The organism is Rhodococcus aetherivorans, from assembly GCF_011058165.1.
In the GTDB taxonomy this organism is placed as follows: Bacteria; Actinomycetota; Actinomycetes; order Mycobacteriales; family Mycobacteriaceae; genus Rhodococcus; species Rhodococcus aetherivorans.
This window is the reverse complement of sequence record NZ_JAALEG010000006.1, coordinates 1-113,865: the sequence shown is the minus strand read 5'-3', so window position 1 is coordinate 113,865 and position 113,865 is coordinate 1. Positions and strand designations below refer to the sequence as shown.

General features: G+C 70.1%; 104 protein-coding genes, 3 tRNA genes and 2 pseudogenes (1 of these 109 only partly in view). 49 read left to right on the top strand and 60 right to left on the bottom strand.

Going from position 1 to position 113,865, the window contains the following annotated elements:
• The 4 genes from yidC to rpmH all read right to left on the bottom strand — a co-directional run.
• Positions 1-647 carry the 5' portion of a membrane protein insertase YidC gene (gene yidC / locus G6039_RS04410; RefSeq protein ID WP_006934450.1) on the bottom strand. The gene continues 472 nt to the left of window position 1, outside the view, so 647 of the gene's 1,119 nt are visible here — the first part of the coding sequence; its start codon is at positions 645-647; its stop codon lies off the left edge, out of view.
• Positions 648-717: 70 nt separating this feature from the next.
• Entirely contained in the window at positions 718-999 is a 282-nt protein-coding gene (gene yidD, locus G6039_RS04405) for a membrane protein insertion efficiency factor YidD (protein ID WP_006934452.1), read from the bottom strand.
• Between the two features lie 11 nt (positions 1,000-1,010).
• A complete protein-coding gene (gene rnpA / locus G6039_RS04400; RefSeq protein ID WP_006934454.1) occupies positions 1,011-1,388 on the bottom strand; it encodes a ribonuclease P protein component in 378 nt (125 codons plus the stop codon).
• A gap of 22 nt (positions 1,389-1,410) precedes the next feature.
• The gene (rpmH, locus tag G6039_RS04395; RefSeq protein ID WP_006934459.1) at positions 1,411-1,554 is read right to left on the bottom strand and encodes a 50S ribosomal protein L34; all 144 of its coding nucleotides are present in this window, start codon (positions 1,552-1,554) and stop codon (positions 1,411-1,413) included.
• Positions 1,555-2,162: 608 nt separating this feature from the next.
• Here rpmH and dnaA point away from each other — a divergent pair.
• From dnaA to G6039_RS04305, 18 genes are all read left to right on the top strand, one after another.
• The gene (gene dnaA, locus G6039_RS04390; RefSeq protein ID WP_029546802.1) at positions 2,163-3,794 is read left to right on the top strand and encodes a chromosomal replication initiator protein DnaA; all 1,632 of its coding nucleotides are present in this window, start codon (positions 2,163-2,165) and stop codon (positions 3,792-3,794) included.
• Between the two features lie 535 nt (positions 3,795-4,329).
• Positions 4,330-5,514, top strand: a complete 1,185-nt coding sequence (dnaN, locus tag G6039_RS04385; RefSeq protein ID WP_029546803.1) for a DNA polymerase III subunit beta — start codon at positions 4,330-4,332, stop codon at positions 5,512-5,514.
• Between the two features lie 27 nt (positions 5,515-5,541).
• A complete protein-coding gene (gene recF, locus G6039_RS04380; protein ID WP_029546804.1) occupies positions 5,542-6,795 on the top strand; it encodes a DNA replication/repair protein RecF in 1,254 nt (417 codons plus the stop codon).
• A complete protein-coding gene (locus G6039_RS04375; protein WP_043799108.1) occupies positions 6,792-7,340 on the top strand; it encodes a DUF721 family protein in 549 nt (182 codons plus the stop codon). Before recF ends, G6039_RS04375 begins: the two co-directional genes overlap by 4 nt.
• Before the next feature lie 89 nt (positions 7,341-7,429).
• Complete coding sequence (locus G6039_RS04370) at positions 7,430-8,320, top strand: metal-dependent hydrolase (RefSeq protein WP_029546805.1); 891 nt, start codon at positions 7,430-7,432, stop codon at positions 8,318-8,320.
• On the top strand, positions 8,317-9,405 hold the full coding sequence (locus tag G6039_RS04365; protein WP_043799106.1) for a PDR/VanB family oxidoreductase: 1,089 nt from the start codon (positions 8,317-8,319) through the stop codon (positions 9,403-9,405). The genes G6039_RS04370 and G6039_RS04365 overlap by 4 nt, the downstream gene beginning before the upstream one ends.
• Before the next feature lie 8 nt (positions 9,406-9,413).
• Positions 9,414-10,316, top strand: coding sequence for an alpha/beta fold hydrolase (locus G6039_RS04360; protein ID WP_043799104.1), 903 nt, complete (start codon positions 9,414-9,416; stop codon positions 10,314-10,316).
• Between the two features lie 166 nt (positions 10,317-10,482).
• Entirely contained in the window at positions 10,483-12,516 is a 2,034-nt protein-coding gene (gene gyrB, locus G6039_RS04355) for a DNA topoisomerase (ATP-hydrolyzing) subunit B (RefSeq protein ID WP_006934474.1), read from the top strand.
• A gap of 338 nt (positions 12,517-12,854) precedes the next feature.
• On the top strand, positions 12,855-16,013 hold the full coding sequence (locus G6039_RS04350) for a sensor histidine kinase (RefSeq protein ID WP_200868111.1): 3,159 nt from the start codon (positions 12,855-12,857) through the stop codon (positions 16,011-16,013).
• Positions 16,010-16,426 carry a roadblock/LC7 domain-containing protein gene (locus G6039_RS04345; RefSeq protein ID WP_006934478.1) on the top strand — a complete coding sequence of 139 codons (417 nt, stop codon included), beginning with the start codon at positions 16,010-16,012 and terminating at the stop codon, positions 16,424-16,426. Before G6039_RS04350 ends, G6039_RS04345 begins: the two co-directional genes overlap by 4 nt.
• Positions 16,427-16,439: 13 nt before the next feature.
• Positions 16,440-16,814 carry a DUF742 domain-containing protein gene (locus G6039_RS04340; RefSeq protein WP_006934479.1) on the top strand — a complete coding sequence of 125 codons (375 nt, stop codon included), beginning with the start codon at positions 16,440-16,442 and terminating at the stop codon, positions 16,812-16,814.
• Between the two features lie 13 nt (positions 16,815-16,827).
• Positions 16,828-17,382 carry a GTP-binding protein gene (locus G6039_RS04335; RefSeq protein WP_006934480.1) on the top strand — a complete coding sequence of 185 codons (555 nt, stop codon included), beginning with the start codon at positions 16,828-16,830 and terminating at the stop codon, positions 17,380-17,382.
• Positions 17,382-18,218 carry an MHYT domain-containing protein gene (locus tag G6039_RS04330; protein WP_006934481.1) on the top strand — a complete coding sequence of 279 codons (837 nt, stop codon included), beginning with the start codon at positions 17,382-17,384 and terminating at the stop codon, positions 18,216-18,218. The genes G6039_RS04335 and G6039_RS04330 overlap by 1 nt, the downstream gene beginning before the upstream one ends.
• A 157-nt stretch (positions 18,219-18,375) precedes the next feature.
• A complete protein-coding gene (locus tag G6039_RS04325; RefSeq protein WP_006934482.1) occupies positions 18,376-19,209 on the top strand; it encodes an MHYT domain-containing protein in 834 nt (277 codons plus the stop codon).
• Positions 19,210-19,359: 150 nt separating this feature from the next.
• Positions 19,360-21,864 carry a DNA gyrase subunit A gene (gene gyrA / locus G6039_RS04320; RefSeq protein WP_006934483.1) on the top strand — a complete coding sequence of 835 codons (2,505 nt, stop codon included), beginning with the start codon at positions 19,360-19,362 and terminating at the stop codon, positions 21,862-21,864.
• Complete coding sequence (locus tag G6039_RS31190) at positions 21,865-23,061, top strand: DUF3566 domain-containing protein (RefSeq protein WP_043799099.1); 1,197 nt, start codon at positions 21,865-21,867, stop codon at positions 23,059-23,061.
• Between the two features lie 75 nt (positions 23,062-23,136).
• A tRNA-Ile gene (locus G6039_RS04310) sits at positions 23,137-23,210 on the top strand.
• 138 nt (positions 23,211-23,348) lie between these two features.
• A tRNA-Ala gene (locus G6039_RS04305) sits at positions 23,349-23,421 on the top strand.
• 68 nt (positions 23,422-23,489) lie between these two features.
• Here the strand turns inward: G6039_RS04305 and G6039_RS04300 are convergent.
• From G6039_RS04300 to G6039_RS04280, 5 genes are read right to left on the bottom strand one after another with little or no spacing between them, the layout of a single operon-like run.
• Complete coding sequence (locus G6039_RS04300; protein WP_043799097.1) at positions 23,490-23,942, bottom strand: MarR family winged helix-turn-helix transcriptional regulator; 453 nt, start codon at positions 23,940-23,942, stop codon at positions 23,490-23,492.
• On the bottom strand, positions 23,939-24,550 hold the full coding sequence (locus G6039_RS04295; RefSeq protein ID WP_043799095.1) for a type 1 glutamine amidotransferase family protein: 612 nt from the start codon (positions 24,548-24,550) through the stop codon (positions 23,939-23,941). The genes G6039_RS04300 and G6039_RS04295 overlap by 4 nt, the downstream gene beginning before the upstream one ends.
• A gap of 55 nt (positions 24,551-24,605) precedes the next feature.
• Positions 24,606-25,193, bottom strand: a complete 588-nt coding sequence (locus G6039_RS04290; RefSeq protein ID WP_006934487.1) for a TetR/AcrR family transcriptional regulator — start codon at positions 25,191-25,193, stop codon at positions 24,606-24,608.
• A gap of 17 nt (positions 25,194-25,210) precedes the next feature.
• Complete coding sequence (locus G6039_RS04285; RefSeq protein ID WP_043799094.1) at positions 25,211-25,897, bottom strand: ABC transporter ATP-binding protein; 687 nt, start codon at positions 25,895-25,897, stop codon at positions 25,211-25,213.
• The gene (locus tag G6039_RS04280) at positions 25,894-27,024 is read right to left on the bottom strand and encodes an FtsX-like permease family protein (protein WP_006934490.1); all 1,131 of its coding nucleotides are present in this window, start codon (positions 27,022-27,024) and stop codon (positions 25,894-25,896) included. The genes G6039_RS04285 and G6039_RS04280 overlap by 4 nt, the downstream gene beginning before the upstream one ends.
• Positions 27,025-27,140: 116 nt before the next feature.
• On the opposite strand from G6039_RS04280, the gene G6039_RS04275 reads away from it, so the two are divergent.
• From G6039_RS04275 to G6039_RS04260, 4 genes are all read left to right on the top strand, one after another.
• Positions 27,141-27,641: a hypothetical protein gene (locus G6039_RS04275; protein WP_029546814.1), complete on the top strand. Its 501-nt coding sequence runs from the start codon at positions 27,141-27,143 to the stop codon at positions 27,639-27,641.
• 77 nt (positions 27,642-27,718) lie between these two features.
• Positions 27,719-28,228, top strand: coding sequence for a copper chaperone PCu(A)C (locus G6039_RS04270; RefSeq protein WP_006934494.1), 510 nt, complete (start codon positions 27,719-27,721; stop codon positions 28,226-28,228).
• Positions 28,221-29,405: a Dyp-type peroxidase gene (locus tag G6039_RS04265; RefSeq protein WP_006934496.1), complete on the top strand. Its 1,185-nt coding sequence runs from the start codon at positions 28,221-28,223 to the stop codon at positions 29,403-29,405. Before G6039_RS04270 ends, G6039_RS04265 begins: the two co-directional genes overlap by 8 nt.
• 152 nt (positions 29,406-29,557) lie before the next feature.
• Positions 29,558-30,517: a R2-like ligand-binding oxidase gene (locus G6039_RS04260; RefSeq protein WP_006934498.1), complete on the top strand. Its 960-nt coding sequence runs from the start codon at positions 29,558-29,560 to the stop codon at positions 30,515-30,517.
• Between the two features lie 27 nt (positions 30,518-30,544).
• Here the strand turns inward: G6039_RS04260 and G6039_RS04255 are convergent, their stop codons facing one another.
• Positions 30,545-31,726, bottom strand: coding sequence for a DUF7159 family protein (locus tag G6039_RS04255; RefSeq protein WP_043799090.1), 1,182 nt, complete (start codon positions 31,724-31,726; stop codon positions 30,545-30,547).
• A gap of 155 nt (positions 31,727-31,881) precedes the next feature.
• On the opposite strand from G6039_RS04255, the pseudogene G6039_RS04250 reads away from it, so the two are divergent.
• Positions 31,882-32,166, top strand: a pseudogene (locus G6039_RS04250) (alpha/beta-hydrolase family protein); the annotation flags it as partial.
• A 24-nt stretch (positions 32,167-32,190) separates the two neighbouring features.
• Here the strand turns inward: G6039_RS04250 and G6039_RS04245 are convergent.
• On the bottom strand, positions 32,191-32,871 hold the full coding sequence (locus tag G6039_RS04245) for a hypothetical protein (protein WP_043799086.1): 681 nt from the start codon (positions 32,869-32,871) through the stop codon (positions 32,191-32,193).
• A gap of 169 nt (positions 32,872-33,040) precedes the next feature.
• On the opposite strand from G6039_RS04245, the gene G6039_RS04240 reads away from it, so the two are divergent.
• Complete coding sequence (locus G6039_RS04240) at positions 33,041-34,333, top strand: lipase family protein (protein ID WP_174824808.1); 1,293 nt, start codon at positions 33,041-33,043, stop codon at positions 34,331-34,333.
• A 93-nt stretch (positions 34,334-34,426) separates the two neighbouring features.
• Here the strand turns inward: G6039_RS04240 and G6039_RS04235 are convergent, their stop codons facing one another.
• A complete protein-coding gene (locus G6039_RS04235) occupies positions 34,427-36,370 on the bottom strand; it encodes an acyl-CoA dehydrogenase family protein (RefSeq protein WP_043799081.1) in 1,944 nt (647 codons plus the stop codon).
• A 242-nt stretch (positions 36,371-36,612) separates the two neighbouring features.
• Here G6039_RS04235 and G6039_RS04230 point away from each other — a divergent pair, with 242 nt between their 5' ends.
• Positions 36,613-36,780 (top strand): hypothetical protein, encoded by a 168-nt coding sequence (locus G6039_RS04230; protein WP_164528058.1) that lies wholly within the window; start codon positions 36,613-36,615, stop codon positions 36,778-36,780.
• A 13-nt stretch (positions 36,781-36,793) separates the two neighbouring features.
• On the opposite strand, the gene G6039_RS04225 is transcribed toward G6039_RS04230, so the two are convergent.
• Positions 36,794-37,687 carry an alginate biosynthesis protein AlgP gene (locus tag G6039_RS04225; RefSeq protein WP_206530722.1) on the bottom strand — a complete coding sequence of 298 codons (894 nt, stop codon included), beginning with the start codon at positions 37,685-37,687 and terminating at the stop codon, positions 36,794-36,796.
• A gap of 89 nt (positions 37,688-37,776) precedes the next feature.
• Here G6039_RS04225 and G6039_RS04220 point away from each other — a divergent pair, with 89 nt between their 5' ends.
• Both G6039_RS04220 and G6039_RS04215 read left to right on the top strand, forming a co-directional pair.
• Positions 37,777-38,304: a peptidylprolyl isomerase gene (locus G6039_RS04220; protein ID WP_006942206.1), complete on the top strand. Its 528-nt coding sequence runs from the start codon at positions 37,777-37,779 to the stop codon at positions 38,302-38,304.
• Positions 38,305-38,323: 19 nt separating this feature from the next.
• Positions 38,324-39,250 carry a rhomboid family intramembrane serine protease gene (locus G6039_RS04215; protein WP_006942204.1) on the top strand — a complete coding sequence of 309 codons (927 nt, stop codon included), beginning with the start codon at positions 38,324-38,326 and terminating at the stop codon, positions 39,248-39,250.
• On the opposite strand, the gene G6039_RS04210 is transcribed toward G6039_RS04215, so the two are convergent.
• Entirely contained in the window at positions 39,235-39,705 is a 471-nt protein-coding gene (locus G6039_RS04210) for a PH domain-containing protein (protein ID WP_037201274.1), read from the bottom strand. The two genes, G6039_RS04215 and G6039_RS04210, sit on opposite strands and share 16 nt — an antisense overlap.
• 45 nt (positions 39,706-39,750) lie before the next feature.
• Positions 39,751-40,014 carry a cell division protein CrgA gene (gene crgA, locus G6039_RS04205; RefSeq protein WP_006942200.1) on the bottom strand — a complete coding sequence of 88 codons (264 nt, stop codon included), beginning with the start codon at positions 40,012-40,014 and terminating at the stop codon, positions 39,751-39,753.
• Between the two features lie 114 nt (positions 40,015-40,128).
• On the opposite strand from crgA, the gene G6039_RS04200 reads away from it, so the two are divergent.
• A complete protein-coding gene (locus G6039_RS04200; protein ID WP_043799077.1) occupies positions 40,129-40,854 on the top strand; it encodes a DUF881 domain-containing protein in 726 nt (241 codons plus the stop codon).
• 20 nt (positions 40,855-40,874) lie between these two features.
• On the top strand, positions 40,875-41,537 hold the full coding sequence (locus tag G6039_RS04195) for an aminodeoxychorismate/anthranilate synthase component II (RefSeq protein ID WP_006942196.1): 663 nt from the start codon (positions 40,875-40,877) through the stop codon (positions 41,535-41,537).
• 35 nt (positions 41,538-41,572) lie between these two features.
• On the opposite strand, the gene pknB is transcribed toward G6039_RS04195, so the two are convergent.
• The 7 genes from pknB to G6039_RS04160 form a co-directional block, all read right to left on the bottom strand.
• The gene (pknB, locus tag G6039_RS04190) at positions 41,573-43,486 is read right to left on the bottom strand and encodes a Stk1 family PASTA domain-containing Ser/Thr kinase (protein WP_006942193.1); all 1,914 of its coding nucleotides are present in this window, start codon (positions 43,484-43,486) and stop codon (positions 41,573-41,575) included.
• Positions 43,483-45,006: a serine/threonine-protein kinase gene (locus G6039_RS04185; protein WP_044476249.1), complete on the bottom strand. Its 1,524-nt coding sequence runs from the start codon at positions 45,004-45,006 to the stop codon at positions 43,483-43,485. Before G6039_RS04185 ends, pknB begins: the two co-directional genes overlap by 4 nt.
• Positions 45,007-45,008: 2 nt before the next feature.
• A complete protein-coding gene (locus tag G6039_RS04180) occupies positions 45,009-46,493 on the bottom strand; it encodes a peptidoglycan D,D-transpeptidase FtsI family protein (protein ID WP_006942190.1) in 1,485 nt (494 codons plus the stop codon).
• Complete coding sequence (locus tag G6039_RS04175; protein WP_029546825.1) at positions 46,490-47,941, bottom strand: FtsW/RodA/SpoVE family cell cycle protein; 1,452 nt, start codon at positions 47,939-47,941, stop codon at positions 46,490-46,492. The genes G6039_RS04180 and G6039_RS04175 overlap by 4 nt, the downstream gene beginning before the upstream one ends.
• A complete protein-coding gene (locus G6039_RS04170; protein WP_029546826.1) occupies positions 47,941-49,392 on the bottom strand; it encodes a PP2C family protein-serine/threonine phosphatase in 1,452 nt (483 codons plus the stop codon). Before G6039_RS04170 ends, G6039_RS04175 begins: the two co-directional genes overlap by 1 nt.
• Positions 49,389-49,853: an FHA domain-containing protein FhaB/FipA gene (locus tag G6039_RS04165; protein WP_006942182.1), complete on the bottom strand. Its 465-nt coding sequence runs from the start codon at positions 49,851-49,853 to the stop codon at positions 49,389-49,391. The genes G6039_RS04170 and G6039_RS04165 overlap by 4 nt, the downstream gene beginning before the upstream one ends.
• A gap of 160 nt (positions 49,854-50,013) precedes the next feature.
• Positions 50,014-51,375 carry an FhaA domain-containing protein gene (locus G6039_RS04160; protein WP_072633822.1) on the bottom strand — a complete coding sequence of 454 codons (1,362 nt, stop codon included), beginning with the start codon at positions 51,373-51,375 and terminating at the stop codon, positions 50,014-50,016.
• 138 nt (positions 51,376-51,513) lie between these two features.
• On the opposite strand from G6039_RS04160, the gene G6039_RS04155 reads away from it, so the two are divergent.
• Together G6039_RS04155 and G6039_RS04150 are read left to right on the top strand one after the other, a co-directional pair.
• A tRNA-Leu gene (locus G6039_RS04155) sits at positions 51,514-51,599 on the top strand.
• Between the two features lie 283 nt (positions 51,600-51,882).
• Positions 51,883-52,626: a methyltransferase domain-containing protein gene (locus G6039_RS04150; protein ID WP_006942178.1), complete on the top strand. Its 744-nt coding sequence runs from the start codon at positions 51,883-51,885 to the stop codon at positions 52,624-52,626.
• A gap of 211 nt (positions 52,627-52,837) precedes the next feature.
• Here G6039_RS04150 and G6039_RS04145 read toward each other — a convergent pair whose 3' ends face one another.
• From G6039_RS04145 to G6039_RS04135, 3 genes are all read right to left on the bottom strand, one after another.
• Positions 52,838-53,170, bottom strand: coding sequence for a hypothetical protein (locus G6039_RS04145; protein ID WP_029546827.1), 333 nt, complete (start codon positions 53,168-53,170; stop codon positions 52,838-52,840).
• Positions 53,171-53,490: 320 nt separating this feature from the next.
• Positions 53,491-55,137: an acetolactate synthase gene (locus G6039_RS04140; protein WP_043799074.1), complete on the bottom strand. Its 1,647-nt coding sequence runs from the start codon at positions 55,135-55,137 to the stop codon at positions 53,491-53,493.
• 146 nt (positions 55,138-55,283) lie between these two features.
• Positions 55,284-56,315 carry an FAD-dependent monooxygenase gene (locus G6039_RS04135; RefSeq protein ID WP_043799072.1) on the bottom strand — a complete coding sequence of 344 codons (1,032 nt, stop codon included), beginning with the start codon at positions 56,313-56,315 and terminating at the stop codon, positions 55,284-55,286.
• Positions 56,316-56,370: 55 nt separating this feature from the next.
• On the opposite strand from G6039_RS04135, the gene G6039_RS04130 reads away from it, so the two are divergent.
• From G6039_RS04130 to G6039_RS04110, 5 genes are all read left to right on the top strand, one after another.
• Positions 56,371-56,922: a TetR/AcrR family transcriptional regulator gene (locus G6039_RS04130; RefSeq protein WP_006942168.1), complete on the top strand. Its 552-nt coding sequence runs from the start codon at positions 56,371-56,373 to the stop codon at positions 56,920-56,922.
• A 320-nt stretch (positions 56,923-57,242) separates the two neighbouring features.
• A complete protein-coding gene (gltB, locus tag G6039_RS04125; RefSeq protein WP_006942166.1) occupies positions 57,243-61,838 on the top strand; it encodes a glutamate synthase large subunit in 4,596 nt (1,531 codons plus the stop codon).
• Positions 61,831-63,282 (top strand): glutamate synthase subunit beta, encoded by a 1,452-nt coding sequence (locus G6039_RS04120; protein ID WP_006942164.1) that lies wholly within the window; start codon positions 61,831-61,833, stop codon positions 63,280-63,282. The genes gltB and G6039_RS04120 overlap by 8 nt, the downstream gene beginning before the upstream one ends.
• Positions 63,283-63,388: 106 nt before the next feature.
• Complete coding sequence (locus G6039_RS04115; RefSeq protein WP_231385978.1) at positions 63,389-64,168, top strand: YncE family protein; 780 nt, start codon at positions 63,389-63,391, stop codon at positions 64,166-64,168.
• Between the two features lie 91 nt (positions 64,169-64,259).
• A complete protein-coding gene (locus G6039_RS04110) occupies positions 64,260-65,174 on the top strand; it encodes a cutinase family protein (protein WP_006942159.1) in 915 nt (304 codons plus the stop codon).
• 78 nt (positions 65,175-65,252) lie between these two features.
• On the opposite strand, the gene G6039_RS04105 is transcribed toward G6039_RS04110, so the two are convergent.
• Positions 65,253-65,561, bottom strand: coding sequence for a hypothetical protein (locus G6039_RS04105; RefSeq protein WP_006942158.1), 309 nt, complete (start codon positions 65,559-65,561; stop codon positions 65,253-65,255).
• A gap of 54 nt (positions 65,562-65,615) precedes the next feature.
• On the opposite strand from G6039_RS04105, the gene G6039_RS04100 reads away from it, so the two are divergent.
• Together G6039_RS04100 and G6039_RS04095 are read left to right on the top strand one after the other, a co-directional pair.
• Entirely contained in the window at positions 65,616-66,347 is a 732-nt protein-coding gene (locus tag G6039_RS04100) for a MerR family transcriptional regulator (protein ID WP_043799070.1), read from the top strand.
• Between the two features lie 281 nt (positions 66,348-66,628).
• On the top strand, positions 66,629-67,462 hold the full coding sequence (locus tag G6039_RS04095) for an alpha/beta fold hydrolase (RefSeq protein ID WP_152104012.1): 834 nt from the start codon (positions 66,629-66,631) through the stop codon (positions 67,460-67,462).
• Positions 67,463-67,507: 45 nt separating this feature from the next.
• Here G6039_RS04095 and G6039_RS04090 read toward each other — a convergent pair whose 3' ends face one another.
• On the bottom strand, positions 67,508-68,422 hold the full coding sequence (locus G6039_RS04090) for an SDR family NAD(P)-dependent oxidoreductase (protein ID WP_006942155.1): 915 nt from the start codon (positions 68,420-68,422) through the stop codon (positions 67,508-67,510).
• 62 nt (positions 68,423-68,484) lie between these two features.
• Between G6039_RS04090 and G6039_RS04085 the strand changes: the two genes are divergently transcribed.
• Positions 68,485-68,778: a putative quinol monooxygenase gene (locus G6039_RS04085; RefSeq protein WP_006942149.1), complete on the top strand. Its 294-nt coding sequence runs from the start codon at positions 68,485-68,487 to the stop codon at positions 68,776-68,778.
• A 19-nt stretch (positions 68,779-68,797) separates the two neighbouring features.
• Here G6039_RS04085 and G6039_RS04080 read toward each other — a convergent pair whose 3' ends face one another.
• From G6039_RS04080 to G6039_RS04015, 15 genes are all read right to left on the bottom strand, one after another.
• Complete coding sequence (locus G6039_RS04080; protein WP_006942148.1) at positions 68,798-68,953, bottom strand: hypothetical protein; 156 nt, start codon at positions 68,951-68,953, stop codon at positions 68,798-68,800.
• Between the two features lie 148 nt (positions 68,954-69,101).
• Complete coding sequence (locus tag G6039_RS04075) at positions 69,102-69,446, bottom strand: YtxH domain-containing protein (protein ID WP_029546834.1); 345 nt, start codon at positions 69,444-69,446, stop codon at positions 69,102-69,104.
• 203 nt (positions 69,447-69,649) lie between these two features.
• Positions 69,650-70,249 carry a histidine phosphatase family protein gene (locus tag G6039_RS04070; protein ID WP_006942144.1) on the bottom strand — a complete coding sequence of 200 codons (600 nt, stop codon included), beginning with the start codon at positions 70,247-70,249 and terminating at the stop codon, positions 69,650-69,652.
• Positions 70,250-70,317: 68 nt separating this feature from the next.
• Positions 70,318-73,617 carry a bifunctional lysylphosphatidylglycerol synthetase/lysine--tRNA ligase LysX gene (gene lysX, locus G6039_RS04065; RefSeq protein ID WP_037201279.1) on the bottom strand — a complete coding sequence of 1,100 codons (3,300 nt, stop codon included), beginning with the start codon at positions 73,615-73,617 and terminating at the stop codon, positions 70,318-70,320.
• A 124-nt stretch (positions 73,618-73,741) separates the two neighbouring features.
• Positions 73,742-74,422, bottom strand: a complete 681-nt coding sequence (locus tag G6039_RS04060) for a response regulator (RefSeq protein WP_043802869.1) — start codon at positions 74,420-74,422, stop codon at positions 73,742-73,744.
• On the bottom strand, positions 74,419-76,965 hold the full coding sequence (locus G6039_RS04055; protein WP_043802867.1) for a sensor histidine kinase: 2,547 nt from the start codon (positions 76,963-76,965) through the stop codon (positions 74,419-74,421). The genes G6039_RS04060 and G6039_RS04055 overlap by 4 nt, the downstream gene beginning before the upstream one ends.
• A 7-nt stretch (positions 76,966-76,972) precedes the next feature.
• Positions 76,973-77,632: a potassium-transporting ATPase subunit C gene (locus G6039_RS04050; RefSeq protein WP_043802865.1), complete on the bottom strand. Its 660-nt coding sequence runs from the start codon at positions 77,630-77,632 to the stop codon at positions 76,973-76,975.
• A gap of 5 nt (positions 77,633-77,637) precedes the next feature.
• Positions 77,638-79,728, bottom strand: coding sequence for a potassium-transporting ATPase subunit KdpB (gene kdpB / locus G6039_RS04045; protein WP_029546838.1), 2,091 nt, complete (start codon positions 79,726-79,728; stop codon positions 77,638-77,640).
• Between the two features lie 62 nt (positions 79,729-79,790).
• Positions 79,791-81,491 (bottom strand): potassium-transporting ATPase subunit KdpA, encoded by a 1,701-nt coding sequence (gene kdpA / locus G6039_RS04040; protein ID WP_029546839.1) that lies wholly within the window; start codon positions 81,489-81,491, stop codon positions 79,791-79,793.
• A 7-nt stretch (positions 81,492-81,498) separates the two neighbouring features.
• On the bottom strand, positions 81,499-81,597 hold the full coding sequence (gene kdpF, locus G6039_RS04035) for a K(+)-transporting ATPase subunit F (protein WP_065923246.1): 99 nt from the start codon (positions 81,595-81,597) through the stop codon (positions 81,499-81,501).
• Positions 81,598-81,822: 225 nt separating this feature from the next.
• Positions 81,823-83,274 carry a hypothetical protein gene (locus tag G6039_RS04030; RefSeq protein ID WP_051446181.1) on the bottom strand — a complete coding sequence of 484 codons (1,452 nt, stop codon included), beginning with the start codon at positions 83,272-83,274 and terminating at the stop codon, positions 81,823-81,825.
• A 138-nt stretch (positions 83,275-83,412) separates the two neighbouring features.
• Positions 83,413-83,571: a hypothetical protein gene (locus G6039_RS04025; RefSeq protein ID WP_006931502.1), complete on the bottom strand. Its 159-nt coding sequence runs from the start codon at positions 83,569-83,571 to the stop codon at positions 83,413-83,415.
• Positions 83,572-83,802: 231 nt separating this feature from the next.
• Positions 83,803-83,925 (bottom strand): hypothetical protein, encoded by a 123-nt coding sequence (locus G6039_RS30960; protein ID WP_006931504.1) that lies wholly within the window; start codon positions 83,923-83,925, stop codon positions 83,803-83,805.
• 568 nt (positions 83,926-84,493) lie between these two features.
• Complete coding sequence (locus G6039_RS04020; RefSeq protein ID WP_006931507.1) at positions 84,494-84,847, bottom strand: HPF/RaiA family ribosome-associated protein; 354 nt, start codon at positions 84,845-84,847, stop codon at positions 84,494-84,496.
• 121 nt (positions 84,848-84,968) lie between these two features.
• Entirely contained in the window at positions 84,969-87,041 is a 2,073-nt protein-coding gene (locus G6039_RS04015) for an MMPL family transporter (RefSeq protein WP_029546841.1), read from the bottom strand.
• 74 nt (positions 87,042-87,115) lie between these two features.
• On the opposite strand from G6039_RS04015, the gene G6039_RS04010 reads away from it, so the two are divergent.
• The gene (locus G6039_RS04010; protein WP_006931511.1) at positions 87,116-87,535 is read left to right on the top strand and encodes a MarR family winged helix-turn-helix transcriptional regulator; all 420 of its coding nucleotides are present in this window, start codon (positions 87,116-87,118) and stop codon (positions 87,533-87,535) included.
• 35 nt (positions 87,536-87,570) lie between these two features.
• On the opposite strand, the gene G6039_RS04005 is transcribed toward G6039_RS04010, so the two are convergent.
• The 3 genes from G6039_RS04005 to G6039_RS03995 all read right to left on the bottom strand — a co-directional run bounded on the left by G6039_RS04005 (position 87,571) and on the right by G6039_RS03995 (position 89,737).
• Positions 87,571-88,323, bottom strand: a complete 753-nt coding sequence (locus tag G6039_RS04005) for an anti-sigma factor (RefSeq protein WP_006931512.1) — start codon at positions 88,321-88,323, stop codon at positions 87,571-87,573.
• Positions 88,313-88,888, bottom strand: a complete 576-nt coding sequence (locus G6039_RS04000; protein WP_006931514.1) for a sigma-70 family RNA polymerase sigma factor — start codon at positions 88,886-88,888, stop codon at positions 88,313-88,315. Before G6039_RS04000 ends, G6039_RS04005 begins: the two co-directional genes overlap by 11 nt.
• A 219-nt stretch (positions 88,889-89,107) precedes the next feature.
• A complete protein-coding gene (locus G6039_RS03995) occupies positions 89,108-89,737 on the bottom strand; it encodes a dienelactone hydrolase family protein (RefSeq protein WP_029546843.1) in 630 nt (209 codons plus the stop codon).
• 147 nt (positions 89,738-89,884) lie between these two features.
• On the opposite strand from G6039_RS03995, the gene G6039_RS03990 reads away from it, so the two are divergent.
• From G6039_RS03990 to G6039_RS03980, 3 genes are all read left to right on the top strand, one after another.
• Positions 89,885-90,556: a fasciclin domain-containing protein gene (locus G6039_RS03990; RefSeq protein WP_029546844.1), complete on the top strand. Its 672-nt coding sequence runs from the start codon at positions 89,885-89,887 to the stop codon at positions 90,554-90,556.
• Between the two features lie 29 nt (positions 90,557-90,585).
• Positions 90,586-91,167 carry a lipocalin family protein gene (locus tag G6039_RS03985; protein WP_043802862.1) on the top strand — a complete coding sequence of 194 codons (582 nt, stop codon included), beginning with the start codon at positions 90,586-90,588 and terminating at the stop codon, positions 91,165-91,167.
• A 230-nt stretch (positions 91,168-91,397) separates the two neighbouring features.
• Positions 91,398-93,257 carry a BCCT family transporter gene (locus G6039_RS03980; RefSeq protein WP_051446182.1) on the top strand — a complete coding sequence of 620 codons (1,860 nt, stop codon included), beginning with the start codon at positions 91,398-91,400 and terminating at the stop codon, positions 93,255-93,257.
• Between the two features lie 52 nt (positions 93,258-93,309).
• Here the strand turns inward: G6039_RS03980 and G6039_RS03975 are convergent, their stop codons facing one another.
• From G6039_RS03975 to G6039_RS03965, 3 genes are all read right to left on the bottom strand, one after another.
• Positions 93,310-94,815 (bottom strand): SDR family oxidoreductase, encoded by a 1,506-nt coding sequence (locus tag G6039_RS03975; RefSeq protein WP_043802857.1) that lies wholly within the window; start codon positions 94,813-94,815, stop codon positions 93,310-93,312.
• 11 nt (positions 94,816-94,826) lie between these two features.
• Positions 94,827-96,191, bottom strand: a complete 1,365-nt coding sequence (locus tag G6039_RS03970; RefSeq protein ID WP_043802854.1) for a TIGR01777 family oxidoreductase — start codon at positions 96,189-96,191, stop codon at positions 94,827-94,829.
• A gap of 241 nt (positions 96,192-96,432) precedes the next feature.
• Positions 96,433-97,797 carry a cryptochrome/photolyase family protein gene (locus G6039_RS03965; RefSeq protein ID WP_043802850.1) on the bottom strand — a complete coding sequence of 455 codons (1,365 nt, stop codon included), beginning with the start codon at positions 97,795-97,797 and terminating at the stop codon, positions 96,433-96,435.
• A gap of 95 nt (positions 97,798-97,892) precedes the next feature.
• On the opposite strand from G6039_RS03965, the gene G6039_RS03960 reads away from it, so the two are divergent.
• Positions 97,893-98,117 (top strand): RNA-binding S4 domain-containing protein, encoded by a 225-nt coding sequence (locus G6039_RS03960; protein WP_029546849.1) that lies wholly within the window; start codon positions 97,893-97,895, stop codon positions 98,115-98,117.
• Positions 98,118-98,191: 74 nt separating this feature from the next.
• On the opposite strand, the gene G6039_RS03955 is transcribed toward G6039_RS03960, so the two are convergent.
• From G6039_RS03955 to rraA, 3 genes are all read right to left on the bottom strand, one after another.
• On the bottom strand, positions 98,192-98,398 hold the full coding sequence (locus G6039_RS03955; RefSeq protein ID WP_006931527.1) for a hypothetical protein: 207 nt from the start codon (positions 98,396-98,398) through the stop codon (positions 98,192-98,194).
• 131 nt (positions 98,399-98,529) lie between these two features.
• Positions 98,530-98,934: a hypothetical protein gene (locus G6039_RS03950; protein ID WP_029546850.1), complete on the bottom strand. Its 405-nt coding sequence runs from the start codon at positions 98,932-98,934 to the stop codon at positions 98,530-98,532.
• A 199-nt stretch (positions 98,935-99,133) separates the two neighbouring features.
• Positions 99,134-99,631 (bottom strand): ribonuclease E activity regulator RraA, encoded by a 498-nt coding sequence (gene rraA / locus G6039_RS03945; protein ID WP_043796963.1) that lies wholly within the window; start codon positions 99,629-99,631, stop codon positions 99,134-99,136.
• A 146-nt stretch (positions 99,632-99,777) separates the two neighbouring features.
• Between rraA and G6039_RS03940 the strand changes: the two genes are divergently transcribed.
• Positions 99,778-100,530: a FadR/GntR family transcriptional regulator gene (locus G6039_RS03940; RefSeq protein WP_006931543.1), complete on the top strand. Its 753-nt coding sequence runs from the start codon at positions 99,778-99,780 to the stop codon at positions 100,528-100,530.
• A 153-nt stretch (positions 100,531-100,683) separates the two neighbouring features.
• Here G6039_RS03940 and G6039_RS03935 read toward each other — a convergent pair whose 3' ends face one another.
• From G6039_RS03935 to G6039_RS03925, 3 genes are all read right to left on the bottom strand, one after another.
• The gene (locus G6039_RS03935; RefSeq protein WP_006931544.1) at positions 100,684-101,061 is read right to left on the bottom strand and encodes a DUF5313 family protein; all 378 of its coding nucleotides are present in this window, start codon (positions 101,059-101,061) and stop codon (positions 100,684-100,686) included.
• A gap of 19 nt (positions 101,062-101,080) precedes the next feature.
• Positions 101,081-102,919, bottom strand: coding sequence for an AMP-dependent synthetase/ligase (locus G6039_RS03930; protein ID WP_043796962.1), 1,839 nt, complete (start codon positions 102,917-102,919; stop codon positions 101,081-101,083).
• Between the two features lie 72 nt (positions 102,920-102,991).
• Positions 102,992-103,156 carry a hypothetical protein gene (locus G6039_RS03925; RefSeq protein ID WP_162472571.1) on the bottom strand — a complete coding sequence of 55 codons (165 nt, stop codon included), beginning with the start codon at positions 103,154-103,156 and terminating at the stop codon, positions 102,992-102,994.
• A gap of 115 nt (positions 103,157-103,271) precedes the next feature.
• On the opposite strand from G6039_RS03925, the pseudogene G6039_RS03920 reads away from it, so the two are divergent.
• From G6039_RS03920 to G6039_RS03910, 3 genes and pseudogenes are all read left to right on the top strand, one after another.
• Positions 103,272-103,615: pseudogene (locus G6039_RS03920) on the top strand (transposase); the annotation flags it as partial.
• Positions 103,616-103,686: 71 nt separating this feature from the next.
• Positions 103,687-104,853: a site-specific integrase gene (locus G6039_RS03915; protein WP_043796961.1), complete on the top strand. Its 1,167-nt coding sequence runs from the start codon at positions 103,687-103,689 to the stop codon at positions 104,851-104,853.
• 1 nt (position 104,854) lies between these two features.
• Positions 104,855-105,874: a hypothetical protein gene (locus tag G6039_RS03910; RefSeq protein ID WP_029546854.1), complete on the top strand. Its 1,020-nt coding sequence runs from the start codon at positions 104,855-104,857 to the stop codon at positions 105,872-105,874.
• Positions 105,875-106,116: 242 nt separating this feature from the next.
• Here the strand turns inward: G6039_RS03910 and G6039_RS03905 are convergent, their stop codons facing one another.
• From G6039_RS03905 to G6039_RS03885, 5 genes are all read right to left on the bottom strand, one after another.
• The gene (locus G6039_RS03905; RefSeq protein WP_152104011.1) at positions 106,117-107,256 is read right to left on the bottom strand and encodes a DUF308 domain-containing protein; all 1,140 of its coding nucleotides are present in this window, start codon (positions 107,254-107,256) and stop codon (positions 106,117-106,119) included.
• 149 nt (positions 107,257-107,405) lie between these two features.
• Entirely contained in the window at positions 107,406-108,074 is a 669-nt protein-coding gene (locus tag G6039_RS03900) for a DUF6308 family protein (RefSeq protein WP_029546856.1), read from the bottom strand.
• A complete protein-coding gene (locus tag G6039_RS03895) occupies positions 108,071-109,351 on the bottom strand; it encodes a hypothetical protein (RefSeq protein WP_043796956.1) in 1,281 nt (426 codons plus the stop codon). The genes G6039_RS03900 and G6039_RS03895 overlap by 4 nt, the downstream gene beginning before the upstream one ends.
• Positions 109,352-109,521: 170 nt before the next feature.
• A complete protein-coding gene (locus tag G6039_RS31185) occupies positions 109,522-109,830 on the bottom strand; it encodes a hypothetical protein (protein WP_331272269.1) in 309 nt (102 codons plus the stop codon).
• 454 nt (positions 109,831-110,284) lie between these two features.
• A complete protein-coding gene (locus tag G6039_RS03885) occupies positions 110,285-112,402 on the bottom strand; it encodes a DUF262 domain-containing protein (protein ID WP_029546858.1) in 2,118 nt (705 codons plus the stop codon).
• A gap of 381 nt (positions 112,403-112,783) precedes the next feature.
• Between G6039_RS03885 and G6039_RS03880 the strand changes: the two genes are divergently transcribed.
• Entirely contained in the window at positions 112,784-113,293 is a 510-nt protein-coding gene (locus G6039_RS03880; RefSeq protein ID WP_152104010.1) for a DUF4365 domain-containing protein, read from the top strand.
• A 275-nt stretch (positions 113,294-113,568) separates the two neighbouring features.
• Here the strand turns inward: G6039_RS03880 and G6039_RS03875 are convergent, their stop codons facing one another.
• Positions 113,569-113,709 carry a hypothetical protein gene (locus tag G6039_RS03875; protein ID WP_161780423.1) on the bottom strand — a complete coding sequence of 47 codons (141 nt, stop codon included), beginning with the start codon at positions 113,707-113,709 and terminating at the stop codon, positions 113,569-113,571.
• Positions 113,710-113,865: the final 156 nt, after the last annotated feature.

Sequence of the window (113,865 nt, the reverse complement as noted above, 5' to 3'; positions counted from 1 at the left end):
GCGACGGAGGCGCGGGAGTTGAAGTGGGTCGCGATGCCCGCGACGATCATCAGCGGAATCGCCACGAGCGCGATGTCGAGGCGGGAGGGGATGCCGCCGAACGGCTCGAACGCCACCAGCGACGCCTCGGGCTGGGTGATCCACGCCGAGATCGGCGCGCCGAACAGGCGCGCACTGAGGAAGGACTGCACGTCCTCCGGGCTGAACGCATAGTTTCCGAGCTGGGCGTTCTCCTCCGGTGACAGGCCGAGCTGACCGAATCCTTCACCGGTGCGGTTGAACGAGCGCAGCACGTGGAACAGACCGATGAACACCGGCGCCTGCAACAGGACCGGGAGGCAACCCATCAGCGGGTTGAAGCCATGTTCCTTCTGCAGCTTCTGGAGTTCGACGGCCTGCCGCTGCCGGTCGTTGGAGTACTTCTTCTGCAGCGCCTTGATCTGCGGTTGCAGTTCCTGCATCTGCCGCGTCGTCCGGACCTGCTTGACGAACGGCTTGTACAGGATCGCGCGCAGCGTGAAGACGAGGAACACCACGGACAGCGCCCACGTCGCGCCGTCGTCGGGCTCCAGTCCGGGCAGGGCCGTGAAGGCGTTGTGCCAGACCCAGAGGATCCAGGACACGGGATAGTAGATGAAGTCGAGCACGGCTCTATGTACTCCTCAGGTCGTCCAAGGTCGCCACCCAGCGGCGTCGGTCCGAAGTCTTCAGTGCCGGTCAGGGACCCCGGTCGACCGATCGATGCCGCCGCTCGGGCACCGGATCCCAACCCCCAGGGTGCCAGGGCGCACATTTGAGCAGGCGGACGACCGTCAGCACGGAGCCGACCACGAACCCCCGGGTTCGCAGCGCCTCGACGGCGTATTCGCTGCAGGTGGGGGTGAAACGGCAGGTCGGCATGCGTGTCGGAGACACGTACGTGCGATAGAGCTCGATGCAGAAGATCAACATCCGGGCCGGTGCGGAGCGCACCGACCGCAGCACGCCGTCCGCGTTCATCCCGTCCGTGTTCATCCCGGCCGCCGCGCCGTCGCGACCAGACCCAGTCGGGCGAGGCCGGAGCGAACCTGCCGGTCGAGTTCCTGCGAGGAGGCCGAGGCGGCACCCGGAAGCGCCCGGACGACGACGTCTGCGCCGGCGGGAACCTCGTCGACGAGAGTCGCACAGATATGACGAAGCCGGCGTGCGACTCGATGTCGAATCACCGCCGGCCCGACAGCCTTGCTCACGACGAATCCGAACCGCGGACCGCCGAAACTCACCACCAGCTCGGCCTGCTCCCGCTCGATCGCGTGAACGACCAGATCTCGCCGCCCCTGTCGGCGGCCACGACGAACGGTCTCGGAGAAGTCCGCGCGGCGCCGCAGGCGATACGGCTCAGGTAGCACCCCGAGCTCCCGGAATCGGGGATCAGGCGGTGAGCGAGGTGCGGCCCTTGCGGCGACGCGCCGACACGATCGCACGACCCGCACGGGTCCGCATCCGGAGACGGAAGCCGTGAACGCGCGCGCGGCGTCGGTTGTTCGGCTGGAACGTCCGCTTGCCCTTGGCCACGGTCAACACTCCTCGAAGTTCTATGACGCCGGTCGGCGTCCTCGGTCCAACGTGTACGGAAATCGCATGACACGTGCCGTACGCGAAAAATACTGCGTGGCAGCACGGATCCGTCACTGCTGTATGAGTGACTGTTCGAGGCTACTCGGCGGCAAGCACGAAATCAAACCGCGCCGGCTCGGCACACGCAAGACGACACGCCGCACACCCATTTTCCCGTGCGTCACGTTCGCAACACGAAGTCGTGTGACTCCGTTCACATTCCGGTACGCTCCCGTTCATGGTTTCGCCGGGGTTGTTCCTCGTCGCCCACCACCGCGGTGAGCGGGGCCACTCGCTTCCGCCGCGCGGGCACCGGCGCTGCGCCCGGCCGCCGGTCTGCGCGCGGGCCGGCACGCGCAGTCGCTAGCCCGGGCCGCGCGCGCCGGGCTTCTCGAGACATGTCACACTGGGCACTTCGTGTCCGAGCCGGACCTCGCGTCTCGTCCTCGGCGTGCCCCGCTCTCTACAACTCCCAATCCACATCCCACAGGCCGCCACCCTGTGGTTGTCCACATCTGTGGATAATCGTGTGGAATTCGGATCGAGAGAACTGGGGAGGACGCGACGTGAACGACGAGCCGAACGCGCTGGCCGACGTGTGGCCGGACGTCGTCGCGGAGCTGACCGCCGACGGCGAGGGCCTCAGCAAGGGCCAGAAGGCGTGGCTCGCCCTGGTCAGGCCGATCACCCTGGCGCAGGGTTTCGCCCTCCTGTCGGTTCCGTCCTCGTTCGCGCAGGAGGCCATCGAGCGGGATCTGCGCGAGCCGATCCTCCGCGCGCTCCACCGCACCCTCGGCCATCGCGTCGAGGGACTCGGCGTGCGCATCGAACCCTCGGCGGCCGTCGACGATCCCGCCGAGGACCCCTACGCCGTGCCCCGGGACACGCTGCCCCTCGAGGGCCTGCCGCCGGACCCCCGCGCGCCCGAGCCCCACGCGTTCGATACGCGGCCGATTCCCACCGGACCGCGCGAGCCCGACCCCCGCGACATGGTGCATCCGTTCCGGCGGCGCCGCCCCTCCTCCCTCGACCACGGCATGCTCGAGGTCGACACGGGCGAACTCGAGGAGGTCGACGACGACCGGGAGGCCATGACCGCGGTCCGGGAGTCGTGGCCGTCCTACTTCACCCAGCCGCCGCCGCCCGCCGCCGCGGCACCGACCGGCAGCAGCAGCCTCAACGCGAAGTACACGTTCGACACGTTCGTCATCGGAGCGTCGAACCGGTTCGCCCACGCGGCCGCGGTGGCGATCGCCGAGGCGCCCGCCCGCGCGTACAACCCGCTGTTCATCTGGGGTGCCTCCGGCCTGGGCAAGACGCACCTGCTGCATGCCGCCGGGCACTATGCGCAGCGCCTGTTCCCGGGCATGCGGGTCAAGTACGTCTCCACCGAGGAGTTCACGAACGACTTCATCAACAGCCTCCGCGACGACCGCAAGGTGGCGTTCAAGCGCAGGTACCGCGAGACGGACATCCTCCTCGTCGACGACATCCAGTTCATCGAGGGCAAGGAAGGTATCCAGGAGGAGTTCTTCCACACCTTCAACACCCTGCACAACGCGAACAAGCAGATCGTGGTGTCGTCCGACCGTCCCCCGAAGCAGCTCGCGACGCTCGAGGAGCGCCTGCGGACCCGGTTCGAGTGGGGCCTGATCACCGACGTCCAGCCGCCCGAACTCGAGACCCGCATCGCGATCCTCAGCAAGAAGGCGCGGATGGACCGGCTGGACGTGCCGCACGACGTCCTCGAGTTGATCGCCAGCAGGATCGAACGCAACATCCGCGAACTCGAGGGTGCGCTGATCCGGGTGACGGCCTTCGCGTCCCTCAACCGGCAACCGCTGGACCTGACGCTGGCGGAGGTGGTGCTGCGGGACCTCATCCCCGACTCGACGGCTCTCGAGATCAACTCGGCCACCATCATGGCGGTGACCGCCGAGTACTTCGGCACCTCGATCGACGACCTGTGCGGGCCCGGCAAGGCGCGGCCGCTGGCCCAGGCACGACAGATCGCGATGTATCTGTGCCGCGAGCTCACCGACCTCTCGCTGCCCAAGATCGGGCAGACCTTCGGCCGGGACCACACGACGGTCATGTACGCGGACAAGAAGATTCGCAAGGAGATGACCGAGCGGCGGAAGGTCTACGACCAGGTGCAGGAGCTGACTGCGCGCATCAAGCAGCGCTCCAAGCGCTGAGCCGTACCGCCCTGTGGCAGGGGCCCGGACGATCGCGTCCGGGCCCTTCGTCGTATCCGGGGACGGGCCGGCGGTAGGCGGTGAGTGTGATTCTCGAGACGGATGGGCAGTGACTCACACCTGTGGACAACCGTGTGTACAACGTGGGATCTTTGTGGACGGGCGGTGTACCGATGTTGAACACTCTCGAGATGTCCACATCCGTCCTCGAGAATTCCTCGAGTTCATCCTCGAGAGTGCGGGGCTCGAGAAGCCCGCCCCACCAGCGTAGACGGTCGTTCGTCCACAGATTCCACAACCCCTATTACTACTTCTGTGTTTTCTCTCGAAGATTCCTCTTTCAAAACAGGCTTGTGGAGGACTCGAGTGCACAGGGTCTCGAGAGCCGCGTCCCCCTCGAGCCTCCGGCTTTCCAAGTGCTCCACGAGCGCATACCGTGGAGCGACGTCCCCGCTGCCGACCTCGGTGTCGGGGTCCTGTGCCAGACTTCGTTGAATCGATCGACAGCCATCAGAGCGAAAGGATCCGCCGGGCGATGGAGCTTGGAAGCATGAAGTTTCGTGTCGCTCGCGAGGACTTCGCCGACTCCGTCGCGTGGGTTGCGCGCAGTCTTCCGTCGCGGCCGCCGGTGCCGGTGCTCGGCGGCGTCCTCCTCGGCGCCGACGAGCAGGGACTGACCGTCTCCGGGTTCGACTACGAGGTCTCCGCGCAGGTCCATGTCTCCGCAGAGGTCATCACCCCCGGGCAGGTGCTCGTGTCGGGCCGCCTGCTCGCCGACATCACCCGCGCGCTGCCCAACAAGCCCGTCGACGTGGTGCTCGACGGAACGCGGGTGCTCATCAACTGCGGTAGCGCGAAGTTCTCCCTGCCGACCATGCCGGTCGAGGACTACCCGCAGCTGCCCGAGTTGCCGCAGCAGACCGGTTCGCTGCCCGTGGAGGTGTTCGCCGAGGCGATCAGCCAGGTCGCGGTCGCGGCCGGCAAGGACGACACCCTGCCGATGCTGACCGGTATCCGTGTGGAGATCGACGGCACCCACATGGTGCTTGCGGCCACCGACCGGTTCCGCCTCGCGGTCCGCAAGATCGAGTGGATGCCCACCGCCGACACCGCGACCGCCGCGGTCCTCGTGCCGGCCAAGACTCTCTCCGAGTCGGCGAAAACCGTTGGCGGATCTTCTAATTCGCCCGTCCAGCTCGCACTGGGTGCCGGTTCGTCGGTCGGCGCCGAGGGCCTGCTCGGCATCGTTGCGGACGGCCGGCGCACCACCACCCGCCTCCTCGACGCCGAATTCCCCAAGTTCCGCCAGTTGCTGCCGACCGAGCACACCGCGATGGCGACCGTCGACATCGCGCCGCTCGTGGACGCGATCAAGCGCGTCGCGCTCGTCGCCGAGCGCGGGGCGCAGGTGCGACTCGAGTTCACCGATGGCGGTCTGCTGTTGTCGGCCGGTGGCGACGACGCCGGGCGCGCGGAGGAGTCCCTCGCCGCGGAGTTCCAGGGTGAGCCGCTGATCATCGCGTTCAACCCCGGGTACCTGCTCGACGGTCTCGGCTCGCTGCACAGCGAGAAGGTGTCGTTCGGCTTCACGACGCCGAGCCGTCCCGCGGTGCTGCGACCGGCGCTCGAGGAAGCGCCCGAGCCCGACGCCTCCGGTACGTTCGCCGCCCCGGACAGCGACTACACCTATCTGCTGATGCCGGTGCGCCTGCCGGGCTGACCCGGGGGCAGGAAACGGTCGGAGCCCGTGTACGTTCGCACCTTCTCGTTGCGCGACTTCCGTTCCTGGGAAGCCGTTTCGCTGAATCTGGCGCCGGGGCCGACGGTGTTCCTCGGTCGCAACGGGCACGGCAAGACCAACCTGCTCGAGGCGCTCGGCTACCTGTCGACGCTGACCTCGCACCGGGTGTCCGGCGATGCCCCGCTGTTCCGGAGCGGGACGTCGCGCGCCCAGGTGGGTGCGGTCGTCGTCAACGGCGGCCGGGAACTGGGTATCGACGTCGAACTCAACGAGGGCCGGCCCAACCGGGGCCGGATCAACCAGTCCCCGACCCGGCGGCCGCGCGAGATCCTCGGCATCCTGCGGACGGTGTTGTTCGCGCCGGAGGACCTGTCGCTGGTGCGGGGCGACCCGGGCGACCGGCGCCGGTTCCTCGACGAGCTGCTCGCCACCCGCATCCCGCGGATGAGCGGGGTCCGCGCCGACTACGACAAGGTGCTGCGACAGCGCTCGGCCCTGCTGAAGACGGCCGGGGGTGCGCTGCGCCGCGGCAGCCGGTCCGGCGACGGGGCGAGCGCCCTGGCGACGCTCGACGTGTGGGACGGCCATCTCGCGGCACACGGGTCCGAGCTGCTCGCGGCCCGCGTCGCGCTGCTGCACGAGCTCGCCCCGCACGTCGCCGAGGCGTACCGATCGATCGCCCCCGAGTCACGACCGGCGCTGCTCCGTTACCGCAGCACGGTGGGCGAGGCGCTGCCGCCGGAGTTCGCCGACCCGGCCCGCGCGCCGCGATCCGACGACCGTGAGGTGCTCGAGGCCGCGTTCCTGACCCGGCTGGCGCAGGCGCGGACGAAGGAGATCGAGCGGGGCGTGTGCCTGGTGGGCCCCCACCGCGACGAACTCGACCTGATCCTGGGTGATCAGCCGGCCAAGGGATTCGCCAGCCACGGGGAGTCCTGGTCGTTCGCGCTGGCGCTGCGCCTGGGCGCCTTCTCGCTCCTGCGGGCCGACGGCACCGACCCGGTCCTCATGCTGGACGATGTGTTCGCCGAGCTGGATCGGCGTCGTCGCACCGCGCTCGCCGCCGTCGCGGCCTCGGCCGAGCAGGTACTCATCACCGCCGCGGTCCCCGAGGACGTGCCGGCGGAGCTGTCCGCGGTCCGGTTCGGGGTGCGGGCCGAGGACACCGACCGGGGACGGCTCTCGGTGCTGACCCGGCTCGACGGCGGCGATCCCTCGCAGCCGGATCTGGACGGAACCGTGGACGGAGCACTGCGATGAGCACCGAGAATCCGGGCGAACAACCCCCCGAGCCGCCGCTGCGCGGGATCGACCTGGCCCGTCGCGCGCTGGAGGAGGCCCGTGCGGCCGCGAAGGCGAGCGGGAAGTCGGTGGGGCAGGGGCGCGCGTCACGCGGGGCGCTGCGACCACGGCGCCGCCGTCGCGGCTGGTCGGGCCCGGGCCCCGACGAGCGGGACCCGCAGCCGCTCGGCGCGCTGGCGAACTCGCTGGCCAAGCAGCGGGGATGGTCGGGGCGCGTGTCGGAGGGCACGGTGCTGGGCAGTTGGGCGCGCGTGGTCGGCGACGATATCGCCTCGCACGCGTCGCCGACGACGCTGCGCGACGGGGTGCTGCACGTGTCGGCGGAGTCGACCGCGTGGGCGACCCAGCTGCGCATGATGCAGGCGCAGATCCTCGCGAAGATCGCCGCCGCGGTCGGGCACGGGGTGGTCAAGGAGCTGCGGATCACCGGGCCGACGGCGCCGAGCTGGCGTAAGGGGGAGCGGCACGTCCGCGGCCGCGGACCGCGGGACACGTACGGCTGATCCGACCCTGGATTTATATGTAACCCGATGTTACGTTGAAATCAGCCGGTTGTGCGCTGCCGCACACGTCCGCATCGGGAGGTACGTCCATGTCCACACCACTCATCGAACCGGACCGCGTCCTGCTCCAGGCCCGCAACGTCGAGTTCGACTGGAGCACGCTGCCCCTGCACTGGGTGCCGGGCGATCCGTTCAGCACCCACGTGCTCAACGTCCTGCATCTGTTGCTGCCGGCGGGGGAGGAGTGGTTCGTCGAGACGTTCAAGGAGGCGCTGCCGCTCATCGAGGACGAACAACTGCGCGAAGACGTCGTGGGATTCATCGGCCAGGAATCGGTGCACTCCCACGCTCACCAGGGGGTACTCGAGCAACTCGAGTCGAAGGGTCTCGATCCCACCCCGTTCACGGACCAGATGCGGTGGCTGTTCGGCCGGTTGCTCGGCCGGCGACCGCTGACCGGACTGCGCGCGGAGAACTACCTCGTCGAGCGGCTCGCCATCATCGCCGCCGTCGAGCACGTCACCGCGTTCCTCGGGGACTGGGTCCTCAATGCGAAGGGCCTCGACGCCGCGGGCACCGATCCGACCATGCTCGACCTGCTGCGCTGGCACGGCGCCGAGGAGGTCGAGCATCGCAGCGTCGCCTACGACGTGATGCGCTATTTCGACCCCGGGGAGGCCCGGCGGATCCGCACCCAGCTCCTCGTCACCCCGGTCCTCGTGTGGTTGTGGATCCGCGGTGCCCGATTCCTCATGGCCCACGACCCGGACCTGGCGCGTGCATCGAAACATGTGCGTGCACCCCATCTTTCGGACTGGCTGGCGGCGAGTCGCCGCGGCACGCTACCCGGCCCGGTGGACCTCGGCAGGCGCATGTCGCGGTACTTCCACCGCTCGTACCACCCGAGCCACGAGGGCTCGACCGGTCAGGCGGTCCGCTATCTGGCGTCCTCCCCCGCGGCCCGGGCGGCAGCCCGATGACCGGGGTGCTGCCGCGGCACCGTCGCCCGTCGGACCTGCACGGGCGGAACCGGACCGACCGTGCGATGGGCCTGCTCGGATCCGTCGTGGAGAGCTACCTGCGTCTCGTCACGGCTCTCGGCTACGACGGCGCCGCCGGTGCCGGGGACCCCGATCTGCAGCTGAATCTGGTTGTCACCGAAAAGGACCCGGTGACGGCCGACGGCGACGTGGTGCGGTTGACGCTGCGTGCCCCCGGCGGCGCCGAGCTGCCGGCGTGGCACCCGGGTGCCCACCTCGACTTCCATCTGCCCTCCGGGCGGCGACGGCAGTACTCGCTGTGCGGCGATCACGAGGACCGCACCCGCTACACCGTCGCGGTTCGCCGGATCCCCGGCGGCGGGGGCGGGTCGCTCGAGATGCATGCCCTCGAACCGGGCGACCCGGTGGCCGTGCGCGGTCCGCGCAACGGGTTCCCGTTCGTCGCCGAGGGTGCGGCCCTGTTCGTCGCCGGCGGGATCGGCATCACTCCCGTCCTGGCGATGACCCGCGCCGCGGACCGTGCCGGAATGGACTGGCGGCTCGTCTACACCGGACGCACCCGGGCCGCGATGCCGTTCCTCAACGAGATCGGAACATGGGATCCGTCAAGGGTTTTCGTACGTCCGGACGACGAGTACGGCACGCCGACGGGCGCCGACCTGCTCGCCGGCGCCCCCGCCGGCGGGGCCGTCTACTGTTGTGGGCCCACCCCGATGCTGGACGCGGTGCGTGCCGGCATCGACGCCACGGGGGCGTCGGCCCTGCACTTCGAGCGGTTCGGTGCCCCACCCGTCGTCGACGGCCGGGCCTTCGAGGTCCAACTGGCGAGCACCGGAGAGGTGCTCGCCGTCCCAGCCGACGAATCGGCGCTCGAAGTGATCCGCCGGCGCCGGCCCGGCATCGGCTACTCGTGCCGGCAGGGGTTCTGCGGAACCTGCCGGGTGCGGGTCCTGTCCGGCACCCCCGACCACCGCGAGAACCGGCTCACCCCCGAGGAACGTCGCGAGGAGATGCTCGTCTGTGTCTCGCGCGCCGACGGTGGCCGGCTCGTACTCGACCTCTGAGGGAGAACATGACCACTCGTACCGTCACGAACGGAGCCGTCCGCCTCCACGTCGTCGAGGAGGGCAACCCGCAGGGGCCGACCCTCGTGCTGGTCCACGGCTGGCCCGACACGCATGCCCTGTGGGACCGCGTGGTGCCCGCGCTGGCCGGCGACTTCCGGATCGTCCGGTTCGACAACCGCGGTGCCGGCGCGTCGACCGTGCCGCGCGACGTCGCGGCCTACCGGCTCGAACTGCTCGCCGCGGACCTGTTCGCGGTGATCGACGCGGTGAGCCCGGACGCGCCGGTGCACCTGCTCGGGCACGACTGGGGGTCGGTGCTGGGCTGGGAGGCCGTGTGCGAACCCGGGGCGGCGGAGCGGATCGCGTCGTACACCTCGGTGTCCGGGCCGAACCTCGACCACCTCGCGCTGTGGATGCGTCGCCGGCTGGGGGAGCGGCGCCCGCTCGGCCCGCTCGAGCAGGCCGTGGCGTCGTCCTACACGGTGCTGTTCCAGACCCCCGGCCTGCCCGTGCCCGCGCTGCGGTGGTGGTTCTCCCGGCACTGGCCCCGATTCGTCGGGTTCTTCGACCGCTCCGACCCGGCCCTGATCGGACCCGTCGCGCCCACGCTCGCCGACGACATGGTGCACGGCCTGAAGCTGTACCGGGCGAACCTGCGCCGGCGGCTCCGCGCGCCGCGCGAGCGGCGCACCGACGTCCCCGTTCAGCTGATCCAGGGCCTGCGGGACCGGGCGGTGCGGCCGGTCGGGTACGAGGACACCGAGAAGTGGGTCACCGATCTGCGCCGGGAACCGCTCGACGCCGGGCACTGGTCGCCGCGCTCGCATGCCGGGGAGCTCGCGGCCGCGACCGCGCGCTTCGTGCGCGACGTCGAGGCGCGGCACACTGTCCGAACCTCGTCGCCCTAGCGATTCACCCTCCCGTACTCGCGACGCCGCGCCTGCGGGCCGGTGAGCGGCGTCGGCGGCCCGTCCTGTGTCGGACGGGGCAAGTACGCTTCCGGGCAGTAGGATGAATTCCGAATGCGTGCGCGTGTGCGCGAGACCCAGGCGGAAGAAGGAGAGCTACCAACCCGTGGCTGCCCAGAAGTCGAACAAGAGCAACAGTGAGTACGGTGCTTCCTCCATCACCGTCCTCGAGGGTCTCGAGGCGGTGCGCAAGCGCCCCGGCATGTACATCGGTTCCACCGGTGAGCGCGGCCTGCACCACCTGATCTGGGAGGTCGTCGACAACTCGGTCGACGAGGCGATGGCCGGCCATGCCACCAAGGTCGAGGTGACCCTCCTCGAGGACGGCGGCGTGCAGGTCGTCGACGACGGCCGCGGCATCCCCGTCGGGATGCACGCCTCCGGCATCCCGACCGTCGAGGTCGTGCTGACCCAGCTGCACGCGGGCGGCAAGTTCGATTCCGATGCCTACGCCGTCTCCGGCGGTCTGCACGGCGTCGGCATCTCGGTGGTCAACGCGCTGTCCACCCGGCTCGAGGTGGAGATCGACAACGACGGCTACCACTGGGAGCAGACGTACCTGTCGTCGAAGCCCGGCGAACTGATCAGGGGCGAGCCCACGCGGGCCACCGGCACCACCGTCCGGTTCTGGTCGGACCCGGACATCTTCGAGACCACGACCTACAACTTCGAGACGGTCGCGCGGCGCCTGCAGGAGATGGCGTTCCTCAACAAGGGCCTGACGATCACGCTGACCGACGAGCGGGTCGCCCCCGAGGAGGTCACCGACGAGGTCGTCAGCGAGCTCGCCGAGGCACCGAAGAAGGCCGAGGAGCAGGAACAGGCCGAGGCCGAGCAGCATCACAAGGTCAAGACCCGCGTCTACCACTACCCGGGTGGCCTCGAGGACTACGTGCGGCACATCAACCGCACCAAGCAGCCGATCCACAACTCGGTCGTCGGCTTCACCGCGAAGGGCACCGGCCACGAGCTCGAGGTCGCGATGCAGTGGAACTCGGGCTACTCCGAGTCGGTCCACACCTTCGCCAACACGATCAACACCCACGAGGGCGGCACCCACGAGGAGGGCTTCCGCGCGGCCCTGACCTCGGTGGTCAACAAGTACGCGAAGGACAAGAAGCTCCTCAAGGACAAGGACCCGAACCTCACCGGCGACGACATCCGCGAGGGACTGGCCGCGATCATCTCGGTCAAGGTCGGCGAACCGCAGTTCGAGGGCCAGACCAAGACCAAGCTCGGCAACACCGAGGTCAAGTCGTTCGTGCAGAAGGCCTGCAACGAGCACCTGTCGCACTGGCTCGAGGCGAACCCGGCCGACGCGAAGACCATCGTGACGAAGGCGGTCTCGTCCGCGCAGGCCCGCGTCGCCGCCCGCAAGGCGCGCGAGCTGGTCCGGCGCAAGTCCGCCACCGATCTCGGCGGGCTGCCCGGCAAGCTGGCGGACTGCCGGTCGAACGACCCGAGCAAGTCCGAGATCTACATCGTCGAGGGCGACTCCGCCGGTGGCTCCGCGAAGTCGGGACGCGACTCGATGTACCAGGCGATTCTGCCGCTGCGCGGCAAGATCATCAATGTCGAGAAGGCGCGCATCGATCGCGTGCTGAAGAACAACGAGGTCCAGGCGATCATCACCGCCTTTGGCACCGGTATCCACGACGAGTTCGACATCGCGAAGCTGCGCTACCACAAGATCGTGCTGATGGCCGACGCCGACGTCGACGGCCAGCACATCGCCACGCTGCTGCTGACGCTGCTGTTCCGCTTCATGCGTCCGCTGGTCGAGCACGGCCACGTGTACCTGGCGCAGCCGCCGTTGTACAAGCTCAAGTGGCAGCGTTCCGAGCCCGAGTTCGCGTACTCCGACCGGGAGCGTGACGGCCTGCTCGAGCGCGGTCTCGCCGCCGGCAAGAAGATCAACAAGGACGACGGCATCCAGCGTTACAAGGGTCTCGGCGAGATGAACGCCAAGGAACTGTGGGAGACCACCATGGATCCCAGCGTGCGCGTGCTGCGTCAGGTGACGCTCGACGACGCGGCCGCAGCCGACGAGCTGTTCAGCATCCTGATGGGCGAGGACGTCGAGGCACGTCGCAGTTTCATCACCCGTAACGCCAAGGACGTTCGCTTCCTGGACGTCTGACCGGGTTCCGCGGCGCCGGAGAGGGCGGCGGAAGGGGTGTGTGACGAGGTTCACACCACCGCTTTCGCTGCCCTTCGGCGCGTCGGGTGCGCGTTCCCGGGCCGCGAATGTTACTGGTCGGTAGAGTTTTCGGCTCGGTGACCGGCTCGGGGCGCGACTCCCGCCGGTTCCGGGAGTGGTCGTGCTCCTTTCGTTATCCGCACTCGGACGGATATGGTGCGTGCACTCAGGAACGTCTCTTCCGACCACTCCACCCGCAGCCGCACCTCCTCGACACCGAGCGGTGTGGCGCGGGTGTGGGTCGGCGGCGGAAACCGGGTGGAAAGTGAGCTGTGAAGATGAGTGACGAATCGCCACCTCGGCAGCGGTGGTGGAACATCGAAGGGTGGGGCCTTCGCTGGAAGGTGACCGCCGTTCTCGCCGTTCCCGTGACCGTGGCAATGGTGCTGGGCGGCCTGCGCGTGCAGCAGGAGCTCTCCAACGCCGTCCACTTCTCGTCCGCTGCCGACCAGGTGGCCGTCGTGCCCGACCTCGTCGACTTCGGTACCGCCTTCGGTACCGCCTCCGCGACGCTGGCCGCCGGCACCGGCATCACGAACGAGATCGAGAACCTCGACGCGACACTGGAACGCGTCCGGGCGGTGTCCCAGAATCCGGAGCTGGATCCGGTCATCGCCGCGGACCTCACCCGCACCGTGGCCGCCGCCGAGGCGCTGCGAGACCGTATCGCGGCCGGCAACATCCCGCTCCCCGAGCTCAACGAGCAGACCAATGCCATCCGCAAGGACCTGATCCGCATCGTCGAGGCGATCGTCGAGCCGATCGAGGATCCGTCCGTGCTCGCCGAGGGCACCCGGCTCGTCGACGCCTGGGCGTCGCAGCGCTACCTGTTCGATCAGGTGATGGGCATCGTGGCGATCCTGCGGGACCCGGACCAGCCGGGCACCACCCTGGTGTCCGCGTCCGGCTCCGAGCTCGCCATGCTCGAGACGCTCGCCCGGTCGTATCCGGCGTCCGACGCCCAGATCCAGGAGCTGCGCAACGGCGTCGCCGAGCGCACCGCGATGATCGACGCCGCCGGCGACGGGCCGCTGCCCATCCTGAACCTGCGCTCGTCGCTGCTGCAGAGCGTCGAGGTCTACGGCACCCTCATCGACGAGGCGTCCGACGCGATCAGCGAGACCGTTCTCGCCCGCGCCTCCGACACCCGCTCCGCCGCCCTCCGCGACACCGCGATCGTGCTCGGTGCCCTGCTCGCCGCGCTCGTCCTGGCGCTTCTCGTGTCGCGGTCGCTCGTCGGCCCGATCCGCCGCCTGCGCTACGGCGCTCTCAAGGTCGCCCGGCAGGAACTCCCCGACGCCATCGACCGCATCAAGGTGGGTGACAACGTCGAGGACATCGAGTTCACGCGGGTCCCGGTGCACACGACCGAGGAGGTCGGCCAGCTCGCCCGCGCCGTCGACGACATGCACGGGCAGGCCCTGCGCCTCGCCGGCGAGCAGGCCCACCTCCGCCTGCAGATCAACGACATGTTCGAGACCCTCGCCCGGCGCAGCAAGTCGCTCGTCGAGCAGCAGCTCGGCCTCATCGAACGACTCGAGTACGAGGAGAAGGATCCGGCCCGGCTCGAGAGCCTGTTCCGACTCGACCACCTCGCGGCGCGCATGCGCCGTAACGGCGACAACCTGCTGATCCTCTCGGGCACCCGGATGCGGCGCGGCCACTCCGCGCCCGTACAGCTCGGTGACATCCTGCGTGCCGCGATGTCCGAGGTGGAGGACTACCAGCGCGTCCAGATCGGCTCGACGCCGGAAGGCGCACTCAGCGGCACGGTCGCCACGGACATCGTCCACCTGCTCGCCGAGCTCGTCGACAACTCGCTGCGGGCGTCCCCGCCGGACAGCACCGTGACGTTCAGCTTCGCCCGGGCCGTCGACGGTGGCCTGCTCGTCGAGATCGCCGACCGCGGTATCGGGATCCCGGCCGAGGAACTCGACGCGATCAACGAGCGGCTTGCTCTCGGTGGCGAGGTCGGTCCCGACACCGCCCGCCACATGGGTCTGTTCGTGGTCTCGCGCCTCGCGGCGCGGCACGGCCTCACCGTGCGGCTGCGCCCGACGTTCGACACCGCACGCAACCCGGGCATCACCGCCAGCGTCCACATTCCCGACGTGCTCCTCGTCTCGCCGCTCGCCCTGTCGCAGACCGGGCCGCAGCCGCGCATGGGCGAGGACGGCCGTCCGGCCGAGGCCCTGGCTCCGCGGCCGCCGCGCGACGTCGCGGCCCCGGCCCTGCCGGAACGCACCCCCGCGCCGGAATCGCCGCTGCCGCAGCGCCAGCCGGCACCCGTTCCTCCGGAGCCATCCGCGGGTCTGCCGCAGCGCCAGCCGGGGACCACTCCCGGTCTGCCGCAGCGCCGCCCCGGCTCGACTCCCGGTCTGCCGCAGCGTCAGCCGGGTGTCACCCCGGGTCCTGTGCCGCGCCAGCCCACGCCGCTGTCGGAACTGCCCCGACGGCAACCCGGTCCGACGCCGGTCCTGCCGCCGCGCCGCTCGGAGACGGTCTCGTCTGCTCCTGCTCCCGCCGCGGCCGCTCCGGCCTCGCCCGAGTCGGCTCCGTCGTCCGCGGGCAGCGGTCTGCCGCAGCGCCGGCCGGGTGCCACGCCGGGTCTGTCGCCGCAGCCGGCTCCGGCCACCGCGGGCAATGGTCTGCCGCAGCGCCGGCCGGGTGCCACGCCGGGTCTGTCGCCGCAGCCGGCTCCGTCGTCCGCGGGCAATGGTCTGCCGCAGCGCCGGCCGGGTGCCACGCCGGGTCTGTCGCCGCAGCCGTCCGCTGCTGTGCCGGGCAGCGGTGCGTCGGGGAACGGTGCGTCGGGCAGCGGTGCGTCGGGCAACGGTCTGCCGCAGCGCCGCCCCGGGAGCACTCCCGGGCTGCCGACGCCGCCGGCCGCCGCCGATTCCTCCCTGCCGCAGCAGCATTCCGAGCAGTCCGCAGACCCGGCCGCCGCGTCCGCCGGCCACGGCAGCGCAGCAGCCGACGGGCAGCCGGGCCGCGCCGCACGGCATCGGTACCGGACGAACCCGGCCAAGACGGCCGCGTTCTTCCAGCCGCGGCCCGACGTCAACACGCTGCGTCCGGGTGCCGGCACGCCGATCTTCGCCGACATGATGTCGAGCTGGCTCGTCGATCCGACGAGCCTGCCGGAGGACCGTCGGCCGGAGTGGAACTCGCGGGCGGACGTCGGTTGGAGGGCCGCCCAGGAGGCGGCGCAAGCCCCGGTGGAGCAACTCACCACCGCGGGTCTTCCGCGACGTGCACCCGGTCATAGGCTGGTGCCCGGTGCGGTCGCCTCCCCGGCGACCGGATCTGTGCCGGCTGTTCGGCGGCGCGACCCGGAGGCCATCCGGGCCAACCTGAGCCGTCACCAGCAAGGGGTTCGCAACGGGCGGGCCTCCGCGCACGCGTCCACCCAGACCGACGAACAGGGAGTTCGATGAACATTGACCATGGATCCGACGTAACTCGTCCTCTGGACTGGTTGGTGTCGAACTTCGCGCGCGAGGTTCCCGGCGTCTCGCACGCCGTGCTCGTGTCCGCGGACGGCCTCCTGATGGCGGCCAGCGCACACCTGCCTGTCGACCGTGCCGAGCAGCTCGCTGCCGTCACGTCCGGCCTGGCCAGCCTGTCCAACGGCGTGTCCCAGCTCTTCGAGGGCGGCGGAGTGCTCCAGTCCGTCGTGGAGATGCAGCACGGTTACCTGCTGCTGATGAGCGTGGGTGACGGCTCGCACCTTGCGACCCTGACCGCCTCGGAATGCGACATCGGACAGGTCGGTTACGAGATGGCACTCCTGGTCGATCGTGTGGGGGCGTCGGTCGAGGCCACTCCGCGCATCGGTCTGGGGTCCTGACGTCGAGGTGGCCATGGAAGAACGCAAGCCGGAGTCGCCGCCGGCCCAGCCCAGTCTGGTCCGGCCGTACTCACTGACTTCGGGACGGACCAGCCCCGCGGTCGAGCTGGCGTTGGAGGCACTGATCCAGGTCCTCCCGGGCACGGACGACCGTGCCCGGGACCTGGACAACATCAATGCCACGATCGTGGCTTTGTGCAGAGAGTCCCCGTCGGTCGCCGAGATCGCGGCGCGGGTGGGTGTGCCGATCGGGGTGGCGCGCGTACTCGTGGCGGATCTCGTCGAAGCCGGGCACGTACGGATCCTGGCCACCCTGAAAGACGATTCGAGCGACGCGGAGCGTCGTGAGCTGATTGAAAGGGTCCTCAGTGGACTTCGCGAACTCTAACTCCCCGAAGCGGGTGACCTCGACGAAGATCGTGATCGCCGGGGGCTTCGGTGTCGGCAAGACCACGTTGGTGGGGGCGGTCTCGGAGATCGTTCCGCTGCGCACCGAAGCGCTGGTCACCAACGCCAGCGACGGCGTCGACAACCTGAGCGCGACGCCGCAGAAGGCCACCACGACCGTCGCGATGGACTTCGGCCGGATCAGCCTCGCCGAGGATCTCGTGCTGTACCTGTTCGGTACGCCGGGGCAGCACCGGTTCTGGTTCATGTGGGACGACCTGATCCGAGGTGCGATCGGTGCCATCGTGCTCATCGACACCCGGCGTCTGGACGAGAGTTTCGCGGCGGTCGACTTCTTCGAGGCCCGGAACCTGCCGTTCATCGTCGCGATCAACGAATTCGACGACGCCCCGCGGTACCCGACCGAGGACATCCGTCAGGCCCTCGCGGTCTCGGCGGACGTGCCGATCGTCTCGATCGACGCTCGGCAGCGCGAGTCCGCCAAGTCGGCGCTCGTGACGGTCACCGAGTACGCGCTGCGCAAGCTGCATCAGCCGGTAGCGCCCTGATGGACACGCACGTGCACCTGTTCGGCATGGGCACGTGGGTGATCGTCCTGGCGTACGCGACGTCGGCGATCGGGTTGCTCGTGGGACTGGCCAGTGCCCGCAAGTCGCTGTCCGCCGGTTCGGAACGGGCGCGGCTGTACTGGCTGATGCGAGCCGCGCTCTCGACCGGGGGCGTCGGGGTGTGGCTGGCGCACTTCCTGCCGATGGCGGGTTTCACGGTGGACGGCAGCATCATCCGATACGACCTGCTCGGCATCGTCTTCTCGATGGCGGTGGCGCTGGTGTCCGCCTTCGTCGCCATGGTGGTCGTGCAGCCGAAGCGGGTGTCGCGCCGGGCCCGGCCGTCGCGCGGTGCCGTGGCGGCACGGCTGCTGGGCGGGTCGCTGGTCCTCGGCGCCGGGATCGCCGGCGTGCACTACTCGATCATGTGGGCGATGGAACTGCAGGGCACCGTCGCATACGACCTGACCTACGTGGCGGCGTCCGTGGTGGCGGCTTGCCTTACCGCGGTGGTGGTCCTGTGGCTGGTCACGGTCGCCGACAGCAGGTGGATGCGGATCGGCGGCAGCATCTTCGCCGGCGCGGCGGTGATCGGCGTGCACTTCCTCGCGATGGCGGCGGTGCAGGTGACGGTGGATCCGGCGACCGCGGCCCCGTCGGGGGTCGAGGTGTTCGCCGTCCTCTTCCCGGTGTTCGTGCTCGGCATGCTGATCCTGACGGTCCCGATCATGGCGTTGCTCATGGCTCCCGACCGGGTGGCGGCCGCACTGGAGGCCGAGGCCGAGGCGTGGGCGCAGCAGCACAGCCCGGCCGATCCCCGGCGTCCGGCCACCTGAGCGCACGGGGGCGGGACCTGCCCCCGTGCGAATTACATCGATGCGATACGCTCCGATCGCTGTCGAGGGGGCGAAGTCGCAGCCCGTATCGATTCGGTGTGGCGCGCCACCGCACGAGTGCGGACCGACTTCCGCGTGCCACGCTCAGAAGGTCACGATGTCGCACGAAATGCACCACTTCTCCATGGGGATGTGGGTGTTCTTCCTCGCCTATGCCACCTCCGTCGTCGGATCGTTCGTCGGGCTCTCCTGCGCTCGCCAGGCGCTGATCGCCCCGACCGGCCGCGGCCACCGCCGCTGGATGGCCATGGCCGCCCTGTCCGTCGGCGGTGTGGCCGTCTGGCTCATGCACTTCATCGGGATGATGGGCTTCGACGTCCCGGGTACCGCGGTCCGTTACGCGCTGGGACCGACCGTCTTCTCCGTCGCGCTGTCGGTGGCCGCCACCTGGTTCGGGCTCTGGCTCGTGAGCTCCCGCGCCGCGTGGGTGAACCGCGTCCCGTCTCTCGTCCGCCTGTTCGTCGGCGGCGTCGGGATGGGCCTGGCGGTCAGCCTCATGCACTACAGCGGCATGTGGGCCATCCGGATCCAGGGCTCGCTCGAGCACGACACGGCGTTCGTCGTGGCCTCGGTGGCCATCGGTGTCGTCGCGGCCACGGTCGCCCTGTGGCTCGCGCAGGCCGCGGACCGGTGGACGCTCCGGGTACCGGCCGCCCTGCTCATGGGCTGCGCGGTCGTGGCGCTGCACTACACCGGCATGGCCGGTGTGCGCGTCCAGGTCGACCCGACCGTCCCGCTGCCGGCGGGCCAGACCGTCACCGCCCTGCTGTTCCCCTCCTTCGTGCTCGGCATCGTCGTTCTCACCGTGCCCATCGCGGCGCTGCTGCTCGCGCCCAGCCGGAGGGATCTGGCACTGGAACAGGAGTTCGCCCGCTGGACCACCGACGACGACGGCACCGACTCGTCGCGGACCGTTCCGGCGCGATCGTGACGCGAATTCCGGGCGACGTGCAGGGTCGGTCGAGCGGAATCGCCGCATCGGTCGGTGTGCGAGCTGACCTGCACCTATAGACTCGTGTGGTTGCGAGACGCGCGCCGGGCGGAAGCCCGCGGCGTTCGAGCCGAGTAGAAGAAGGAGCTCATGACCGACACCACGTTGCCGCCGGAGGGGCCGGGGCACGACCGCATCGAGCCCGTCGACATCCAGCAGGAGATGCAGAGCAGCTACATCGATTACGCGATGAGCGTGATCGTGGGCCGCGCCCTGCCCGATGTGCGGGACGGTCTCAAGCCGGTGCACCGCCGCGTCCTGTACGCAATGTACGACAACGGGTTCCGCCCGGACCGCGGCTACGTGAAGTCGGCACGTGCCGTCGCCGAGACGATGGGCAACTACCATCCGCACGGCGACGCCTCGATCTACGACACGCTCGTGCGACTCGCGCAGCCGTGGTCGATGCGCTACCCGCTCGTGGACGGCCAGGGCAACTTCGGTTCCCGCGGCAACGACGGTGCGGCCGCGATGCGGTACACCGAGTGCCGGCTCACGCCGCTCGCGATGGAGATGCTGCGGGAGATCGACCACGAGACGGTCGATTTCCAGCCGAACTACGACGGCCGCACGCTCGAGCCGGTGGTTCTCCCCAGCCGTATCCCCAACCTGTTGATCAACGGTTCCGGCGGCATCGCGGTGGGCATGGCCACCAACATCCCGCCGCACAACCTCCGTGAGGTGGCCGAGGCGATCTACTGGGCGCTCGAGAACTACGAGGCCGACGAGGAAGCCACCCTGGCGGCCGTCATGGAGCGCATCAAGGGGCCGGACTTCCCGACGGCGGGCCTGATCGTCGGCGGCCAGGGCATCAAGGACGCGTACACCACGGGCCGCGGCTCGGTGCGGATGCGCGGTGTCGTGGAGATCGAGGAGGACGCCCGGGGGAAGACCTCCATCGTCATCACCGAACTGCCGTACCAGGTCAACCCGGACAACCTGATCACCTCGATCGCCGAGCAGGTCCGGGACGGCAAGATCGCCGGCATCTCCGACATCCACGACGAGTCGTCGGACCGTGTGGGCATGCGCATCGTCGTCACCGTCCGCCGTGATGCCGTGGCGAAGGTCGTCCTCAACAACCTCTACAAGCACACGCAGCTGCAGACCGGCTTCGGCTGCAACATGCTCTCGATCGTCGACGGCGTGCCGCGCACCCTGCGGCTCGACCAGATGATCCGGTTGTACGTCAACCATCAGGTCGAGGTCATCGTCCGCCGGACGCGGTACCTGCTGCGCAAGGCGGAGGAGCGGGCCCACATCCTGCGCGGACTCGTCAAGGCGCTCGACGCGCTCGACGAGGTCATCGCGCTGATCCGCGCCTCGGCGACGGTGGAGGACGCGCGCACCGGCCTGATCGGGCTGCTCGACGTCGACGAGATCCAGGCCGACGCGATCCTGGCGATGCAGCTGCGCCGCCTCGCCGCTCTGGAACGACAGAAGATCGTCGACGAACTCGCCGAGATCGAGCGCGAGATCGACGACCTCAAGGACATCCTCGCCAAGCCCGAGCGCCAGCGCGCGATCGTGCGGGACGAGCTGAAGGAGATCGTCGACAAGTACGGCGACGACCGCCGCACCCGCATCGTCGCGGCCGACGGCGACGTCTCCGACGAGGACCTCATCGCCCGCGAGGACGTGGTCGTCACCATCACCGAGACCGGCTACGCCAAGCGCACCAAGACCGACCTGTACCGGTCCCAGAAGCGTGGCGGCAAGGGCGTCAAGGGTGCCGACCTCAAGCAGGACGACATCGTCAAGCACTTCTTCGTGACGTCCACGCACGACTGGCTGCTGTTCTTCACCACCAAGGGCCGGGTGTACCGGGCGAAGGCCTACGAGCTGCCGGAGGCCAACCGCACCGCGCGCGGCCAGCACGTGGCCAACCTGCTGGCCTTCCAGCCGGACGAGCGGATCCAGGGCGTCATCCGGCTCAAGTCCTACGAGGACGCCCCGTATCTGGTGCTCGCGACCCGCAACGGCCTGGTCAAGAAGTCGCGCCTGTCGGACTTCGACTCCAACCGGTCCGGCGGCATCGTCGCGATCAACCTGCGCGGTGACGACGAACTGGTCGGCGCGGTGCTGTGCTCGTCGGACGACGACCTGCTGCTGGTGTCCGCGAAGGGACAGTCGATCCGTTTCGCGGCGAGCGACGAGGCGTTGCGGCCGATGGGCCGGGCGACCTCAGGTGTGCAGGGCATGCGGTTCAACGAGGACGACGCCCTGCTCTCCCTCAACGTGGTCCGCGAGGGCACGTACCTGCTGGTCGCGACGTCCGGCGGGTACGCCAAGCGCACCCCGATCGAGGACTACATGGCGCAGGGCCGCGGCGGCAAGGGCGTGCTGACCATCCAGTACGACCGCAAGCGTGGCACTCTGGTCGGAGCGCTCATCGTGGACGACGACGACGAGCTGTACGCGATCACCTCGGGCGGTGGCGTCATCCGGACCCCCGCGAAGCAGGTGCGCAAGGCCGGCCGACAGACGAAGGGTGTGCGGTTGATGAACCTGGGGGAGGGGGACACGTTGCTGGCGATCGCACGCAACGCCGACGAGCCCGAGGAGAGCGCCGTACTCGAAGCGAAGGAGTCGTAAGTGAGCACTCCCCAGGGACCGAACGGGGCCGAGCAGGGGCCGCCCGCTCAGCCGCCGAAGGGACAGAACGGACGAGAGGTGCCCGGGAAGCAGGCTCCCGAGGTGAAGCCGGAGGGCGCTGCGGCGCCGTCGGACGCGCCGGGTGCCGCCCGGAACCCCGCCGCGGGAGCGAACCCGGGAGCGCCGGCCGACGGCGCGGCGAAGCAGGGTCCCGCCACGCCGGAGAGCGGGACGTCGCCGGCGGGGCGTCCCGGGCAGCAACGGCCGGGTGGGCCTCCCACGCCGCCGTGGCAGCGCGGGAGTCAGCAGGAGGCGCCGCAGAACGTGCCGCAGACGAATCTGGCCCGCCCGGGTCAGACGTCGTCCTCGACCGGGCGTCCCGCGGTGCCCACCTCGGGCGGCGCTGTGGGTGACAAGACCGCCACGCGGCCCGGGGGTGACAAGACCGCCACGCGGCCCGGCGGCGCGGCCCCGACCGGATCGGCGCAGCCCGCAGGACAGCAGCCGGGCCCGGCGAAGCCGGCGGCGGCTCGCCCCGGCGTGAATCCGGCCGGCGGCCGGTCCGGTGCCGCGACGCCGCCGACCCGCCCGGTGGTCACCGGCACGGCGGCCGCCTCGATGAACGCGCCCACGACGGGGATGCCGGGTGCGGACCGGTCGGCGGCCAAGACGAAGGCGGCCGTCATCGACGGTCCGACGCGGCACATCGAACGCAAGGACCTGGCGAAGGACCTGCCGGACCTGTCGACGGTGAAGCATCCGCTGCCGTCCGCGCCGGCCGAGGAATCCGCAGCTGCGCAACCGGCTGCCGTGGTGGCGGCCGCGGCCCGGGTCCCGGGTGAGCCGCTGCGGGCGACCGTGCAGCTGCGCCGCATCGATCCGTGGTCGATGCTGAAGATCTCCTCGGTGATCTCCGTCTCGTTGTTCTTCGTGTGGATGGTCGCCGTGGGTCTGCTGTACGGCGTGCTCGCGGGCATGGGCGTGTGGGAACGGCTCAACAGCGCCTTCACCGACATGGTGTCCGACACCGGTGGGGGTGGCCTCATCACCGCCGGCCAGGTCTTCGGGTACGCGACGGTGATCGGGCTGGTCAACACGATCCTGCTGACCGCTCTGGCCACCCTGGGGGCGTTCATCTACAACCTGTGCACCGACCTCGTCGGGGGCGTGCAGGTCACCCTCGCAGACCCCGACTGAGCTGGGAAAACGTGACCCCGCCGAGCCGATTTTGGACTTCGCGGCTCGGTGGGGTAGTGTTCCAACTCGGTTCGAGGGCCTATAGCTCAGGCGGTTAGAGCGCTTCGCTGATAACGAAGAGGTCGGAGGTTCAAGTCCTCCTAGGCCCACTCCCCGTGCCGAAAGGGCAGCGAGCATGAAGGTTCTTCTCACTGTGGGAACCGTGGTGCTGGTGGCCGTCGGACTCGCTCGGATGTTGCGGAGCGAGGACGAATGGCACGAGGTTACCGGCCGCTGAGGCGGCAGACGGGGCCTTAGCTCAGTTGGTAGAGCGCTGCCTTTGCAAGGCAGATGTCAGGAGTTCGAATCTCCTAGGCTCCACAACGCACACTCGAATATCGACGACAGGCCCGGACATCACGGATGTCCGGGCCTGTCGTCGTGCCCGGTCACTTCTCCTCGGCGAGCTCGTCGAGGACCGCCGAGAGCCGGCGCATCGCGGCCAGTGCGCCGGCCAGGTCTTCCTCGCCCACGGCGTCGGCCAGGCGACGGGCGAAGGCGGCATGCGCCGGATCGATCCCGGACACCGCCTCGCGTCCCGCCGGGGTCGGCGCGACGAGCTTGGCGCGCCGGTGGGCCGGGTTGGGCAGGTACTCGGCGAGGCCTCGCTCGACCAGCAGGTCGGCGATCCGCTGCACGCTCTGGCGGGTGATCCCCATCGCGCGGGCGATGCCGGCGACCGGCAGGGGTTCGCGCAGCACGGCCCCGAGGACCTGCCACCACGCCGCGGTGAGCCCGGCCGGGCGCGCGAGGGATTCGGCGACCTCGAGGAACTGTCCGTTGAGCCGGAACGACGTCAGAGCGAGGCCGCTGAGCAGTTCCTGTTCCGGGCGCTCGCTCATCCGGCCATGAGTTCGTAGAAGCCGGCGGGGTCGCGTCGGCCGTAGAGCTTGAACCAGGATTCGAGGACGTGCGGCTCGAACACCTCGAGGCGTTCGAGGATCGCGCGGGCGAACTCGACCGGGGCGGTGGCACTCGCGGTGATCAGATTCCGGTCGGTGACGGCCGGTTCGTCGCGGTAGAGATCCCCGCCCGCGTAGCCCACACTCGCCAGGAACTCGGCGGCGTTGCTCGTGTGCGCGCGATCGTCGAGCAGGCCGGCGAGGGCGAGCCCGCCCGTGGCCCCGCAGATCGCGGCCACCGGGACCCCGGCCTCGAGGAAGTCGCGCGCCCGTTCGGCGAAGGGGGTGAACTGCTCGGTGTTCCAGATGTCGTTGCCCGCCAGGACGAGCATCGCGCTGTTCTCCGGCCGCACCTCGTCCAGGGTGGTGTCGGGGAGGATGCGGATTCCGCCCATGGTGGTGACGGGTTCGCGCGTGGCGCCGACGGTGGCGACGGCGTAGCGGCCGGGATGCTTGTGCCAGAGGGGCTTGTTGATGTGGGCGATCGCATGACCGACCTCCCAGTCGGCGAAGGTGTCGTACACGGCGACATGCACTGTCTCAGCCATGACAATATGCTGTCGATTTGACAGCCTGTTGTCAATAGGGGGCACCCGGAAGATCTCAGCCCGTTTCACGTGAAACGTCGATGAGCTCGAGCAGATCGCGGACCGCCCGGCGGACCTCCTCCAGGTTCCGGCCGGATTCGATGAGTTCGGTGCCCTTGTGGACCACGGCGCCGACCAGTTCGGCGGCCAGTTCCGGATGCGTGGTCCCGTGCTCACGCAGGGCCTCGACGAGGGGGAGCACGAGCTCGCGGTGCAGCGTCTGCATGCGTTCGTCGGTGAAGGCCTGCGGCGTGACCGTGGCGAGCGCTCCGACGAGCGCGTGCTCGCCCTCGGCGACGAGCCGGAGGTTGGCGTCGACGTACGCGAGTACCCGGCCGGCCGGATCGCCGGCCTCGTCCATGGCGGCGATCACCTTCGCGTTCCAGCGCGGGAACATGTCCTCGACGACCGCGCGCAGCAGATCCTCCCGCGACCGGAAGTAGTGGTAGACGCTGGAGCGGGCGAGCCCGGCCCGGGCCGCGACCTCGCCCAGGCTCGGCGGGCGCTCCGGCGACTCGGTCAACAGTGCGTGAGCCGCATCGAGGAGTGCCCGTAGTTGGGTTGCGCGATGCTCGGCGACGGTAGCCGCAGAGATCTTCGGCACGGGCCCTCCTCGTGCGGTCAGCCGCGGGCGTGCAGCCTGCCGTCCACCATCTCCAGGGTGCGGTCGCAATGCTCCAGCACGTCGTGGTCGTGGGTGACCATGATGCCAGCCACCCCCGCATCGTGGGTTTCCCGGGCAAGCAACTCGACCACCTCGTGGCTGCGGGTGCGGTCGAGGGCGGCGGTCGGTTCGTCGACGAGCAGCAGCGCCGGCCGCGAGACAAGGGCCCGGGCGATGCCGACCCGCTGGCGTTCGCCGCCGGAGAGCTGTCCGGGTCGCCGGTCGGCGCGATGGCTCATCCCGACCGCCCCGAGCAGCTCGTCCGGATCACGTCCGGGGCGACCGGTGATCTTCGGGACCAGCCGGAGCTGGTCGCGGGCGGTCAGGGCGGGAACGAGGTTCCCGGACTGGAAGACGAAGCCCACCCGCTCTCGCCGCAGCCGGGTCAGCGCCCGATTCGGCAGGGCGGAGACGTCGATCCCCGCCAGCGTGACGACACCCGTGGTGGGGCGGGTGAGACCGCCGGCGACGGCCAGCAGACTCGACTTGCCGGCGCCGGAGGGCCCGACGATCGCGACGAGCTCACCGGCGGCGACGTGCAGGTTCACGTCGTCCAGTGCCACGACGGTGTTGTCGCCGTCGCCGAAGCGGAGGGTGACGCCGGACAGGGCCAGGCCGGTGGTGGGGATGGTCGAGGTGGTCATCGGTTCTCTCCGAGGGCGGTGAGGGGATCGACGCGGGTGACGCGGACGACGGCAACGGCCGCGCCCAGCAGTCCCAGCAGGACCAGGATCGCGGCGCCGGACGCGACGGGGCCGGTCTCGAGCGCGAACGGCATGCCGCTGCCCTCGAGGCCCGACCCGAGGCCGAGGCCGAGGAGGACTCCGACGGTCACCGACGCGAGGAGCACGACCGTCGCCTGTGCCAGGCCGTCGCGCAGGAGGAAACCCGTGGAGGCGCCCATGGCCCGCAGCACGGCCAGTTCCCGGGAGCGCTGGACGGTCCAGATGCTGAAGAAGGCGCCGACGACGAGGGCGGAGATCGCGTACAGGAAGCCCTTGATGAGGGACATCGTCATCATCTCGGCGGAGTAGCCGGGGGAGGCGTCGAAGGATTCCTCGAGGGTCTTGGCGGCGGTGCCGGCGGCGGCATCGCCCGCGGCGAGGTCGGGCAGCCGGTCGTCGACACCCCGGACGGCGACGACGCTCGCCTCGGTGTAGACGCGCGGATCGGGTAGCTCGCCGGCCCGCGTGCCGGCGTGGATCGCCTGCCAGGTTCGCAGCGGCAGGTAGGCGACGTCGACGTGGCCGAAGGTGCGCTTGTCGGCGGTGAAGCCGGCGACCGTGAGTTCGGTGCCGAGGCGCTCGAGGACGATGGTGTCGCCGACGGCGATGCCCGCCTCGCGCACGGTGTCGCTGACCAGGATGTCGGTGTCGCCGGTGAGGGGACGCCCCTCGGCGGGCGCCGGTTCGAGGAACGAGCCGGGTTCGACGCCGAAGAGGGTGAGGTCGACCGGTGTGCCGGACGCGGTCCGGGCGTTGACGATGGCGTTGCCGAGCAGCGCGGCGTCGGCGACGTCCGGCCGGGCGCGCCACGCGGCGGCCTGGTCCTCGGTGACGACGGATCGCGAGAACGCCGAGTCGGTGCGGGTGCCCTCGGCGAAGGCGAAGGCCTGGACCGGGGTGCGCTGGAGGGCCGAGACGCCGTCTGCCACGAGGCCGGAGGACAGGCCGGACAGGATGACCATCAGCACCGCCACCAGGGCTACGACGGTTCCCATGAGGAGGAAGCGGGTGCGCGCGAACCATAGTTCGCGCAGCGCGAGGAACATGTGGGCTCCTGAGGAAGATTTACCGACGGACAGTCGACATCTTATCGACAATGTGTCGGCAAGTTCTGTGAGGCCGGTTACTACTTCCGGTAGTAGGAGGCGCGTATCCTGGCTGCATGTCTGCCGAGAAGGACTTCGCCGCACGCGTGCGCGGCGCCTTCGTCGGCGGCATGTCGGGGGCGGTGAGCATCGCCGCCCATGCGCTCGCCGGCGGGGCCGCGCCGGGACAGGCATCCGCGGTGTTGCTGCTCGCCGCCGCGGCCGCGGTGGGTCTGCTCGCCGCGGGCACGCGCCTGCCGATCGTCGGCGTGCTGGCCGCCGGGCAGGTGGTGGGCCACGGTGTCCTCTCCCTCGACACGGGACACGTCCACGTCCCCGGCGCGGGCATGCTGGCCGCCCACACGGCCGCGATCGTCGTCGCGGCGCTGCTCGTCCGCGGCGCCGAACACGGCTGCCGCGTCGGGCTCACCGCGGTGCGGCGCGCGAGTGTGCCGCCGTTCGCGCCGGCGCCCGTCGCCGTTCCCGGCTGGACGCCCGTCGCACACCATCCCCGGGTGCGGCGCGGCCTGCTCGTCGCCGCAGGTCTCGGCACCCGAGGTCCTCCCCACACGGTCTGATCCCAGCCCACCTCACGGTCACCGCTACGCGGGACCGCGCGCACGCGTGCGCACCCGGACCGATTTCGGAGAACCTCATGAAGAAGACCCTGTTCCTCGCTGCCGCCGCGGCCGCGACCCTGTTCGCCGCCGGATGCTCGTCCGACGAGCCGGCCGCCGCCTCCGCGGACTCGCTCACCGTCTCCTCGGCGTGGGCGAAGGCCGCCGAATCCGGCATGACCGGTGCTTTCGCCGAGCTCGAGAACACCGGCGACTCCGACATCCACATCGTCTCCGCCGCCAGCCCCAGCTCGGCCCGCACCGAGATCCACGAGATGGCGGCCGGCGACGGCGGCGCCATGGTGATGCGCGAAAAGGAGGACGGCCTGGTCATTCCCGCGCACAGCACCCACTCCCTCGCGCCCGGCAACGACCACCTGATGCTGATGGACCTCGTCGAGCCCGTCCTGCCCGGCACCGAGGTGACCTTCGAGCTGACCTTCGAGGACGGCTCGACCACCGAGTTCACCGCGCAGGTCCGCGACTTCTCCGGCGCACGGGAGAACTACCAGCCGAGCGCCGGCATGGGGGCGAACCACGGTGGCTGAGCTGAGCCGGCGGCGCCTCCTCGGGGGCGGCGCCGCCGTCCTCGGCGTCGCGGGCATCGGCGCGGCCGGGATCGGGACGGGCCTCGGCTATGCCGCCACGCGGGAGCCCGAGCCCACCGGCGGGCGCACCGTCGCCTTCCACGGCGTGCACCAGGCGGGCATCGACACCGAACCGCAGGCCTTCGCCGCATTCGTCGCCCTGGATCTGCGCCCGGGCCTCGACCGGCGGGCGCTCGTCGGGATCATGAAGGTGTGGGCCGAGGACGGCCGCCGGCTCACCGAGGGCAGCCCTGCCCTCGGCGACACCGAGCCCGAACTCGCCCACGATCCCGCGCGGCTGACCGTGACCGTCGGATTCGGTCCCGCCGTGTTCGACGCGGCCGGCCTGGCGGCGCAGCGGCCCGAGTGGCTGCGGCCGCTGCCCGCGTTCTCGATCGATCGCCTCGAGGAGCGCTGGTCGGGCGGTGATCTGCTGGTGCAGGTCTGCGCCGACGACCCGGTCACCGTCTCGCACGCGACCCGCACGCTCGCCAAGAGCGTGCGGTCGCTGGCCACCGTGCGCTGGGTCCAGCGCGGGTTCCGCAACGCGGCGGGCACCAAGCCCGCCGGCACCACGATGCGCAACCTCATGGGCCAGGTCGACGGCACGGTCAACCCGGCCGCGGGAAGCACGGACTTCGACCGGCAGGTGTGGAATCCCGGAACCCCGGCCTGGCTGGCCGGGGGCACGTCCGTGGTGGTGCGGCGTATCCGCATGGAACTCGACACGTGGGACGAGCTGGACCGGCCGGCCCGTGAACTCGCCGTGGGCCGGGACCTGGCCTCGGGGGCGCCGTTGACCGGCAACCGGGAGCACGACGATCCGGACTTCGCCGCCACCGACGTGCACGGCATTCCGGTGATCCCCCCGGAATCGCACGTCGCGCGGGCGCGGCCCCGGAACGCGAACGAGCGGTTCCTGCGGCGCGGCTACAACTACGACGACCCGGACGGCGCCGGGCTGCTGTTCGCGTCGTACCAGGCCGACGTGGACGCCCAGTTCGTTCCGGTGCAGCAGCGGCTCGCCGAGCACGACGCGCTGAACCCGTGGATCACGCCGATCGGGTCGGCGGTGTTCGCCGTCCCACCCGGATTCGGCCCCGGCGGATATCCGGGGGACACCCTGCTCGAGGGCTGACGGGCAGCGCTCCCGGCCGGGATCTGCTCGACGATCCCGGCCGGGGGTCCGTCATACCTACAGTTTGTATGGTTCCCGTCACGCCCCGCCGAAATGGCGCTACCGTCGAGATGGACACGCGTCCATCCGGGCGAGGGAAGGCGGGCACACTCATGACCACAGCACTGCCGGAACGTCAGGGCTTCGGAACGCTGCGCGCGGGAGGTCTGCACTGGGACGCCTTCCCGCTGCGGCTGTTCGCGAAGGGTAACGCGAAGTTCTGGGATCCGCTCGAGCTGGACTTCAGCCGGGACGCGGCCGACTGGAACGAGCTCAACAGCGAACAGCACCGCAGCGCCACCTATCTCGTCGCGCAGTTCGTGGCCGGCGAGGAGGCCGTCACACAGGACATCCAGCCCTTCCTACGGGCGATGGCCGCCGAGGGCCGGCTCGGCGACGAGATGTACCTGACCCAGTTCTGCTTCGAGGAGGCCAAGCACACCCAGGTCTTCCGCCTGTGGATGGACGCGGTGGGCCTGACCGCGGACCTGCACTCCTACGTCGCGGACAATCCGTACTACCGGCAGCTGTTCTACGAGGAACTGCCCCATTCGTTGCGCGTCCTCGAGACCGATCCGAGTCCTGCCAATCAGGTCCGCGCCAGCGTCACCTACAACCACGTCATCGAGGGCAGTCTCGCCCTCACCGGGTACTACGCCTGGCAGAAGGTGTGCACGAAACGCGGAATCCTGCCCGGCATGCAGGAACTCGTGCGCCGGATCGGCGACGACGAACGCCGGCACATGGCGTGGGGCACGTTCACGTGCCGCCGCCACGTCGCAGCCGACGACTCGAACTGGGATGTCGTGCAGCAGCGCATGGGGGAGTTGCTGCCGCTGGCGCTCGGCATGATCCAGTGGGTCAACGACCAGTTCGAGGAGCAGCCCTTCGGCCTCGACCCCGACGAGTTCGTCGCCTACGCGGCCGACCGGGCCCAGCGGCGGCTCGGGGCCATCGAATCCGCGCGCGGCCGGCCGGTCGAGGAGATCGACCTCGACTACAGCCCCGAGGTGCTCGAGGACAAGTTCGGCGCGGAGGACGCCGCGGAGCTGAACTCGCTCACGGAGGGCTGAACTCCGCGGTAGTAGCAACCCGAACGGTCAGAGCAGCGCGACGGCCGCGACGGCCAGCAGCAGGATCACTGCCACCACGGCCCCGATCGCGGAGTAGTTCCTGCTCGGCCGCGTGGTGACGGTGGTGACCGTCGCCCCGAAGGCCTCGTCGGCGCTGTTGTCATCGGACCGGGCGTCGCCGGACCGGGAGTCGGAGGCGGTCGTCGCCGGGACGGGAGCGGGGCTCCCCGGTGCGCCGGCCGCCCTGTCTCGTTCCGCGGCCGCCTCGGCCCTCGCTCGTTCGGCCGCTTCGAGTTCCCGGATACGTGGGATGCCACCGGTGAGGACGTCGGTGACGTCGTACGACGGTGGCAGTCCGATCCGCGCCTTGACCACGCGCGCGGGCGTGAAACCCGCCGCCAGGATGGCGGCACCGAGGGCGGCGGTCTGCTCGGGGCCGGGGCCGACGAGAGTGCGCACGCCGAGTTTCGCGGCGAGGCTGTCCGCGATGGACTGCACATGCGAGCGGTCGCGCGCGACGAACCCGTCGCCCATCACCACCACGGCGTCGAGGTTGTGCGAAAGCCAGCCGAACGCGCCGAGCGCGGTAGCCAGCTGGGCCGCGGGAGACGGGGCGCTCTTGGCGGCGAAGCGGAACGCCTTGCCGGCCGACACACCGGAGCGCACGAGATTGACGGTCGAGCCGCCGTCGTCGACGTGGAAGATGCCGACGAGTTGTCCGGGGGTCTCCGAGATCTCCGACGCGTACCAGGTGGCCGCGGCCTCGGCGTCCGAGACGAGGGCGATGTGCCGCAGATCCGCGTAGTCGAGCGCGGCCCGCAGCGCGGCCACCGTGGACTGGTCCCACCGCGACGGGTAGGTGGCGGTGACAGCGGGCAGACCCCCGTCGGGCCCGCCGTCCGGCGGCAGCGGCTGGCACTCGTGCAACAGGCAGGCGATCGCCGTGGCCATCGAGTCCTCGGCCCGGTAGATGCGCCCGTCACTGGCGGTGACGCCGGCGGGATCGCCGACGCGGCCGAGGAAGCCCGACAGGTAGCGGGCCTCGCCGGCGGGATGCGGGGCGCCGCCGAGGACGGTGGTGCCGTCGGAGTCGATGTGCAGGACGGTGTCACGGGCTATGACGACGGGATCGGGGCTGCCGGGGTCGTTGGAGGCGAGCACCGCGGTGGACACCACGCTCCCGATCCGGAGACCGACTCCCACAGCCATGTCACACCTCCCGTAGACAACGATCGGCGTACATCTTGCTACCGACTCGGCCACGTCCGGGGAAGCCGCGCCGTAGGACCGCGCGGGAGATTGCCGTGCCCACTAGGATCCGCGCGTGACGTAAGCACAGCCCGTATGCCCCTGCGGTTACCAGGCCGATCACCCGGTGGTCGTTCGCGCTGCTGCTGCGGGAGCCGGACTGGTTGCGGGAGCCGCTCGGCCCGGATGTGGATCCGGGCATGCGGTGGCTGCCCTTCGGCACGTTCTGGCAGGTCACGCTCGACATGGTGTTCTCCGCCGACGTCCCGTCCGGGTTCGGCCACGCCTACGGGCCGGAGGCCGCGCAGTTGTGGGCGGACATCCTCGCCCCCGACGGCTGGGACGACGCGGTCACCCACTGGGTGCAGAACGCCCTGTCCGCCCAGCCCGGCGACGAGTGACGCCGCTCCGTCGCCGTGGCACCGTCAGGTTCTCGGCCGGAACGCCCGCCGGGGCGGGAACGCCTGCCGGGCGTGGGTCAGCAGGAACACGCTGATCACGATCACCCACGCCGGGAAGACGAGCGTGAGCCACAGCGCCTCGGTCACCGCGAACAGCAGAACCAGGGCGAGCAGGTACGTGGGTAGGACCAGCCATCGGGGCATGAGTCCGGTGCGCAGCCAGATGGTGGCCAGCGAGATCATGAAGACCGCGGCCATGCGGATCGAATAGACGTTGCTGATCTGCAGGATCAGCGCGTGCGCGAAGGCGGCGGATTCCTGGGCGGGCACCGCCTCCGCCCGGTCCGCCAGGAGCAGCCCGCCGGCGCTGGCCATCGTGACGAGGATCAGCGCCAGGAACAACAGGCCGCTACCGACGAAGACCGTCGAGAAGAACTGGTCCTCGAGGTCTCCCAGCCGGTGCCGGAGCGCACCGATGAACCACAGGAACGCGATGCAGGCGAACTGGGCCAGCGTCAGCGCCACGGTGAGCCGTGAGCGGCCGGCGTCCAGCCACTCGGTGCTGCCGAAGGGATCGGCGGGGATCGCCTGACGGATCAGGACGATGCTCGTCGCGAACAGGACGGCGAACACGATCCCGACGACGGCGGCGGTGTGCGGTGTGGTCAGTCGGTGCAGTTGCGGTTCGCTGCGCTCCCCGGTCATGACCGGATTGTCCCCGACCAGCGGCGATGCCCGGGGGCGAACGACGGACCGCGGTTCGAATCGGGGTTCGCGAGCCCCCGGATCACGTACTTACGCGCCGGTAAGTTAGGTGTTACAGTGCGTACCGCTTGTGTCGTCCGACACACGGACAGCTACCTGTGAAGGGACCATGGGGATGGGGATCACCAGACGGTGGATCGGCGCTGCGGCGACGGCCGCGGCCCTGACAGGAGCGATGCTTGCCACGCCGGCGACGGCGAGCGCGGATGCGAACTTCTACGATCCTCCGCTCGACCTGGTCGGAGCCTCCGGCGACGTCCTCCGCAGCGGGCCGTCCGACCTCTCCATTCGCGTCCCGTCGCCGCAGGGCGTGTTCCCCGCGCAGGGCACCCGGCTGCTGTACCGCAGCCTCGACGCCACCGGCGAACCCAGCGCCGTCGGCGGCACCTACCTCGAGCCGTCGCTGCCGTGGAACGGGCCGGGGCCGCGACCGCTCGTCGCCATCGCGCCGGGCACCCAGGGCCAGGGCGACCAGTGTGCACCGTCCAAGCAGCTGAACTCGCTCGTGTCCTACACCCCGCCGCTCGACCTGTTCACCGAGTACGAACTGCTCTCGATCAACACCATGCTGCTGCAGGGCATCGCCGTCGTCGTCACCGACTACGACGGGCTCGGCACACCGGGGCACCACACGTACGTCAACCGGCTCGCCGAGGCGCACGCGGTGCTGGATGCGGTCCGGGCGGCGCAGAGCCTGCCCGCCACGTCCATCACCCCCGACGGTCCTGTCGGCCTGTGGGGGTACTCCCAGGGCGGCGGTGCCGTGGCTGCGGCCGCAGAACTGCAGCCGACCTACGCGCCCGAGCTGAACGTCGTGGGGGCCTATGCCGGCGCGCCGCCCGCGGACCTCGAGGCCACGCTCAGCCAGGTAGACGGAACGGCGCTCACCGGCGTGATCGGCTACACGATCAACGGCCTCGGCGAGGCCTACCCCGAGCTCCGGGATCTCGTCGACGCCGAGGTCAACGACCGTGGACGCGAGATGCTGCATTCGGTGGCGAACCAGTGCGCGCCGGAGACGATCTTCCGTTACGGCTTCCAGCGCACGAGCGACTACACCCGCACGGGTGAGCCGCTGAGCGTGGTCGTCGATCGGTTGCCGGAGGCGAAGGATGCCATCGCCGCGCAGCGGATCGGACGTCTGCAGCCGTCGGTGCCGGTACTCGTGCAGCACGGGACGATGGACGACATCGTGCCCTACGGACAGGGTCGCCAGCTCGCGGCGGACTGGTGCGCCCTCGGCGCCACCGTCCAGTTCTCCCCGAACACCACCCCGCCCGTCCTGCCGGGCCTGGCCGTCAATCACGCGCTTCCTCTGGTCGCGGGGATGCCCGAGGCGGTCGCCTACCTGAACGACCGGTTCGCGAATCGGCCCGCCCCGTCCAACTGCGGCGCCTTCTGACCCACGACGGCGTCGGATCCGCCGCAAGGGGCGGTCAGCCGCGACAGCGATTGCTGTCGCGGCTGACCGGAGCCCGCGCGGCCGGCGGCCCGTTCACACCACCGGATGGTCGGCGCCGAGGAATCTGCGGGCGAGGTTCTGCTCCACCGACGGCCCGGGCGACCATTCGGCGATCCACGGGCCCGTACCCTCGCTGGGATCGATCACGCCCTTCTCCAGCCAGGTGTAGCGCCCGTCGAGGACGTCGGCCGTGAGCTGCCGGTCGGCATCGTCGGTGTGCGTCCACAACGCGGCGAACAGCGAGTCCACGCGGAGCTTCGCCTGGAGGCAGAAGACGTCGGCGAGTTCGTAGGCCGCGTCCGTATCGGGGTGGCCGTCGGTGTGGTACATCTGCGCCCGCACGCAACTCGCCGACATGGCGAACAGCTCCGCGCCGATATCGACGAGCCGCCCCAGGAAATTCTGCCGCTTCTCCAGACCGCCCTGCCACCGGGCCATGCCGTAGAACGTGGACCGAGCGAGCTTGCGTGAACACCGCTCCACGTAGCGCAGATGGTGTGCCAGGGGACCGAATTCGCCGTACGAGGTGGGTAGCTGGCCCCTGCCCGCCACCAACTGGGGCAGCCACTTGGCGTAGAAGCCGCTCGCCTTGGCGGCGGCCCGGGCCTTCGTGTCCAGAGTGGCTTTCGGATCCGCCAGCTCACCCGCCACCCGCAGGTGGGCGTCGACGGCTTCGCGGGCGACGAAGAGCCGCATGATCTCGCTCGAGCCCTCGAAGATCCGGTTGATCCGCAGGTCCCGCAGGAGCTGCTCGGCGGGCACCATCCGCTCACCCCGGGCCGCAAGCGACGCCGCCGTCTCGTAGCCGCGTCCCCCTCGGATCTGCATCAACTCGTCGGCGATCTCGCAGGCCACCTCGCTGGACCACAGCTTGGCCAGGGCCGCCTCGATGCGGATGTCGTTGCGGTCCTCGTCGCACATCTGGCCGGTCAGTTCCACCACGGCCTCGAGGGCGAACGTGGTGGCGGCGATGTATCCGATCTTGCCGGCGATCGCATCGTGCCGGCCCACCGGCCGACCCCACTGGACGCGGGTGCCGGACCATTCCCGGGCGATCTTGAGCGCCCACTTGCCGGCACCGGCGCACATCGACGGGATCGCGAGCCGGCCGGCGTTGAGGGTGGTCAGGGCGATCTTCAGGCCGTCGCCCTCGCGGCCGATGAGGTTCTCCTTCGGCACCCGCACCTTGTACAGCCGGGTGAGGCCGTTCTCGATCCCCTTCAGGCCCAGGAACGAGTTGCGGCGTTCGACGGTGATGCCCGGGGTGTTCGCCTCGACGACGAACGCCGAGATGCCACCGCGGTGGCCCTCGCTGCGCGGCACCCGCGCCATCACCACCAGCAGTTCGGCGACCACTCCGTTGGTGGTCCACAGCTTCAGGCCGTCGAGTTCGTACGCGTCGCCGTTCTCCACCGGCACCGCCGTCGAGGCGAGACGGGCGGGATCGGAACCCACGTCGGGTTCGGTCAGCAGGAAGGCCGAGATCGCCCCTCGCGCACACCGCGGGAGGAAAGCGCGTTTCTGTTCGGGTGTCCCGGCCAGCTTCAGGGGTTCGGGCACTCCGATGGATTGATGCGCCGACAACAGAACGCCCAGGCTCGGGTGGGCGCTGGCCACGAGCATCAGCGCGCGGTTGTAGGCCACCTGCGACAGTCCCAGGCCGCCGTACTCCTGGGAGATCTTCATGCCGAAGCAGCCGAGCTCGGCCAATCCGGCGACGTATTCGTCGGGGATCCGGGCCTCGCGCTCGATGCGGCTGCCGTCCACACCCTCGCAGAAGCGGCGAAGCTCTGCCAGGAACCCTTCGGTACGAGCCTCCTCGTTGGGGGTGGGCCGCGGGAACGGATGGATGAGGTCGAGGGTCAGACGTCCGAGAAACAACTCCTTTGCGAACGACGGCTTGTGCCAGGTGGTCTCGCGGGACTCCTCTGCGAGCGCGCGCGACTGTTCCTCGCTGGCGTGTACCTGTTGTGCCATGTGATGCCTCCCCGATAGGACTGCTACCGGCGAGTATCCACCTGTTCTGTGATGCACATCACGCGATTCGGCGGATCGGTACCCATGAGTAACCGACGGCGCGGGGGTGGAGCGGATCACGGTCCGACGGGGCTGCCGTCGCGACAGAGCCCCCGCCCGTGTCCGTAGGCTGGACATGTCATCGACGACGTACCCGAGCACCTCCACCTTCCCGCTCGCGCGGACCACCGCTGGAGGCCGACATGGAATTCCTCGCGTCCGTACCTGTTGTGCTGCTGTTGACCGTCCTGATCTATGTCGTGGCCGGCCGGATCGTCGACCTGGAAGTGCGCGTCACCGAACGACAACTGCAGAAGGAAGGGCAGGCCGCGATCGACGCGACCTGCCCCGGATCCGATTCCGTCCCGTGACCCCGGGCGGAACTCAGTCCTGCTTCTTCGGGCCCCCCGCGGGACCGGCCGACGGCTTCGGCTTCGCCGCGGTTCCCTTGCTGCCGGCGGCCTCGCTCTTCGGCTCGGCGGCCGGCTTCGGAGCCGTTTCCTCCTTGGCCGCGTGCTTTCCGGTCGGGGGCGCCTCGGCCGTCCCCTTCGGGACGGTGGTGGGCTCGGCCGTCCCCTTCGGGACGGTGGTGGGCTCGGCCTTCGGCGTCGCGGCTGCCGTCGGGGTCGCCTTCGGCGTCGGCGCGGGCACCGCGGGGGCAGCCGTCCCGCCCTCGGGCCGAGGTGCGGCCTTCCTCGTCGCGGCCGATTCGGGCTTCGGGGCCACGGCCTCGGGCGTCGCGGCCGGCCCGGGCTTCGCCTCGGGTGCGGCAGCCTCCGGCTTCGGTGCGGCAGCCTCCGGCTTCGGGGCGGCAGCCTCCGGCTTCGGGGCGGCAGCCTCCGGCTTCGGTGTGGCAGCCTCCGGTGTCGCGACCGGGCCGGGCTCGGGGGTGACCGGCTCGATCCGCGGCGGCTCCGGCGCGACCGGCGGATGATCCCCGAGACGGCTGCGGTAGAACACAACTCCGCCGGCGGCGACGACGCCGAGCGCGCCGACCGTCACCAGGATCCTGCGGCCCCGCCCGCGGGGTGCTGCCTCGATCGTCGCCGCGGCTCGCGCGCGGCGGCACTCCCGGCTTCCTGCCATGTTCCGGGCGAGGTCGAGACCCTTGCGGGCGACCAGCAGGCCGGTGAAGAGCGGCCCCCGCGCGAGGGCCGTAGCGCCCTGCCCTGCGAGCTTCAGGTAGCCACCGGCGCCCTCGGACTTCTTCGGGGGGCGCACGAGTTCGCTGCCGGCGCCGGACCCGATCTTGGTTCTGGACTCGCTCACACTCGTCATGTACCCACTTTTGCACAGCGGACCCCCGCGGCCGGGGTTCGCGAGACGGACCGCCCCGGTGTCGCAGACCCGGATGGCACGATGGAGGGGTGACTTCACCTCAAAAGACCGCAACCGCGACTCTGCACACCAACCGCGGCGACATCGTGATCTCGCTCTTCGGCAACCACGCTCCGAAGACGGTCGAGAACTTCGTCGGCCTCGCGAACGGCACCAAGGAGTACAAGACCCAGAACGCCAAGGGGGAGACCAGTGGCCCGTTCTACGACGGTGCGGTTTTCCACCGCGTCATCGACGGCTTCATGATCCAGGGCGGCGACCCGACCGGCACCGGTCGTGGCGGCCCGGGCTACCAGTTCGCCGACGAGTTCCACCCCGAGCTGCAGTTCGACCGCAGCTACCTGCTGGCCATGGCCAACGCCGGCCCGGGCACCAACGGTTCGCAGTTCTTCATCACCGTCGGGCCGACCCCCCACCTGAACCGACGCCACACCATCTTCGGTGAGGTCGCCGACGAGGCGTCGAAGAAGGTCGTCGACGCGATCGCCACGACGGCGACGGACCGCGCGGACCGCCCGGTCGAGCCCGTCGTCATCGAGAGCATCACCATCTCCTGAATCTCCGGAAGAGACCGATATGACGAACCCCGGCTGGGGCCACGCGGCCGGCGGGGGCGGCCACCCGCCCCAGCCGCGGTGCGTCCGGCATCCCGATCGCCCGACCCTGCTCTCGTGCAGCCGATGCGGGCGACCGGCCTGCCCCGACTGCCTGCGGCCCGCCGCGGTGGGTCAGCAGTGCGTCGACTGCGTCGCGGCCGCCCAGCGCGATGTCCCGCAGGCCCGCACCGTCGCGGGGGCGCCCATGCGGGCGCAGACGAACACCCCCCTCGTGACCTACATCCTGATCGCGCTGAACACCGCGATCTTCGCGATCACCGCCGCCCAGTCCGGCAGCGTGATGAACAACGAGCGCTCGTCGAGCCTGTTCTTCGAGTGGGCGCTGTGGCCGCCGATGATCGCGGTGCGCGACGAGTACATCCGCGTGCTCGGCAGCGGGTTCCTGCACTTCGGTGTGCTGCACCTCGCGGTCAACATGTTCGCGCTGTACGTGATCGGGCGTGACACCGAACTCGTCCTCGGCCGGCTCCGGTACCTGGCCGTATACCTGGTGTCCATCCTCGGCGGATCCGCCGCGGTGATGCTGCTCCAGACCGACGCCGTGACCGCCGGTGCCTCCGGCGCCGTGTTCGGCCTGCTGGGCGCGCAGGCGGTGATCCTGATGCGGCTGCGGCGCAGCCCCGCGCCGGTGCTGATGATCGTCGTCCTCAACGTCGTCATCAGCATCACCATCCCGGGCATCTCCCTGTGGGGACACCTCGGCGGCCTGGCCGCGGGTGCGGCGGCGACGGCGGCGCTGTTGTTCGCGCCGCGGGCGCTGGGCGCGGGCGACGACCGTGCCCGCTTCGTCCGGACGGGCTGGCTCGCGCTGGCAGCCGTCACGGTGGTCACCGTGCTGGTCCTCGTGCTGGCGGTCCTGCGCCTGCGGGCTCAGCTCGGCGTCTGATCCGGCGCCAGCCCCCGCACCGCGAGCGCGTCGTACACCGTGCGGGGGTCGGTGCCCAGGTCCCAGCGCCCGAAGATCAGCAGCTGCTCGTCGCCGCGGGGATCGCGCACGTCGATCTCCAGCATCGGCACGCGACGGCCGAGCCGCGGATACGCGACGATCCGCACCCGCATCAGGGCCGCGCGGGGCAGCTCGCGTCGTCCCGACAGACGGGTGACGGCCAGCCCGGCGCCGTCCGGAAGCACCTCGAGCCGCGGACGCTGACGGACCGCGAGGGCCGCGACCGCGAACGCCACCACGGCCGCGAGCCCGACGAGCGTGCGACCGGCGGCATCGGCCGTCGTCGCCGCGGCGACGGCGAGCACGATGCCGCCCGCCGTGAGCGCGGCGATCGCGAGCGGGGGTGTGGACCAGCGGAGCGATTCAGTCGCCACGGGGAGCTTTCCCCAGTTCATCCACAGGTTTGTCCACAGGTGGGGATGAACTACATCCCTGTAACCTCACCGCCATCTCATGGTCATGATCAGGCCGACGATCATGAACCCGAAGCCGATGAGGAAGTTGTACGCACCGAGGTCGTTCATCCACGAGATCTGCTCGGCCGCGAGGTAGTACACCACCAGCCAGGCCAGGCCGACGAGCATGAAGCCGAGCATCAGCGCGACGTACCAGGTGCTCGACGGGCCCGCCTTCACCTTCACGGGGGTTCGGCTCACCGGGTTGATCGTGTAGTCGGTCTTCTTCCGGACCTTCGACTTGGGCATGACGTCCTCGTTCGTGCGGTACCGCGCGGGGCGGACAGGTAGGTTGGGCAGCTACCTGATGTGTACTGCCAGTGTGAGTACACGCTAACGCAGAATCCGGAACGGAGGGTCCACGTGTCGGACGGCCGGGCCCGCGCGCTCGGGTGGACTGCCGCCGCGCTGGCCGTGTGCCTGCTCGCCGGGTTGCTGCTCGGCACCACCCGCGGGGTCTCCGACGGCGCGGAACTGCGCGTGAGCGACTCCGCGCGGCTGTCCGATCTCGTGCGGGCGGCGCAGGCCAAGGCCGACGAGCTCGCCGCCACCCGCGACGACCTCGCGGGACGCGTCGCCGAGCTGCAGGCGCAGGCCGCGGCCACCGACGACGACGTCGCCGCGGTGCTCGCCGACACCGCCGCCCTCGAGGACCCCGCCGGGCTGACCGCACGGCGTGGCCCGGGCGTCACCGTCAGCCTCACCGATGCCCCGCGCGGCGCCGACGGCCGGTATCCGGCGGACGCGTCGCCCGACGATCTCGTGGTGCACCAGCAGGACGTGCAGAGCGTGCTCAACGCGATGTGGGCCGGCGGGGCGGAGGCGATCGCCATGCAGGATCAGCGGATCGTCGCGACGTCGGCGCCGCGCTGCATCGGCAACACCCTGCTGCTGCACGGCCGCACCTACTCCCCGCCGTACGTGATCACCGCGCTGGGCGACCCCGCCCGGCTCGAGGCGGCGCTGGCCGCCGAGCCGGGCATCCGCGTGTACAGGCAGTACGCGGCCCGCTACGGGCTGGGCTACACGCAGCAGGCGTCGGATGCCCTGTCGGTACCCGCCTACACGGGCGGAACGACGCTGCGCTGACGGGTCGGTACCCTTTCCGCATGCGCATCCTCGTCGTCGACAACTACGACAGCTTCGTCTTCAATCTCGTGCAGTACCTGGGGCAGCTCGGTACCCGCGCCGAGGTGTGGCGCAACGACGACGAGCGGCTCACCGGCCCCGGCGCCGCGGACCGGATCGCGGCCGAGTTCGACGGGATCCTCCTCAGCCCCGGTCCGGGCACCCCGCAGCGGGCCGGCGCCAGCATGGACCTCGTGCGTGCCTGCGCCGCCGCGAGCACACCGCTGCTCGGCGTCTGCCTGGGCCATCAGGCGATCGGTGCCGCCTTCGGCGCGACGGTCGACCGTGCCCCGGAGCTGCTGCACGGCAAGACCAGCTCGGTGTGGCACGACGGCACCGGTGTGCTGGCCGGCCTGCCGGATCCGTTCACCGCGACGCGCTACCACTCGCTCACGGTGCTGCCGCAGACGATGCCCGACGAGCTCGTGCCGACCGGATACACCGAGAGCGGCATCGTCATGGCCCTGCGGCATCGCGAGCTGCCGATCCACGGCGTCCAGTTCCACCCCGAGTCGGTCCTCACCCAGGGCGGTCACCGGATGCTGGCGAACTGGCTGGCCGTGTGCGGCGAGGCGCCGGACGAGCAGCTGGTGGCCCGGCTGGAGGCGGAGATGGCGAAGGCGCTCGCGGGCGGCGCCGCCTGAGCCGTCCGCTCCGCGGACCGATATCCGAGCGCAGCTCAGCGGATACCCAGCACGCCCACGCCCACGGTGATGGTCTCCGAGTTGGAGATCTCCGACCCCGGGGGCTGCTGCTGGGCGATGACCTTGCCCACGAGCTCCGGGTCGAGGGTGGCCTCACGGTTCTGCACGAGCTGCGCCGGCGAACCCGTCCAGCCGGCCGCCCGCAGCGCCGTCAGCGCCTCGGACACCGTCCTGTTCGTCAACGCCGGCATCTCGATGCGGTTCCCGTTGGACACCTGGATGGTGACCGTGTCGCCCTTCGTGGCGCTGGTTCCGCCCGCCGGGCTGCTCGACACGACCGTCCCGGCCGGCTGGCTGGAGTCGATCTCGTCGACCACGACGGTGAAGCCCGCGGCCTCGATGTTGTCGCGCGCCACCTCGGTGGCCTGACCCACGACGTTGGGCACGCGGATCTGCTCGGGGCCGCTGCCGAGCGTCACGCTCACCGCGCTGTCGCGGTCGGCGTCCGCTCCCGCGGCGGGACTCTGGTCGACGACGGTGTCGCGTTCGGCCGCCGACGACGGCGCCCGCGCCACATTCGGATCGAGCCGCAGCCCGGCCTCGGCCAGGGTCTGCAGCGCCTCCTGCTGGTTCATGCCCGCGAGCCGCGGGATCTGCACCTGCTCGGGCCCGCTCGAGACCTCGAGGGTGACGGTGCTGCCCTCCTCGGCCTGGACCCCGGCGACCGGCCGGGTGTTGACGACGTTGCCGCTGGCGACCACCGCGTCGGGCTTCATCTGCACCGACACCTCGAACCCGGCATCCTGCAGCCTGCTCTCCGCGATCTCCGCGGCGAGGTTGCGCACGTCGGGGACGGGGATCTGCGCGGCGCTCGAGCCGGGGCCCGAGGTCCACAGGAACACGCCGACGATGCCGACGATCACGACCGCGGCCAGGCCCAGCAGCGTGTTGCGCAGTGCCCGGGAACGTTGCGGCGCGGCCGCGGTCCCACCCGCGACGACTCCGGCGGCCCCGCGGTCCGCGCCGTTGCGCGGTGTCCCGGCGCCGTCGACGGCCCCGAGGATGGTGGTGCGGTCCTCGTCGGTCATCACCATCGGCGCGCTGGGCTTCTGGCCGCTGAGCACGCGGATCAGGTCGCTGCGCATCTCGGCGGCGCTCTGGTAGCGGTTGGCGGGGTTCTTCGCCATCGCCTTGAGGATCACCGAGTCCAGCTCCGGCGGGACGGCGGAGTTCACCGACGAGGGCAGCGGCGGATCCTCCCGGACATGCTGGTACGCGACGGCCACCGGGGAGTCGCCCTGGAACGGCGGCTTGCCGGTGAGGATCTCGAACAGCACACAGCCCACCGAGTACACGTCGGAGCGGGCGTCGACCTGCTCGCCGCGGGCCTGCTCCGGCGACAGGTACTGGGCGGTGCCGATCACCGCGGCCGTCTGCGTCATCGGGCTCGCGGCGTCGGAGATGGCCCGGGCGATGCCGAAGTCCATCACCTTGACCGCGCCGGAACGGGTGATCATGACGTTCGCGGGCTTGACGTCGCGGTGGACGATCATGTTGCGGTGGCTGAAGTCCAGGGCGGCGCACACGTCGGCCACGACCTCCATGGCCCGCTTCGGGGTCATCGGCCCCTGGGAGCGCACGATGTCGCGCAGCGTATCGCCCTCGACGTACTCCATGACGATGTACGGCAGCGGGCCGGCCTCGGTCTCCGCCTCGCCGGTGTCGTACACGGCGACGATCGCCGGATGGTTCAGCGCGGCCGCGTTCTGGGCTTCGCGGCGGAACCGGAGATAGAACGTGGGGTCGCGGGCGAGGTCGGCGCGCAGCACCTTGATCGCCACGTCGCGGTCGAGCCGCAGATCCCGGGCCAGGTGCACCTCCGACATGCCACCGAAGCCGAGGATCTCACCCAACTCGTAGCGGGAAGAGAGCTTGCGGGGTGTGGTCATGACTGTCCTCGGGTGACTGGCTCGATCGGGGTGAACGGGTTGTCTATGGCTCCGGGTTCGAGACCGCCGTCGCCGCCATCCGGCAACGAGACCGTGGTGGTGGTCGTCTCGGCCGTCGTCGTGGTGGCGGCTGTGGTCGTCGTGGCCGTCGTCGTGGTCGGCGGCGCGGTGGTCGTCGGCGCCTCCGTCGTCGTCGGCGGCGGCGGGGTGGTCGTCGTCGGCTCGGGGGTCGTGGTGGGCGCCTGCGTCGTGGTGGGAGGAGCCGTGGTGGTCGGTTCCTCCGTCGTGGTGGTGGTCCGCGGCGGCCGCGTGGTCGTCGTCGCGCGGGTGGTGGTCGTCGGGGCCTGCGTGGTCGTCGTGGACCGCGCGGGGCCCGCGTCACCCGAATTGTCGCCGCCCAGCAGCACCAGCGCCAACGCGACGAGCGCCAGGGCCACCGCCGCCCCGGCCGCCCAGGCGAGGGTCTTCGGGCTGGGGGAGCGCTTGTCGCCGGACGGGGTGGGTCCGGTGGGCGGCTGGTCGCCGCCGTTCGCGTACGTCGGGGCGTAGTACGGCCGCGACGGCGGAGGGGGGGTCGGACCGAGCGCGCGGGTCGCGGCGGTGGGCGCGGTGGTGCCCGGCACCCCGGGCGGCAGGATCCGCGTGGCACCGGTGACCGGCGGCACGTTGCCCGGCGGTGGCACCGGCCGCCCGGCGCGCACCGCGGAGACGGCGTCGGCGAACTCGCCGCCGCTGGTGTACCGGTACGCCGGATCCTTCGTCATGGCGATCTCGATGAGTTCACGCACCCCCGCCGGCAGGTCGGTGGGCAGCGGCGCGGGCGTCTCCTGCACGTGCTTCATCGCGACGGTGACGACGCTGTCGCCGAGGAACGGTCGCCGGCCGGCGAGGGCCTCGTACCCGACGACGCCGAGCGAGTACACGTCGCTCGCCGACGTCGCCTCCTGGCCGAGAGCCTGCTCGGGCGCGATGTACTGAGCGGTGCCCATGACCATGCCGGTGCGCGTCACCGGCGACGCGTCGACGGCCTTGGCGATGCCGAAGTCGGTGATCTTCACCTGGCCGGTGGGGGTGATGAGGATGTTGCCGGGTTTGACGTCGCGGTGCACGACCCCGGCGTCGTGGGCAGCCTGCAGCGCCCGCCCGGTCTGCTCGAGCATGTCCAGGGTGTGCGGCAGCGACAGCCGGCCCACCCGGGCGAGGACGGCGTTGAGGGGCTCGCCGTGCACGAGTTCCATCACGAGGTACGCGATGGACTGGCCCTCGGCGTCGGTGGTCTCGCCGTAGTCGAACACGCCGGCGATGCCGGGGTGGTTGAGCTGCGCGGTGGTGCGCGCCTCGAACCGGAAACGGGTCAGGAAGTCCGCGTCGCCGGAGAGCTCGGCCTTGAGGACCTTCACCGCCACCCGGCGGTCGAGACGGGTGTCGAGCCCCTCCCACACCTGTCCCATGCCGCCGGTGGCGATGAGCCGTTGCAGCCGGTAACGGTCGGCGATCATGGCGCCGCTGTGCAAAGCCATAATCAGCCTCTCTGCATTCCCGCCGCGATCACGGCACGTCCGATCGGCGCGGCAACCGAGCCTCCCGTGGCGGCGAGTGCGCGGTCGCCGCCGTCCTCCACGATGACCGCCACGGCAACTGTCGGCTGCTGGGCGGGCGCAAAGGCGATATACCACGTGTGCGGGGGAGTGTTACGGGGGTCGTCGCCGTGCTCGGCGGTACCGGTCTTCGACGCGATCTGGACCCCCGGGATCTTCCCCTCGCCGCCGGAGAAGTTCTCGGATCCGATCATCAGGTCGGTCAGGGTGGCCGCGACCTGCGGCGACATCGCCTGTCCTGCCGACACCGGCGTGGTCTCCGCCAGCACCGACAGGTCCGGCGACTGCAACTGCGACACCAGATGCGGCTGCATCCGGACGCCGCCGTTGGCGACTGTGGCGGCAATCACGGCGTTCTGCAGCGGGGTGAGTGCGACGTCACGCTGACCGATGCTGGACTGGCCGAGCGCGGCGCCGTCGGGGATCGGCCCGATCGTGCTCGCCGCGACGGGGACGGGGATGTCCACGGACTCGCCGACGCCCAGCGCCTCGGCCTGCTCGGCGAGGGCGTCCTTGCCGGTCTTCAGGCCCATCTCGACGAAGGCGGTGTTGCAGGAGCGGGCGAAGGCCTCGCGCAGGGTGGCGGTGGGGCCGCCGCCGCACGTCGCGCCGCCGTAGTTCTCCAGCGTGGTCGCGGTGTCGGGGAGGGTGATGTTCGGCGCGGCGGTGAACTGGTCGTCGGGAGTGGTGCCCGCGGCGAGGGCCGCGGCGGTCACCACGACCTTGAACGTCGAGCCGGGCGGGTAGGTCTGCGAGATGGCGCGGTTGAGCATGGGCTTGTCGGGGTCGGCGTTGAGTTCCTCCCACGCCTGCGAGGTGGCGGCACCGTCGTGACCCGAGAGCCGGTTGGGGTCGTAGCTCGGGGTGCTCACCATCGCCAGGATGCGGCCGGTGCTCGGCTCGATGGCCACGACCGAGCCGGTGTAGCCCTTGGACGTGAGCTCGTCGTAGGCCACCTGCTGCATGACCGGGTCGACGGTGGTGACCACGTTCCCGCCGCGCGGGTCCCGCCCGGAGACCAGATCGAAGAAGCGCCGGCCGAACAGTCGGCTGTCGGAGCCGTTGAGGACCTCGTCCTCGGTGCGCTCGAGCCCGGTGCTGCCGTACTGCATCGAGTAGAACCCGGTCACGGGTGCATACGCGAGCGGGCTCATCGGCTGCTCGGGCGCGGCCGGGTACGTGCGCAGGTACTTGTAGCGGCTGTCGGTGGGGACCGACACCGCCAGGACCTGTCCGCTCGCGGAGATCTGGCCGCGCTGGCGTGAGTACTCGTCGATGAGCACCCGGGAGTTGCGCGGGTCGGTGCGCAGGTCGTCGGCCTTGATGACCTGCACGTAGGTGGCGTTTGCGAGCAGCGCGACGACCATGAACATCACCGCCATCGCGACCTTGCGGAGCGGTGCGTTCATCCGCGCCCCAGCATTTCCGTCGGCGCGTCCGCGATCGGTGGCGGTGCCTTCTTGCGTGGGGCGGCGGGTTCGCGGGCCGCGTTGGAGATCTTCACCAGCAGTGCCAGCAGGAGGTAGTTCGCCAGCAGCGACGAGCCGCCGTAGGACATGAACGGCGTGGTGAGCCCGGTGAGGGGGATCAGCTTGGTGACGCCGCCGACGACGACGAACAACTGGATCGCGATGGTGAACGACAGGCCGGCGGCCAGCAGCTTGCCGAAGCTGTCGCGGACGGCGATCGCGGTGCGCATTCCCCGCATGATCAGGATCAGGAACAGGAGGAGGATGGCGCTGAGGCCGATGAGCCCGAGTTCCTCACCGATCGCGGCGACGATGAAGTCGGTCTTGGCGAACGGCACCTGCGCGGGACGTCCGCTGCCGAGCCCGGTGCCGGCGACGCCGCCGGTGGCGAGACCGAACAGCGACTGCGAGATCTGGTAGCCGGTGTTGTTGTAGTCGGCCAGCGGGTCGAGCCACGTCTCCACCCGCACCCGCACGTGCCCGAACATCTGGTAGGCGAAGTAGAAGCCGACGACGAGCAGGGCACCGCCGATGAGCAGCCAGCCCACCCGCTCGGTCGCGATGTACAGCATCACCAGCACCGTGCTGAACAGCAGCAGCGACGTGCCGAGGTCCTTCTCGAACACCATGACGCCGATCGAGAGGATCCACGCGGCCAGGATCGGGCCCAGGTCGCGGGCGCGGGGGAAGTCCATGCCGAGCACGTGTTTGCCGGCGGTGGTGAACAGGTCGCGCTTGGCCACCAGCACGGAGGCGAAGAAGATGATGAGCAGGATCTTGGCGAACTCGCCGGGCTGGATGCTGAACCCGGGCAGCCGGATCCAGATCTTGGCGCCGTTGACCTCGGAGAAGCGGGACGGCAGCAGGGCCGGGACGGCGAGGGCGACGAGGCCGATCAGGCCCAGCGTGTAGCTGAACCGGGCGAGGAGCCGGTAGTCGTGCAGCAGCGCGAGCACCGCGACGAAGCCGGCGATGGCGAGCGCCGTCCACAGCACCTGCTGGTTGGCGTCGGGGGAGGGGATCGGCTGCCCGAGGTAGAGCGCGTTCTCCTCGTCGGCGAGGTCGAGCCGGTGGATCAGGACCAGTCCGAGGCCGTTGAGCAGCGCGACGATCGGCAGCAGCAGCGGGTCGGCGTACGGCGCGAACCGGCGCACCGCCAGGTGCGCGGCGAGGAACAGCACCGCATACGTCAGCCCGTACTTGGCCAGATCCAGGGTCACGGTCTGTTCCTGGCTCGCCTCGACCAGCATCAGCGACACCGTGGTGATCGCGATGGCGGCGACGATGAGCAGCAGCTCCGTGCCGCGCCGGGTGGACACGGCGGGAGCCGGGGCGAAACCTCCGGGAGGACTGGGGAAGGAAGCTCCGGGTGCGTGGGACACCGACATCAGGCGCCCACCCGGCAGTTCTGGCCCGGCACCTGCGGAACCGCCGGCGTCGGCTCGGGTGTCGGGGTCGGTGCGGGGGCCGGTGCCGCGGCGGGTGCGGGCTCCGACGCGGGAGCTGCCGGCGGGGTCGTCGGGGCCGGTGCGGGCGCCGGTTCTGGCGCCGGAGCCGGAGCCGGTGCGGGCGCCGGCTGTTCCTCGACGCACACCGGGAGCAGGTCGTTCTCGGCGAGACGGTTCATCTGGGTGCGCGCGTCGTCGAGGGATCCGGAGGGCAGGCCCGCCCGCACCTGCTCGCGGGCGGTCGGCTGCAGGTCGTCGACCAGCATGACGCGGCAGTCGGCCTCCTGTGGGGAGGTCAGGGTCAAGGTTCCGTCGTCGGCGAGGCAGCCGACGAGGGACTGTTCCTGCAGCGAGTAGCCGAGGATGTTGCCGGGTACGCCGCGCAGCACCGTGACGCGGCCGTCGTCGTCGCCGACGTAGTAGTAGCTGCGGATCATCGTGCGGCCCACGGCTGCCCCGGCGACGAGCAGTCCGAGCACCACGACCGCGACGAGCGGCCACCACATCCGGCTGCGCTTGCGCTTGGGCTCGGGTTCGTTCTGCACGACGACGCGCTTGGGCGTGGCCCGCGGCGGACGCATCGCGGCGGCGCGGCCCGCGGCGGTGTTGGGCGGCGGGGTGTCCTCGTCGTCCCCGGACGCGGCGCCGGCGACGATCGGGTGGCTCTGGCCGTAGTCGAGGTCGATGACGTCGGCGACGACGACGGTGACGTTGTCGGGGCCGCCGCTGCGCAGCGCGAGTTCGATGAGCCGGTCGGCGCACTCGTCCTGCGTGCCCTCGCTCAGGGTGTTGGCGATGGTCTCGTCGCTGACGACGTCGGACAGGCCGTCGGAGCAGATGAGGTAGCGGTCGCCGGCGCGCGCCTCGCGCACGGTGAGGGTCGGTTCGACCTCGCTGCCGGTGAGGGCGCGCATGATCAGCGATCGCTGCGGGTGGCTGTGCGCCTGCTCGGGCGTGATGCGGCCCTCGTCGACGAGGGACTGCACGAAGGTGTCGTCGCGGGTGATCTGGGTGAGCTGGCCGTCGCGCAGCAGGTAGGCGCGCGAATCGCCGATGTGGGCGAGGCCGAGCTTGCTGCCGGCGAAGAGGATGGCGGTGAGCGTGGTGCCCATGCCGTCGAGTTCGGGTTCCTCCTCGACCTGATCGGCGATGGCGGCGTTGCCCTCGCGCACGGCGGCGGCGAGCTTGCCGAGCAGGTCCCCGCCGGGTTCGTCGTCGTCGAGGTGGGCGAGCGCCGCGATCATCAGCTGCGAGGCGACCTCGCCGGCGGCGTGGCCCCCCATTCCGTCGGCGAGGGCGAGCAGGCGGGCCCCCGCGTACACGGAATCTTCGTTGTTGGAACGAACCAAGCCGCGGTCGCTGCGGGCGGCGTAACGCAGTACGAGGGTCACGGGCGGAGCTCGATCACGGTCTTCCCGACCCGGACAGGTGTGCCCAGGGGTACGCGGACGGCGGTGGTGACCTTGGCACGGTCCAGGTACGTGCCGTTGGTCGAGCCCAGGTCCTCGACGTACCAGTCCGACCCGCGCGGCGACAGGCGGGCGTGCCGGGTGGAGGCGTAGTCGTCGGTGAGGACGAGGGTCGAGTCGTCGGCCCGGCCGATCAGGACGGGTTGGGTGCCGAGCGTGATGCGGGTGCCCGCAAGCGCGCCCTGGGTCACCACCAGGAACTTCGCGGACTTGCCGCGGCCCAGCGAGGGCAGCACCGACTGGTTGCGCGGCGAGTAACGCGGGACCGGACGCGCGGCACCGGCGTAGATGTCCGACCGCAGCGTGCGCAGGATCGCCCAGATGAACAACCACAGCAGGAGCAGGAACCCCGCCCGGGTCAGCTGCAGAATCAGCCCCTGCACGGCTCGCCCTCCTTCTGCGTATCGGCCCGGTGCGGTGTCGTCCGGTGCGCTGCGGTCACCCACAATACGGACCCCGGGCGACGAGACGCATCGTCCGGCGCGTTGCCGACGCGTCGGATGGGTCTCGTGCCGGTTCCGATCGGGTCTCGGTCCCCGGCGTTCAGAGAATGCGCACCAGGATCTCCGAGTGTCCCGCCCGGATCACGTCGCCGTCGGCGAGCTGCCAGTCCTGCACGGGCGCGCCGTTGACGGTGGTGCCGTTGGTGGAACCGAGATCCGAGAGCATGGCCACCTGCCCGTCCCAGCGAATGTCGATGTGGCGCCGGGAGACACCGGTGTCCGGCAGCCGGAACTGGGCGTCCTGCCCGCGTCCGACGATGTTGCTGCCCTCCCGGAGCTGGTAGTAGCGCCCGCTGCCGTCCTCGAGCTGGAGCGTCGCGGTCAGCACCCGGCCGGCCTGCGGGGGCTGGTACGCGCCGGCGCCGTAGCCCTGATCCGCATAGCCCTGATCCGCGTACCCCTGGTCGGGGTAGCCCTGCTGGCCGTAACCCTGCTCCGCGTAGCCCTGGTCGGGGTAACCCTGTCCGGCGTAGCCCTGCTGGCCGTAAGCCTGGTCGGCGTAGCCCTGGTCGTAGCCGCCGGGCTGGGCGTACCCGCCCTGGTAGCGGTCGTCGCCGTAGGCCTGCTGCGACGGGTACTGCGGGGAGTAGTCGCGCCCGTAGTCCTGGCTGTACGCCTGTCCGGAGTGGCCGCCGTAGCCCCGCTCCTCGCCGTAGCCCCGGTCCTCGTGGCCGCCGGCCCGGCCGTAGTCCTGCTGGTCGTAGCCGCCGGCGTCGTAACCGCCCTGCTGCTCGCCGCCGTAGGGCGCCTGCGCGGCGGGATACGCCCCGCCGTTCCGCTGGCCCTGCTGGTAGCGCTGATCCTGGCCTACGTGCGCGTGACCGTTCCGCGCGTACTGCGGTTCGGCGCTCTCGGCGGGGTCACGGCTTGGGTCGTAGCCTGGATTCTGCGTCATCGAGCCAACTCCTGGGTCGGGGGTCACGGTTGAACGGTTGTGCGGTGTCCGCGAGGCCGGGGCGCGCACCGGTGAGCGCCCGACGTCGGGGTCGACCGACCCGTGCGTGCGGAACTGCCCGGTGTGCAGTGCCGCCGACGACTCGAATGCGACCTGGATCTGACCGTAGGTCTGCCACCCCTGCTCGCGGATGAAGTCCTCAAGGTGACGCGCGAACGCCTTCACCGTCAAGTCCCGATCCGCGGCGAGGGCTTCGTGATCGGATTCGCTGATCGTGATCACGTACCGGTTGGGAGCCAGCATGTGGCCCCGGTCGAGCTGCTGGACGCCGTCGGTGGCCTCGCGCTGGAGCGCGGCCTCCACTTCCTGCGGAACTACACCGCCACCGAAGACGCGCGCGAACACGTCGCTGACGGCAGCCTGCAGCTTGCGCTCGAATCGCTGCGCGATACCCACGGCGACCCCCTTTCCGGTCTGCGTGTCGCAATGCAGAGCTCGCTTCTGCATGGTATCGACTTTTCGTCCGATCCGGCCCGGTGGAGGGGGCGGCGCTGCCCCGGCGGGCCGGTGCAGCGCCGGCAAAGGGCCTCTGTGCAGGCGAATCGTTGTTCGGCGGGAGGGTGTGTTACTGTTCTCCAGTCGCTCGGGCGAGTGGCGGAATGGCAGACGCGCTGGCTTCAGGTGCCAGTGTCCTTCGGGACGTGGGGGTTCAAGTCCCCCTTCGCCCACCATGAGCAGTTCCACGAACTGCGACGGACGAGGTCACGAACTCGAAAGAGGTCGTGGCCTCGTTTCGTTGATCGATCGGACGGGCGGTCCGATTCGGGTTCGGTCTTCGGCCGTGTTGTCATAGAGCGGTGATGACCCTGACACAGCCCTGGTGGCCGTACTTCTAGCGGCCTTGTCGACTGTGTTGTCCGGCCGCCTTCTCCGCGGTCGGTGACGCTCACTTTCCTGTACGACGGTGATACCGGTCGGCGGGTGAGGTGGCCTCGATCCGAGAGGAACCACCCCGTGACCCACGACATCGATACCGCACCCACGACAGGTATCGGCGAGATGCTGATCAGCTCCCGTTCACTGGACGAGTACCGGTCGATGTTCAATCTCACCGACGTGGACCTGTCCCGCACAATCCTGGACTGTCCGGGTGGCGCCGCGGGGTTCACCAGCGCAGTGAACCGACTCGGCGGTGACGTGACCGCATGCGATATGGCCTATTTCGACCGCGAGACCGAACAACTCGCCGTCGTTGCGGTAGCTGAAACCGATCGTGGGAACCGGTACATCCGAGCCCACGCCGAACATTACGACTGGACGTTCTTCGCCGATCCCGACGAGCATGCACGCGTGCGTCGGCAGGCAGTCGAGGAATTCGCCGCAGATATCCGCCGGCATCCGCGCCGCTACGTTGCCGGGCGGTTGCCGTCCTTGCCGTTCCCCGATGCCGCTTTCGATCTCGTGCTCAGCTCGCACCTGCTGTTCAGCTATTCCGACCGCCTCGATCACACCTTCCACCTCGACGCGATCCGGGAACTGATGCGTGTCGCCCGCGGTGAACTGCGAGTCTTTCCGCTCGTGGTCTCGGGTTCCTCGGTTCGCTATCCCCGCGTGGACGAGCTGCTCACCGACCTTCGGAACCACGACATCGCCGGTGAAGTCGTCGAGGTCGACTACCGGTTCCAAAGGGGCGCTCACCACATGCTGGTGTGCCGCCACATCACCTCGCATGCTCCGGAAGCTGCAGGTTCGGCCTGAGACGGACTCGCGTCTCGGGTCAGGAAGTCCGCAAGGGTGGCCCTCGCCGAGCAGGACGGGTAATGCTCCGGAGAACTCAGGGAAAAGCTCTGGAACGCCTCTGCAGAAAGTGCTGCCGACCAGGTATCGCGAACCGCACACCATCACCTCGGGCCCCCGATCCATACGGATCGGGGGCCCGAGTCGTTGTCCGGTCGCTCGGCGCGCCCGCTCAGGAGCCGGAGCCGGCGAAGCGCGTCCGCAGGTTCGCGATCATGCAGTGCAGTTCCCGCTGGGTCTCGCGCAGCCGCCGGGCCTCCGCCTCGTATCGCTGTGCGGCGGCGACGGAGCCGCTGCCGCGTTCGATCCGCGCGCAGGTCTCGGCGGTCGTGAGTGCCGCGGCGACGCTGTCGTTCTCGCGGTGGAGGATGCCGAGGAACACCTGGCCCTGATGGGCGTCGGCGACGGTGTGCTCGTCGCCGGCCGCCGCGAGGTCGACGAGGTTCGTCGCGCCCCCTCGCGCGGGCCGGGCGGTCGTGCGGGTTGCCGTGCGGGTCGTGCTCATGGCGAGCAGTCTGGCACGTACCCGCGTCCTACATGCAGGATGCACGGACTGTTTTGCCCGACTCGGGACGTTTGCCCAGATGGTTGAGTGTTCAATCAGTTGCCGGGTGACGGGCATCTCCGCACAACCGCGTCCGGGGACGGTTCCCGGGGCTGAACAGGGCCAAACCTGATGTGACTCACTTCACGGAACTTTTGTTTCCGTACCCTAACCACCCCCTGTTACCCTTTCGATACCGCTGACCGCAGCTGATTTAATCGCTGCGGTCAGTTGTTATTTATGGGGTTTTTACGTTCGCGTGCTAGGTGATCCGGCCGCTCTCAGATTCCTGTGGTGCCCCGCGGATACGCCGCCGTGACGTCCGTCAGCACGTTCACCAGATACGGCACCCCGGACGCGAAGGCCCGGTCCAGCGCCGGACCGAGCTCCCGCGGATTCGTCACCAGCTCACCGCCCGCCCCGAGAGCGGTCGCGACCAGGTCGTACCGCGTGCCCGGCGCCAGGTCGGCTGCCACGTCGTACCCGTACAGCAGCTGCATCGGTCCCTTCTCGAGTCCCCACGCCGAGTTGTTGCCCACCACGATCACCACGGGCAGCTCGTGCCGCACGAGGGTGTCGATATCCATCAGCGACAGACCGGCAGCACCGTCGCCGAGCAGCAGCACCACCTGACTCGACGGTCGCGCCACCCGCGCCGCGACGGCCGCGCCGAGCCCGGCGCCGAGACAGCCGTACGGCCCCGGATCGAGCCACTGCCCGGGCCGCTTCGGCTCGACGAACTTGCCCGCGAACGACACGAAGTCACCGCCGTCGCCGATGATCACGGCGTCTTCGGCCAGCCGCGGCAGCAGTTCGCCGTAGATCCGGGCCGGGTGGATCGGATCGGCCTCGGCGGCCAGCAGGGCGGCGTCGCGCGCCGCGGCGGCAGTTACTTCGTCGCGCAGTCCGGTCACCCAGACGTCCGTGTCCGGGCGCGACGACAGCGCCGACAGGATGCCGTCGAGGCACGCCGTGAGGTCGCCGGACACCGAGCCGGCGAGTTCGGCGTGTGCCGACACCTGACCGGGGGAGTCGGCCACGTGCACCACCCGGGCCGTGGGCGCGCCGTCGCGCCCACCGAACCGGCCGTAGCCGAGGCGGAAGTCCAGTGGGGTGCCCACGACGATCGCCAGGTCGCAGGTCCCCACCGCGGTGCCGCGGGCCTTGGTGACGAGCAGGGGATGGCCACCCGGGACCACCCCGCGGCCCATGCCGTTGGTGATCACCGGGATGCCGGCCTCGTCGACGAACCGCAGTGCCGCCTCCTCGGCGTGATCGGCCCACACGTCGGTACCCAGCACCAGCAGCGGCCGCCGTGCCCCGGCGAGCAGGGCGGCGATCTCCGCCAGCGACTCGGAGTCGGGCTCGAGCCGGACCGCGGCCGGCGGCGACGGACGCGGCAGGGTGGCACGGCCGAACAGTTCGTCCATCGGCACGTCCACGAACGCCGGCCCCCGGTGCGACGTGCGGGCCGCCGTGAACGCCTCGTCGACCAGCGGGCCGACGCGATCCACGGTCGCCGCCGTCTCGGACAGCTTCGTGACGGTGGACAGCAGCGGCGGCTGGTCGAGTTCCTGCAGGCTGCCCGTGCCCCAGCGGGCGTTGGGTGCGCGGCCGCCGAGCACCACCAGCGGCGACCCCGCGAAGTATGCCTGGGTGACGGCACTGACGCCGTTCGTCACGCCCGGCCCGGCGGTGAGCACGGCCAGCCCGGGATGCCGCAGGAGCTTGCCGGTGGCCTCGGCGGCGAACACCGCGGTCTGCTCGTGGCGCACGTCGATCAGCCGCATGCGTGCTTCACCCTTGACCGCGGCGTCGTACAGCGGGAACACGTGCGCGCCGGAGAGGGTGAACATCGTCTCGACGCCGTGGGAGCGGGCCACCGCCGCGGCGTGATCGCCGCCGTGCCCCTCGAGGTCCGGGCTCATGGCGCGAAGGGTACGGCCGCGGGCACTGCCGTGGGGCGGGTTCGGGGGAACACGAGCGTGGTCGCCGGGCCGGGGGTCCGGGGCGGAGGCCGGCTTCCGATCGAAAGTTGTTGCAGTACAGCTGGAAAGACGCACCGGTGGATGCGTCACGCCCCTCGCCGGGTCGCGAGGCCGACCACGGCGTCGCGCAGGCCCGTCCAGTGCTCGGCGGTGGTCACCCGGCTCGCCGCGTACGACGCCCGCACGAGAAGCCGGGTGGCGCGTCGCCGGGCCCGGTCGTACCGGCCGAGCGCCTCGCGCACGTCGAACCGGGCGAGCAGATCCGCGAGGGTGGCCGCGTCGACGATCGCCTCGCAGGCACCGCGGCCGAGGTTGGGGGTCATGGCATGGGCGGCGTCGCCGAGCAGTGCGACATTGTCGCGCACGTACGACGGCAGCGGCGGGGACTGGTAGATCTCGTGGTGGAGCACCGTCGCCGGATCCAGGCGGTTCAGCACGTCGCGCACGGCCGGATGCCAGTCGCCGAACCGGGCGACGAGGTCGTCGACGCCGCCGGTGGTGCCGGCCGGCGCGCGGACGGCGGCGAACCAGTTGATCAGGCCGCCCTCGCGGGGCGTGATGCCGAACAGCGCACCCGCCCCCCACGTCTCGGTCGCGGTGTCCACGGTGCCGTCGACCCAGCCGCGCCACGCCGCGATGCCGGCGTGGACGGGCCGGTGGTCCGGGCCGAAGAGGGCGTCACGGGTCGGACTGCCCAGGCCGTCCGCGCCGATCACGACGTCGTAGCCGGCGAGCTCGGTCAGCGGCGGAGCGGGCCGGCCGAGCCGTACCGCCTCGTCGGGCAGGCCCGCGGCGAGCAGGCCCAGCAGGGCCGGCCGGGAGAGCAGTACGGCGGGACGCCGGGTGCGAAACCGTGCGAGCTCGCGGCCGTCGGGCCGCATGATCGCGCCGCGGTCCAGTGCGACGCCGAGCCGCTCGACGCCGCCGCCGAGCCCTGCCGAGGCGAGTGCGTCGAGCGCGGCCGGCCACATTCCCAGGGCCGTCCCGGTGGGCGGCAGCGCGGGGGAGCGCTCGAACACGTCGACGTGCCAGCCCCGCCGGATCAGTGCATTCGCTGCGGTGAGCCCGCCGATGCCCCCGCCGAGGATCGCGGCCTTGCCGCCGTTGTTCCTGGTCATGAAGTCAAGGTACTACGGATGTAGTGTCATGTCACTACTGTTGTAGTGTCGAGATGTGACCGACAAGCGCGCAGCGGTGCTCGACGCCGCGATCGACCTGCTCGGCCGGGAAGGGTTGCGCGGGCTCACTCATCGCGGGGTGGACGCGGCCGCCGGCGTGCCGGCCGGTTCCACGTCGAACTACTTCCGCACCCGCCGGGCCCTGCTCGAGGGCGTCCTCGACCGCCTCGTCGAGCGCGACCGGGCCGACGTCGCCGTCCTCGGCGGCGGAAACCTCCCGCGCACCGAGGAGGAGCTCGTCGACATGCTCGCCGGGTACGTGATGTTCGCGACAGGCCCCGATGCCGTACGTACCCGCGCCCGGTTCGCGCTGTTCGTCGAGGCCACCGCCTCGCCGTCGCTGCGACGGTCCGTGCAGCGCCGCCGCGACGAACTGCGGGGCATGGGCCTGGCGGTGCTCGCCGCCCTCGGGTCCTCGGATCCCGTCGCCGGGGCGCGCGTGCTCACCGACCACCTCGACGGGATGATCCTGCACCGTCTGACCTCGGACGATGTGGATCTCGACCCGCGCGACGACCTCCGCCGGATGGTGCGCGCGCTGCGGTGACGAGGCGCGCCGGGCGGCCGTGCGTCAACCGCGTGTTAACGGGCGGTCACCGGCTCGTTAGGGATGGATAGGATAGCCTTGGTTGCGTCGTCCCCCGGCGGCTGACATATCGTTGTATGCAACACGGTGGACACACGACGTCCAAGCCGACCGGGAGGTCCGGCCCGAGCTGCCGAAAATTGGCACCCGCATCGTCGCGGAAGGGCGGATACTGAACGGTGATCGGTGCCGATCCACCACGTGTCGGTACTTGCTCACGCAAGTAGATGGCCATCAGCGCTGCTGGTCGTCGCTGCAATCTAACGCAACGAAGGCTAGGTATGAAGCATCTTCCCGGGCCGCAAGGGCTCTACCACCCGGCGAACGAGCACGACGCCTGTGGTGTCGCATTCGTCGTCGACATGCATGGTCGCCGCAGCCGGGACATCGTGGAGAAGGCGATCACCGCTCTGGTGAACCTCGAGCACCGCGGCGCGGCGGGCTCCGAGTCGAACACCGGCGACGGTGCCGGCATTCTCATCCAGGTCCCGGACCGCTACCTCCGTGAGGTCGTCGACTTCGACCTGCCGCCGATCGGCTTCTACGCCACCGGCATCGCCTTCCTGCCGCAGGACGAGAAGGCCGCCGACGAGGCCGTCGCCGCGGTCGACGCGATCGTCGCCGAGGAGGGCCTGCAGGTCCTCGGCTGGCGCGAGGTTCCCGTCGACCCCTCCGACCTGGGAACGCTGGCCCGGCAGGCGATGCCGAGCTTCCGCCAGATCTTCATCACCTCGCCCGACCGGACCCTCGGTGGCCTGGAGCTCGAGCGGCGGGCCTACGTGGTCCGCAAGCGCACCGAGCACGAGCTCGGCCGCGAGGGCGCCGGCCAGGACGGCCCCGGCAGCGAGACGGTGTACTTCCCGAGCCTGTCGGCGTCGACCTTCGTCTACAAGGGCATGCTCACCACGCCGCAGCTCGAGGGCTTCTACCGCGATCTGCAGGACGAGCGCGTCGAATCGGCGCTGGGCCTGGTGCACTCGCGCTTCTCCACCAACACCTTCCCGTCGTGGCCGCTGGCGCACCCGTTCCGCCGTGTCGCCCACAACGGCGAGATCAACACCGTCACCGGCAACGCCAACTGGATGCGTGCCCGCGAGGCGCTCATCGACTCCGACGTGTTCGGCGGCCGCGAGAAGCTCGAGAAGATCTTCCCGGTCTGCACCGAGGGCGCGTCCGACACGGCCCGCTTCGACGAGGTGCTCGAACTCCTGCACCTCGGCGGCCGCAGCCTGCCGCACGCCGTGCTCATGATGATCCCCGAGGCGTGGGAGCGGCACGAGTCCATGGACCCGGCCCGTCGCGCGTTCTACGAGTACCACGCGGCGCTCATGGAGCCGTGGGACGGCCCGGCGTCGGTGTGCTTCACCGACGGCACCGTCGTCGGCGCGGTCCTCGACCGCAACGGCCTGCGCCCGTCGCGCGTGTGGGTCACCGACGACGGCCTCGTGATCATGGCCTCCGAGGTGGGCGTGCTCGACATCGAACCGCAGAAGGTCGTGCGCAAGCTGCGCATGCAGCCCGGTCGCATGTTCCTCGTCGACACCTCGCAGGGCCGCATCATCGACGACGAGGAGATCAAGAGCGCCCTCGCCGCCGAGCACCCCTACCAGGAGTGGATCGACCAGGGCATCGCCCGGCTCGAGGATCTGCCCGAGAGCAAGTACACCTACATGTCGCACGAGCGGGTCGTGTTGCGGCAGCAGGTGTTCGGGTACACCAGCGAGGAGGTCAACCTCCTGGTCAAGCCGATGGCCGCGACCGGCGGCGAGGCGCTCGGCTCGATGGGCACCGACACCCCCATCGCCGTGCTCTCCGCGCGTCCGCGAATGCTGTTCGACTACTTCTCGCAGCTGTTCGCGCAGGTCACCAACCCGCCGCTCGACGCCATCCGGGAGGAGGTCGTCACGAGCCTGGGCGGCATGCTCGGGCCCGAGGGCGACCTGCTGAACCCGACCGCCGACTCGTGCCGGCAGATCCTCGTCTCCGCGCCGGTCATCGACAACGACGACCTGCAGAAGCTGATCCACGTCAACGACGACGGCAAGTTCCCCGGCTTCAACAGCGTCATCATCCGCGGCCTGTACCCCGTCGCCGAGGGCGGCGAGGGTCTGCGCCGCGCGCTCGAGAACATCCGCGGCGAGGTCTCCGAGGCCATCGAGAAGGGCGCGCGCCTGATCCTGCTGTCGGACCGCGAGTCCGACGAGAACCTCGCGCCGATCCCGTCGCTGCTGCTCACCTCCGCGGTGCACCACCACCTCGTCCGCGAGAAGACCCGCACCAAGGTGGGCCTGCTCGTCGAGGCCGGCGACGCCCGCGAGGTGCACCACATCGCCGCGCTGTGCGGTTTCGGTGCGGCCGTGGTCAATCCGTACATGGCCTTCGAGACCATCGACGAGCTGCTGCAGAACGGCGACCTGCCGGACGGCATCACCCTCGACAAGGCCCTCGCGAACTACATCAAGGCCGCCTCGAAGGGCGTGCTCAAGGTGATGTCCAAGATGGGCATCTCCACGCTCGCCTCCTACACCGGTGCGCAGCTGTTCCAGGTGATCGGCCTCTCGCAGGAGGTCGTCGACGAGTACTTCACCGGGATGCAGTCGCAGCTCGGCGGAATCGGCCTCGACGAGATCGCCCAGGACGTCGCCGCCCGGCACTCCCTCGCCTTCATGGACCGTCCGTCGGAGCACGCCCACCGCGAGCTCGAGGTCGGCGGCGAGTACCAGTGGCGCCGCGAGGGTGAGTTCCACCTGTTCAACCCGGACACGGTGTTCAAGCTCCAGCACGCCACCCGCACCGGGCAGTACTCGATCTTCAAGGAGTACACCAGGCTGGTCGACGACCAGTCGGAGCGGCTCGCGTCGCTGCGTGGCCTGTTCGAGTTCCGCAAGGGTGCCCGCCCGGCGGTGCCGCTCGAGGAGGTCGAGCCGGCGAGCGAGATCGTCAAGCGGTTCTCCACGGGTGCGATGAGCTACGGCTCGATCTCCGCGGAGGCGCACGAGACCCTCGCGATCGCGATGAACCGCCTCGGCGCCCGCTCGAACTCCGGTGAGGGCGGCGAGCATCCGGACCGCTTCACCCCGGACGCGAACGGCGACTGGCGTCGCTCGGCGATCAAGCAGGTCGCCTCCGGCCGGTTCGGTGTCACCGCGCACTACCTGACGAACTGCACCGACATCCAGATCAAGATGGCGCAGGGCGCCAAGCCGGGTGAGGGTGGTCAGCTGCCCCCGCACAAGGTGTACCCGTGGGTCGCCGAGGTGCGTGGTTCGACGCCGGGCGTGGGCCTGATCTCGCCGCCGCCGCACCACGACATCTACTCGATCGAGGATCTCGCGCAGCTGATCCACGACCTGAAGAACGCCAACCCGCAGGCCCGCATCCACGTGAAGCTGGTCTCCGAGATCGGTGTCGGCACCGTCGCCGCGGGTGTGTCGAAGGCCCACGCCGATGTGGTGCTGATCTCCGGTCACGACGGTGGCACCGGTGCCTCCCCGCTGACCTCGCTCAAGCACGCGGGTGCGCCGTGGGAGCTCGGCCTCGCCGAGACGCAGCAGACGCTGCTGCTCAACGGTCTGCGCGACCGCATCGTCGTGCAGGTGGACGGGCAGATGAAGACCGGCCGCGACGTGGTCATCGCCGCCCTGCTCGGCGGTGAGGAGTTCGGCTTCGCCACCGCTCCGCTGGTGGTGTCCGGCTGCATCATGATGCGCGTGTGCCATCTCGACACCTGCCCGGTGGGCGTGGCGACGCAGAACCCGGTGCTGCGCAAGCGGTTCACCGGCAAGCCGGAGTTCGTCGAGAACTTCATGCTCTACATCGCCGAGGAGGTGCGCGAGTACCTGGCCGAGCTGGGCTTCCGCTCCCTCGACGAGGCGATCGGCCGGGTCGACATGCTCGACACCACCAAGGCCGTCGACCACTACCGTGCCTCGAAGCTGGACCTGTCGCCGCTGCTGGAGCAGACCCGTTCGCCGATCTTCTGCGAGCAGGACCTGCACTGCACCAAGGAGCAGGACCACGCCCTGGACAAGGCGCTCGACAACGAGCTCATCACGCAGGCGAGGCCGGCGCTCGAGTCGGGTACGCCGGTGACGATCGAGACCAAGATCGCCAACGTCAACCGCACCGTCGGCACCATGCTCGGCCACGAGCTCACCAAGGTGTACGGCGGGGAGGGCTTGCCGGACAACACGATCGACATCACCTTCACCGGTTCGGCCGGCAACAGCTTCGGCGCGTTCGTGCCCAAGGGCATCACGCTGCGGTTGTTCGGCGACGCCAACGACTTCGTCGGAAAGGGCCTGTCCGGTGGCCGGATCGTCGTCCGCCCGCCGCTGAACGCGGCGCCGGGCTTCGTCGCCGAGGACAACATCGTCGCCGGCAACGTGATCCTGTTCGGTGCCACCAGTGGCGAGGCTCTCATCCGCGGCGTGGCGGGTGAGCGGTTCGCCGTGCGTAACTCGGGTGCCACGGCCGTCGTCGAAGGCGTCGGCGACCACGGCTGCGAGTACATGACCGGTGGCAAGGTGGTCATCCTGGGCAAGACCGGACGCAACTTCGGCGCCGGCATGTCCGGGGGTGTCGCGTTCGTGTACAACCCCGATCGCGACTTCGAGGACAACCTGAACACCGAGCTGGTCGATCTCGAGGACCTCGAGGGCGAGGACTTCCTCTGGCTCAAGGGCGCCATCGAGCGCCATCGTGACGAGACGGGCTCCGAGGTTGCAGCCCGCATTCTGGCCGACTGGTCGCAGCAGGTCAGTCACTTCGCGAAGGTCATGCCTCGCGATTACAAGAAGGTACTCATGGCAATCAAGGACGCCGAGATTCGAGGCGCGAACGTGGACGAGGCGATCATGGAGGCGGCTCGTGGCTGATCCGACCGGTTTCCTCAAGCACGGCTCGCGCGAAACCCCTGTGCGCCGGCCGGTTCCGCTGCGGCTGCTCGACTGGAAGGAGGTGTACGAGCCGTTCCCGCTCGACACCCTCCAGGTCCAGGCCAGCCGCTGCATGGACTGCGGTATCCCGTTCTGCCACAACGGTTGTCCCCTCGGGAACCTGATTCCCGAGTGGAACGACCTGGCCTACAAGGGCAAGTGGAACGACGGCATCGAGCGCCTGCACGCCACCAACAACTTCCCGGAGTTCACCGGCCGGCTGTGCCCCGCACCGTGTGAGGCCTCCTGCGTCCTGGGCATCAACCAGGACCCGGTGACCATCAAGCAGGTCGAGGTCGAGCTCATCGAGAAGGCCTTCGACGAGGGCTGGGTCGCGCCGGTCATGCCGTCGAAGCTGACCGGCAAGAAGGTCGCGGTCGTCGGCTCCGGTCCGGCGGGTCTGGCTGCAGCGCAGCAGCTCACCCGCGCCGGCCACGCGGTGACCGTGTTCGAACGCGAGGACCGCATCGGTGGTCTGCTGCGCTACGGCATCCCCGAGTTCAAGATGGAGAAGGCCGTCATCGACCGCCGCCTCACGCAGATGGAGGCCGAGGGCACCGTCTTCAAGGCGGGCGTCAACGTCGGTGTCGACATCACCGCCGACGAGCTGCGCGAGCAGTTCGACGCGGTCGTGCTCGCCGGTGGCGCCACCGAGGCCCGTGACCTGCCGATCCCCGGTCGTGAGCTCGACGGCATCCACCAGGCGATGGAGTTCCTGCCGATCGCCAACCGCGTGCAGCTCGGCGACCTGTCGGAGCCGACCATCACGGCGAAGGGCAAGAAGGTCGTCATCATCGGTGGCGGTGACACCGGCGCCGACTGCCTCGGCACCTCGCACCGTCAGGGCGCGGCCAGCGTGCACCAGTTCGAGATCATGCCGCGTCCGCCGGAGCAGCGCGCCGAGTCGACCCCGTGGCCGACCTACCCGCTGATGTACCGCGTGTCCTCCGCGCACGAGGAGGGCGGCGAGCGCGTGTTCTCCGTCAACACCGAGCAGTTCGTCGGCAAGGACGGCAAGGTCGCCGCCCTGAAGGCGCACGAGGTGAAGATGGTGAACGGCCGCTTCGAGAAGGTCGAGGGCACCGACTTCGAACTCGAGGCCGACCTGGTGCTGCTCGCCATGGGCTTCGTCGGCCCCGAGAAGCCGGGCCTGCTCACCGACCTCGGCGTGGACCTGAACGAGCGCGGCAACGTCGCCCGCTCGACGGAGTGGGCCACCAACGTCGACGGCGTCTTCGTCGCCGGCGACATGGGCCGTGGTCAGTCGCTCATCGTGTGGGCCATCGCGGAGGGTCGTTCCTGCGCGGCGGCGGTCGATCGGTACCTCGAGGGTGCAACGGTGCTCCCTTCGCCGATCACCACCACCACGATGCCGCAGCGCTGAGCGCTGAGGTAGCAGAACCCACGACGGGCGCGCCCACCGGAAATCCGGTGGGCGCGCCCGTCCCGTTTCGTCCGTTCGGGACGGTTCGCGCGTTATGGTCGTGCGCATGGGTCACCGGATCACGAGACGATCACTTGCGGCAGGAATGCTCGGGGCCGGAACCCTGGCGGCGCTGGCGGCCGCTCCCGCCGCCGCGCAGGCCCCCGGCGAGTGCGTGCGCAACGTCGGCGGCGCCGTCACCGTGAACGGCACGCCGCAGGCGCCGCCGGTGGTCGGGTACGACGGCCTGCGCCTCCTCGGAGTCGATGGGGGAGCGGGGAACTCGTGCATCACGAACGTGGGTCCGGGCGGCGTGTCGGTGACCGTCCCGCCGCGCCCGGCCGCCGGTGCGGCCGGTGAATCCTCCGGCGCGCCCGTCGAGATGCGCGTGGACGGCGGTAACGGCAACGTCGCGGTCACCAACCTCGGCGTCGGCACGGTCACCGTCGACCGCGACCGCACTCTCGCCGGGCCGTCGCCGTCCCCGGAGCGGCCGGCGGCGTCCCCGCTCGCGGGCCTCACCCCCGAACTCACGCTCGACGCCGGCACCGACGGCGTCTACGTGACGAACATCGGCGCCGGCAACGTGACGATCGCGGACCACGATCCGACCGTCGGACCGCTGCCGGCGGAGCTGCTGCCTCCCGGTGTCGTGGTCACGGATCCGTTGACCGGCAACGTCTTCGTCACCAACATCGGCGGCTCGGCGGTGACCGTCGTGGACCGTCCTGGGCAGCTGCAGCGCGTGGTGGACCGCGGCACGGTGGGGACGGCGGTCGACTACGGGGCGGGGAACGTGTTCGTCACCAACATCGGCGGAGGAGTGGTGACCGTCCTGCGCGAGTAAAGATGCTCTCCCATCCCGTTCATCTTTGTGTCATATTTCTTAGGCATCATTTCGTGACGGAGTCGAGATCGGCAGGAGACCTCAGGGGGCCGTGGTGGGGTTGAGAAGTGCGTTGACGCTGGTGGCGGTCGCCGCGGCGACCGTGGTGGGGTCGGTTGCGACGGCGCCCGCGGTCCAGGCCGACCCGGCCGGATGCCCGAAGCTACAGGTCGTCGCCGTGCCCGGCACGTGGGAAACCTCGAATACTCCCGATCCTCAGCGGGGCAACGGCATGCTCGCCGCGGTCACCTCCGGCCTTCCCGCCGGCACCCGGGTGGACTACGTCCGGTACGCCGCGACGGCGTTCCCGTGGGAGGGTGAAGTCTACGGTGCCTCGCGGCAGGAGGCCGTCGACAACGCCCGTGGCATCGTCGCCGCCACCGCGGCCGCGTGCCCCGGCGCCCGGTTCGCCCTCGTCGGCTACAGCCAGGGCGCCGACGCGGCCGGCGATCTCGCCGCCGAGATCGGCACGGGCTTCGGCGTGGTCCCGCCGCATCGGCTCGCCGCGGTCGGCCTGCTCTCCGACCCGCGCCGTTCCGAGGCGGACATCCTGGTCGGCCCGCCCGTCGCGGGCAACGGCGCCGGCGGGCCCCGCATCGGCGGGTTCGGGTTCGTCAGCGGCGATGTCCGCACCTTCTGCGCCGTGGGTGACCTGTACTGCTCGACGCCCAAGGACGATTTCGTCACCCGCGCCGCCGGATTCCTCGCGATGGCCTCCGGCGGCGACCCGTCCGCCGTCGACCGGTACCGCGCCGAGGCCGACGCCATCTACCTGGACCTGATGAACGCGGGCGGTCTGCCCATCCTGCAGTCCCAGCTCACCGAGCAGGCCAACGACGAACGCGAGATCAAGCTCCGGCAGTTCTACGAGTCGCAGATCCACCAGGACTACTCCAACTACGCGGTCGACGTGAGCGGCACCTCGGCGACGACGTGGCTGCGGAACTGGCTGGCTTCCAAGGTCTGACGCCGGCCGGTCCGCGAGCCGCGTCGTGCGCGCACGGTGATGCCGCGCGCGGCGGGCAGGGCGGCGCCTGGAGCGCCGCTACAGCGGGCGATCGGATCCTCGATCCCGGTGTTCGTCGGCCGGCGCCTTCAGCAGCCGGTCCAGTTCGTTCCCGGCCTCGTCGTACCCGGCGTCGGAGATCCGTTGCAGCTCGCGCAGGTCGCCGGCCGCGGCCGCGCGCCGAGTGAGCAGGAACCCGGCGCGCACGGATCCCTCGTCCAACAGCTCGTTCAGCTCCCCGAGGTCACCGGCTGCGTCGGCGAGGTCGGCCAGCCGGTCCAGAGCGGTCTCGTTGCCCGCATCGGCCAGTTCGCGCAGGGTCTCCCGATCGAAGTTCGTGTTCGCCATGACTCCATCGTGCAACCCTGCCCCAGGGGAAAGGTCAAGTGGGACGATGGCCGGGTGATCACCATCGGGCAGCTGGCCGGGTACGTGGGTGTGTCGATCAAGACCGTCCGCGTCTATCACGACAAGGGGCTGCTCCCCGAGCCGAACCGCGATGCGTCCGGCTACCGGCGGTACGGCGCGAACGACGCCATCGACCTGATCAAGATCCGGACGCTCGCCGAAGCCGGCGTCCCTCTGGCCCGTATCCGTGATCTGAGATCAGCGACCGACGAGGAGTTCCAGCAGGCGCTGCGCGAGATCGACGACGAGCTCACCGCCCGCATCCGTGGCCTGCGGGCAACGCAAGGGCGCCTGCGTCAGCTCGCCGCCGGGCATCTGACACCGCTGCCCCCCGAGGTCGGTACCCATCTGGAGCGCCTGGATCGTTGGGGCTTCACGCCTCGATGGGTGGAGCTGCAACGCGACCTGTGGATCCTCGTGTTCGCCACCCACCCGGACCGCGCGATCGCACTGTTTCACGACCAAGCCGAGATCCTGGCCGACCCGGCGCTGCGGCAACTCTTCCTCGACTACGACCACGCGCACGACCTCGACGCCGACGATCCCCGCATCGACGACCTCGCCCGCCGGATCACCGGGGCGACCCGGGAACGCTACGGCAGGGACGAACTACCGGAGCTGGATGAAGCCTCCGATATCGCCGCACTCATCCAGGGCGCGGTCAACGCCTCGTCCCCGGCATGGCAGCGACTCGACACGCTCATCCGCACAGAACTGGACCCGTGAGTCGACGTTGCGGACAACGGTGAATCCGTCGGCGGTCGCCGCGCAACGACAGGGCAAACGTCGCGGGATGCGGTGCTCGTGGAAAGTGCTGCTGCACAAGCTGATCTGCGTTCTCGCTGGTTCCCCTGTGCCAGGGTGGGTGTGGCTCGCAGGAGTAGACGGGTATGCCGGTGTCGGCGGTGAATTCGTGGTGACGGGCGGAGATGTCCGACAGATCGCTATAGGCTCGCACCGGGCTTTCCGAAAACCAGTGGTACGTCTCCAGCTACGAGAGGACCATGATGGGCTACATCGCCGTCGGCACCGAGAATTCCACCCCGATCGAGCTCTACTACGAGGACCACGGTTCCGGGCAACCGGTGGTCCTCATCCACGGCTATCCGCTGAGCGGCACGTCGTGGGAGAAGCAGACCGCCGCATTGCTCGAGGCCGGCTACCGCGTCATCACCTACGACCGTCGGGGCTTCGGACGCTCGAGCAAGCCGACGATCGGCTACGACTACGACACCTTCGCCGCGGACCTCCACACCGTCCTGTCCACCCTCGATCTGCGGGACGTGGTTCTCGTCGGTTTCTCCATGGGCACCGGTGAGGTCGGCCGCTATCTGGGGACTCACGGCTCGGAGCGGGTGGCGAAGGCGGCCTTCCTCGGCTCCCTCGAACCGTTCCTGCTGCGCACCGACGACAATCCGACCGGTGTACCCCGGGAGGTCTTCGACGGACTGCGGGCCGCGGTCGAGGCGGATCGGTACGCCTTCTTCACGGACTTCTTCCGGAACTTCTTCAACACCGACGACTACCTCGGCACCCGGCTGAGCGAGGAGGCTCTGCGAGCCAGCTGGCAGGTGGCCGCGGGGGCCTCACCGTACGCGTCGGTCGCCGCCCAGCCCACCTGGCTCACCGACTTCCGCGAGGACATCCCGAAGATCGACGTGCCGGCACTGATCGTCCACGGCACCGCCGACAACATCCTGCCCATCGACGCCACCGCTCGGGAGTTCGCCAAGCGCCTGCCCGCCGCCGACTACGTCGAGATCGAAGGCGCCCCGCACGGGCTGCTGTGGACGCACGGCGAAGAGGTCAACGCGGCCCTGCTCGAGTTCCTCGCCAAGTAGAACGCCGTGCGGGGCTGCGCCGGCCGGTGCAGCCCCGCACGGCGCTCATCGGTCCGGCTCGAAGCGTGCGCCGAATCGCATCGCCGGCGGGGCGAGCCGGCTGATCCACTGCCGGGCCTTCGCTTCCGGCATCACGGTGACCAGGGCTCGGTTGTGCCGCACCGCGGCGACGATCGCCTCACCGACCTTCTGCGGTGGGTAGCTTCGGGTGCGATACAGCGCCGTGACCCGCTCGCGGAGCTTGCGCTGCTCCCGGACGCCGAGTCCCACCATCTCGGCGCTGGGAACCAGGTTGGTGCCCACCAGCCCCGGACAGATCGCGCTCACGCCGATCCCGTGGCCCATCAGTTCCGCCCGCAGGCAGTCCGTGAACATCAGTACCGCGGCCTTGCTCGTCGAGTAGGCGACGAGGCTTTTCTGTGGGGTGAACGCGGCCGCCGACGCGACGTTCACGATGTGCCCGCCGGTGCCGCGCTCGAGCATCTGGTCCCCGAACGCCCGGCACCCGTACACCACACCCCAGAAGTTGACGTCCATGACGTGCTCGAACGTCTCCTGCGGTGTGCCGGTGAAGGTGCCGATCACGGCGATGCCGGCGTTGTTGACGAGCACGTCCGGCACGCCGTGCTGGGAGCGGACCGTCGCGGCGAACCGCCGCACCTGCTCCTCGTCGGCGACGTCGAGTTCGTACGCGTGCGCGCCACCGCCGTACACCGCTCGGGAGCCGCCGGCCTGGGGGTCGGGCGTGTTGAGCATCTCGGCGGTCTCGCGGGCGGTGTCGAGGTTGCGGTCGGCGACCACGACGATCGCCCCCACGTCGGAGAAGGCCCGGGCCGTCGCACGGCCGATGCCGCTGCCCGCCCCGGTGACCACGGCGAGCGTCCCGGTCAGGTCGTGCAGGCGCTGATGTACCACTGTCCCTGCGCGCCATCGGCGCATCTCCGCGATCCGCGATCCCATGGGTTACATCTTCCTCGCCCGGGCCGCTCGTGCACGGCAAGCGCGCGCGGTACCGTCGAGAGATGACGGAACTGCGCGTGGTGGCGACCATTCCGGCGAAGCCCGGGTCGGAGGATGCGGTGCGCGGCGCGCTGGTGGCGCTGGCCGCCGCGAGTCGCGACGAGGACGGCTGCGTCTCGTACGAGTTGTTCGAATCCGCCTCGGCGCCCGGCACGTTCGTCACGGTCGAGGTCTGGACGGGTCAGGAGGCGTTCGATGCGCACATGACCTCCCGGCACATCACGTCCGCCTTGGCGACCGTGGGGGAGCATCTCGCGGCCGCCCCGGTGATCCATCCGCTCACGGTCGTGGCCTAGCGGCTCGACCGGTCCGATCTCACCCGTTCTCGACGTCGGTGGACGGGCCCTCCTCGGTGGCGCCGCCTTCCCCGGACCACTCGGCGGGGTCGGACAGGACGTCGTCGTCGGCGCCCGGGGCTCCGCTGTCGGTGTCGGCGGTTGCCGGGTCACCGTCGCCGTCGGGTCTGGTCATGTCGCCTCCTGTGGCAATCGTGTCGGGCCGGGCCGTTCGGGCCCCGGCCCGTATGCGTTCGGTGTACCCGTTCGGCACGCGAGTACGCCTGCCGGTGCCGCACCGGAACGCGGCCGATGCGGCACCGGGCCGGTTCGCGGCCGGGGTCCTACAGCGAGTGCTTGCCCTCCGGAGCAGGCGGGACGATCGGCGCGCCCGCGGCGGGGGAAGTGACGGCGGGCCCACCCCCGGCGGCGCCGGGCGCCGTGTTGCCGCCACCCGGGAGGTGGGCCTTCTCGGCGGCCTTCTTCGCCAGGTCGCCGGCCTTCTCCTGCACCTGCGGTGCCTTCTCCTGCACGGTCGCCCTCGCTTCGGTGACCTTCTGCTGCACGGCAGGCTTGTTCCACAGTTGCGCGGACTGATCCCGCATCTTCTCGTAGGTGTCGCGCCCGGCTCTGGTACCCAGCACGAAGCCCACGGCGGCGCCGGCGGCGAAGGTCAGAACTCTCATCATGGCAATCTCCTGCTCGTCGAATCTCGGTCGTGAGGCCCGGCATCGTCGACGCCGGCCAGCGGTCGCCCCCGACGGATACTCACCGCCCGGTCGGCTGCGCCCTCGCGGAGCCTGCGTCGTCGCGGCTCCGCCCACCTCGTACCGATACCCGGATCCCGTCCGCTTCACACCGGTTGCGACGAACTACCGGCATCCGTCCGGATTCAGACGCGGAGCATGTCGCGCACATGCCCGGTCTCGTTGACCGATGCGGCCCGCCGGGCGCCGTTACGGGAGACGAGGATGCGGGTCACCGACGTGTACTCGATGGGGAACATCAGCGGCCGGTCGAGCCCGAGCAGATCCTGGAGCAGAACGTTGATGACGCCCCCGTGGGCGAACACGGCGACGGTGTCCCCGTGGTCGCAGGTGTCGACGATGTGCTGCGTGGCGGCGAGAACGCGGGTGCGGAATTCCTCCGCATCCACGAAATCGGGCAGCTGACCGGCGCGGATGCGCGCCACGGCATCCGGCGCGAGTTCCTGCGCGACGTGGAACGGGATGTAGTGGTCGAGGTGGTAGTCGTACTCCGCCAGGCCCTCGAGCTGCGTGATCGGTAGTCCCCGGATCTCGGCGAGCGGCGCCGCGGTCTCGAGGGCGCGGCGCTGCGGACTGCTGAACAGCCGCGCGATGCGGTAGGGCTCGAGCGCGGTGGGCAGCCGCGCGGCCTGTGCGTGGCCCTCGTCGGTCAGCGACGGGTCGGCGCGTCCCTCGCTGACCCGCGCGAGCTCGGGTAGGGCGTGGCGAATAAGGAGAAGCTGCACGTCACCACGATCCCACGGCGACCGAACGCGCGCTCGGTCGACCCGGTGTTTCACGTGAAACCGGGGCCTCAGCGTCGAGCGCGCGGCTTGGCGAGGGGGAATGCGAGGGACTCGCGGATGCTGCCGCCGGTGACCAGCATGACGATCCGGTCCACGCCCATGCCGAGGCCGCCCGTGGGCGGCATGGCGTGCTCGAGTGCCTGCAGGAAGTCCTCGTCGAGCTCCATGGCCTCCTCGTCGCCGCCCGCGGCGAGCAGCGACTGCTCGGTGAGCCGGGCACGCTGATCGATCGGGTCGGTCAGCTCGCTGTAGGCCGTCCCCAGCTCGATACCCCACGCGACGAGGTCCCATTTGGCGGCGACGAGCGATTTCGTCGGGTGCGGGCGCGTGAGCGGGGAGACCGATGTGGGGAAGTCGGTGTAGAAGGTGGGGAACTCGGTGCGGGATTCGACGAGATGCTCGTACATCTCCTGCGCCGTCGCGCCGGCGTCCCACTCGGGGTTGTACGGGATCTCGTGCTCGTCGCACAGCCGGCGCAACTCCTCGACGGGGGTCTGCGCGTCGATCTCGGTGCCGAGTGCCTCCGAGACCGCCCCGTGGAACGTCTTCACCGGCCACTCGCCGGAGATGTCGATCTCGACGGGCCGCCCGTCGGGGCCGGGCCGGACGATCACCTCGCGTCCGTGGGCCGCGACGGCCGCGGCCTGGATCAACTCGCGCGCCAGCACCCGCATGACCTCGTAGTTCGCGTGTGCCTCGTAGGCCTCGAGGATCGTGAACTCCGGGTTGTGCTTGAAATCCGCGCCCTCGTTGCGGAACACCCGGCCGATCTCGAAGACCCGTTCCATACCCGCCACGCACAGGCGCTTGAGGTACAGCTCGGGTGCGATCCGCAGGTACAGGTCCAGGTCGTAGGCGTTGATGTGGGTGGTGAACGGTGCGGCGTTGGCGCCGCCGTGCACGGGCTGCAGGATCGGTGTCTCCACCTCGAGGTAGCCGCGGGCCTGCAGCTGCTCGCGCAGCGACCGCACCACCGCGCTGCGGGCCGTGAGCAACCGGCGCGCGGTGCGGTTGATCGCGAGGTCCACGTACCGTTGGCGTACCCGCGCCTCGGGATCGGTCAGGCCCCGCCACTTGTCGGGCAGCGGGTGCAGGCACTTGCCGTCCAGCCGCCAGTCCTCCGCGAGCACCGAGAGCTCGCCGCTGCGGCTGCGGCCCGTCACCCCGCTCACCTCGACGAGGTCGCCGAGGTCGAACACGAAGCGGCGGCCGCCGACGCGGCCGCGGTCGACGAGGATCTGCACATCGCCCGACCAGTCCCGCAGCACCGCGAACAGCACGCCGCCGAAGTCCCGGAGCCGCAGGATGCGGCCGGCGATCCGCACCGCGGTGCCCTCGGGTGCGGCGACGGCCGTCGCGGCGGTGTGCGACGGGGGGTTCGCCACCGGGTACGGGTCGACGCCCGACTCCACGAGTCGCTCGAGCTTCGTCATCCGCACCCGCACCTGCTCCGGCCGCCGGGGACCGGTGCGCGACTCCGGTGCCGGCTCGACGTCGGGGGCGGCACCGTCGTCGTGCAGGGTGCCGGACTCGACGAGCGCCGGGGGAGCGGACGTCTGCGTCCCGGTGTGGCGGCGGGCGCTTCGTTCCCGGCCGAAGCTGGGCAGCGTGAGGAAGCCTTCGGCGATCGCCGACGCGATCCCGACCCGGGGCAGCACCCTGTTGTCCGCGAAGCACAGGAACCGCGGCGCCCACTCGGGCTGATACTTCACGTTCGACCGGTACAGCGCCTCGAGCTGCCACCAGCGGGAGAAGAACACGAGCACCGAACGCCACAGCCGCAGCACCGGACCGGCGCCGATCCGTGCGCCCTCCTCGAACACCGAGCGGAACACCGCGAAGTTCAACGAGATCCGCGTGATCCCGAACTCGCCGCCGCGGGCGGCGAGCTCCGACACCATCATCTCCACGACACCGTTGGGCGCCTGCGGGTTCCGGCGCATCAGATCGAGCGACACGCCGTCGGCCCCCCACGGCACCAGCGACAGGATCGCCACCACCTCGTCGTGGGACATCGCCTCCACGAGCAGGCAGTTCCCGTCGAGCGGGTCGCCGAGGCGCCCGAGGGCCATCGAGAATCCGCGCTCGGTCTCGGTGTCCCGCCATTCGTCCGCGCGTCGCATCGCCAGTGTCATCTCCGCCTCGGGGACGTCCCGATGCCGGCGGATGCGCACCGTCACCCCCTGCTTGTGGGCACGCGAGACGGCCTGGCGCACGGGCCGCATCTCCCGGCCGGAGAGCGAGAATCCGGCGGTGTGGAGGATGGCCTCGTCGCCGAGTTGCAGTACCGACAGACCGGCCCGGCGGTAGGCGGTGGCGCCGGCCTCGCTCGCACCCATCACGGCCGGCGCCCAGCCGTAACCCCGAGCGAGCGCGAGCCACTCGTCGATCGCGTGCGGCCACGCCTCCGGATTGCCGACGGGGTCACCGCTGGCGAGGCACACCCCGACCTCCACGCGGTAGGTCACCGCGGCCTTACCGCTGGGCGCGAAGACGACCGCCTTGTCGCGGCGGGTCGCGAAGTAGCCCAGCGAATCGTCGCCGCCACGCTCGAGCAGGCCCCGGATCGCGGATTCGTCGCTCCCGGTCAGTGCGTTGGTCGCCCGTTGCGACCGGAACAGCACGATCACCGCCGCGATCAGCGCCAGCGCCCCCAGCAGGCCGAGCAGGGTGTTGACGAATCCGTGTGGGCGCCCGCTGAACTGGTCGTTGTCGAGCAGGGACAGGGCGGTCACCCGGTTGACCGCCCACAGCAACCGCTCGTCGGACGGCAGGGTGCCGGGGAACAGTTCCACGAGCCCCCACCCGATCAGGGTGCCGACGGCGAGCCCGGCGACGAGGACGCCCAGCGATTTCCACACCGCCCCGCGACGAACCCGCGTGTAGAACTCCGGATACGCCGCGAGCAGGAGCCCGACCGCCGCGACCTGCAGCACCAGACCGATCGCCGCGTCGATGCTGCGGTCCGACACCGCCACGAATCCGTTGTAGATCGCGAATCCGGCCAGGTACACCGTGAGGATCCACCACGCGATCCGCTTGCGGCTCGCCAGTGCCGCCGCGAGCAGGCCGAGCACCAGCGCGTACGACAGGCTGGTGTCGGGCGCGTCGAACAGGTACGTGTCCACGTATTCCCGTGGCGTATGGACGAAGTAGCGCAGGGTGGGGGAGATCGACCACAGCGCCACCGCGACGGCGAAGATCCCGAGGGTCAGGCCCACCACGTGCGGGACCGAGTTCAGGCGGCCGCGGGGCCGGGCAGGCAGGTGGGGGTGCGCCGCAGGTGCCGCAGCAACGTCCGCTGACATGCGTCGACGGTAGCGCCGCCCGGGACGTCGTGCTGCTCGGAACCGGGATTTGGTTACGAATCCGTCGTGCCGGACGTCCGGCGGCGCTGCTCGGACCGCCCCGCTTCGTCCCGCGCGAGTGGCTTCACGGTTCGAAGCGGTATCCCATTCCCGGTTCGGTGAGCAGGTGGCGAGGGTGCGCAGGATCGGGTTCGAGTTTGCGGCGCAGCTGCGTGAGATACACCCGCAGGTAATGGGTCTGGGTCGTGTAGGACGGCCCCCACACCTCTTCGAGCAGTTCCCGTTGGCCGACGAGCTTGCCGCGGTTGCGCACCAGCATCTCGAGCATCCCCCACTCGGTGGGGGTCAGGTGCACCGGTGCACCGTCGCGGGTGACCTTCTTCGCGACGAGGTCGACGGTGAAGTCGTCGGCGTCGATCGTCGGTTCGGTCGTGTCCGAGGTGGTGCCGGCCCGGCGGACCGCGGCGCGGATGCGGGCGAGGAACTCCTCCATCCCGAACGGCTTCGTGACGTAGTCGTCGGCTCCGGTATCGAGGGCGGCCACCTTGTCGAGGGCGTCGGTGCGTGCCGAGAGGACGATGACGGGGGCCGTGCACCAGCCGCGCAGCCCGGCGAGCACTTTGATCCCGTCGAGGTCGGGCAGGCCCAGGTCGAGGACGATCACATCGGGATGCTGCTGGGCGGCGGCACGGAGGGCGGAGCGTCCGTCGCCGGCGGTGATCACCTCGTACCCGCGTGCGGCGAGGTTGATGCGCAACGCACGCAGGATCTGTGGTTCGTCGTCGACGACGAGGATGCGGGTCATCGCGGCACCCTGGCCGGCGCGGCGGCGAGCTCGACCACCATGGTCGTCCCGCCACCGGGTGTCTCGGTGGCGGTGACGGTCCCGCCCATCGCTTCGGCGAATCCGCGGGCGACGGTCAACCCGAGCCCCGCCCCGCGGCTGCTGCGGTGGTCCCCGGCGCGGGGAAAGGCGGCGAAGACGTTGCCGGTGTCGCCGGGTGCGAGTCCGGGACCGCAGTCCGCGATGGTGACGGTGGTGCGGTCACCGGAGGTGCCGGCGCCGACGCGGATCGGACCGGTGGGTGCGTAGCGCAGGGCATTGTCGAGAAGATTGGCCAGGACCCGTTCGAGCAGCCCGCTGTCCGCGCCGACCACGGTGTCGTCGACGTCGACCTCGATGCGTTCGCGAACGTTGCGGGCGGTGTCCGAACCGCCGCTCGAAAGCGTGACCATGGCCCGGTGCACCACCTCGTCGAGGTAGACCGGCTGCAGGACGGGCGTGATCACCCCGGCCGCGAGCCGGGAGGAGTCGAGCAGGTTCGACACCAGGCCGGTGAGCTGGTCGGTGGATTCCTCGATGGTCGCGAGCAGCTCCGCGGTGTCCTCGGGGGAGAAGGCGACATCGGTGCTGCGCAGGCTCGACACCGCGGCCTTGACGGCAGCGAGCGGGGTGCGCAGGTCGTGGCTCACCGCCGACAGCAACAGCCGCCGCAGGCGGTCGGTCTCGGCCAGGGCCGACGCCTGGGCGGCCTCGGCGGCGAGTTCCTGCTGCCGGACCAGTCCGGCGGCCTGTCCGGCCACCGCGGTGAGGATCCGGCGGTCGCGGGCGCGCAGCTGCGGACCACCGAGCAGGAGGGCGTACGCGCTGTCGTCGACCTCGCAGACGGTGTCGGCGGCCTGCATCGACGTCGGTGGCGCCGACCCGGCCGTCCCCAGGACCTGTGCCGGCTCCCGGTCGGTGCGGACGAGGCTGACGCCGTGCTGGGCGTAGGTTTCCCGGACCTTCTCGAGCAGCCGGGGCAGGTCCGCACCCCGCAGGACCGCGCCGGCGAACAGCGCGAGCAGTTCGGCCTCCTGGGACGCGAGCCGGGACTCGCGGGCCCGGGCCGCGGCGGCATCGACCAGTGCGGCGACCGCCACGGCGACGACGAGCAGCACCACGGTGGTGACGAAATTGGCCGGCTCGGCGATGGTGAAGCTGTAGCGCGGCTCGGTGAAGAAGAAGTTCAACAGCAGGGCCGACAGCAGGGCCGCGACGATCGCCGGACCGATTCCGCCGAACAGCGCGACGGCGAGCACGACGACGAAATACAGCGTGTGCTGGCCCTCGAAGCCCGTGAAGTGGTCGATCAGCGCCATCACGCCGGTGGCGACGACGGGGATGACGAACGCCGCGATCCAGGATTGCAGTCGCCGCTCGTGGCGGCCCAGCAACGCCATCCTCGGCCCACGGGCGGTGTGCTCGTGGGTCACCATGTGCACGTCGATCTTGCCGGAGTCGCGGACGACCGCCGCCCCGATGCCCTCGTCGAGGATGCGTGCCCACCGCGGGCGCCGGGACGTGCCGAGCACCAGCTGGGTGGCGTTCACCTCCCGCGCGAAGTCGAGCAGCGTGGTGGGCACGTCGTCGCCGACGACGCTGTGCAGGCTTGCCCCCAGGCTCGCCGCCAGAGTCCGGACCTTCCCCATCTGCGGCGCCGAGACGCCGGTGAGCCCGTCGCCGCGGACGACGTGCACGACCATCAGTTCCGCACTCGCCTTGGCGGCGATGCGGCTGGCCCGGCGCACCAACGTCTCCGATTCGGGCCCACCGGTGACGGCGACGACGACCCGCTCGCGGGCCTCCCAGGTGTCGGTGATGGCGTGTTCGCCGCGGTACTTGGCGAGCGCGAGGTCGACCTGGTCGGCGAGCCAGAGCAGGGCGATCTCGCGCAGGGCGGTCAGGTTGCCCTCCCGAAAGTAGTTGCGCAGCGCGGCATCGACCTTCTCGGGCGCATACACGTTCCCGTGCGCCAGGCGCCGCTGCAGGGCCTGCGGGGTGATGTCCACCAGCTCCACCTGGTCGGCGCGGCGCACGACGTCGTCGGGGACGGTCTCGCGCTGCACCACGCCGGTGATCTGTTCGACCACGTCGTTGAGGGACTCGAGATGCTGGATGTTCACCGTCGACAGCACGTCGATTCCCGCGTCGAGCAGCTCCTCGACGTCCTGCCACCGTTTCGCGTGGCGGCTGCCGGGAACGTTGGTGTGGGCGAGCTCGTCGACCAGGGCGACGGCCGGCCGGCGGGCCAGCACGGCATCGAGGTCCAGTTCCTCGAACACCGCGTCCCGGTAGCCGATCCGTCGGGGCGGGACGGTCTCCAGGCCGGCCAGTTGTTCGGCGGTGCGGGCACGACCGTGCGTGTTCACGATCGCCACCACCACGTCACCGCCCCGGGCGATCCGCCGATGGGCCTCGCCCAGCATGGCGAACGTCTTGCCCGCGCCGGGGGCGGCACCGAGGTAGATCCGCAGCCGCCCCCGGCGCGACGCCTCGGGGGCGGCGGTGCGTGCAGTACCGGTCACGACGCCATCATCCACCCGAGGGGACCCCGTCGCAGTCGGGTGCGGTCAGTCCCAGCGCCACGTTCACCTCGGGCACGTTCACTCGTTCGGTGCCGAGGAACCCGAGTTGCCGGCCCTCGGTGTGCGCGGCGACCAGCTCCCGGACCCGCTGCTCGGGGATGCCGGTGACCCGCGCCACCCGCGGCACCTGCACCGCGGCGTAGGCCGGGGAGATGTGGGGATCGACGCCGGAGCCGGACCCGGTGACCGCATCGACCGGAATCTCCTGCGGCGGCACCTGCTCGCGCGCGGCGATCACGGCACGCCGTTCGTCGACGAAGGCGGCCAGGACCTCGCTGCTCGGGCCCTGGTTGGACGGCAGCGCGGCGGCCGGGTCGCCCGGCGCAAAGGCGTCTGCGTCGGCGACCGAGCCGACGACCCGAGTGTGGAAGAACGGATCGGGCTCGCCGGGCGCGACCTGCGGGTCGACGCCGATCAGCCGGCTGCCGACGACGCAACCGTTCGTGTCGGTCAGTGGCGAGCCCTCGGCGCTCGCCGAACCGAGCCGTCCCACCGCCCACACCGCCGCCGGATAGGCCACTCCGACGATCACGGTCAGTGCGACCAGCATCAGCAGGCCGGCCCGCGCCTGCCGCATCAACCCTGCGAAGAAGTTACCGAATCCCATCAGTGTCACCCGATTCCCAGACGCACCACGAGGTCGATCAGCCAGATCCCGACGAACGGGGTGATCACCCCGCCGAGGCCGTAGACGAGCAGATTCCGCCCCAGCAGCGACGACGCGTTCGCCGGCCGGTACCGCACACCCTTCAGGGCCAGCGGTATCAGCGCCACGATCACGAGGGCATTGAAGATCACCGCCGACAGGATCGCGCTCTGCGGGGTGGCCAGCCCCATGATGTTCAGCCCCGCCAGTTGTGGGTAGATCCCGCTGAACAACGCGGGCAGGATCGCGAAGTACTTCGCGAGATCGTTCGCCAGCGAGAAGGTGGTCAGTGCCCCGCGCGTGATGAGCAGCTGCTTGCCGATCTCGACCACCTCGATCAGCTTCGTCGGATCGGAGTCGAGGTCGACCATGTTCCCCGCCTCCTTGGCCGCGGAGGTGCCGGTGTTCATCGCCACCCCCACGTCGGCCTGGGCGAGGGCGGGCGCGTCGTTGGTACCGTCACCTGTCATCGCGACCAGCCGTCCGCCCTGCTGTTCCGAGCGGATCAGCGCCAGCTTGTCCTCGGGGGTCGCCTCGGCCAGGAAGTCGTCGACCCCCGCCTCGGCTGCGATCGCCTTCGCGGTGAGGGGGTTGTCCCCGGTGATCATCACCGTGCGGATGCCCATCGCCCGCAGCTGGGCGAATCGCTGTGCCATGCCGGGCTTGACGACATCGGACAGCTCGACGACGCCGACCACCGATGCGCCGCGATCGTCGGATCGGGCCACCACGAGCGGTGTTCCGCCGCCGCGGGCGATGTCGTCGACGACGGTGCTCACCGCCTCGGGGATCCGTCCGCCCTGCTCGGCCACCCAGCGGGTCACCGCGTCGGCGGCGCCCTTCCGGATGCGGACCGGGATGCCGGCGTCTCCGGCGGTGTCGAGGCCGCTCATCCGGGTGTGCGCGGTGAATGCGACGAACTCGGCGGAGCGCTCGGCGCCCGACGGGCTCGGATCGAGGTGGAACCGCTCGGCGCACAACTCGACGATGCTGCGCCCCTCGGGGGTTCCGTCGGACAGGCTCGACAGCCTTGCCGCAGAAGCCATTTCGAGATCCGTGACGCCGGGAGCGGGGTGCAGTGCGGTGGCGCGCCGGTTGCCGTAGGTGATGGTGCCGGTCTTGTCCAACAGCAGGGTGTCGATGTCCCCGGCCGCCTCGACGGCACGACCGGACATGGCCAGCACATTGCGCTGCACCAGCCGGTCCATCCCGGCGATGCCGATCGCGGAGAGCAGGGCGCCGATCGTGGTGGGAATCAGGCACACCAGCAGCGCGATCAGCTCGACCGGTCCCTGCTCGGCGCCGGCGTACGCACTCATCGGACCGATCGCGACGACCGCGAGCAGGAACACGATCGTCAACGCCGCGAGAAGGATGTTCAGGGCGATCTCGTTGGGGGTCTTCTGCCGGGCGGCCCCCTCGACGAGAGCGATCATCCGGTCCACGAAGGTCTGCCCGGGTGGTGCGGTGATCCGCACGACGATGCGGTCGGAGAGCACGGTGGTGCCGCCGGTGACGGCGCATCGGTCGCCACCCGACTCGCGGATCACCGGCGCCGATTCTCCGGTGATCGCCGACTCGTCGACCGTGGCGATGCCCTCGATCACGTCGCCGTCACCGGGGATCGTCTGACCGGTCTCCACCACGACGAGATCGCCCACGCGCAGCTCGGTGGCCGATACGGATTCCTCGGCGGCCGGACCGGTGAGGCGACGGGCTGTCGTGTCCTGCTTGACCTTTCGCAGGCTCGCCGCCTGCGCCTTGCCGCGCCCCTCGGCGACCGACTCGGCGAGGTTGGCGAACAGCACGGTGAACCACAGCCACGCCGCGATCGACCACGCGAACAGCGTGGGTTCGACCATCGCCGCGACGGTGGCGACCGCCGATCCGACCAGCACGACGAACATCACCGGATTCCGCGCCACATGCCGGGGATCGAGCTTGCGGATCGCTCCCGGCAGGGCCTCTGCCAGCTGACGGGGGCTGAACACGCCCCCGCCGACACGATGCGGGTGGGAGGCGATGGTCTCCCGGTGGGAATGAAGGTCGATGGTCACCGAAGTATCTCCGTGATCTCCGCCGCGGGGCGGGAGGACGAGCCGTGGTCGCGGCGCCGGCGTCAATGCAGTGCTTCCGCGACGGGGCCCAGAGCGAGGGCCGGGAAGAAGGTGAGAGCCGCAACGAGGACGGCCGTTCCGGTGAGCAGCCCGGCGAAGGCCGCACCGGTGGTGGGCAGCGTGCCCGCACCGGCCGGGGTGCGACGCTGCGCGGCCAGCGATCCGGCCAGGGCCAGGACGAACACGATCGGCAGGAACCGCCCGAGCAGCATGCACATGCCCAGCGAGGACTGGAACCAGTCGCTGGTCACGGTCAGCCCGCCGAAGGCGCTGCCGTTGTTGTTCGACGCCGAGGCATAGGCGTAGAGCACCTCGGTGAACCCGTGGATCGCGCCCGGAGTGCCCGGATCCCCGGAGTTGCCGAGATACCCGGTGGTGGTGGACAGGATCACGGTGATCGCGGTGCCGGTCAGCACCAGCGCCGGCATCACCAGCACCGCCAGCGCGGCAAGGGTGATCTCGCGCCTGCGCAGCTTCTTGCCGAGGAACTCGGGCGTGCGCCCCACGAGCAGGCCCCCGACGAACACGGCGATCACCGCGAGCACCAGCATGCTGTACAGGCCGGTGCCGACTCCGCCCGGCGCGATCTCGCCGAGCAGGATGTTCAGCAGGACGGCCCCACCGCCGAGCGGGGACATGCTGTCGTGCGCCGAGTTCACCGCACCGGTGCTCGTGCCGGTGGTCGACACCGCGAACAGCACCGAACCGGGGATCCCGAACCGGACTTCCTTGCCCTCCATCATCGCGCCGGCGGCGTTCGCCGCCACGCCCCGCGTGCCGGATTCGGCGGCCAGCGCCACCGCCAGGACGGTGCCGTAGAGCAACGCCATCACGCCGAGGACGGTCAGGCCCTGCCGTCGGTTGCCGATCATCGTGCCGAACGTGCGCGTCAGCGTCACCGGGATCAGCAGGATCGCGAGGATCTCGACAATATTGGTGACGGGGGTGGGGTTCTCGAACGGGTGGGCCGAGTTCGCGGCGAGGATGCCGCCGCCGTTGGTGCCCAGTTCCTTGATCGCCTCCTGTGAGGCGACCGGCGCCAGCGCGGTGGTGACCGCGTTGCCGTCCAGTCCGGTGGCGGAGAAGCCGCTGCGGTACGACTGGATCACGCCCTGGGACAACAGAATCAACGCGATCACGAACGCCAGCGGCAAGAGAATCCGCAGGGTGCCGCGGGTCAGGTCCACCCAGAAGTTGCCGATCTCGCCGCCGCGCCCGACGCGCACCAGGCCGCGGATCAGGGCGATCGCGACCGCCATGCCGACCGCCGCCGAGACGAAGTTCTGCACCGCGAGGCCGGCGGACTGGGTGAGTGGGCTCATCGTCGTCTCGGGCACGTAGGACTGCCAGTTGGTGTTGGTGACGAACGAGACCGCGGTGTTGAATGCCACCGCCGGACTCACTCCACCCAGGTCCCGGCCGAGCGGCAGGACACCCTGCAGTCGCTGCACCGTGTACAGCAAGAGCACGCTCGCGAGCGAGAAACCGAGCACACTCGCGGCGTATCCGTACCAGGTCTGTTCTGCGCGCGGATCGATCCGGCACAGCCGGTACATCAGGGACTCGATCCGCAGGTCCTTCCACCTCAGGTCGGTGTCGGTCGTGTACACCCTCGCCATGTAGTCGCCGAGTGGAACGTAGGCCAACGCCAGGACTGCAACGACCAGGCCGATCTGCAGTCCCGCGGCAACAGCTGGAGTCATCGGATCGTCAGAACCTCTCCGGATCGAGCAGCGCGATCAGCAGGTACACCACCAGTGCCGTCGTGAGCACGACGAGCGCGACGCTCGCCACCCCTGCCCAGGTCATCGGCTCTCACCTCGCACATGCAGCGCGCGCAGGACCAGAGCGCATACCAGGAACCCTGCCAGGATCAGCACCACGTACGCGGTGTCGGCCATGTCGTCTTCCCTTGTCGTAGACACGAATCAGGCGCCGATCGGCGCCCCGCACCACACTGTCGCACCGCGCCCGTCCGCGGACCGCGATCCATACGGAATCTTGACGCCCGCGGCCGATGTCCTGACGAATTCTTTACACCCCGGGTCCGGCGTCCCTGCGGCGCAGCGCCCGCGGGTCCCGACGCCGGAACGGCACGAGTCCGGCGGCATCACCATCTCGTCGCGGCGCCGCCAGGAACGCCACGGCCAGGGCGGCGGACACGGCGGCCGGCACGAGCGCCGGGGGGTGCAGATGCTGCAGCGGGACGAGCAGCGCCGCCGTCGCCGCTGCCGGAAGTGCGATCGCCGACAGGACGGCGGGCGCGGCGGGCAGCGGCTGCGGCCGGGGGCGAGCGGTGTGCAGGCGCCGGTGCAGCACCAGGTCGGCGGTGGCGCACAGCTCGGTCAACTCGGCTCGTGCCCCGTCGATCTCCGCGCTCGCCCGGTGTGCGAGCAGCGAGCGCAACCGCGTCGGCGCGATCCGTCCCGGCGCGTCGTCGGGGGGAGCGCACAACAGCGCCACCTCGACCAGGCGCGCACGCACGTCGGCCACCTCGTCGAGCGCGGTGAGGAGCTGCGCACGGTCGTGTGAGCGGTGGGTGCGCAGGTGCCCGAGCAGCCGGCGCCGATCGGTGTGCAGGTGTGCCCGGGCGCCGACCCAGCAGATCAGGTGGTAGAGCATTTCGCGGGTGCCGTCCCCAAGGTAACCGTGACGGTCTGCGGCGCCGAGATCGACCAGCATCGCCCGGGCGTCGTCGCGGACGCCCAGCCGCGCCCCGGCCCGCACCGGCGCATCGGCCAACGGTTCCGGATGCCAGATGCGCAACCGTCCGGATGCCCGCGACACCCCGTCGGCGAGGGTGCCGGAGCGGGGAGGTCCGACGAGCCGGCGCACCGCATCGGACCCGTCCCCGGCGACCTCCACGACCAGTCCCTCGACGGTGCGCTCGGCCGCAAGCGGACGAGCGGTGCGAACGACCACCTCGCGGAGCGGGCGGTACACTGCGGGGTCGGGCAGCCGGGTGTCGAGCCGGGGGAACACGTCGACCAGGCCGGCATCGGCGGTCACCCGGAACGGCGCCAGAAATGCGTCGAGCGCACGACGGAATCCGGTGTCGGCACCGTCGAAGAGGGGATCGCTGTGCCAGGTCAGCACGGTGCCGGGCGCCTCGGCGGTCAACTCCTCGCACACCAGCACCAGTCCGCCGCCGGGCACCTCCCACAGGGACGCACACGCGCCGGGCGCGCCGACACGGGTCCGGCCGGGCGCCGACGGTGGAGTGTCCGCCGCCGGACGCCGGACCGGTCCGAAGGCGACGGGGCCGTCGCCGGGATCCGTGAGGTGCCGGAACGCCAGCAGGCTCGGTGCCCGCTCGACGTGATCGGCACCGGGCGCGTCGGCTATGCGTGCCGGGAGGAACGGCTCCGTGCCGGCAACGGCGGGAACGGCGGCGGGAGGAAGCCTGCTCGCTGCGACGTCCAGCGGCAGGAACATCACCTTCAGCACCCCGGCCCGAGCCGGGGACGGCATCGGTTCGGCATGCATGGCAACAACATCGGTATACCGGCGCGGCATCTGATTCTTCGCTTTCGGCACGGTGACGAGGTCGGCGCCTCCGGCGCGAAGCGCTCCGCCCCGGCCCGGGGACGCAGCGCCCGGGCCGGGGCGGAGGGATCCGGAGGGTCAGCCCGCGGCGGTGGCGTCCTCGAGTTCCGTCACGCGAGTCAACGCCTCGCGCAGTCCCCGGCGGAACCCGCGGGTGTGCTCGGCGCGGGCGAGTGTCTCCAGATCATTTTCCAGGTTCGCTCGAATTCTCCCGAGCGCGTGCTGTGCCGTGTTCATGGGAGATGCGATTCTCTCGTCGTTTTTCTGATGGTGGCAGGCAGTGCGGAATGGCGAGCCAATTCGTCGAGGACGTACAGTCGCGCGGTCCGAATTCCCCGGTGATATCCCGGAAGGAATTCGTCCCCGGGGTCCACGAGGGCGATCTCGATTCCGAGCTGCGCGTAGAGTCTCTCGAGAACTGTTGTTGTGAAATCCATTTCGTTCGGATCGGTCGTCGTCGATCCGCGGTCAGCTCTTCCGCTTGCGGAGGAACTGGGTGGACTCGAGCGCCTTGGCTCGTTTTTCCGCGCGCCGCTCCTTCAGGGTGCGGGCGGACTGTTTGGAACTCTTGACGGCGGGCTTGGCGGCCATTGTCAATCCTTTCCGAATCGGCAATCGCAAACTGGCCACGACCATACCCAACAAAAAAATAAAGTCCAGTTCGCCGGAACGGCGCCCGGCGTCGGTGCCCGCCCGCGGTGGCGGTGCCGCCGGAGACGCGCCGTTTTCGAGGTGGTGGGGGTTCGGGCCGTAGCACGCGCCACCGCCCGAGAAGTCCCCTCCGGGGTATTTGCCCGAAATCCGTTGGTGGTGTGACTCTTTCGAGGGTAATACACTGGGGTCGGGTCGGGATCTTCGAGGGTGAAGGAGAGTCCGATGTCTGCCGGATTCGATCTGGGCGTCGCATTCAGCGCGTTCCTCAAGTGGCTGAGCGTGACGTTCGGTCTCGGTGTCGGGTTGAGCTGAACACGCTCGGTCCCGGGGGGTCGTGTCCGCGCCGGCGATACCTGCCGTGCCGGGTCGGCGGCCCCCGGCGTGTCCCGCAATGCCGTCGGGGGCGGTGTTGCGGGACACGTCGTGCCGTCCTGAACGGTCGACCGTGCGGAACGAGGAACTGCGGCGCGGCGATTCTCGTCCCGACGACTCCCGGGAGAGTCGTCTACTCGTCGACCTCCATGTGACGGATGGAGGGGCCGCCCTTGTGGTCGGTCGAGCGGCCGAGCTTGGAATCGAGCAGGCTGCGGAGGCGGTGCACGGCGCCGTCGAAGGCCTCCTTCACCGATCCCGCGTTGTGGGTGACCGCGATCGGTTGCTGGCCGGCGATCCGCGCCTCGAGGAGACAACGCTTGTCCGTGGTGCCGAACTTGTCCGCGTTCTCGTCGCTGAGGTGGATCTCCACCCGGGTGATCCGGTCGGCGAACCGGTTCAGTGCGGACTCCAACTCCTCCTCGAGGCGACGGGCGATGTCGTCGTCGATCTGGATGTGGCTGTCCTTGTTGAGCTGGATCTGCATCGCGAGCTGTCTCCTTCTCGAGCGCGTCGGTACGGCCGGAGGTCGTTCTCCGTGCCTTCGCGCGCTGCGTCGTGTCGATTCCACCCGAACTCGGTACGGGTGAGCAACCAGGCCGGCCGTGTCAGCCCACCTCCTCCGGTTCCCTGCGCGCGAGCGTGCTCGGCCACCAGATCCGCTTTCCGATGTCGATCGTCAGTGCCGGCACGAGCAGCGACCGGACCAGCAGTGCGTCGAGCAGCACGCCGAACGCGACGATGAACGCGATCTGCGCGAGGAACAGCAGCGGGATCACCGCCAGCGCCGAGAACGTCGCGGCCAGGACGATGCCTGCGGAGGTGATCACCCCGCCGGTCACGGTCAGGGCCCGCAGCGTGCCGCGCCGGGTGCCCACCCGGGCGCTCTCCTCCCGCACCCGGGTCATCAGGAAGATGTTGTAGTCGATGCCCAGCGCGACGAGGAAGACGAAGCCGAACAGCGGCACCACCGGGTCGGCGCCGGGGAACCCGAGCAGATGGTCGAAGACCAGCGACGACACGCCGAGGGTCGCCGCGAAGGACACGACGACCGTCAGCATCAGCAGCACCGGCGCGACGAGTGCCCGCAGCAGCAGTATCAGGATCAGCAGCACCACCGCGATGACGACGGGAATGATCACCGTGCGGTCGCGGGTGGCGGTGTTCTTGGTGTCCAGATCGACCGCCGTGGTCCCGCCCACGAGGGCCTCGGCCCCCGGCACTCCGCCGACCGCGTCGCGGATGCGCTCGACGGTGTTCTCGGCGGCCGGCGAGTCGGCGGGATCCGAGAGGGTCGCCTGCAGCGCGACGCGGCCGTCGACGACGGTCGTCGCACCGTCCGGGCCGGTCACCGGCGCCACCTCGGTGACGCCCTCGACGCGGGCGGCGGCGGCGACGTCGCCGGCCGCGGACTCGCGGGTGATGATCACGGTGGGGGAGCCGGTGCCGGCGTCGAAGTGCCTGCCGAGCATCTCCTGGCCGGTCACGTAGTCGGTCTCGAGCAGGAAGATCTCCGACTGGGCGACGCCGTCGGCCTTGAACTGCGGCAGCAGCATCGCGAAGCCGACGAGGACGAGGCTCGACACCACCCAGATCCGCCGCGGATGGGCGCCGACCCGCTGTGCGAGCCCGTTCCAGAACCGGTGCGCCGACGCCAGGTCGTCCCGATCGGCGTCGGGGTCGGCCGTCGGCCGCTTCGGCCAGAACGCGGCCCGGCCGAGGAGCACCAGTGCGGACGGCAGGAACGTCATGGAGGCGACGAACGAGGCGACGATGCCGATCGCGGCGACGGGGCCGAGGCCGCGGTTGGAGTTCAGGTCGGACAGCAACAGGCACAGCACGCCGGCGATGACGGTGCCCGCCGACGCGGCGATCGGTTCCAGCGTGGCCCGCCACGCGGTGCGCATCGCGGCGAACCGGTCCTGTTCGAGGCGCAGTTCCTCGCGGTAGCGGGACACCAGCAGCAGCGCATAGTCGGTCGCGGCGCCGAAGACGAGGATGAACAGGATGCCCTGGCTCTGTCCGTTGAGGGCGATGACGTCGGCGTCGGCCAGCAGGTACACGAGCAGGCTCGCCAGCGCGAGGGCGAACACCGCCGAGAGGATCACCACGAACGGCAGCAGGGGACTGCGGTAGACGACGACGAGGATCAGCAGCACCACCCCACCGGCGACCAGCAGCAGCAGGCCGTCGATGCCCTCGAACGCCGTCGTCAGATCGGCGATCTGCCCGGCGGGACCGGTGACGTAGATCGTCAGCCCCTCGGGCGGATCGGCAAGCTCGGCGCGCAGTTCGTCGACGGCGTCCCCGACCTCTCCGGTGCTGTCGATCGGCACGATCATCCGCGCGGCCTGACCGTCCTGCGACGGGACCGGCGGCGGGCCGGCCGACGCCCCCGCGAGGTAGGCGAGGTCGTCGGGGGTGATGCCGGAGGGGCGTTCGGCGACGACGATCGCGGGCACGTACCGGGTGTCGGTGAAGTCCGCATAGAGCTCGCCCGCCCGGGTGGATTCCGCGGAGGCCGGGAGGAACGAGCTGTTGTCGTTCTGCTGGACTTCGCTGAGCTTGCCGGCGAAGGGACCGCCGGCGCCGGCGATCGCGAGCCACGCGATGAGCAGCAGCGCCGGCAGCAGCCAGCGGATGCGACGAGGTGAACGCGCCGGCGCGGTGACGGTGTTCAATCTTCCTCCAGGAGAATGCGAGTACGCCGAGCCCAGGTTACTCAGCTAGCTGAACAATAGTGAAAAGGTATCTCATGACCGACGATCTCGAGAGCTGGCCGACCGGCCGGCTGCTGTCCACGGCCGCCCGGCTGGTGGAGCAGGCCTGGGAATCGACTCTGCGCGCCCACGGTCTCACCCACGCCGGGCTGGTGGCCCTGCACACGATCGCCGACGGTCCGCGCTCCCAGCGGGAGATCGCCCGGGCCTGCCGCGTGACCGACCAGACGATGAGCCGGACCGTCGAGCACCTCGAGCGGTCCGGATTCGCCACGCGCACCGTCGATCCCGCCGACGAGCGGCGCATGCGCGTCCGGATCACCGAATCGGGGTACGAGCTGTACCGGGCGATGATCGAACTCGAGCGCACCGATGCGCAGCCGACCGCGGTGGTGTCCGACCCCGCCACCTTGCGCTCCCTTCTGATCGAACTGGTCCGATCGGCACAGCGCTGAGCCGCCGCGAGGTGCGGGCGATTCCGTCCCCCGGGTCAGCCCAGCGGCAGTTGGGCGAAGATCTGCGTCGGCTGCGCCGACCCGCCCGGCGGTTCGATGCTGAATGCCAGGGCGGTCGAATGCCCGACACCCTCGAGGACGGCCGTGGTGGACGGCGCCACCGCCTCGGCGTCCATGATGCCCGCGGACTCCGGGCCCTCGGGGGTGATCAGCCACATCTGGTAGACGCTGCCCTCGGCGGGCGGCGCCACGTTGTTCATCACCAGCACCCCGGCGTCGGCTTCCTTCGAGTACACCACCGTGGCGACTCCGCCGCCCTCGATCTCACCCGACGTGGTGCGCACGTCCTCCGCCGCGAACACCTGCGCCGAGGTGGGTGCGGTGCCCTCCTGCAACTGGGCGACGACGGCGAATCCACCCACGGCGACCAGCAGTGCGGCCGCCGCGGCGAGCAGGAAGTTGCGGCGCCGGCCGCGCCGCTCGTCCAGCGAGATCGGTGCGACGGGCGGCGCCTGCGGGCCGGATTCGGCGGCGATCGCGTCCAGCAGACGCTCGCGCAGTCCGGCCGGCGGCTCGGTGGCCGTCGACGCCGACACCACGGCCATGGTCTCCCGGACGGCCGCCGTCTCCCGGGCGAACGCCGCCGCCACCTCGGGAGCGGCTTCGGCCACCCGGGACTCGATGTCGCGGCGTTCGGCATCGGACACCGCGTCGAGCGCGTACACGACCGCGAGGTCGATCAGTTCGCGGTCCACATCGCCGAAACCGGGCCGGGCCTCACTCGTCATCGCCCTGCACCCCCAGACACTTGCGTAGACGGAGCAGTCCGTCTCGGATTCTCGATTTCACGGTCGGTAGCGTGACCGAAAGTTGTTCGGACACCTCGCGGTACGTCAGCCCACCGAAGTAGGCGAGTTCGACGGACCGACGCTGCAGATCGGTCAGCGTGCCCAGACAGTGGGCGACCTGCTGCCGGTCCTCGCGCCGGGCCGCCTCCTCGCTGACGACGTCGAACGCCGCGTCGACGTTGCTCGCGCCGTAGCGTGCCTCGCGGTCGGCCCCGGACTGCTCGGACCGCACCCGGTCGACGGCCCGGCGGTGCGCCAGGGTGATCAGCCAGGACAGGGCCGAACCCTGGGCGGCGTCGAAACCGGAGGCGGAACGCCAGACCTGCAGGTAGACCTCCTGCGCCGTCTCCTCGCTGTAGCCGGGATCGCGCAGGACGCGCAGGATCATGCCGTACACGCGGGCGCGGGTCAGGTCGTAGAACTCGGCGAATGCAGCCGCGTCCTGCACCGCCACGCGCGCGAGCAGCGCATCGAGTGTGTCGGTACGTCCGCCGACGCCGGTCATCGGCCCTGTCCGCTCATCGAGCGAAAGCCTAGTCGGGCGATTCGGGCGGCTCAAGCCGTCCTCGGCCGGTCCGTTCGGGCGGCCGGGGCCGGCGGGCGAGGCAAGAGTCGAATCGAGCAAGGCGATCACCTCCGGAACGAATTCTCGAGCGCGACGCCGCCGGCCCGTTCCGGCCGGCCGGCGCCACCGCTGCCGAGCACTGCGACGTCGCGCGGGGTGTCAGGCATGGTCTCCTCCTGCCCGCCGGCCGGCCGGGGCCAGGGATTCACGGAGGAATTCGGCGGTGACGGCATGCCACCAGCCCGGCTTGGTGAGCAGGAAGTGGCCGGCCCCCGCGAGCGGCCGGAACTGGGCGTCCACGCCGCGTCCGCGGGCCTGGGCCGCCTGGACCGCGCTCAGGCGCGGATCGCACCTCGTGTCGGCGGTACCGTGCACCACCAGCAGCCGTCGCTCGGGTGGGACGAGAGCGCCGTCGTTGTCGGGCCACCACGGTGCCAGCGCGACGACGGCCCCGACGCCGGGCTGTGCCGCGAGGTGGGCCGCCACCCTTCCGCCCATGGAGTGGCCCACGAGCCCGATCCGGACGTCGCCGCGCCGCCGGTGCACCTCGTCGAGGGCGCGCAGGGCGTCGTGGACGGGACTCATCCGGTCCCCGTTCCATCCGCGGTGGGTGTAGCGCACCTGCCCGACGGTGATGTCGTACATGCTCAGCCGGGAGCGCAGGGATTCGGTCAGCAAGGTCATCCGCAGCGCGGACAGGTGCCACGGCCGGGCGGCGGCCGTGCTGGCCGGCTTGCCACCCGGAAGAACCAGCACGTGTGCGCGGGGCCGGTTCGATGCAATCTCCATGCCGGGTGTTCGGAGCGCGGCCGGAATCGGATGGGTCGAAAAAATCTTGCAGATCCACCCATCCGCCCTTCCGTCCGCGCCGAATGGCAGATGACACACCTGACCGACGTGGTCGCAAGGACCACGACACCGAAGGGAATTGGGGCCATGGTTATCAACACGCGAAAGAGCTTGGCGGCAGTCGGAATCGGCGCAATGGCGATGATGGGTGTCGCGGCGTGCTCGTCCGACGACTCGGGTTCGTCGTCGGCCACGTCGGCTACGTCGGCGATGGAGAGCGCCACGTCGGCGATGTCGCCCACCACCGAGGCCATGGCGTCGGCCCCGGTGGGTCCGGGTTGCGCCGCGTACGCCGAGCAGGTTCCCAGCGGGCCGGGTTCGCTGGAGGCCATCGCGCAGCAACCCGTCGGGACTGCCGTCGCCGACATTCCGATTCTGACCCAGTTGAACGCGGCGATCAGCGGGCAGCTCAACCCGCAGGTGAATCTCGTCGACACGCTCAACGGCGGCGAGTTCACCGTGTTCGCGCCGGTCGACGACGCCTTCGCCAAGGTCGATCCGGCAACCATCGAGAGCCTGAAGACCGATACGGCCACTCTCACCACCATTCTCACCTACCACGTCGTGCCCGGCCAGATCGCGCCGTCGGACATCGAAGGTACCCAGACCACCGTTCAGGGCGGTACCGTCGAGGTGACCGGTGAAGGCGAGGAATGGAAGGTGAACGACGCCAACGTCATCTGTGGCGGCGTGAAGACGGCCAACGCGACCGTCTACCTCGTCGACTCCGTCCTGCTGCCGCCGGCACCGCAGCAGTGACCCGGACCCGGTAGGACCCGAGGAGCGACGTGAAACGAATGATCCGAGGCCTCGCGGCGGCCGTCCTGGCCGCCGCGGGCGCCGCCCTCATGGCGGCACCGGCGCAGGCAGCCCCGCTCACCCCGGTGGCGGAGCTGGACGTGAACCGGTACATGGGCACCTGGTATCAGCTGGCCGCCAATCCCGCGCCGTTCAATCTCGACTGCGTGCGCGACACCACGGCGAACTACACCCTGCTCGACGAGCGCAACGTGCGGGTGGAGAACTCGTGCACCACGGTCACCGGTGAGCGACGGGGGATCGTCGGCAACGCGCGGGTCAACGACACCGCGTCGCTGCATGTGAGCTTCCCCGGTGTGCCGTCCCAGGATTCGCTGGACGGTCCGAGCAACTACATCGTGAGCTACCTCGCGGACGACTACTCGTGGGCGCTCGTGGGGGACCCGACCCGGATCTCCGGGTTCGTACTGTCGCGTTCGCCCGTCGTGGACGACGCTGCGTGGCAGCAGATCCGGACCGTGGTCGAGCAGCAGGGCTACAACAGCTGCCTCATGCTCACCTCGCCCACCACGGAGGGCCTGCAGGAGATCAAACCGCTCTGCACCGTGTGAACCGCCTTCTGCGCGTACCGGACTCGTACCGGTGCCGCTCCGCCCGGCCGAATGTCACATTGCATCAGCTCGATCGATCGCATGTGACATTCGGCCCCCGGCGGGGGTGGCGCGGGTGCTCGGTTGCGTTTCCCGCGGGCGCGCGCCGGCTCTGTTAGGTTCGATTCGCGACGTGGGTGAGCCCTCCGAGCGCCGGATCCGGCTCGCCGCGACACGAGGAGCTGGTGAAGATGATTCGCGACGCATGGCGAGGCTTGCGCAAGTCCGTGTTCGTCCCCGCCTCGCTGGTGATCCTGGGGCTGATCGCCTTTGCGGTCGTCTACGCAGGGTCGGCCGAGGGGGCGTTCGATTCGCTCAACCGCGCCGTCACCGACGGCGTCGGCTGGTGGTACATCCTGATCGCCACCGGATTCGTGATCTTCGCGCTGTACTGCGGGATCAGCCGCATCGGCAACATCAAGCTCGGCCGCGACGACGAGCAACCCGAGTTCGGAACCTTCTCGTGGTTCGCGATGCTCTTCAGCGCCGGCATGGGTATCGGACTGGTGTTCTACGGTGTCGCGGAACCCCTGTCGCACTACGTGGATCCCCCGCAGGCGGGACGCATCCCCGGCTCCACGGACGCCGCCGCGAACCAGGCGATGGAGCTGACCCTGTTCCACTGGGGCCTGCACGCGTGGGCGATCTACGTCGTCGTCGGCCTCGGCCTGGCGTACATGACGTACCGCAAGGGCCGTCCGCTGTCCGTGCGCTGGCTCCTCGAACCGCTGCTCGGGCGCGCCCGCGTGGAGGGTTCGATCGGGCACGCGATCGACGCGATCGCCATCGTGGGAACCCTTTTCGGTGTCGCGACGTCGCTGGGCTTCGGCGTCCAGCAGATCTCCGCGGGCCTCGACTACCTGGGCTGGGTGGAGACCGGAAACTGGCTCACCGTCGCGCTGATCGTCGGGGTGACGGGGCTGGCAACCTTCTCGGTGGTGTCCGGCGTCTCGCGCGGCCTCAAGTGGCTGTCCAACATCAACATGGCACTCGCGGCGGGACTCGCGGTCTTCGTCCTGCTGCTCGGGCCTACGCTGTTCCTGTTGCAGTCGTGGGTGCAGAACCTCGGCGGCTACGTGCAGGCCCTGCCCGAACTGATGCTGCGCACCGCCCCGTTCGCCGAGGACGGCTGGTCGGGGGCGTGGACCGTCTTCTACTGGGGCTGGTGGATGAGCTGGGCGCCGTTCGTCGGTATGTTCATCGCCCGCATCTCCCGCGGTCGCACGATCCGCGAGTTCGTCTTCGGTGTCCTGCTCGCCCCCACCCTCGTCGCGTCGCTGTGGTTCACCATCTTCGGCAACGCCGGGATCCTGCGGCAGCGCAACGACGGCGACATGCTCGCCGCCGACGGCACGGTGGACACCAACACGTCGCTGTTCGTGCTGCTCGACGGTCTGCCGCTGTCCGTCCTGACCAGTCTGCTCGCGATCGTCGTCGTCGTGTTCTTCTTCGTCACGTCGTCGGACTCCGGGTCGCTGGTGATCGACATCCTCTCCACCGGCGGTAACCTCGAGACACCGAAGATCACCCGTGTCTACTGGTCGGTGCTCGAGGGTGTGGCCGCAGCGGTGCTGCTGATCGTCGGCGGCAGCGGGTCGCTGACCGCCCTGCAGACGGCGTCGATCGTGACGGCGGTCCCGTTCTCGATCGTCATGGTGCTGGCGTGCGTGTCGATGCTGAAGGCGTTCCGGTACGAGGTCGCCACCGCCCCCCGGTACCTGCAGGTGGCCGTGCGGGAACCGGCCGCCGCCCCGGGTGGGCACAAGGCCGGCCACCGGCCGGGAATCTCCGCCACGTTCGCCGGCCTGGATCCGAGCCGGAACGGAGTCGTGGAGCCCGGTGCGCCCGCCCGCCTCGTCGTCGCCGTGCACGAGGTGCCCGCGAATTCCGTCAGCGTCGACGCGCAGACCGGGCAGGTCGCAATCGCAGACGACGCCCACCCGGAGGATCCGCTGGGCGGCGAGGTGTTCGACACGCCGCACTTCGCCGAGTCCGCCGAGGGTGTGGCCCAGCGCGAGGCCGAACACGGGCGGCAGCCCGCGCCGAACTGACGGCCGCGCGGCGGCTACTGCCGTCCTTCCGCGGGCCGAATGTCACACCGCATCACTTCACGTGACCGTATGTGACATTCGGCCCCGACGTGCGGTGCGCGGTGCCGGCGATGTTCTCGAGCATGCCCTTGAAGATGATGCCGTGGAACGGCACGAGCGCGTACCAGTAGATCCGTCCTGCAAGCCCTTTCGGAAAGAAGATCGCCCTCTGGTGCAGCCGGGCCCGGCCGGGATCGAGCGGCTCGATGCGCCACTCGAGCCACGCCCCGCCCGGCGCCCGCATCTCGGCCCGCAGCCGCAGCAGGGTGGGACGTTCGAGGCGCTCGACGCGCCAGAAGTCGAGCGCGTCCCCGGTGTGCAGGGTGCGCGGGTTCCGGCGGCCCCGGGACAGACCGACGCCGCCGGCGAACCGGTCGAGCCACCCGCGGATCGTCCAGGCGAGCGGGAAGGAGTACCAGCCGTTCTCGCCGCCGATGCTCTCGACCACCTCCCACACCGTGCCGGCGTCGGTGTCGCAGTCGATAACGCGCTCGTCGACGAAGACCGCCTCCCCCGCCCAGTGCGGGTCGGACGGCAGCGGTTCGGCGGGGGCGCCGACGGGCGACGCGCTCGCCCAGGTGGTTTCGACGTCGCCGCGCTGGAGCTTGTGCAGGGCCAGACGGACGGCCTCGCGGTAGCCGGTCAGTCCGCCGGGCGGCGGCGGGATCACCTCGTCGATATCGTGTTCGGCGACCACCGCGTCGTTGCTCAGCGACTCGATCAGCGCCCGGCCCAGCGACGGCGGGATCGGGGTGACCAGCCCGATCCACAGGCCCGCGAGCTTCGGAGTGAGGACGGGAAGCACCAGGATGCGGCGCCGGCGCAGGCCCGCGACCTCGGCGTACACCTGCATCATCTCGCCGTAGCGCAGCACGTCCGGGCCGCCGATGTCGTAGGTGCGGCTGCGGGGGAGGGGAGCGGTGGCCGCGCCCACCAGGTAGTGCAGCACGTCGCGCACCGCGATGGGCTGGATCTTGTTGTTCACCCACTTCGGGGTGGTCATCAGGGGCAGACGGTTGCTCAGGTGCCGGATCATCTCGAACGACGCGGAGCCCGAACCGATCACCACCCCGGCCTGCAGCACCAGGGTGGGCACGCCGGACTCCACGAGGATCCGGCCCACCTGCTCCCGGGAACGCAGATGCGTGGAGAGATCGGCCGTGTCCGGGTGCAGCCCACCGAGATACACGATGCGCTGCACCCCGGCCGCCCGGGCGGCGGCGGCGACGTTCTCGGCCTCGGCGCGTTCGGTGTCGATGAATTCGCCGCGCCCGCCCATCGAATGCACCAGGTAGTACAGGACGTCGATGTCCCGGCAGGCGACGGCCAGGGACTCCGGGTCGGTCAGGTCGCCGCGCACGATCTCGACGTCGCCGGCCCACGGCACGTCCCGCAACTTGTCGGGGGTCCGGGCCAGTACCCGCACCCGGTGCCCCGCGTCGATCAGCAGCGGGGCGAGCCGGCCCCCGATGTAGCCGGTCGCCCCGGTGACGAGGATGCGCAGCGGAGGGGAGCTCATCCGTTCTCCACTCATCCGTTCTCCACGATGTGGCCGAGTTGGTGCCGCAGGCAGGCCTCGAGCTTCGGCCGGCGGAAGCGGTGCCCGTGGTCGACCAGGCACCGCGGGACGACGCACTGATCGGCCGTGGCGACCTCACGCGCGCCTTCCTCGCCGAGCAGCAGCCGCGGTCCGAACCCGGGCACCGGCAGCAGCGCCGGCCGGTGCAGCACCCGCGCAAGGGTGCGGGTGTATTCGTCGTTGCGAACCGGCTCCGGTGCAACGGCATTGATGGGGCCCGCGATGCGGGGGTCGGCGAGGGCCCGGTGGTAGACGTCGAGCAGGTCGTCGAGGTCGATCCACGACAGCCACTGCCGGCCGGTGCCGAGCCGGCCGCCGAGCCCGGCCTCGAACAGGGGGCGTTGCAACTGCAGCGGCCCGCCGCGCGGTGTCTGCACGATCCCGGTCCGCACCAGTACCACGCGCAGCCCGCCCGCGGTGGCGGGCGCGGTGGCGGCCTCCCAGTCGGCGACGACGTCGGCGAGGAACCCGGTGCCGCGCTGCGCATCCTCGGTGAGCGGCTCGTCGCCGCGGTCGTAGCCGTAGAACCCGATCGCCGACGCGGACACGAACGTCGCGGGTCCGTTCGGAGTGCGTGCCGCGAGATCGGCCAGCAGCCGGGTGGGTTCGATCCTGCTGTCCCGGATCGCGGTCTTGTGAGCGTCGCTGAAGCGCCCGGAGATCGAGGCGCCGGCGAGGTGGACGACGGCGTCGATCCCCTCGAGCAGGTCGGGTGCGGGGTCGTTCGGATCCCAGCGACGTTCGTCGTCGCCGCGCGGTTCGCCGCGTACGAGGCTGACGACGTGATAGCCGCCGGTGCTCAGGTATGCGGTCAGTGCGGTGCCGACCAGGCCCGACGTCCCGGTGACGGCGACCGTGGCGGGCCGCACCCCCTGCTCGTGTGACCATTGGTGGGCGGCGAGGTCGTCGGCGAGCTGACGGTGCCGGTAGAGGAAGGTCTGCTTCAGCAGCTGCTCCGGGACGGGCGTGTCGACCCGGTCGGTGACGCGGGTGCGACGGTCGCCGAGGGCCTCGAAGGTGTGCTCGTGCCGCCACGACACGGCGATCCCCGCGGGCAGCGACGTGAGCCCGTCGCGGCCGACGCTGTCGACGAACCGTGCGGGCGGGTCGTAGGCGTCGGGCTGGTGATCGGCGATCCAGCGCAATCCGCCCGGCAGGCCGAGGACGGCCCGGCCCGACTCGAGGGAGTCGGATTCGGTGATCACCCGCAGCGGCTGCCACGGGGGGAGCAGGCGCCTGACCGCACCCGGTCGGCTGTGCCAATCGAAGACGTCGCGGCGTGGCGCGTCGACGACGCTCGAGTACGTGATGCCCATCGTGCCTTCCTCGGCCTGGTCCGGGTGTGCGGGAGCGGCGCCGGGAGAACTCCCGGCGCCGCTGTGGAATCAGCTGGGAATCATGTTGATGAGAATGGTGTATGCGTTCACCAGAGGAGTGTGGATCGCCATGAACGCCGTTTCGACGAGTTCTCGCATTGTCGTGTTCCTCTCGGTTGTCCGTCCGGGACGGGGGTGGTCCGTCCCATCGGCATTCGGAGCGGTGCGCGGCCCGGATGGGTCAGCCTTTTCCGCCGATCCGCCCGTACCGGTCGAGTGCCACCTGCCGTTCGTGGGCGTGGTCGACGATCGGCGCCGGGTACCCGTCCGGCGGACCGTCCGGGAGCCGGTGCACGCGTTTGCCGTTCACGCCCCGCAGCTCGGGTACCCAACGGCGCACGTATTCACCCGTCGGATCGAACTTCTCCCCCTGCGTGATCGGGTTGAACACCCTGAAGTAGGGCGCGGCGTCGGTGCCGCTGCCGGCGGTCCACTGCCACCCGTGCTGGTTCGAGGCCAGGTCGCCGTCGACGAGCCGGTTCATGAAATGCCGGGCGCCCCACCACCAGGGCAGGTGCAGATCCTTGGCGAGGAAGGACGCGACGATCATGCGGAGCCGGTTGTGCATCCAGCCCTCGGCGAGCAGCTGCCGCATGCCCGCGTCCACGATGGGGAAGCCGGTACGGCCCTCCTTCCATGCGGCGAAGGCACGTTCGGCGTCGGGGCCGCTGTCGTAGGTGATGTCGTCGAAGCGGCGGTTGTAGTTGCGGCGAGCCGTGTCGGGCCGGTGGTACAGCACGTCCGCATAGAAGTCGCGCCAGGCCAGTTCGCTGCGCAGCCGGTTCGCCGCGCCGCCGTGGTCGGATCGCACGTCGTGCAGCAGGGTGCGCGGGTGGATGCACCCGAACTTCAGGTAGGGGGAGAGCCGGCTGGTGCGGTCGAGGTCCGGTCGGTCCCGCTCGGTGTCGTAGTGCGGCAGGTCGTCGTCGCGGAACTCGTGCCAGCGGTGCAGCGCGGCGGCTTCCCCGGCGGCTGGCAGCGTGACCCCGTCGAGGTCGTCGTCGCCGGGGATCGGCACCCGCGCGTCGAGATTGCCGGGGTCGATCCAGTCGACGGTGCCGGCGTCGGTGGCGGCCGGGGCTCGCCAGCCGTGTTCGTGCCACGCCCGCTGGAAGGGGGTGAACACCTTGTAGGGGGTGTCGTCGGGCTTACGGACGCGGCCGGGCGCGACGGCGTAGGGCGAGCCGGTGCGCACCAGCGGGACATCGCCGAGCGCCCGCTCGACGGCCTCGTCGCGGCGGGTGCCATAGGGGCCGTGGTCGGAACTGATGTGCACCGCGTTGGCGTCGAGTTCCCGGGCGAGTGCCGGGACGACGGTGACGGGGTCGCCGTGGGTGACGAGCAGCCGTCCGCCCAGGTCCTCGTCGAGGGCGCGCAGGCACCGCATGAGGAAGGTGCGGCGCGGGGATCCGGACGGGCGCAGCAGCGCCTCGTCGAGCACGAACAGCGCGAGTGCCCGGTCGGAGGTGTCGGCGACGGACAACAGGGTGGGCAGGTCCCGCAGCCGCAGATCACGGCGGAACCAGACGATACCGGGTCGGCTCACTCGTCCAGTGTGCGTGAGAACGGGGCCCGGCGTGGGCCGGGCGGGCGGGTCGAGGTCGGGCGGGTCGAAAGCACTGCGGGTGAGAGACTGGCCTCATGTCCGACGTGTTCGAAGTGCCCATCCGCGACGAGTCCATCCGGCTCGGTCAATTCCTCAAGCTGGCGAGCCTGATCGAATCCGGCGCCGAGGCGAAGGAAGTGATCGCCGAGGGACTCGTCAGCGTCAACGGGGAGGTGGAGGTGCGGCGCGGGCGGCAGCTGCACGTCGGGGACGTCGTGGAGATCGGGGCCGCCGCCGCACGCGTGACGGCAGGGGCGTGAGCTATGAGGTGACGGCCTGAAGCGCCGGTGCGACCAGTGCTGCAGTCTCCGAAATCCTCGGTCCCCTGCGACGTTCAGGGGAGACGCCGCACCTGTTTGCCGAGGGCGAACAGACGGCGGGCGAGCCGCATGACGGGAATACCCAGCGGAATCAGGATGATCGTTACGCACAGTAGCCCACCGACGAGCCACACCACCGCCGCAAGGATCCCCACCACCGCCCCGAGCACGGCCGTGAGGATCCCCAGCACCGCATTGAGCAGGCCCTTCAGCGCTCGCATGATGACCTCCTGGTTACCAGTTTGCGCGCATACGGGCCGGGGCGCACTCGTTTTCGGTCGACCTCCCCACACCGGCTCGGCCCGCAGGTGATGCCCGGGTGCGGGAGGCGAAGGCTGTCTCGGAGGTGCTGTCAGTCGGTTTCGTCCGGGTCCTTGTCCTCGCGCCGGTCCAGGATGCCGGCGGTGACGCCGTAGGGCAGGAAGCGCACCGACCGGAGCGGGTCGGTGTTGTTCTTGTGGGCGCGCAGCGCCTCGAGTTCGGTGGGGAAAACCTGCTCGACGCGGGCGGTTCCGTCGCCGTCGAGCGTGTAGATCACCCACACGCCGTCGCCGGTCTCGCCGGCGGTGGGCGGTGCCGGGCGGGTGTGCGGCGCGCCGCCGAGGTCGGGGAAGATGCTCGACCACGGAATCCCGGCGTCCGGTTGCTCGACGAACCGGCCGATCTTGGCGGCCAGGTCCCGCAACCCTTCCCCGGCGTCGCGGAAGACGCGGTCGAGGTCTTCCGGGTCGAATCCGAACGGGTTGTTGTCGCCCATGAGGGCCTCCTGACGTCGCGGGCCGCACGTGCGGCCGTGATCCCTCCAGTGTGGGCACTGCCGCCGAACCTCGCCACCATCGGCTGAGAGGACGGCGGCCCGCGACGTCAGGAGGCGTGTTCGTGCGGCCGGACCGGTTCCGCCTTGCGGCACGCAGGGAGGTCCGCGCCGTTCGCAGCGCCACGAGCGTGCCGGTTCCCTATCGGTCCTCGGCGCGGACGACGATCCCGTCGTGGTCGCTGTAGAGCATCTCGCCCGGGTTGAACGTGACGCCGCCGAACTCCACCGGCACGTTCTTCTCGCCGGACCCGGTCTGGGTGCTCTTGCGCGGGTTGGTGCCGAGCGCCTTGATGCCGATCTCGAGGGTGCGCAGGATGGCCGAGTCGCGGACGGCGCCGTTGACGACGACACCGGCCCAGCCGTTGTCGACGCCGCGGCCGGCGATGATGTCGCCGACGAGGGCGGTGTGCACGCTGGCATCGCCGTCGACGACGAGGACGCCGCCGTTGCCGGGCTCGCCCAGGGTCTGCTTGACGAGCAGGTTGTCCTGGAAGCAGCGGATGGTGGTGATCGGGCCGGCGAAGACCTCGCGGCCGCCGAACTGGACGAACTGCGTGTCGCAGCTGCGGATGTCGGGGCCGATCTCGTCGGCGAGGTCGGCGGTGGCCGGAACGTCGTTGGTGGAGGGTTCGCTCATACCGCCGAGAGTAGTGGGGTGACGGCGTCCACTCGGCGTGGGACGGATAGAGACAGATCATCTGCCTCTTTAGATTTCAAACCGGTAGATTCTTGTATCCTAAGTGCCATCGGGTCTGGGATGGATGACGCACACAGGACGGTGAAATGCCACTCGACGGAAGCTCGACGGTCGTTCGCGTGCCCAAGGCAGGTGAACTGATCGCCGCGAGCCTGCGCCGCCAGATCATCACCGGGGAACTGCACGCCGGCGAGCCGTTGCCGAACGAGGCCGCACTGATGGAACGCTTCGGCGTTTCCCGGCCCACGTTGCGGGAGGCGTTCCGCATCCTCGAGTCGGAAGGCATCATCACCGTCCTGCGCGGCGCCCACGGCGGCGCCCGCGTGCAGGCGCCGGACGGCTCGACCGCCGCCCGCTACACCGGGCTGCTGCTGCAGTACCGGGGTGTCCCGCTGGCCGACGTCTACCGCGCCCGCACCGAACTCGAGGTGGACGCCGTCGGCCTGCTCGCCGCCGCCCCCGCCGGGCGCATCGACACGCTCGCCGAACTGGTCGAGCGGGGCGAGGAACTCCTCGACGACCCCGCCGCCTTCGCCAAGTACGACACCGAGGTGCACCGGGCGGTGATGGAACTCGCCGGGAACCAGACGATGGCGGCGCTCGCGGGGATGCTGCTCGACATCATGGACGCACACAATGCGCTGTACCTGTCCACGCGCGCCGATTCGGCGGAACGTCCCGGGGCGTCCGCGGCGTTGCGTGCCAACCGCAAGCTCGTCACGTTGCTGCGAGGAGACGATGCCGAGGCGGCGCAAGCGTTCTGGCGCAGGCACCTCGACAGCGTCGAGCGGTACATGACGGGTGACTCGGCGACCACGCTCGTCGAGGTGCTGTCCTAGGACCCCGTGCTCCCAGGGCACCGAGCTCCCAGGGCACCGTGCTCCCAGGGCACCGTGCTCCCAGGGCACCGCGTCGAGGGGGAGGTTGCCGCGCCGACATGCGAGTGGGGCGCTACGTAGCGGCCCCCTCGGCGCAGGAAACTCCCGCTCGGCTCAGCGCCCGAATCGTCGCTCGTACTCGTTGCGTTCGCGGTCGGCCCGCACCCGCGCCTTCTCGCCGAGCAGGTTGGGGTCGAGGCCGTGCTGCTCCAGGCGGTGCCGCCGCCAGATCTGCATCAGGGCGATCGCGAAGTACACCAGCGGGATGAAGAGCAGCGCCATCATCGCCAGCGGAATCCACACCGGCCCGGGGATGAGCAGGAACAGCGCCAGGAACGGCACGATCGGCAGGGTGAACCGCACGAGGTAACGCATCGTCGCGCCGGGCCCGACGAGGTCGTTGCGGACCCAGTCCTGGAGCGAGTCGGGGAGCGTGCGGCCGAACAGGTATCCGACGTACTGGGTAAAACTCGGTCGCGCACTACTCGTCATGTATCCGAGGATAGGCCGCCTATCCGTACAGCCCGGTGAGCCGGTCGGAGAAGTTGTCGATGACGATCTTGCGGCGCAGTTTCATGCTCGGCGTGAGGTCCCCGGCCTCGACCGACAGCTCGCGGTCGATGATGGTGAACTTCTTGACCTCCTCCCACCGGTTGAGCTGCTCGTTGAGCTGGTCGATGTACCCGGCGATCAGCTCACGGGTCTTCTCGTCCCGGGCGATCTCCGCGAACGACCTGTCGCCCATGCCGTTCTTCTGGGCCCACTCGTGGATCGCCTCCGGATCGAGGCCCACCAGCGCCACGCAGTACGGCCGGCCCTCGCCGTGGACGATGATCTCGCTCGCGTACGGGCACAGGCCCTTGAAGGTCGCGGCGATGGCGGACGGCGCGACGTACTTGCCCTGCGAGGTCTTGAACATGTCCTTCTTGCGGTCGGTGATCCGCAGGAACCCGTCGGAGTCCACCTCGCCAATGTCGCCGGTGTGGAACCAGCCGTCGTCCTCGAACGCCTCGGCGTCCGCATCGGGACGATCGTGGTAACCGCTCATCACACCGGGACCCTTGATGAGGATCTCCCCGTCCTCGGCGATCTTGACCTCGGTCTCCGGGAAGGGCCAGCCGACCGTGCCGAAGCGGTAGGCGAGCGGTCGGTTGAGGAACGTCGCGGCGGAGGTCTCCGACAGCCCGTACCCCTCGAGGACGATGATGCCGACGGCATCGAACCACTGTGCGACCTCGCGGTCCAGCGGCGCGGACCCGGAGACGAAGAACCTCAGCCGGCCGCCGAACCGCTCCCGGATCTTGGAGAAGACGAGCTTGTCGGCGACCTTGTACTGCAACCGGTCCAGCAGCGACGGGTTGCGGCCCTCCTGCTTGGCCTTCGAGACCCGCGTTCCGACCCCGACGGCCCAGTCGAAGATCTTCTTCTTGGCGCCGCCCTCCTCCTCCATCATCGCCTCGATGCGCGCGTGAGCCTTCTCGAAGACGCGTGGGGCCGCGCCCATGAAGGTCGGCCGCACGACGGCGAGGTTCTCGACGATCTTCTCGACCCGGCCGTCGATGGCGGTGGGCATGCCCACCTGCAGGGGCAGGCTCAGCAGCACCTTGCCGAACACGTGCGACAGGGGCAACCACAGGTACTGCAGATCGTCCGGGCCGAGAATGCCGAGGGCATCGACGGCGGCGGCGGTGTACGTCCACGCCGAGTGCGGCAGCCGAACGCCCTTGGGCTTGCCGGTGGTGCCCGACGTGTAGATGAGAGTGGCGAGGTGCTCCGGCCGGATCTCCCGGACCCGATCCTCGACGACGTTCGGCGACTCCGCGATCAGCTGCCTGCCCCGCTCCTCGAGGTCGGCCAGGGTGATCACCCAGTCCCCGTCCCCGGGGCCGTCGATCACCACCACCTGCTGCACGTGCGGCAGCTGTGCGCGCTGCTCGACGAGCTTGTCGACCTGCGTCCTGTCCTCGGCGACGACCACGCGGCTGCCCGAGTTGGACACGATGAACCCCACGTCGGGAGCCTTGGTGGTGGGGTAGACCGTCGTGGTCGCGGCGCCCGCGCACATCACCGCGAGGTCGACGATCACCCACTCGTACCGGGTCGACGACGCCAGCGCGATACGGTCCTCGGGCTCGACGCCGAGCGCGATCAGCCCGGCCGTGAGCAGGCGGACACGGTCACCGACCTGCTGCCACGTCACGCTCTCCCAGCCGTCGTCCTTCGGGAACCGGAACGCCTCCGTGCCGGGGCTGGCCGCGACACGATCGAGGAAGAGCCGAGCCACCGACGGTGCCCGCTTCTCGATCTTCGAGTGGTCGACGGGTTCGTCGGAGATTCGCAGCGCTGTCATACCCCGAGTCTAGGAAGGCCGCACGAACCGTGGGGAGGGTTTGGCCTGTTCCTTCCGGCGTCCGGTCCACCCTCACCGCGCCTGCGGTGCGCGCCGGGCGGTGCGGAGCACGGCCCGGTCGAGCACGGAAAGGTCGAGGGACCGGTGCGCGATCGGGGGCGGGTCCGTGATCGCGTCGGTGAGCGCGTACAGCTGCCATCGGCCGGGCACCCCGGCGAGCCGGTGCCGGCTGTGCAACGTCGTCGCGTGACTCCTCGATGGGTCATGCAGTCAAGGCGGGGTCTCACGTCCTCGGCAGGGTCGGTGACGGTCTCGGCGGGCTTGTCGTTGCGGGGGCGAGCCGAGACGTCCAGTCAACGCCAACGGCTACCGCGGGATCCTGGGCTTGGATGCCACTTCCGTCGAGGACGGGGCCGGCTGGCCGACCTTTTCCCGATCCCTGGTCGCCCACGGGCTGACCGGGGTGAAGTAGGTGACCTCCGATGCCCTCGCAGGCTGACGTCGGCGATCGGAGCGACCCTGCCCGGCGACTTGTGGCAGAGGTGCCGCACCCCTGCGCGACGAACTTCGCGGCTGTCACGCCGAGGTCGTCGTGGCTGGGGGTACCGCCCGCTTGCGGGGACGATGAAGACCCTGCTGCATTCGGTCTACGACCAACCGGATGGTGCTGAAAATCGCCATTTACGCAGCGATCGTCGCGAACCCCCAGCTGAGCGTGTTTTCGGTCGCCGGGACGGTGTCGGCGCCGCCCGGTACCGTTCCCACCCGTGGATATGGAGACGGAACCGGCCGACGACGGCCAGATCGTGGTGCCCGCGGCCCCGTCCGGGCCCGCACTGCCGGACCTCGCCCCGGCCACCGCCGACCGGATCGCGGAGTCGGTGGCCGCGGCGCGGGCCGCCGGCACCCGCCGCACCTACGCCTCGGCGTGGCGGGCCTTCACCACCTGGTGCCAGCGCGAAGGCCACAGTGCGCTGCCGGCGCATCCGGTCACCGTGGCCGCCTACCTGGTCGCGTGCGCCGACACCGTCACCGAGGCGGGGGGGCGGGCCTACGCCCCGGCGACCCTGGCGCACCGCCTCGCCGCGATCGCCCACCACCACCGCCGGAGCGGACACCCCAGCCCCACCGGCGACGACCTGGTGAAAGCGACGATGTCCGGGATCCGGCGGGACTACGCCACCGCCGGCGAGCGGCCCCGTACCCCGCGGGCCCCGCTGCTCACCGCCGATGTCCTCGCCATCGTCGACAAGGCCCGCGCCAACTGTGCAGGGTGGGCGGACGAGGTGGTCGAACGCCGCGACACCGCGATCCTGCTGCTCGGCTTCGCCGGGGCGTTCCGCCGCAGCGAACTCGTCGCCCTGACCTGCGGCGACGTCGCGCTGCATCGGCTCGACGGCCTGCACATCAAACTCCGGAAATCGAAGACCGATCAGGAGGGCCGCGGCACCGTCCGGGCGCTGCCGTTCACGCACAGCCACACCAGTTGCCCGCCGTGCGCGTGGCTGCGGTGGGCCCAGGTCGTCGCCGCCTTCGACACCGGCGGCCGCCCCGGCGTGATCCGGCTGCTGCGGAACGCGGAGCCGTTCGCGGCGCACGTGTGTCGCGGCACCCGCCCCCGCACCGGTGGCGGGGCGCCGTTGTTGCGCGCGATCCGCAAGAACGGCCACCTCTCGGCCACCGCGTTGTCGGGGGCGGCGGTGCACCACGCGATCTGCCGCCGCGCCGCCCACGCCGGCTACGACCCCGAGATCGTGAAGCAGTTGGGTGGGCATTCGCTGCGCGCCGGGTTCGTCACCCAGGCCTTCCGCAACGGCGCCTCCGCGCACGCCATCATGCGCCAGACCGGGCACACCACCCCCGCGATGCTCGAGGTCTACGCCCGCGAACACGCACCCCTCCTGGGCAACGCTGTCACCAATCTGGGCTTGTAGCGTGAGCATTTCGACCGAGCGACTTGGTGATTCTGCGGAAACGGCAGTGGGCCTGCGGATCCCGGCGCGGTATCGGCACGACTGGGCGTTGTTCGCCGACTGGTGCACTGCCACCGACCAACGCCCGCTGCCCGCCGATCCCGAGGCGCTTGCGCTGTTCCTGCGCGAGCATCCCGCCGCACCCGCCACCCAGCGGCGGCGGGTGTCGGCGATCAACACCGTCCACACCCGCCGCGGCCACCCGTCGCCGGGCCGCAGCGAGACCGTCCGCCGCCGGCTGGATGCCGCCCGCGCCGCCCGGCTCGACCGACTCACCCCGCTCCTGCTGCACAAGGCCGCGGAGCTGCCCACCACCGGCTGGCCGAGCGGGGTGTTCGGCCGCCGCGACGCGCTGGTCCTCGTGCTCGCGGCGACCGGGATGCCGTTCGCGCAGCTGGCCCGGTTGCGCCGCGGCGACATCCGCCTCGACGCCGGCACCCTCGTCGCCACCACCGAGGGCGACGAACGGTTCTGCCTGGCACCGGAGTCCGGCACCGACGAGAGTCCGGCGGTGGGGGTGTACCGCAGGTGGGCCGAGATCCTGACGTTCCTCGACGCGTACCCGAACACCGACCTGCTCGCCCAGCACCTGACCGACCCGGTCGCGGTGGACCAGGTCGCGCTCACCGACCGGCAGGCCCGGCAACCCCTGCTGGCCCCGATCGACCGCTGGGGCCACCTGCCGCTGATGCCGCAACCGATGACCGCGCAGTCCCTCGCGTCGCTGGTCCGCGACCACCTGTCCGGCCGGGCGCGGGCGCGTGCGCCGCTGCCCCTGCGCAAACAGAGAGACCGGGACGATGACCCGAACGTCCGGCTCGACACCGAAATCGACCTCGATCCGCACTACTACGAACGGGGAGTTGCCGCCCGCCGCCAGGCTCGCGACAGCCTCGACGGTCTCACCAACGTCTTCGACGACATCGACGCCCGCGCCGACGCCCTGCTCGATGAACTGCTCACCGTGCTCGATGCGCTGTGATCGTTCGGTTGCCTCTGCGTGAGGCCCCGGCCCGCAAGAGCGGTCTCCACCGCCGGGGGCGTCCCTCGATCACCGCCGACCCGCCCGGCACCGGCGGCGATGTCAACGTGGAGCACGCGCAGCGCAGCGAGCATGAACGACATTGACATCGGTCTCGCGCCGGGCGAACCCTTCACCGGACCGAGGGACGCCCGGCCCAACGGGAGCGAGCTCACGACAATTCGGGCGTCACTCCATATCGTCTAGCTGGTGGAGAAGAAGCTGGGCTTACCTGTGAAACCTGCAGATACCGACCACAATCCGTCGGCTCCGGCCGGAACAGCAATGCAGGTGTTCCCCTCCGCGATACCACCGGGATAGACCTCGTCCACGTCATTGAGGTTATCGGGGATCACGCCGCAGCTGTCGCTGTACGTCTTGTTGTCCGAGCCGACGAACTTGATCGTCAGATCGGTCCAGGCGAGTCCGGTGTCATCACCGGTATAGGTTGCCGTGACCGGCACGATCCAAAATTCCATTCCCGGCGCCGGAGGATCGTTGAACGGGTTTTCGGCGCTGACCTCATCACCGGCCTCGCGTGGAGTACCAAGGACGATGTTCCACTCGTCGTTGACGACCGTCGCGCCGATGGGAAGGGGGTTGTCCCGGCTGCCGGGGGCGTCTTGGCTGTCGCCGCTTGTCACGGGGCTATCGCCGGAATTGGATTCGGCTACCGATAGGTCCGATCCGCCGAACGCTTCGTCAACAGCATCTGTGACCACGGTGAAGAAGACGATGAAACCGACAATGGTGCCCACGATCGCGATGATGACTGCAGCGATGCTTGTGCCTTTGGCCTTGCCGGATTGGAATAGGCCCACGATGCCGAGGATGAAAGCGATCGGGAGCAGAATCCACCCGACGATGAGAGCACCGGGAATACAGGCAAAGACGAAGCCGATCACTGCCGTGATGACAGCAATCAAGCCGACGGTGTTCTTCTGCTTCACCCGCTGCTCAGGATTCGGGGGGTAGGCGGCGTAATCTGACGGCGGCAGGTTCATAGTCGTGTCCTCTATCAGTGTCATGTTTCTGTCGCGCGGAGAAGCCGTCTGCGCCCAGAGCAATGCTGCTCTGGGCGATCCGACATCCACCTGCGACTGCCTTGTTTTCGAGACGTACTCCCCGAAGTACTTGCTCAGATGTAAGCAGACACCAGTGACAAACACGAAACGCGTTCCCCGACAGATGAGTGATTCCCTGGCGGGTTGAGGACGGTCCCCGGCAGTCTTCCAGGGACCGTCGTTTTCGCGATGAGTGGGTTTCCGGGCACCGGTCAGCGTGGTTACCGGCGCGGACGCGAACCATCGGTTCAGGTCATTCGTGGTGTGCTCGACCTGCACCGATGGAAGGACTGTGGTTGACGTAAGAGCGCAATATCGGCCAGTAAAAACGACGGACAGCCGATGTTGGGCGCGATGAGCGCGCGAGGTGTCGGAGTGCTGGACGTTGCCCCGCGAGCGTGTCGCTGAAGTGATGCCCACGCAGGGCTTCAGGCGATGGCCCAGGTCAGCAGGTCGAGCAGACGCACGTCGGTCAGGGTCGCGATCCGGCGTACCTGTTCGCTCTCGGACTGCGCCAAGCAGCGGCGGAACAGCGGGAGGGCACCGCTGTCAAGGTTGGCGCACAGGTCGTCGCGGATGGCCGCCCAGAACATCGCTCGTCGCCCGCGGTGGGGGTATCGGGTAGCTGCCACCCGAGCCTGGGGCCGGTAGCACGCCATGACCTTCGAGTCGAGGATGGGGAACAAGCCCGGGCGTTTGAGGTGCAGCACCTTGCTGATCTTGGCCACTCCCACCTGTCTCGGAGCGGCGGTGCGGAAATACTCGTAGAGCGCTTCGGCACCGTCGTAGAGTCCGCCGGTGACGTTCGGGTCGGCGTCGACCAGCCGCGCCTCGCCGGGCACCGCCGCCCACGGCGCATCGACGGCGGTACGGAGGAACCAGTCGCGTTGGGCGTGACTGATCCGGGACCGCACCTTGTGGGTGCGGGCGATGTCGTCGGCGGTGATCGCGTCGCCCGGTCCGGGCCCGGGCATGTCGTAGCGGGCCACGGTCACCTTCGGATAGGCATGGGCCTTCGCGACGGCGGTATCGATGTCGAGGCTGCGCCCGGCGAGCACCAACACGGTGGCCCCCGCATCGTCCCCGGTGCGGGTCACTGCTCTCGCTCAGCGGCCGGGGCCGGGTCGGTGTCGTCGCTACCGGGTGGCTGTTTCGGTTCCACCCAGGTGGCCACGGCGCCGGCGCCGCGGGCGAGTCGGCGCCGGCCAGCGGTGACCGCGGCTCCGGTGCGGGTGCGCGCTGCGGACCAGGCCTCGCCCAGGGTGGCGTGGCGGGCACCGGTCCACTGCTCGACCTGCAGGTTCCGGGCCGCGATGAACGCCTCGACCATCGCCGCCAATCCGTCGCGGTGTTTGGTCAAGGCGCGGCCGGCCAGCTTGTGATGCGCTTCGCCGGGACTCAGGACCGCGTGGTGGTCAAGGACCTGTCGCAGCCGGGCGGCGAGGTCGGTATCGGCGGTGTACTGGTCGGACAGGGTCGCCCGGGCGCTAACGATGGTCTGCGGCAGATGCTGCGGTTCGATGGTCTGCACCTGCACCAGACGCAGCCGCTGCCACAGGAACAGCGACTGTTGGGCCACGATGAGCAACTGCAACGTCTCGAGCAGTCGACCCTTGCGCAGCACGTCGGCGAGCTGATCAGCCCGCGTACCGGGGGAGGCCTTGTCGTCGAGCGCGTCCAGCAGCTTCTGGGCGTGGAACCGCAGACGTTCGACCCCGACCTCGAGGTCCGCCCCGAGCGCGGCGATCGAGGACCAGTCGGTGGCGGTCAACGCAGCGCCGTCCGTGAGAGCCTGTACCCGGCGGGTGAGCAGCCGGTGGTGGCCGTAGACGTCGCCGAGCCGTTGCGCGGACGCCAGCCGCAGGATCTCATCGACGGAGTCCTCGATGCGATCGAGGTGCTCGTCGATCCGGTCGAACTGCGCCGCGATCGCCATCTCGAGGCCTGCCAAGGCCGCCGCGGCCGGGCCGAACGCCGCCGCGGCCGGCGGCGGAGCGATCCGGGCGTGGGAGAGGATCTTGCCGGTGCCGGCATCGCGCACCATCCGGTGGAAGGTGACGGTGGTGCCCGCGGTGGCCTTGGCGGCGAATTGGCGTTGCATCGCTGTGCCGATCGCATAGGCCGTCGAGACGGTTCTGGTGGAGAACAGTTCCGCGCTCATTCGGGCCAGGGTGTCGTTCGGTGCGGTCGTCACGGTCGCGAGCGGGGTGTCCCACTGGCGGCAGAACTGCTCGATCGCGTCGCCGGTGCCGACGACGGCGGTCCCGAACTCGTCGGCAATGACCATCAGGTCCGCCTCGGGTGAGGGGGTCGTCGCCTCGTCGCGCTCGGGCTCCTCCGATTCGAACTGTTGCACCGCGCTCACGTTCCACATCCTTACTTCCTCGGTTCTCACTGCCCCGACAGACCACTGAGGTCATCGTGCCGTACCGCTGTGACGTCACACCGTGCAGAGGATGTGGTGCGCCGAGACCGTGTCCCGGGGAAATCGTGAGCGGCACCAGGGGTTCTGTACCCGTCGACGAAGCTGCGAACGGGGAGGTATCAGGGCAGCTCGGAGCGGATCTCTGCACTCGCCCGGAACCACCGCGCGAGGTACGGGTCGGTCAGCATCTCGGGGTGGGTGCGCAGGTGCTCGACGAACCATCCGGTCAGACCGTCCCATCGGGTGTGGTCCCCGGGCGGTACGAGGGTCCAGCCGAGTTCGTCGAGCGTCCCGTTCGCCTTGGCGGAATTGTGCAGCATCGAGGTGCTCACCCAGTTCGACTCCTCGTCGGCGCCGCCCCGGGCGACCGGCACCGGATGATCGAGGGTGGGGAACAGCTCCCAGAACGCGATGTGGGACTGCGACATCGCCCAGTGCGGATCGAAGGGGAATTCCGTCGGCACGAGCAGCGACAACGCCCGGAGGGCGCCCGGGATGCCACCAGCTTCGTCCCCGAATAGCGGTCGAGGAATCCGTCGCGGTAGAAGATGTGCAGGCTCTGCCGCTCGGTGTACCGGCGCGCCGTCTTCGCCGCCGGGGTGACCGGGTACTCGGTGCGCAGCACGTGCCGGGCCTGGTCGAGGTCGCCCGCGTCGATCGCGGCGGTGGCGCAGGCGAGGATGCCGGCCTTGCCCTCGGGCGGGACGTCGGAGGTGTCCGCGAGTGGGTCGGAGCTGCCGGGCGGGATCGACACGGGAACGATCGTAGAACCACCGGTGAGATCGTCCTCCCTGTCTCGACGGTCCTCCTAACATGAACTGAACAGGCACAATTCCGAAGTTTGTTGGATTTTCGGCGAGTGCTACGGAACCCCGGGAGTGTTCAGCCCGTCTTACGGGCTCCTCGTCGACCGCCGGCGATTACGCCGACGACGCCGGGCACTGTGGTGCGACCGCCGTTGCCAGGGAACAGTCGTGCACTGATCGCCCCCGCGGAGGGAAGGTCGTGGACCGGGTACTGCGGGGAAGGCGTCTTGCGGATCTCACCGATGGTCAGGAAGTCGCCTACTTCGAGGTCGGCGAACGCATTGACGATGTGCTGGCCGATGTCACGGCGCGTCGATGGCGCGGCGGTACGTGTCGAATCCCGCTGCGGTGGGTGGTCAGGGCCCCGGCCGCGATCCGGCATGAGGTCTCGCTCTGCCTCGGTGACGCGCCGAGGTGAGTCGCCATGCCCGGCGGGCCGGGGCCAGATCGAGGTCGCTGCGTGCGCCAGCATCGCGGAGCGGCGTTCGATCCAGGTGGTGGTCCAGTCTGTCGGCAGTGATCTGTTGAGCGTCAGGGCCGAGTGTGCGAGCAGATGCTCGCGTTTTTTGCTCCATGCTGCGTTCGACAGGCTGGAGTTGAGTTTCCCGGTGATCAGCGTGAGGTTGCCGATCGTGTCGAGCAGGGTGTTGCGGCGCTCTTCCTCGTCCTCGGCTCCCGCCGGATCCGCGGGCAGCGCCCAGTGCTCGTGCCAGCTGCGGGGCATCAGGTGCTCGACCGACAGTTTCGAGCTGGGGGGTATCGGCTCGGTGCGGTCGGTGGTGAGGTGCTGTTCGAACGCCAGCAGCAAGCGCTGCAGCCGGTCCCGTTTGAACAGCCGGTACAGAGGAAGGCTGCGCAGCGCGTCCCGCAGATCGCTGTCGCTCGGCCACAGGCCCGATTCCGAATCCTGGGACGTCAGGAACTGCTCGATCACCCCGCTGGCGGGCCCCTCGGAGGCGGACAGGCGCCGCAGGAGTTCGAGGAACAATCGGTTGTAGTTTTTCGAGGTGAGCCGGCAGATGGCGCGGCGCACCACATACGCCTCCAGGAGCGTGAGGGCGCGTTGCCGATCGGCACCGTCGGTATGGGCGAACAACCACAACAGGACCGGGGTGATCGTCTGGGTGTCGGCGATCTCGAGTCGGGTGAGGCACCCCTGTTCGGCATCGGTGCCGATGTGTCCGGTGTCGAGTTGGTCGTAGATCCGGGCGTAGCGAGCGAGCTCGGTCAGGAAGTCCTCGGCCCGGTCGGCGTCGCTGCCGAAGTAGGCACGGGCGGCAGTGAACAGCTGATGGGATTGGACTTCCCGATGCAGCAGCACGGTGAGGAAGAACCCCACGTAGATATCCAGCCGTGGACGACGGAGCCGCCCGAGACGCACCTCGGTCTGCCACTGCGGCAGCTCCAACGGTTCCCAGTACTTCTCGTACAACATGTCCACGGGCCGGCCACTGTCCTGCAGCGTCCGAAACAACGCGTTCTTGATCAGGTCGGAGGCTCGAAGCGCTGTCCCTCGTGCGTTGAGGGTTTCGAAGATGACCTGTGCATTGTCGTCGACCCCGAGATCGATCACGACCACTTCGAGGTGTTCGAGCAGCACCTCGGCGAGACCGTCCAGGATGGTCTCGGACTCGTCTTCATCGCTTCGAACAAGGAAGGCGTCGATCTGTTCGCGGAAGAAGACATATGCGGCCGCGATGCGGGGCAGGGCCGGATCTTGGGTGCTGTCGCGGTAGTCACCTCGCATGACAGCGGTGTAGGCGCTGCGGTCACGGTTGGTCGGCCACAGTTTGAACTCTTCGTCGGGACTGTCGACGTAGTCCGCGTCGTTTACCAGGGTCTTGGTCAGACGGCTCAGCAGGCGTGTTTTGACGCCGAGGGCACGGTAGGCGTCGCGGAGCGCAGCGATGAGGATCTGCAGGGTGGTCAACCGTTGTTGTCCGTCGATGACCTCGCGGACTTCGAGGCTGCCCAGGGCGCCACGTTTCTGTTCGAGCACGATGGCGCCGAGAAAGTGGGGCGCGATCTCGTCCTCTTCACGCTCTTCACGCCGGTCGAAGGTGGTGATCACGTCCTCCCACAGCGGAGCCCATTGTCCGTCTTCGTCCCAGACGTACGGACGCTGAAACAGGGGCACCACCAAGCGCACATCGCTGCGAAACACCGTCTTCAGTCGGCGCGGATGCGCTTCCACGGTTCTCCTCCTGCATCATCACCCCATCTGCCCACTTCATGATCACACGTTCCCGGTACAGCGCTACGCCGCTCTGAGACCTCAACGACGAGCCCAGTGATGGGTTCGGACCTGCTGGGAACGTAGGGGAACGGCGGCAGAGAGGGTCGGTGTGCTTCACCGCCTCGTCGATGCGGTGCTGAGCCGGTCCGCGGTCTCGGCCCACCGCGGGAAATTTACCCGGTTCGGCCTCAACGACGGCACCGTCGTCGACTGTTCCCACGCGGAAAGGGCCGAGATGGGTGCTCACCGTTCGATAGCCGAAAGCTTGAGGAGAATCCGTGCAGGTGGGTACGGCTCCACCTTGCCAGGGCCTTCTCTGCAACCGCGACACTGGTGCGTATGACCAATGACGATGTAGCTGGCACGGAACCGGTCCAGTTGGGTGGGCGGGCACCGAGCTCCCTCGCCAGAGGGGCGGCCGCCGAATTGTTCGTCGCCGCCCGGATCGCCCTGTTGGGGTATCAGGTCTACCGGCCGCTGGCCGATGACCGAGGGGTGGACCTGGTCGTGGACGTCGCCCGGGGTCGCCACGTGATGGTCCAGGTCAAAGCCATCCGGGTCACCAGCGGGTACGTCTTCATGCGTAAGGCGACATTCCCGCTCGAGTCATGGGTGGTGTTGGCCTTGGTGGTGTTCGACACCGACGACGAGCCGCACCTGTTCCTGATCCCGGCCACCGAGTGGTCCGATCCGCACCCACCCCTGGTCAGCCGCGACTACGTCGGGCTCAAGAGCGCCCCCGAGTACGGGGTAAGCGTCCGCAAGCGTTGGCAGCAGGACCTCGCGGCCTGGACGGCGACACCGCCGCACATCGAGCAGGTGCTGGAGAACGCCCACCCGGACCGGTGATCATCCCCGTCCGGGTGCCACCGCCCGGGACCACAGGTGGAATCGACCCGGCGCTGTTCTGCTTAGCGAGTCGTGTCGCCGCACCGTAAACCCTGTGCCGGGCACCCCCCGGGGATCGATCGCGCCGAGCAGATTCTGCGCCTTGCACGCCAGAGTGGGGCGGGCACGGGGAGGACCTCCGCCTGGTACGTGAGCGCTGGTACGGGAGCGCATTGCGGGGGTAGCCTGCTCGGTCGCCTATCCGCAGGCCCGCTGCCCTCGAAACAATGCGGTCGTCAGCCGGCCGCGTCGGTGCCGCGCTGCAACTCGCCGATGATGTCGGCCAACTGGGAATGCTTCGACAACCGGTTCGCCAGATCTGCAGGGCTGGCATCGCTCTTCCAGTGCTGCCGAACGTACGTGTCTTGGGGCCCCATGCGGGTTCGCAGATGGCGGGGGGCGCGGGGGTTGCGTCCATCAGGATGGTGTACGAGCCGGATCGGATCCCGATGACCGGCGTGTCGTAACCGAACGAAAGACGGTCACCGCGTGATTCTTCGAGAGAGCTACCAACTCGACTCGACGAAAGAGCA

What these genes read in the sequence shown, in the direction of transcription:
- yidD (WP_006934452.1), bottom strand. Translation starts at nt 999, where the DNA reads ATGAACGCGGACGGCGTGCTGCGGTCGGTGCGCTCCGCACCGGCCCGG.
- G6039_RS04085 (WP_006942149.1), top strand. Translation starts at nt 68,485, where the DNA reads ATGACGGAACTGCGCGTGGTGGCGACCATTCCGGCGAAGCCCGGGTCG.
- G6039_RS04330 (WP_006934481.1), top strand. Translation starts at nt 17,382, where the DNA reads ATGGACACGCACGTGCACCTGTTCGGCATGGGCACGTGGGTGATCGTC.
- G6039_RS04345 (WP_006934478.1), top strand. Translation starts at nt 16,010, where the DNA reads ATGAACATTGACCATGGATCCGACGTAACTCGTCCTCTGGACTGGTTG.
- G6039_RS04180 (WP_006942190.1), bottom strand. Translation starts at nt 46,493, where the DNA reads ATGAACGCACCGCTCCGCAAGGTCGCGATGGCGGTGATGTTCATGGTC.
- G6039_RS03960 (WP_029546849.1), top strand. Translation starts at nt 97,893, where the DNA reads ATGTCCGACGTGTTCGAAGTGCCCATCCGCGACGAGTCCATCCGGCTC.
- G6039_RS03990 (WP_029546844.1), top strand. Translation starts at nt 89,885, where the DNA reads ATGGTTATCAACACGCGAAAGAGCTTGGCGGCAGTCGGAATCGGCGCA.
- G6039_RS04095 (WP_152104012.1), top strand. Translation starts at nt 66,629, where the DNA reads ATGGGCTACATCGCCGTCGGCACCGAGAATTCCACCCCGATCGAGCTC.
- G6039_RS04060 (WP_043802869.1), bottom strand. Translation starts at nt 74,422, where the DNA reads ATGACCCGCATCCTCGTCGTCGACGACGAACCACAGATCCTGCGTGCG.
- G6039_RS04375 (WP_043799108.1), top strand. Translation starts at nt 6,792, where the DNA reads ATGAGCACCGAGAATCCGGGCGAACAACCCCCCGAGCCGCCGCTGCGC.
- G6039_RS04365 (WP_043799106.1), top strand. Translation starts at nt 8,317, where the DNA reads ATGACCGGGGTGCTGCCGCGGCACCGTCGCCCGTCGGACCTGCACGGG.
- G6039_RS04260 (WP_006934498.1), top strand. Translation starts at nt 29,558, where the DNA reads ATGACCACAGCACTGCCGGAACGTCAGGGCTTCGGAACGCTGCGCGCG.
- G6039_RS04020 (WP_006931507.1), bottom strand. Translation starts at nt 84,847, where the DNA reads ATGCAGATCCAGCTCAACAAGGACAGCCACATCCAGATCGACGACGAC.
- G6039_RS04195 (WP_006942196.1), top strand. Translation starts at nt 40,875, where the DNA reads ATGCGCATCCTCGTCGTCGACAACTACGACAGCTTCGTCTTCAATCTC.
- G6039_RS04050 (WP_043802865.1), bottom strand. Translation starts at nt 77,632, where the DNA reads ATGGGATTCGGTAACTTCTTCGCAGGGTTGATGCGGCAGGCGCGGGCC.
- gltB (WP_006942166.1), top strand. Translation starts at nt 57,243, where the DNA reads ATGAAGCATCTTCCCGGGCCGCAAGGGCTCTACCACCCGGCGAACGAG.
- G6039_RS04135 (WP_043799072.1), bottom strand. Translation starts at nt 56,315, where the DNA reads ATGACCAGGAACAACGGCGGCAAGGCCGCGATCCTCGGCGGGGGCATC.
- G6039_RS04105 (WP_006942158.1), bottom strand. Translation starts at nt 65,561, where the DNA reads ATGGCGAACACGAACTTCGATCGGGAGACCCTGCGCGAACTGGCCGAT.
- lysX (WP_037201279.1), bottom strand. Translation starts at nt 73,617, where the DNA reads ATGTCAGCGGACGTTGCTGCGGCACCTGCGGCGCACCCCCACCTGCCT.
- G6039_RS04090 (WP_006942155.1), bottom strand. Translation starts at nt 68,422, where the DNA reads ATGGGATCGCGGATCGCGGAGATGCGCCGATGGCGCGCAGGGACAGTG.
- G6039_RS31185 (WP_331272269.1), bottom strand. Translation starts at nt 109,830, where the DNA reads ATGTCGCAGTCCCACATCGCGTTCTGGGAGCTGTTCCCCACCCTCGAT.
- G6039_RS04160 (WP_072633822.1), bottom strand. Translation starts at nt 51,375, where the DNA reads ATGCAGAAGCGAGCTCTGCATTGCGACACGCAGACCGGAAAGGGGGTC.
- G6039_RS04145 (WP_029546827.1), bottom strand. Translation starts at nt 53,170, where the DNA reads ATGAGCACGACCCGCACGGCAACCCGCACGACCGCCCGGCCCGCGCGA.
- G6039_RS04000 (WP_006931514.1), bottom strand. Translation starts at nt 88,888, where the DNA reads ATGACCGGCGTCGGCGGACGTACCGACACACTCGATGCGCTGCTCGCG.
- G6039_RS03880 (WP_152104010.1), top strand. Translation starts at nt 112,784, where the DNA reads ATGACCAATGACGATGTAGCTGGCACGGAACCGGTCCAGTTGGGTGGG.
- G6039_RS03950 (WP_029546850.1), bottom strand. Translation starts at nt 98,934, where the DNA reads ATGGGCGACAACAACCCGTTCGGATTCGACCCGGAAGACCTCGACCGC.
- G6039_RS03980 (WP_051446182.1), top strand. Translation starts at nt 91,398, where the DNA reads ATGATTCGCGACGCATGGCGAGGCTTGCGCAAGTCCGTGTTCGTCCCC.
- G6039_RS04175 (WP_029546825.1), bottom strand. Translation starts at nt 47,941, where the DNA reads ATGTCGGTGTCCCACGCACCCGGAGCTTCCTTCCCCAGTCCTCCCGGA.
- kdpF (WP_065923246.1), bottom strand. Translation starts at nt 81,597, where the DNA reads ATGACCTGGGCAGGGGTGGCGAGCGTCGCGCTCGTCGTGCTCACGACG.
- G6039_RS04235 (WP_043799081.1), bottom strand. Translation starts at nt 36,370, where the DNA reads ATGGCACAACAGGTACACGCCAGCGAGGAACAGTCGCGCGCGCTCGCA.
- G6039_RS04240 (WP_174824808.1), top strand. Translation starts at nt 33,041, where the DNA reads ATGGGGATGGGGATCACCAGACGGTGGATCGGCGCTGCGGCGACGGCC.
- kdpA (WP_029546839.1), bottom strand. Translation starts at nt 81,491, where the DNA reads ATGACTCCAGCTGTTGCCGCGGGACTGCAGATCGGCCTGGTCGTTGCA.
- G6039_RS03975 (WP_043802857.1), bottom strand. Translation starts at nt 94,815, where the DNA reads ATGAGCTCCCCTCCGCTGCGCATCCTCGTCACCGGGGCGACCGGCTAC.
- G6039_RS04230 (WP_164528058.1), top strand. Translation starts at nt 36,613, where the DNA reads ATGGAATTCCTCGCGTCCGTACCTGTTGTGCTGCTGTTGACCGTCCTG.
- G6039_RS04360 (WP_043799104.1), top strand. Translation starts at nt 9,414, where the DNA reads ATGACCACTCGTACCGTCACGAACGGAGCCGTCCGCCTCCACGTCGTC.
- G6039_RS03970 (WP_043802854.1), bottom strand. Translation starts at nt 96,191, where the DNA reads ATGGGCATCACGTACTCGAGCGTCGTCGACGCGCCACGCCGCGACGTC.
- G6039_RS04370 (WP_029546805.1), top strand. Translation starts at nt 7,430, where the DNA reads ATGTCCACACCACTCATCGAACCGGACCGCGTCCTGCTCCAGGCCCGC.
- G6039_RS04255 (WP_043799090.1), bottom strand. Translation starts at nt 31,726, where the DNA reads ATGGCTGTGGGAGTCGGTCTCCGGATCGGGAGCGTGGTGTCCACCGCG.
- G6039_RS04025 (WP_006931502.1), bottom strand. Translation starts at nt 83,571, where the DNA reads ATGAACACGGCACAGCACGCGCTCGGGAGAATTCGAGCGAACCTGGAA.
- G6039_RS04275 (WP_029546814.1), top strand. Translation starts at nt 27,141, where the DNA reads ATGTCTGCCGAGAAGGACTTCGCCGCACGCGTGCGCGGCGCCTTCGTC.
- crgA (WP_006942200.1), bottom strand. Translation starts at nt 40,014, where the DNA reads ATGCCCAAGTCGAAGGTCCGGAAGAAGACCGACTACACGATCAACCCG.
- G6039_RS03930 (WP_043796962.1), bottom strand. Translation starts at nt 102,919, where the DNA reads ATGACAGCGCTGCGAATCTCCGACGAACCCGTCGACCACTCGAAGATC.
- G6039_RS04295 (WP_043799095.1), bottom strand. Translation starts at nt 24,550, where the DNA reads ATGGCTGAGACAGTGCATGTCGCCGTGTACGACACCTTCGCCGACTGG.
- G6039_RS03935 (WP_006931544.1), bottom strand. Translation starts at nt 101,061, where the DNA reads ATGACGAGTAGTGCGCGACCGAGTTTTACCCAGTACGTCGGATACCTG.
- G6039_RS04280 (WP_006934490.1), bottom strand. Translation starts at nt 27,024, where the DNA reads ATGTTCCTCGCGCTGCGCGAACTATGGTTCGCGCGCACCCGCTTCCTC.
- G6039_RS04075 (WP_029546834.1), bottom strand. Translation starts at nt 69,446, where the DNA reads ATGATGAGAGTTCTGACCTTCGCCGCCGGCGCCGCCGTGGGCTTCGTG.
- G6039_RS04225 (WP_206530722.1), bottom strand. Translation starts at nt 37,687, where the DNA reads ATGACGAGTGTGAGCGAGTCCAGAACCAAGATCGGGTCCGGCGCCGGC.
- G6039_RS04215 (WP_006942204.1), top strand. Translation starts at nt 38,324, where the DNA reads ATGACGAACCCCGGCTGGGGCCACGCGGCCGGCGGGGGCGGCCACCCG.
- G6039_RS03940 (WP_006931543.1), top strand. Translation starts at nt 99,778, where the DNA reads ATGCCACTCGACGGAAGCTCGACGGTCGTTCGCGTGCCCAAGGCAGGT.
- G6039_RS03995 (WP_029546843.1), bottom strand. Translation starts at nt 89,737, where the DNA reads ATGGAGATTGCATCGAACCGGCCCCGCGCACACGTGCTGGTTCTTCCG.
- G6039_RS03875 (WP_161780423.1), bottom strand. Translation starts at nt 113,709, where the DNA reads ATGGGGCCCCAAGACACGTACGTTCGGCAGCACTGGAAGAGCGATGCC.
- G6039_RS04140 (WP_043799074.1), bottom strand. Translation starts at nt 55,137, where the DNA reads ATGAGCCCGGACCTCGAGGGGCACGGCGGCGATCACGCCGCGGCGGTG.
- G6039_RS03895 (WP_043796956.1), bottom strand. Translation starts at nt 109,351, where the DNA reads ATGTGGAACGTGAGCGCGGTGCAACAGTTCGAATCGGAGGAGCCCGAG.
- G6039_RS04010 (WP_006931511.1), top strand. Translation starts at nt 87,116, where the DNA reads ATGACCGACGATCTCGAGAGCTGGCCGACCGGCCGGCTGCTGTCCACG.
- G6039_RS30960 (WP_006931504.1), bottom strand. Translation starts at nt 83,925, where the DNA reads ATGGCCGCCAAGCCCGCCGTCAAGAGTTCCAAACAGTCCGCCCGCACC.
- G6039_RS04300 (WP_043799097.1), bottom strand. Translation starts at nt 23,942, where the DNA reads ATGAGCGAGCGCCCGGAACAGGAACTGCTCAGCGGCCTCGCTCTGACG.
- rraA (WP_043796963.1), bottom strand. Translation starts at nt 99,631, where the DNA reads ATGAGCGAACCCTCCACCAACGACGTTCCGGCCACCGCCGACCTCGCC.
- G6039_RS04350 (WP_200868111.1), top strand. Translation starts at nt 12,855, where the DNA reads ATGAGTGACGAATCGCCACCTCGGCAGCGGTGGTGGAACATCGAAGGG.
- G6039_RS04210 (WP_037201274.1), bottom strand. Translation starts at nt 39,705, where the DNA reads ATGAACTGGGGAAAGCTCCCCGTGGCGACTGAATCGCTCCGCTGGTCC.
- G6039_RS04285 (WP_043799094.1), bottom strand. Translation starts at nt 25,897, where the DNA reads ATGACCACCTCGACCATCCCCACCACCGGCCTGGCCCTGTCCGGCGTC.
- dnaN (WP_029546803.1), top strand. Translation starts at nt 4,330, where the DNA reads ATGGAGCTTGGAAGCATGAAGTTTCGTGTCGCTCGCGAGGACTTCGCC.
- G6039_RS04080 (WP_006942148.1), bottom strand. Translation starts at nt 68,953, where the DNA reads ATGACCAGACCCGACGGCGACGGTGACCCGGCAACCGCCGACACCGAC.
- G6039_RS04185 (WP_044476249.1), bottom strand. Translation starts at nt 45,006, where the DNA reads ATGGCTTTGCACAGCGGCGCCATGATCGCCGACCGTTACCGGCTGCAA.
- G6039_RS04270 (WP_006934494.1), top strand. Translation starts at nt 27,719, where the DNA reads ATGAAGAAGACCCTGTTCCTCGCTGCCGCCGCGGCCGCGACCCTGTTC.
- G6039_RS04325 (WP_006934482.1), top strand. Translation starts at nt 18,376, where the DNA reads ATGTCGCACGAAATGCACCACTTCTCCATGGGGATGTGGGTGTTCTTC.
- G6039_RS04115 (WP_231385978.1), top strand. Translation starts at nt 63,389, where the DNA reads ATGGGTCACCGGATCACGAGACGATCACTTGCGGCAGGAATGCTCGGG.
- G6039_RS04340 (WP_006934479.1), top strand. Translation starts at nt 16,440, where the DNA reads ATGGAAGAACGCAAGCCGGAGTCGCCGCCGGCCCAGCCCAGTCTGGTC.
- G6039_RS03955 (WP_006931527.1), bottom strand. Translation starts at nt 98,398, where the DNA reads ATGCGAGCGCTGAAGGGCCTGCTCAATGCGGTGCTGGGGATCCTCACG.
- pknB (WP_006942193.1), bottom strand. Translation starts at nt 43,486, where the DNA reads ATGACCACACCCCGCAAGCTCTCTTCCCGCTACGAGTTGGGTGAGATC.
- gyrA (WP_006934483.1), top strand. Translation starts at nt 19,360, where the DNA reads ATGACCGACACCACGTTGCCGCCGGAGGGGCCGGGGCACGACCGCATC.
- G6039_RS04245 (WP_043799086.1), bottom strand. Translation starts at nt 32,871, where the DNA reads ATGACCGGGGAGCGCAGCGAACCGCAACTGCACCGACTGACCACACCG.
- G6039_RS04030 (WP_051446181.1), bottom strand. Translation starts at nt 83,274, where the DNA reads ATGCATGCCGAACCGATGCCGTCCCCGGCTCGGGCCGGGGTGCTGAAG.
- G6039_RS04005 (WP_006931512.1), bottom strand. Translation starts at nt 88,323, where the DNA reads ATGACGAGTGAGGCCCGGCCCGGTTTCGGCGATGTGGACCGCGAACTG.